Annotated in this window: 112 protein-coding genes, 2 pseudogenes and 1 riboswitch (2 of these 115 running past the window's edge); of the genes and pseudogenes, 76 read left to right on the plus strand and 38 right to left on the minus strand. The window is 43.8% G+C overall.

The features are described 5' to 3' along the window. The 9 genes from HHK01_RS04405 to HHK01_RS04445 all read left to right on the plus strand — a co-directional run. On the plus strand, positions 1-1,162 hold the 3' portion of the coding sequence (locus tag HHK01_RS04405) for a catalase (RefSeq protein WP_170006585.1). 308 nt of this gene lie to the left of the window's left edge; the window shows 1,162 of its 1,470 coding nt (coding positions 309-1,470); its start codon lies beyond the left edge, outside the window; the stop codon is at positions 1,160-1,162. A gap of 127 nt (positions 1,163-1,289) precedes the next feature. Further along, positions 1,290-2,582 (plus strand): S1 family peptidase, encoded by a 1,293-nt coding sequence (locus HHK01_RS04410; RefSeq protein WP_228027655.1) that lies wholly within the window; start codon positions 1,290-1,292, stop codon positions 2,580-2,582. 12 nt (positions 2,583-2,594) lie between these two features. Continuing rightward, positions 2,595-2,918, plus strand: coding sequence for a hypothetical protein (locus tag HHK01_RS04415; RefSeq protein ID WP_170006587.1), 324 nt, complete (start codon positions 2,595-2,597; stop codon positions 2,916-2,918). 403 nt (positions 2,919-3,321) lie between these two features. After that, positions 3,322-5,604 (plus strand): HelD family protein, encoded by a 2,283-nt coding sequence (locus HHK01_RS04420; protein WP_170006588.1) that lies wholly within the window; start codon positions 3,322-3,324, stop codon positions 5,602-5,604. 649 nt (positions 5,605-6,253) lie between these two features. Beyond that, positions 6,254-7,075: an aldo/keto reductase gene (locus HHK01_RS04425; protein ID WP_170006589.1), complete on the plus strand. Its 822-nt coding sequence runs from the start codon at positions 6,254-6,256 to the stop codon at positions 7,073-7,075. Positions 7,076-7,364: 289 nt separating this feature from the next. After that, positions 7,365-7,976 (plus strand): NAD(P)H:quinone oxidoreductase, encoded by a 612-nt coding sequence (gene wrbA / locus HHK01_RS04430; protein WP_170008654.1) that lies wholly within the window; start codon positions 7,365-7,367, stop codon positions 7,974-7,976. Between the two features lie 643 nt (positions 7,977-8,619). Beyond that, positions 8,620-9,027, plus strand: coding sequence for a DUF5365 family protein (locus HHK01_RS04435; protein WP_170006590.1), 408 nt, complete (start codon positions 8,620-8,622; stop codon positions 9,025-9,027). Between the two features lie 234 nt (positions 9,028-9,261). After that, positions 9,262-11,028 (plus strand): zinc ribbon domain-containing protein, encoded by a 1,767-nt coding sequence (locus HHK01_RS04440; protein WP_170006591.1) that lies wholly within the window; start codon positions 9,262-9,264, stop codon positions 11,026-11,028. A 176-nt stretch (positions 11,029-11,204) separates the two neighbouring features. Then, a complete protein-coding gene (locus HHK01_RS04445; RefSeq protein WP_170008655.1) occupies positions 11,205-12,758 on the plus strand; it encodes a carbon-nitrogen hydrolase family protein in 1,554 nt (517 codons plus the stop codon). Positions 12,759-12,950: 192 nt separating this feature from the next. On the opposite strand, the gene HHK01_RS04450 is transcribed toward HHK01_RS04445, so the two are convergent. Beyond that, positions 12,951-13,196, minus strand: coding sequence for a YhdB family protein (locus HHK01_RS04450; RefSeq protein ID WP_170006592.1), 246 nt, complete (start codon positions 13,194-13,196; stop codon positions 12,951-12,953). A gap of 311 nt (positions 13,197-13,507) precedes the next feature. Between HHK01_RS04450 and HHK01_RS04455 the strand changes: the two genes are divergently transcribed. After that, positions 13,508-14,923: a SpoVR family protein gene (locus HHK01_RS04455; protein WP_170006593.1), complete on the plus strand. Its 1,416-nt coding sequence runs from the start codon at positions 13,508-13,510 to the stop codon at positions 14,921-14,923. 97 nt (positions 14,924-15,020) lie between these two features. Here HHK01_RS04455 and HHK01_RS04460 read toward each other — a convergent pair whose 3' ends face one another. From HHK01_RS04460 to HHK01_RS04470, 3 genes are read right to left on the minus strand one after another with little or no spacing between them, the layout of a single operon-like run. Then, complete coding sequence (locus HHK01_RS04460) at positions 15,021-16,151, minus strand: Ger(x)C family spore germination protein (RefSeq protein WP_170006594.1); 1,131 nt, start codon at positions 16,149-16,151, stop codon at positions 15,021-15,023. Continuing rightward, the gene (locus HHK01_RS04465; protein ID WP_170006595.1) at positions 16,148-17,266 is read right to left on the minus strand and encodes a GerAB/ArcD/ProY family transporter; all 1,119 of its coding nucleotides are present in this window, start codon (positions 17,264-17,266) and stop codon (positions 16,148-16,150) included. Before HHK01_RS04465 ends, HHK01_RS04460 begins: the two co-directional genes overlap by 4 nt. Continuing rightward, a complete protein-coding gene (locus tag HHK01_RS04470; RefSeq protein WP_170006596.1) occupies positions 17,263-18,738 on the minus strand; it encodes a spore germination protein in 1,476 nt (491 codons plus the stop codon). The genes HHK01_RS04465 and HHK01_RS04470 overlap by 4 nt, the downstream gene beginning before the upstream one ends. A 72-nt stretch (positions 18,739-18,810) precedes the next feature. Here HHK01_RS04470 and HHK01_RS04475 point away from each other — a divergent pair, with 72 nt between their 5' ends. Then, positions 18,811-19,056 (plus strand): hypothetical protein, encoded by a 246-nt coding sequence (locus tag HHK01_RS04475; protein ID WP_170006597.1) that lies wholly within the window; start codon positions 18,811-18,813, stop codon positions 19,054-19,056. A gap of 100 nt (positions 19,057-19,156) precedes the next feature. Here HHK01_RS04475 and HHK01_RS04480 read toward each other — a convergent pair whose 3' ends face one another. Beyond that, complete coding sequence (locus HHK01_RS04480) at positions 19,157-20,080, minus strand: NADP-dependent oxidoreductase (RefSeq protein WP_170006598.1); 924 nt, start codon at positions 20,078-20,080, stop codon at positions 19,157-19,159. Positions 20,081-20,296: 216 nt separating this feature from the next. Between HHK01_RS04480 and HHK01_RS04485 the strand changes: the two genes are divergently transcribed. From HHK01_RS04485 to HHK01_RS04490, 3 genes and pseudogenes are all read left to right on the plus strand, one after another. Further along, entirely contained in the window at positions 20,297-20,629 is a 333-nt protein-coding gene (locus tag HHK01_RS04485) for a hypothetical protein (protein ID WP_170006599.1), read from the plus strand. A 186-nt stretch (positions 20,630-20,815) separates the two neighbouring features. Beyond that, a pseudogene (locus tag HHK01_RS15890) lies at positions 20,816-20,980 on the plus strand (hypothetical protein); the annotation flags it as partial. A 27-nt stretch (positions 20,981-21,007) separates the two neighbouring features. After that, positions 21,008-21,997 (plus strand): ComEC/Rec2 family competence protein, encoded by a 990-nt coding sequence (locus tag HHK01_RS04490; protein ID WP_170006600.1) that lies wholly within the window; start codon positions 21,008-21,010, stop codon positions 21,995-21,997. A gap of 74 nt (positions 21,998-22,071) precedes the next feature. Here the strand turns inward: HHK01_RS04490 and HHK01_RS04495 are convergent, their stop codons facing one another. Then, on the minus strand, positions 22,072-22,347 hold the full coding sequence (locus HHK01_RS04495; RefSeq protein WP_228027656.1) for a hypothetical protein: 276 nt from the start codon (positions 22,345-22,347) through the stop codon (positions 22,072-22,074). Positions 22,348-22,605: 258 nt separating this feature from the next. Here HHK01_RS04495 and HHK01_RS04500 point away from each other — a divergent pair, with 258 nt between their 5' ends. The 4 genes from HHK01_RS04500 (at position 22,606) to HHK01_RS04515 (ending at position 29,783) form a co-directional block, all read left to right on the plus strand. After that, positions 22,606-23,838 carry a dicarboxylate/amino acid:cation symporter gene (locus HHK01_RS04500; protein ID WP_170006601.1) on the plus strand — a complete coding sequence of 411 codons (1,233 nt, stop codon included), beginning with the start codon at positions 22,606-22,608 and terminating at the stop codon, positions 23,836-23,838. Positions 23,839-24,591: 753 nt separating this feature from the next. Continuing rightward, on the plus strand, positions 24,592-25,176 hold the full coding sequence (thiT, locus tag HHK01_RS04505; RefSeq protein WP_170006602.1) for an energy-coupled thiamine transporter ThiT: 585 nt from the start codon (positions 24,592-24,594) through the stop codon (positions 25,174-25,176). A gap of 793 nt (positions 25,177-25,969) precedes the next feature. Beyond that, positions 25,970-27,736: an ABC transporter ATP-binding protein gene (locus HHK01_RS04510; protein WP_170006603.1), complete on the plus strand. Its 1,767-nt coding sequence runs from the start codon at positions 25,970-25,972 to the stop codon at positions 27,734-27,736. After that, positions 27,726-29,783, plus strand: coding sequence for an ABC transporter ATP-binding protein (locus tag HHK01_RS04515; protein WP_170006604.1), 2,058 nt, complete (start codon positions 27,726-27,728; stop codon positions 29,781-29,783). The genes HHK01_RS04510 and HHK01_RS04515 overlap by 11 nt, the downstream gene beginning before the upstream one ends. Before the next feature lie 220 nt (positions 29,784-30,003). Here HHK01_RS04515 and HHK01_RS04520 read toward each other — a convergent pair whose 3' ends face one another. Next, positions 30,004-30,264 carry a hypothetical protein gene (locus HHK01_RS04520; protein ID WP_170006605.1) on the minus strand — a complete coding sequence of 87 codons (261 nt, stop codon included), beginning with the start codon at positions 30,262-30,264 and terminating at the stop codon, positions 30,004-30,006. Between the two features lie 34 nt (positions 30,265-30,298). Then, positions 30,299-30,895 (minus strand): Uma2 family endonuclease, encoded by a 597-nt coding sequence (locus tag HHK01_RS04525; RefSeq protein WP_170006606.1) that lies wholly within the window; start codon positions 30,893-30,895, stop codon positions 30,299-30,301. Positions 30,896-31,119: 224 nt separating this feature from the next. Between HHK01_RS04525 and fumC the strand changes: the two genes are divergently transcribed. Continuing rightward, the gene (gene fumC, locus HHK01_RS04530) at positions 31,120-32,529 is read left to right on the plus strand and encodes a class II fumarate hydratase (RefSeq protein ID WP_170006607.1); all 1,410 of its coding nucleotides are present in this window, start codon (positions 31,120-31,122) and stop codon (positions 32,527-32,529) included. A 60-nt stretch (positions 32,530-32,589) separates the two neighbouring features. On the opposite strand, the gene HHK01_RS04535 is transcribed toward fumC, so the two are convergent. After that, positions 32,590-32,808, minus strand: a complete 219-nt coding sequence (locus HHK01_RS04535) for an alpha/beta-type small acid-soluble spore protein (RefSeq protein WP_170006608.1) — start codon at positions 32,806-32,808, stop codon at positions 32,590-32,592. A 250-nt stretch (positions 32,809-33,058) separates the two neighbouring features. On the opposite strand from HHK01_RS04535, the gene HHK01_RS04540 reads away from it, so the two are divergent. After that, entirely contained in the window at positions 33,059-33,301 is a 243-nt protein-coding gene (locus tag HHK01_RS04540) for a hypothetical protein (protein WP_170006609.1), read from the plus strand. Next, the gene (locus HHK01_RS04545; RefSeq protein WP_228027657.1) at positions 33,298-33,954 is read left to right on the plus strand and encodes a hypothetical protein; all 657 of its coding nucleotides are present in this window, start codon (positions 33,298-33,300) and stop codon (positions 33,952-33,954) included. Before HHK01_RS04540 ends, HHK01_RS04545 begins: the two co-directional genes overlap by 4 nt. Positions 33,955-34,002: 48 nt before the next feature. Here the strand turns inward: HHK01_RS04545 and HHK01_RS04550 are convergent, their stop codons facing one another. From HHK01_RS04550 to HHK01_RS04565, 4 genes are all read right to left on the minus strand, one after another. Continuing rightward, positions 34,003-35,145 carry an ABC transporter ATP-binding protein gene (locus HHK01_RS04550; protein WP_170006611.1) on the minus strand — a complete coding sequence of 381 codons (1,143 nt, stop codon included), beginning with the start codon at positions 35,143-35,145 and terminating at the stop codon, positions 34,003-34,005. Between the two features lie 115 nt (positions 35,146-35,260). Then, the gene (locus HHK01_RS04555) at positions 35,261-36,151 is read right to left on the minus strand and encodes a PucR family transcriptional regulator (RefSeq protein ID WP_170006612.1); all 891 of its coding nucleotides are present in this window, start codon (positions 36,149-36,151) and stop codon (positions 35,261-35,263) included. A 63-nt stretch (positions 36,152-36,214) separates the two neighbouring features. After that, on the minus strand, positions 36,215-36,400 hold the full coding sequence (locus tag HHK01_RS04560) for a hypothetical protein (protein ID WP_170006613.1): 186 nt from the start codon (positions 36,398-36,400) through the stop codon (positions 36,215-36,217). A gap of 98 nt (positions 36,401-36,498) precedes the next feature. Continuing rightward, positions 36,499-36,717, minus strand: coding sequence for a YheE family protein (locus HHK01_RS04565; RefSeq protein WP_170006614.1), 219 nt, complete (start codon positions 36,715-36,717; stop codon positions 36,499-36,501). Between the two features lie 101 nt (positions 36,718-36,818). Between HHK01_RS04565 and HHK01_RS04570 the strand changes: the two genes are divergently transcribed. Continuing rightward, positions 36,819-37,214 (plus strand): ferritin-like domain-containing protein, encoded by a 396-nt coding sequence (locus tag HHK01_RS04570; RefSeq protein WP_170006615.1) that lies wholly within the window; start codon positions 36,819-36,821, stop codon positions 37,212-37,214. A gap of 218 nt (positions 37,215-37,432) precedes the next feature. Here HHK01_RS04570 and HHK01_RS04575 read toward each other — a convergent pair whose 3' ends face one another. Genes HHK01_RS04575 through HHK01_RS04590 form a run of 4 tightly spaced genes read right to left on the minus strand, consistent with a single transcriptional unit; the run spans position 37,433 to position 42,379 of the window. Then, the gene (locus tag HHK01_RS04575; protein ID WP_170006616.1) at positions 37,433-38,605 is read right to left on the minus strand and encodes a YheC/YheD family protein; all 1,173 of its coding nucleotides are present in this window, start codon (positions 38,603-38,605) and stop codon (positions 37,433-37,435) included. Next, positions 38,602-39,960 carry a YheC/YheD family endospore coat-associated protein gene (locus HHK01_RS04580; RefSeq protein ID WP_170006617.1) on the minus strand — a complete coding sequence of 453 codons (1,359 nt, stop codon included), beginning with the start codon at positions 39,958-39,960 and terminating at the stop codon, positions 38,602-38,604. The genes HHK01_RS04575 and HHK01_RS04580 overlap by 4 nt, the downstream gene beginning before the upstream one ends. Further along, on the minus strand, positions 39,957-41,039 hold the full coding sequence (locus tag HHK01_RS04585; protein WP_170006618.1) for a YheC/YheD family endospore coat-associated protein: 1,083 nt from the start codon (positions 41,037-41,039) through the stop codon (positions 39,957-39,959). The genes HHK01_RS04580 and HHK01_RS04585 overlap by 4 nt, the downstream gene beginning before the upstream one ends. Positions 41,040-41,059: 20 nt before the next feature. Further along, entirely contained in the window at positions 41,060-42,379 is a 1,320-nt protein-coding gene (locus HHK01_RS04590; RefSeq protein WP_170006619.1) for a YheC/YheD family endospore coat-associated protein, read from the minus strand. 104 nt (positions 42,380-42,483) lie between these two features. On the opposite strand from HHK01_RS04590, the gene HHK01_RS04595 reads away from it, so the two are divergent. The 11 genes and pseudogenes from HHK01_RS04595 to HHK01_RS04645 all read left to right on the plus strand — a co-directional run bounded on the left by HHK01_RS04595 (position 42,484) and on the right by HHK01_RS04645 (position 52,486). Continuing rightward, positions 42,484-43,614: a DUF445 domain-containing protein gene (locus HHK01_RS04595; protein ID WP_170006620.1), complete on the plus strand. Its 1,131-nt coding sequence runs from the start codon at positions 42,484-42,486 to the stop codon at positions 43,612-43,614. A 103-nt stretch (positions 43,615-43,717) separates the two neighbouring features. Further along, positions 43,718-44,074, plus strand: a complete 357-nt coding sequence (locus HHK01_RS04600; protein WP_170006621.1) for a YlbF/YmcA family competence regulator — start codon at positions 43,718-43,720, stop codon at positions 44,072-44,074. A 257-nt stretch (positions 44,075-44,331) separates the two neighbouring features. Continuing rightward, the gene (locus tag HHK01_RS04605; protein ID WP_170006622.1) at positions 44,332-45,351 is read left to right on the plus strand and encodes a potassium channel family protein; all 1,020 of its coding nucleotides are present in this window, start codon (positions 44,332-44,334) and stop codon (positions 45,349-45,351) included. A 361-nt stretch (positions 45,352-45,712) separates the two neighbouring features. After that, positions 45,713-46,582, plus strand: a complete 870-nt coding sequence (locus HHK01_RS04610) for an HAD-IIB family hydrolase (RefSeq protein WP_170006623.1) — start codon at positions 45,713-45,715, stop codon at positions 46,580-46,582. Between the two features lie 220 nt (positions 46,583-46,802). After that, positions 46,803-48,272, plus strand: coding sequence for a coproporphyrinogen III oxidase (locus tag HHK01_RS04615; protein WP_170006624.1), 1,470 nt, complete (start codon positions 46,803-46,805; stop codon positions 48,270-48,272). Between the two features lie 146 nt (positions 48,273-48,418). Further along, positions 48,419-48,856 (plus strand): hypothetical protein, encoded by a 438-nt coding sequence (locus HHK01_RS04620; protein ID WP_228027717.1) that lies wholly within the window; start codon positions 48,419-48,421, stop codon positions 48,854-48,856. Further along, a complete protein-coding gene (locus tag HHK01_RS04625; protein ID WP_228027658.1) occupies positions 48,777-49,061 on the plus strand; it encodes a type II toxin-antitoxin system HicA family toxin in 285 nt (94 codons plus the stop codon). The genes HHK01_RS04620 and HHK01_RS04625 overlap by 80 nt, the downstream gene beginning before the upstream one ends. 963 nt (positions 49,062-50,024) lie before the next feature. Further along, positions 50,025-50,388, plus strand: a pseudogene (locus HHK01_RS04630) (transposase); the annotation flags it as partial. Positions 50,389-50,616: 228 nt separating this feature from the next. Continuing rightward, the gene (locus tag HHK01_RS04635; protein WP_170006627.1) at positions 50,617-50,994 is read left to right on the plus strand and encodes a GntR family transcriptional regulator; all 378 of its coding nucleotides are present in this window, start codon (positions 50,617-50,619) and stop codon (positions 50,992-50,994) included. Then, a complete protein-coding gene (locus tag HHK01_RS04640; RefSeq protein WP_170006628.1) occupies positions 50,994-51,857 on the plus strand; it encodes an ABC transporter ATP-binding protein in 864 nt (287 codons plus the stop codon). The genes HHK01_RS04635 and HHK01_RS04640 overlap by 1 nt, the downstream gene beginning before the upstream one ends. Beyond that, entirely contained in the window at positions 51,854-52,486 is a 633-nt protein-coding gene (locus HHK01_RS04645) for an ABC-2 transporter permease (protein WP_170006629.1), read from the plus strand. Before HHK01_RS04640 ends, HHK01_RS04645 begins: the two co-directional genes overlap by 4 nt. A 34-nt stretch (positions 52,487-52,520) precedes the next feature. On the opposite strand, the gene HHK01_RS04650 is transcribed toward HHK01_RS04645, so the two are convergent. Next, positions 52,521-52,706, minus strand: coding sequence for a YhzD family protein (locus HHK01_RS04650; protein WP_170006630.1), 186 nt, complete (start codon positions 52,704-52,706; stop codon positions 52,521-52,523). A 133-nt stretch (positions 52,707-52,839) separates the two neighbouring features. On the opposite strand from HHK01_RS04650, the gene HHK01_RS04655 reads away from it, so the two are divergent. The 6 genes from HHK01_RS04655 (at position 52,840) to HHK01_RS04680 (ending at position 61,179) form a co-directional block, all read left to right on the plus strand. Beyond that, positions 52,840-53,742: an ABC transporter ATP-binding protein gene (locus HHK01_RS04655; RefSeq protein WP_170006631.1), complete on the plus strand. Its 903-nt coding sequence runs from the start codon at positions 52,840-52,842 to the stop codon at positions 53,740-53,742. Then, on the plus strand, positions 53,735-54,997 hold the full coding sequence (locus tag HHK01_RS04660; protein ID WP_170006632.1) for an ABC transporter permease: 1,263 nt from the start codon (positions 53,735-53,737) through the stop codon (positions 54,995-54,997). The genes HHK01_RS04655 and HHK01_RS04660 overlap by 8 nt, the downstream gene beginning before the upstream one ends. 787 nt (positions 54,998-55,784) lie before the next feature. After that, positions 55,785-56,984, plus strand: a complete 1,200-nt coding sequence (locus tag HHK01_RS04665) for a metallophosphoesterase family protein (protein WP_170006633.1) — start codon at positions 55,785-55,787, stop codon at positions 56,982-56,984. A gap of 4 nt (positions 56,985-56,988) precedes the next feature. Then, positions 56,989-59,922, plus strand: a complete 2,934-nt coding sequence (locus tag HHK01_RS04670) for an AAA family ATPase (protein WP_170006634.1) — start codon at positions 56,989-56,991, stop codon at positions 59,920-59,922. Between the two features lie 39 nt (positions 59,923-59,961). Beyond that, a complete protein-coding gene (gene yhaM, locus HHK01_RS04675; RefSeq protein WP_170006635.1) occupies positions 59,962-60,927 on the plus strand; it encodes a 3'-5' exoribonuclease YhaM in 966 nt (321 codons plus the stop codon). A gap of 63 nt (positions 60,928-60,990) precedes the next feature. Continuing rightward, on the plus strand, positions 60,991-61,179 hold the full coding sequence (locus HHK01_RS04680; RefSeq protein WP_170006636.1) for a sporulation YhaL family protein: 189 nt from the start codon (positions 60,991-60,993) through the stop codon (positions 61,177-61,179). 54 nt (positions 61,180-61,233) lie between these two features. Here HHK01_RS04680 and HHK01_RS04685 read toward each other — a convergent pair whose 3' ends face one another. After that, positions 61,234-62,214 (minus strand): peptidylprolyl isomerase, encoded by a 981-nt coding sequence (locus tag HHK01_RS04685; RefSeq protein ID WP_170006637.1) that lies wholly within the window; start codon positions 62,212-62,214, stop codon positions 61,234-61,236. 304 nt (positions 62,215-62,518) lie between these two features. Between HHK01_RS04685 and HHK01_RS04690 the strand changes: the two genes are divergently transcribed. The 3 genes from HHK01_RS04690 to HHK01_RS04700 all read left to right on the plus strand — a co-directional run bounded on the left by HHK01_RS04690 (position 62,519) and on the right by HHK01_RS04700 (position 62,954). Next, on the plus strand, positions 62,519-62,602 hold the full coding sequence (locus tag HHK01_RS04690) for a YjcZ family sporulation protein (protein ID WP_170008657.1): 84 nt from the start codon (positions 62,519-62,521) through the stop codon (positions 62,600-62,602). A 106-nt stretch (positions 62,603-62,708) separates the two neighbouring features. Beyond that, positions 62,709-62,792 carry a YjcZ family sporulation protein gene (locus tag HHK01_RS04695; protein ID WP_170008658.1) on the plus strand — a complete coding sequence of 28 codons (84 nt, stop codon included), beginning with the start codon at positions 62,709-62,711 and terminating at the stop codon, positions 62,790-62,792. Positions 62,793-62,864: 72 nt separating this feature from the next. Next, on the plus strand, positions 62,865-62,954 hold the full coding sequence (locus HHK01_RS04700) for a YjcZ family sporulation protein (protein WP_170006638.1): 90 nt from the start codon (positions 62,865-62,867) through the stop codon (positions 62,952-62,954). Positions 62,955-63,042: 88 nt separating this feature from the next. Here HHK01_RS04700 and HHK01_RS04705 read toward each other — a convergent pair whose 3' ends face one another. The 4 genes from HHK01_RS04705 to HHK01_RS04720 form a co-directional block, all read right to left on the minus strand. Continuing rightward, entirely contained in the window at positions 63,043-63,222 is a 180-nt protein-coding gene (locus HHK01_RS04705) for a hypothetical protein (RefSeq protein WP_170006639.1), read from the minus strand. A gap of 88 nt (positions 63,223-63,310) precedes the next feature. Beyond that, entirely contained in the window at positions 63,311-63,775 is a 465-nt protein-coding gene (locus HHK01_RS04710) for a DUF3267 domain-containing protein (protein ID WP_228027718.1), read from the minus strand. Positions 63,776-64,000: 225 nt separating this feature from the next. Then, positions 64,001-64,621, minus strand: a complete 621-nt coding sequence (locus HHK01_RS04715; protein ID WP_170006641.1) for an HTH-type transcriptional regulator Hpr — start codon at positions 64,619-64,621, stop codon at positions 64,001-64,003. A gap of 22 nt (positions 64,622-64,643) precedes the next feature. Further along, entirely contained in the window at positions 64,644-65,003 is a 360-nt protein-coding gene (locus HHK01_RS04720; RefSeq protein WP_170006642.1) for a YtxH domain-containing protein, read from the minus strand. A gap of 149 nt (positions 65,004-65,152) precedes the next feature. On the opposite strand from HHK01_RS04720, the gene HHK01_RS04725 reads away from it, so the two are divergent. Then, complete coding sequence (locus tag HHK01_RS04725; RefSeq protein ID WP_170006643.1) at positions 65,153-65,344, plus strand: membrane protein YhzF; 192 nt, start codon at positions 65,153-65,155, stop codon at positions 65,342-65,344. Between the two features lie 84 nt (positions 65,345-65,428). Here the strand turns inward: HHK01_RS04725 and HHK01_RS04730 are convergent, their stop codons facing one another. Continuing rightward, positions 65,429-65,962, minus strand: coding sequence for a tryptophan transporter (locus HHK01_RS04730; protein ID WP_170006644.1), 534 nt, complete (start codon positions 65,960-65,962; stop codon positions 65,429-65,431). A gap of 257 nt (positions 65,963-66,219) precedes the next feature. Continuing rightward, positions 66,220-66,648, minus strand: coding sequence for an HIT family protein (locus tag HHK01_RS04735; protein WP_170006645.1), 429 nt, complete (start codon positions 66,646-66,648; stop codon positions 66,220-66,222). A 162-nt stretch (positions 66,649-66,810) separates the two neighbouring features. Between HHK01_RS04735 and HHK01_RS04740 the strand changes: the two genes are divergently transcribed. Then, the gene (locus HHK01_RS04740) at positions 66,811-67,137 is read left to right on the plus strand and encodes a helix-turn-helix domain-containing protein (protein WP_170006646.1); all 327 of its coding nucleotides are present in this window, start codon (positions 66,811-66,813) and stop codon (positions 67,135-67,137) included. 70 nt (positions 67,138-67,207) lie between these two features. Here HHK01_RS04740 and HHK01_RS04745 read toward each other — a convergent pair whose 3' ends face one another. Then, positions 67,208-67,360: an anti-repressor SinI family protein gene (locus tag HHK01_RS04745; RefSeq protein WP_170006647.1), complete on the minus strand. Its 153-nt coding sequence runs from the start codon at positions 67,358-67,360 to the stop codon at positions 67,208-67,210. Positions 67,361-67,393: 33 nt separating this feature from the next. After that, a riboswitch (cyclic di-GMP riboswitch) is annotated at positions 67,394-67,479 on the minus strand. Between the two features lie 401 nt (positions 67,480-67,880). Here HHK01_RS04745 and HHK01_RS04750 point away from each other — a divergent pair. The 5 genes from HHK01_RS04750 to HHK01_RS04770 all read left to right on the plus strand — a co-directional run bounded on the left by HHK01_RS04750 (position 67,881) and on the right by HHK01_RS04770 (position 72,055). Next, entirely contained in the window at positions 67,881-68,216 is a 336-nt protein-coding gene (locus HHK01_RS04750; RefSeq protein WP_170006648.1) for a helix-turn-helix domain-containing protein, read from the plus strand. Next, a complete protein-coding gene (locus HHK01_RS04755) occupies positions 68,203-68,835 on the plus strand; it encodes a class D sortase (RefSeq protein ID WP_170006649.1) in 633 nt (210 codons plus the stop codon). Before HHK01_RS04750 ends, HHK01_RS04755 begins: the two co-directional genes overlap by 14 nt. Before the next feature lie 567 nt (positions 68,836-69,402). Next, the gene (locus HHK01_RS04760) at positions 69,403-70,140 is read left to right on the plus strand and encodes an ABC transporter ATP-binding protein (RefSeq protein ID WP_322619380.1); all 738 of its coding nucleotides are present in this window, start codon (positions 69,403-69,405) and stop codon (positions 70,138-70,140) included. Continuing rightward, positions 70,133-71,332 carry an ABC transporter permease gene (locus HHK01_RS04765; RefSeq protein WP_170006650.1) on the plus strand — a complete coding sequence of 400 codons (1,200 nt, stop codon included), beginning with the start codon at positions 70,133-70,135 and terminating at the stop codon, positions 71,330-71,332. Before HHK01_RS04760 ends, HHK01_RS04765 begins: the two co-directional genes overlap by 8 nt. Positions 71,333-71,344: 12 nt before the next feature. Then, entirely contained in the window at positions 71,345-72,055 is a 711-nt protein-coding gene (locus HHK01_RS04770) for an EcsC family protein (protein WP_170008660.1), read from the plus strand. Between the two features lie 230 nt (positions 72,056-72,285). Here HHK01_RS04770 and HHK01_RS04775 read toward each other — a convergent pair whose 3' ends face one another. Then, positions 72,286-73,500 (minus strand): M20 family metallopeptidase, encoded by a 1,215-nt coding sequence (locus HHK01_RS04775; protein WP_170006651.1) that lies wholly within the window; start codon positions 73,498-73,500, stop codon positions 72,286-72,288. Positions 73,501-73,659: 159 nt separating this feature from the next. Between HHK01_RS04775 and HHK01_RS04780 the strand changes: the two genes are divergently transcribed. The 7 genes from HHK01_RS04780 to HHK01_RS04810 all read left to right on the plus strand — a co-directional run bounded on the left by HHK01_RS04780 (position 73,660) and on the right by HHK01_RS04810 (position 81,204). After that, a complete protein-coding gene (locus HHK01_RS04780) occupies positions 73,660-74,307 on the plus strand; it encodes a phosphatase PAP2 family protein (RefSeq protein ID WP_228027659.1) in 648 nt (215 codons plus the stop codon). A gap of 340 nt (positions 74,308-74,647) precedes the next feature. Then, entirely contained in the window at positions 74,648-76,702 is a 2,055-nt protein-coding gene (locus tag HHK01_RS04785; RefSeq protein ID WP_170006653.1) for a BglG family transcription antiterminator, read from the plus strand. 35 nt (positions 76,703-76,737) lie between these two features. Continuing rightward, positions 76,738-77,211, plus strand: coding sequence for a PTS sugar transporter subunit IIA (locus HHK01_RS04790; RefSeq protein WP_170006654.1), 474 nt, complete (start codon positions 76,738-76,740; stop codon positions 77,209-77,211). 14 nt (positions 77,212-77,225) lie between these two features. Then, positions 77,226-77,510, plus strand: a complete 285-nt coding sequence (locus HHK01_RS04795) for a PTS sugar transporter subunit IIB (RefSeq protein ID WP_170006655.1) — start codon at positions 77,226-77,228, stop codon at positions 77,508-77,510. Positions 77,511-77,585: 75 nt separating this feature from the next. Beyond that, complete coding sequence (locus HHK01_RS04800; RefSeq protein WP_170006656.1) at positions 77,586-78,845, plus strand: galactitol-specific PTS transporter subunit IIC; 1,260 nt, start codon at positions 77,586-77,588, stop codon at positions 78,843-78,845. A 44-nt stretch (positions 78,846-78,889) separates the two neighbouring features. Further along, the gene (locus tag HHK01_RS04805) at positions 78,890-79,921 is read left to right on the plus strand and encodes a zinc-binding dehydrogenase (RefSeq protein ID WP_170006657.1); all 1,032 of its coding nucleotides are present in this window, start codon (positions 78,890-78,892) and stop codon (positions 79,919-79,921) included. A 230-nt stretch (positions 79,922-80,151) separates the two neighbouring features. Further along, positions 80,152-81,204 (plus strand): galactitol-1-phosphate 5-dehydrogenase, encoded by a 1,053-nt coding sequence (locus HHK01_RS04810; protein ID WP_170006658.1) that lies wholly within the window; start codon positions 80,152-80,154, stop codon positions 81,202-81,204. Positions 81,205-81,291: 87 nt separating this feature from the next. Here the strand turns inward: HHK01_RS04810 and HHK01_RS04815 are convergent, their stop codons facing one another. Next, positions 81,292-82,686, minus strand: a complete 1,395-nt coding sequence (locus HHK01_RS04815; RefSeq protein ID WP_170006659.1) for a hypothetical protein — start codon at positions 82,684-82,686, stop codon at positions 81,292-81,294. A gap of 388 nt (positions 82,687-83,074) precedes the next feature. On the opposite strand from HHK01_RS04815, the gene liaF reads away from it, so the two are divergent. The 6 genes from liaF (at position 83,075) to hemY (ending at position 89,297) form a co-directional block, all read left to right on the plus strand. Further along, positions 83,075-83,842, plus strand: coding sequence for a cell wall-active antibiotics response protein LiaF (gene liaF / locus HHK01_RS04820; protein ID WP_170006660.1), 768 nt, complete (start codon positions 83,075-83,077; stop codon positions 83,840-83,842). Continuing rightward, positions 83,829-84,869, plus strand: a complete 1,041-nt coding sequence (locus HHK01_RS04825) for a sensor histidine kinase (RefSeq protein ID WP_170006661.1) — start codon at positions 83,829-83,831, stop codon at positions 84,867-84,869. The genes liaF and HHK01_RS04825 overlap by 14 nt, the downstream gene beginning before the upstream one ends. Continuing rightward, on the plus strand, positions 84,866-85,504 hold the full coding sequence (locus HHK01_RS04830) for a response regulator (RefSeq protein WP_170006662.1): 639 nt from the start codon (positions 84,866-84,868) through the stop codon (positions 85,502-85,504). The genes HHK01_RS04825 and HHK01_RS04830 overlap by 4 nt, the downstream gene beginning before the upstream one ends. Positions 85,505-85,725: 221 nt before the next feature. Next, positions 85,726-86,748 carry a uroporphyrinogen decarboxylase gene (hemE, locus tag HHK01_RS04835; protein ID WP_170006663.1) on the plus strand — a complete coding sequence of 341 codons (1,023 nt, stop codon included), beginning with the start codon at positions 85,726-85,728 and terminating at the stop codon, positions 86,746-86,748. Positions 86,749-86,847: 99 nt separating this feature from the next. Then, complete coding sequence (hemH, locus tag HHK01_RS04840) at positions 86,848-87,783, plus strand: ferrochelatase (protein WP_170006664.1); 936 nt, start codon at positions 86,848-86,850, stop codon at positions 87,781-87,783. Positions 87,784-87,893: 110 nt separating this feature from the next. Continuing rightward, positions 87,894-89,297, plus strand: a complete 1,404-nt coding sequence (gene hemY, locus HHK01_RS04845) for a protoporphyrinogen oxidase (protein ID WP_407646934.1) — start codon at positions 87,894-87,896, stop codon at positions 89,295-89,297. 128 nt (positions 89,298-89,425) lie between these two features. On the opposite strand, the gene yhfH is transcribed toward hemY, so the two are convergent. After that, positions 89,426-89,563: a protein YhfH gene (gene yhfH / locus HHK01_RS04850; protein WP_170006666.1), complete on the minus strand. Its 138-nt coding sequence runs from the start codon at positions 89,561-89,563 to the stop codon at positions 89,426-89,428. A 314-nt stretch (positions 89,564-89,877) separates the two neighbouring features. Between yhfH and HHK01_RS04855 the strand changes: the two genes are divergently transcribed. Both HHK01_RS04855 and HHK01_RS04860 read left to right on the plus strand, forming a co-directional pair. Next, on the plus strand, positions 89,878-90,870 hold the full coding sequence (locus tag HHK01_RS04855) for a lipoate--protein ligase (protein ID WP_170006667.1): 993 nt from the start codon (positions 89,878-89,880) through the stop codon (positions 90,868-90,870). A gap of 175 nt (positions 90,871-91,045) precedes the next feature. Continuing rightward, positions 91,046-92,581, plus strand: coding sequence for a fatty acid--CoA ligase family protein (locus HHK01_RS04860; RefSeq protein WP_170006668.1), 1,536 nt, complete (start codon positions 91,046-91,048; stop codon positions 92,579-92,581). A gap of 153 nt (positions 92,582-92,734) precedes the next feature. Here HHK01_RS04860 and HHK01_RS04865 read toward each other — a convergent pair whose 3' ends face one another. After that, positions 92,735-93,292, minus strand: a complete 558-nt coding sequence (locus tag HHK01_RS04865; protein ID WP_170006669.1) for a helix-turn-helix domain-containing protein — start codon at positions 93,290-93,292, stop codon at positions 92,735-92,737. 504 nt (positions 93,293-93,796) lie between these two features. Between HHK01_RS04865 and HHK01_RS04870 the strand changes: the two genes are divergently transcribed. The 3 genes from HHK01_RS04870 to HHK01_RS04880 all read left to right on the plus strand — a co-directional run bounded on the left by HHK01_RS04870 (position 93,797) and on the right by HHK01_RS04880 (position 96,211). Beyond that, positions 93,797-94,528, plus strand: coding sequence for an AzlC family ABC transporter permease (locus tag HHK01_RS04870; RefSeq protein WP_170006670.1), 732 nt, complete (start codon positions 93,797-93,799; stop codon positions 94,526-94,528). Further along, positions 94,518-94,826 carry an AzlD domain-containing protein gene (locus HHK01_RS04875; protein ID WP_170006671.1) on the plus strand — a complete coding sequence of 103 codons (309 nt, stop codon included), beginning with the start codon at positions 94,518-94,520 and terminating at the stop codon, positions 94,824-94,826. Before HHK01_RS04870 ends, HHK01_RS04875 begins: the two co-directional genes overlap by 11 nt. Positions 94,827-94,951: 125 nt before the next feature. Next, a complete protein-coding gene (locus HHK01_RS04880; RefSeq protein ID WP_228027660.1) occupies positions 94,952-96,211 on the plus strand; it encodes a M48 family metallopeptidase in 1,260 nt (419 codons plus the stop codon). 52 nt (positions 96,212-96,263) lie between these two features. Here HHK01_RS04880 and HHK01_RS04885 read toward each other — a convergent pair whose 3' ends face one another. Then, on the minus strand, positions 96,264-96,602 hold the full coding sequence (locus tag HHK01_RS04885) for an IDEAL domain-containing protein (protein WP_170006672.1): 339 nt from the start codon (positions 96,600-96,602) through the stop codon (positions 96,264-96,266). Positions 96,603-96,685: 83 nt separating this feature from the next. Here HHK01_RS04885 and HHK01_RS04890 point away from each other — a divergent pair, with 83 nt between their 5' ends. The 4 genes from HHK01_RS04890 (at position 96,686) to lepB (ending at position 101,175) form a co-directional block, all read left to right on the plus strand. Continuing rightward, on the plus strand, positions 96,686-97,228 hold the full coding sequence (locus HHK01_RS04890; RefSeq protein WP_170006673.1) for a competence protein ComK: 543 nt from the start codon (positions 96,686-96,688) through the stop codon (positions 97,226-97,228). Between the two features lie 370 nt (positions 97,229-97,598). Next, a complete protein-coding gene (locus HHK01_RS04895) occupies positions 97,599-99,611 on the plus strand; it encodes a S9 family peptidase (protein WP_170006674.1) in 2,013 nt (670 codons plus the stop codon). Between the two features lie 342 nt (positions 99,612-99,953). Further along, positions 99,954-100,598 (plus strand): TVP38/TMEM64 family protein, encoded by a 645-nt coding sequence (locus HHK01_RS04900; RefSeq protein WP_170006675.1) that lies wholly within the window; start codon positions 99,954-99,956, stop codon positions 100,596-100,598. Positions 100,599-100,614: 16 nt separating this feature from the next. Continuing rightward, positions 100,615-101,175, plus strand: coding sequence for a signal peptidase I (gene lepB, locus HHK01_RS04905; protein WP_170006676.1), 561 nt, complete (start codon positions 100,615-100,617; stop codon positions 101,173-101,175). Positions 101,176-101,193: 18 nt separating this feature from the next. Here lepB and HHK01_RS04910 read toward each other — a convergent pair whose 3' ends face one another. Next, positions 101,194-102,393, minus strand: coding sequence for an MFS transporter (locus HHK01_RS04910; protein ID WP_170006677.1), 1,200 nt, complete (start codon positions 102,391-102,393; stop codon positions 101,194-101,196). 198 nt (positions 102,394-102,591) lie between these two features. On the opposite strand from HHK01_RS04910, the gene addB reads away from it, so the two are divergent. Together addB and addA are read left to right on the plus strand one after the other, a co-directional pair. After that, positions 102,592-106,077, plus strand: a complete 3,486-nt coding sequence (addB, locus tag HHK01_RS04915; RefSeq protein ID WP_170006678.1) for a helicase-exonuclease AddAB subunit AddB — start codon at positions 102,592-102,594, stop codon at positions 106,075-106,077. Then, positions 106,074-109,820 carry a helicase-exonuclease AddAB subunit AddA gene (addA, locus tag HHK01_RS04920; RefSeq protein WP_170006679.1) on the plus strand — a complete coding sequence of 1,249 codons (3,747 nt, stop codon included), beginning with the start codon at positions 106,074-106,076 and terminating at the stop codon, positions 109,818-109,820. The genes addB and addA overlap by 4 nt, the downstream gene beginning before the upstream one ends. A 305-nt stretch (positions 109,821-110,125) precedes the next feature. Here addA and HHK01_RS04925 read toward each other — a convergent pair whose 3' ends face one another. The 6 genes from HHK01_RS04925 to HHK01_RS04950 all read right to left on the minus strand — a co-directional run bounded on the left by HHK01_RS04925 (position 110,126) and on the right by HHK01_RS04950 (position 112,309). Further along, positions 110,126-110,344, minus strand: coding sequence for a spore germination protein (locus tag HHK01_RS04925; RefSeq protein WP_170006680.1), 219 nt, complete (start codon positions 110,342-110,344; stop codon positions 110,126-110,128). 76 nt (positions 110,345-110,420) lie between these two features. Continuing rightward, entirely contained in the window at positions 110,421-110,846 is a 426-nt protein-coding gene (locus tag HHK01_RS04930) for a spore germination protein GerPE (RefSeq protein ID WP_170006681.1), read from the minus strand. Between the two features lie 2 nt (positions 110,847-110,848). Continuing rightward, positions 110,849-111,031 (minus strand): spore gernimation protein GerPD, encoded by a 183-nt coding sequence (locus HHK01_RS04935; RefSeq protein WP_170006682.1) that lies wholly within the window; start codon positions 111,029-111,031, stop codon positions 110,849-110,851. Further along, complete coding sequence (gene gerPC, locus HHK01_RS04940) at positions 111,028-111,729, minus strand: spore germination protein GerPC (protein WP_170006683.1); 702 nt, start codon at positions 111,727-111,729, stop codon at positions 111,028-111,030. The genes HHK01_RS04935 and gerPC overlap by 4 nt, the downstream gene beginning before the upstream one ends. 28 nt (positions 111,730-111,757) lie before the next feature. Continuing rightward, positions 111,758-112,027 carry a spore germination protein GerPB gene (locus tag HHK01_RS04945; RefSeq protein ID WP_170006684.1) on the minus strand — a complete coding sequence of 90 codons (270 nt, stop codon included), beginning with the start codon at positions 112,025-112,027 and terminating at the stop codon, positions 111,758-111,760. Between the two features lie 60 nt (positions 112,028-112,087). Beyond that, the gene (locus HHK01_RS04950) at positions 112,088-112,309 is read right to left on the minus strand and encodes a spore germination protein (protein ID WP_170006685.1); all 222 of its coding nucleotides are present in this window, start codon (positions 112,307-112,309) and stop codon (positions 112,088-112,090) included. Between the two features lie 114 nt (positions 112,310-112,423). Here HHK01_RS04950 and HHK01_RS04955 point away from each other — a divergent pair, with 114 nt between their 5' ends. The 3 genes from HHK01_RS04955 to HHK01_RS04965 all read left to right on the plus strand — a co-directional run. Continuing rightward, complete coding sequence (locus tag HHK01_RS04955; RefSeq protein WP_170006686.1) at positions 112,424-113,569, plus strand: DUF418 domain-containing protein; 1,146 nt, start codon at positions 112,424-112,426, stop codon at positions 113,567-113,569. Positions 113,570-113,831: 262 nt separating this feature from the next. Next, positions 113,832-114,221: a YisL family protein gene (locus tag HHK01_RS04960; RefSeq protein WP_228027661.1), complete on the plus strand. Its 390-nt coding sequence runs from the start codon at positions 113,832-113,834 to the stop codon at positions 114,219-114,221. Between the two features lie 322 nt (positions 114,222-114,543). Beyond that, positions 114,544-115,343 carry the start of a bifunctional diguanylate cyclase/phosphodiesterase gene (locus HHK01_RS04965; RefSeq protein ID WP_170006687.1) on the plus strand. It continues 2,122 nt past the right edge of the window, so 800 of the gene's 2,922 nt are visible here — the first part of the coding sequence; the start codon lies at positions 114,544-114,546; the stop codon falls past the right edge of the window.

The following is a 115,343-nucleotide window of genomic DNA, read 5'->3' on the forward strand; positions in this document are numbered from 1 at the left end:
GTTACGCGATCCACGCGGATTTGCGATTAAGTTTTATACAGAGGAAGGGAACTGGGACTTTGTAGGGAACAACTTGCCGATCTTCTTCATTCGAGACGCGATGAAATTCCCAGACATGGTCCATTCCTTAAAGCCAGATCCTCGAACTAATATTCAAGATCCGACACGCTATTGGGATTTCATGAGCTTAACACCTGAATCTACTAACATGATGGTGCATTTGTTCACAGACGAAGGGATCCCTGCCACTTATCGTCATATGCGCGGTTCTAGTGTGCATGCATTCAAATTTGTAAACGAGTATGGAAATACTACTTACGTGAAATTCCGTTGGGTACCAAAAGAAGGCGTCAAAAATTTAAGCCTAGAGCGTGCTGCTGAAATTCAAGGGGAAGACTTTAACCATGCAAGTGCTGATTTATACAACGCAATTGAGCGCGGGGACTATCCGGAGTGGGATCTTTATGTGCAGCTATTGGATCCAGCAGACATGGATAACTATGACTTTCATCCGCTAGACACAACGAAGGATTGGTTAGAAGAAGACTTCCCATTCCATCATGTGGGAACCATGATTTTGAACCGTAACCCTGAAAACGTGTTTGCGGAAACAGAACAGGTTGGTTTCAATCCAGGTGTACTCGTACCAGGAATCCAAGCTTCTGAGGATAAAATGCTACAAGGGCGTTTGTTCTCCTATTCTGATACGCAACGGTACCGTGTTGGAGCCAACTACTTACAGCTTCCGATTAACTGCCCGTTTGCACAAGTGAACAGCTACCAACGCGATGGTGCAATGGCGTTCAAACAACCAGCCGATCATATTAATTATGAGCCAAACAGCTATGACGATCGTCCGAAAGAGGATTCTGCATACGTTGAAGATCCACAACCGATTCTTGGTGATCAAGCTGTGCGTGCGAAAATCGATAACCCGAACGATTTTGGCCAAGCGACGAAAGTGTACAACAGCTACACTGAGGAGCTAAAGCTACAGCTAGAGCGCAACTTAACGAACGACCTGAAACAAGTAAAAGAAGAGCGCATTCAATTGCGTGCGATTTGCAACTTCTACCGAGTGGATGAAGAGCTTGGGAAGAAGCTTGCAGCTAACTTGAACGTGGATTTAACTCCGTACTTGGAGCATTTGACTAAAGCGTAAAACACCCTACACAATGGATTCAGCCCTTGAACGGAGTCTTTCTCTGTTTAAGGGCTTTTTGTATTGAAGTAACGAAAAAGGAAAAATCCTTGAAGTGAATTATGAATAGTGTTTATAATTAGAGTATATGGAAAATTTAACTTTATTGGAGGTGTTTGTTTTGAAATTGACTTATGCTATTGCAATAGTAGGAATCGTAGTTTTGAGTTTTTTTGTTAGTACAGATTCTACTCTAGCAGGGGAGTCTGAAAATAGGTTTAAACAAGATGTAGAGTTTCGAGAAAAAATGGGATTAAATGCTGATTTAGAACATATTCAACAAGTTGTGACTGAGAAAAACAATAAGGCTTCTAAAAAACAGCACGGGGTGTATTTAACTGTCGAGGAAATGCAAGACCTTAATGAACGAATTGCTCATCAAAGTGAGTTCATGCCGATAATTCTAGAGTATGTTAACGAAAATATTACGGAAGAGGATTTCGGGGGGCTTTACATTGACCAAAGTGAGAAAGGAACGCTATATATTTCATTCACGAAAGATTTAAAACATTTCAAGAAAGAAATTAAAGATCTAGCAAAGTTGTATAAAAAGGAGCAAAAAGTAAAGTTTCGCTTCGTAGAAAGTAGCTATGAAGAATTGCAACAGCAAAATGATGCAGTGTGGAAACTTTATGATTTACTAAAAAAGCAGGGAGTAAATATAAAGGCAGTAAAAACTGACGTGAAAAGTAACGCTGTTGAGATTAGTGTGTATCCTTTAAACAGTGAAATTAAAGCAGTATTGAAACAAAATCTGAAATTCAAATATAAGGTCAAAGAAGAGAAAAGGAACGGTGCAGATGAGTCAAGGTATGACTACCAGCGACCTTTAGAGGGTGGGCTAGCTATTGAAAACCTTGATTATAATCAAGATGGAGTAGGTTACTGTACCAGTGGATTCTCGGCTGTGCACCAAGGTGATCTTTACTTAGTTACTGCTGGTCATTGTGGGGATAGTGGAGATCGTTATAACCAGGGAGGAACATATTTCGGCTACATGGAGAAAGTAGCTGACAATGCTAATACAGATATAGGACTTATCAAATTAAGTATTGATAGCCACGCAGGTATTGGGAATTACGAGAAAGATAATTTCACTGATTGGCAGAGGGAATATGAAAAATATGTCGGGCAATACGTCTGTAAAAATGGAATAACGACAGGAAATACATGCGGCACAGTTGAAGACATTGATTATTCTTGGTTTGGGCACTATGATTTTGTTGCTGCTGATTACGGTAGCGATAATGGAGATAGCGGTGCACCAGTTTATAAAGGTGGACTTATTGTAGGAATTCATAAAGGCACCTATTTTGGTTACAAAGTTTACACGCCGGTTGATCAAGCTGTTGACTATTATAATTTATCACCTTTATTTTAAGGGGATGATTCAGTGAAATTGATTAAACTTCTCGTTTTCCTGACTGCGTTTGTTCTTCTTAGCGGATGTAATCGTTACGAAGCGATAGAAGTTGAAGTTGTAAATGTCGGAGATGGATCTTATCTATTTAATATCTCGGATCTTGTGAAGAGTTCCGACATAAATGAAGTGGGGCACTTTTTAGAAATCAAGAAGGAAAACGTAGGCGAAATCGTTGGTAAGGAAGAGTTGGAAGAAGGCGATCTGGTAAGACTGGAGTTTGACGAAAAGTATACAATATCTAGTCAAAAAGTTTCTGATGATATAGTTGTAGATAAAATCGTTATAATAGATTAAAATAATGACGATAGATAGCTAGAGGTTAATTTATCTCCCCTAAAAGGAATGGTGTTACTAATTCTTTTAGGGGTTATTTTTACTGATAAGAGAATCAAGGTGTAGTACATTCACTTAATTTTTTTCAGACTAGTTGCTATCCTTGACGACAGCTGTGGAAAAAGTTAGAATACTTTGTATCCTGTTCGAAATATTTAGAAGATGAAAGGCTAAGATCGCGACGTCCTAGTAGGGAACCTCGGCTAATTTCGCTGCTTCCATGCCGCAACGCCGAGCCACTCGCGTCCTGCGAGCGAGCGCCTTTCTGACCCACATCGTGTGGGCCCTCGCGAAATGACTATCATGGTTTCCACCTAATATCCTGTGTGTCACCGCGCACAGACGAACGAAGGAGACCTGATTCATGTCTATTCAAGATCACCCAGATTACGAAGCCGAGTGTCAGCGGTTACAGTTTACCCGCCACTACATGGAAGCTGTCATTCAAACCGCCAAAACGAGTACCAGTCAGTTTCAAGAGAATATTCAAGCCGCTTTTGAAGATGTCGATTGGCTCGAGTCAAGCTTAGGTTATAACCAAATTTTGATGAACGCTCGCTTTTTCGAAGTATCAAAAAGTGATGTCGAAAAGTTGGAAGCGCTTCATCCAAAGCCTTATTTTGCCCGTATCGACTTTTTAAGAGACGGACAAGACAACACCGAAGTGTATTACATTGGCAAAACATCGCTTTACCAGCACGAGGATCAAGAGCCGATTATCGTTGATTGGCGCTCGCAAATTTCCAATTTGTATTATGAAGGTCGAATTGGAAGGGAGAGCTATAAGGCAGAAGGTGGCACCTATCACGGAGAGCTGTCCACAAAGCGTCAGTACACGATCGAAGAAGGTGCTTTGCAAGACATCCGGGACATCGATCTAACGACAACAGACGAACTTCTGCAGGACTCTCTTGCCAAATCAGCGAGCAATCGACTAAGTGACATCGTGTCGACGATCCAAGAGGAACAAAACGAGATCATTCGCGCCGACTTAAACAAGCCGATTATCGTGCAAGGGGCGGCTGGGTCTGGAAAAACGACGATTGCGCTACATAGAATCTCGTACTTCATTTATCAATATGCGGAACACTTCCGTCCTGAAGAACTGATGATTCTGGCTCCAAGTCGATTGTTTATCGATTACATTTCCGAGGTACTCCCAGAACTCGGTGTAGACCGGGTACGTCAAACCACCTTCGCAGATTTTGTGCAGAGTTGTCTGACACAAAAAATCAAGCTAGCTCCAGACAAAAAGCTAATCAACCTCGTAGAACAACCAACAGAAGAAGTGAAAGAAGCAGCCTTCGTTGCACACATAAAAGGCTCCCCGCAGTTTGAACAAGTACTTCGGGGTTATTTGCGATCTATCGAGAAGACGTTTTACCCACGGAAAGACTTTCAAGTAGACAAATATAAATTGTATGGAAAACAAAAGCTTGCGCGCCTCATGAAGGAGGATTTCGTATATCTTCCTTACCAGAAGCGAGTGATCAAGGTGAAGGGAATTTTGCAAGCCGACTTACGGAGAAAGCGTCCAGTCATGCGTAAGCAACTGAAGGATTTCTTTGAAAACAAAATTGAGCGCGGACTGTACGGAATCAAAAACGATGCGAAGCGAAAAGCCTACGTCTCTGAAGCGCTCGACCGTCAAGCGGAGCGAACAAAACAATTGGAAGCTGCTTTGCGAACGGGCGTGAGTTCATACATGCAGCAATTTCCGAAAAAGAAGCTACTCACCTACTACAAAGAATTGTTCCACGATCCAGATGCATGGCAACAGTATGCTCAAGGAGTGGTCGACGAACAGACCGCGCAGAGGGTGTGTACATATACCGAACGCATGCTAAAAAAAGGACTGTACGAACAAGAAGACTTAGCTGCCCTCCTTTGGCTACAAACGGATATTTTCGGTGTCGACCGCGAGCTAAAAAGTAGAAATGTCGTCATTGATGAAGCGCAGGACTACAGTTATTTGCAGTTTGCCTCATTAAAAAGAGCGCTAGAAACCGATATGTTCACGGTCGTTGGGGATTTAGCACAAGGAATTCATTCTTATCGGGGGTTGACCGATTGGCAGGTGCTCATCGAAAAATTATTTCCACGAGCGCAATATCGCGAATTACAAAAGAGCTACCGGACGACGATTGAAGTCATGAATGAAGCCAACCGACTTTTGCCTCTTATGGTGGAGGAAACGCCAGCAGTGGAACCTGTTGTACGGCATGGCGATGTTCCCATCGTGATAACAGGAATGGATGAGTACAGCTTTGTACGTGAATTCGAGCAACAATATGCGAAAGATAAAGGAGACGGATTACTTACTTCCGCCATTATTGTGAAGACGATGCGCGACGCGAACCGATTGCGAAAGGCTTTTGAGCAACAGGCTGTGGATATTCAATTACTCGAGGAACAAGCAGCCTACGATACGACAAAGCCTGTGATCGTGCCGTCGTACTTGTCAAAGGGACTTGAGTTTGATGTCGTGACGGTTGTTTCTTTAGATGAGGTTTACAAGAAAGAGCAGCCACTTGACGTGAAGCTTTTGTACGTAGCGATGACGCGTCCGCTTCATCGGTTACGGATGTATGCGAAAGCGGAAGGTGCGTTTGCGGGAGATTTGTTTCAACACCTAGACCCGTTATAAAAAGGCTGTTTTTTAAAAGGTTGTGGCTTTATTTGAGAAGTTGTATTGCACAATAGCTATATGATGCGACGTACTGCTATGTTGATTTCCGCTGCAGGCGGACGCTTTCCGCGGGGCGGGCGGTGAGCCTCCTCATCGCTGCGCTCTTGCGGGGTGAAATGCGGAGGCGGTCCGTTTTTCTCCCTCGGAAAAATGTTCTTTGGCTTTAGAGGCGCTTTTTGCCTCAAAAGACGAAGGTTATTTTCAGACGGGAGCAGACCGCTGCAGCTAGACACGTCTCACCTGTCCCGCTGATCCCGCAGGACAAGGAGGAAAGGCTAAGGGCGCCACGTCCTGTGGCAACGCCTTTCTGACCCACGTCCTGTGGGCCTCCGCAGTGAGCGTACTTTGCGAACGAGGAGGCTCAGCGCGGAGCCCGCGGAAAGCGAAGTGTATTTCCGGAGCGGTATTCAAGCGCTATGAATGTGCATTACGTCGCATCATGGGATAACTGTGTAGTAAAAACAACAAAGAATACGAAAATCCTGTGGAAATAATTGGTAGGAGTCACTTGGTGGCTGCTGCTTTACTTTTGGGAGAGCCTTTTATTAGTAGCAAACTTCTCAAAATGGTAAAATAAAACTGAAAACTAAAGTGAAGGAGTGAGACTGTGAGACCTTCGAATATTTCATTACATAACGGAGTGCAAATACCGGAATTCGGACTTGGCGTGTTTAAGGTTGAAGAGGGCACGCAAATTGAGAAAACGATCGGAACGGCAATTGACCTTGGCTATCGACTAATCGACACGGCAACGTTTTATGAAAACGAAGAAGGTGTGGGAAGAGCGGTTCGAGAAGCTAGTGTGCCACGTGAAGAGTTATTTGTCACAACGAAAGTGTGGAATTCCGATCAAGGATACGATGAGACGCTTCGGGCTTTTGAAACAAGTCAAAAGAAGCTCGGACTTGACGTTATTGACTTATATTTAATCCATTGGCCAGTCGTGGGAAAATACAAAGACACATGGAGAGCGTTGGAGCGCTTACATGACGAGGGTTCCGTTCGAGCAATTGGTGTGAGTAACTTCCAAACGCACCATCTAGAAGATTTAATGGCTCGTGCAAATGAAAAGCCGACGGTGAACCAAGTTGAGTTGCATCCTTTATTATCACAGGAGCCGCTTCGCGAATTTTGCGCAGCTCAAGATATTAAAGTGGAAGCATGGTCGCCGATTTCGAGAGGACGTTTTTTAGAAAATCCGACGCTCTTGCACCTGTCTGAAAAGTACGGGAAAACTCCTGCACAGCTTATTTTACGTTGGCACGTGCAACATGGAATTATTGCGATTCCAAAATCAGTAACGCCTGCGCGCTTGCAAGAAAACATCTCTATTTTTGATTTTGAACTTTCTGCGCAAGATGTAAAAACGATTGACCTTATGAATGAAAACCAACGATTTGGTGCGGACCCAGACAATTTTGATTTTTAAGTAGCTTCGGTAACCTTAATGCCTTTGAGGTTACTGAACGCTAATGTCTTGACTTCGAGATAAGCAAGGTGATACTATTGTCTCGAAGTTGAGATATTTGTCCGTGACGTAAAGGTTTGCCCTGAATGTGGGGGAACTCGCAACTATTTGTTCAACAACGAAGAATTTGCGTGTCTTTCGGTCATACTAGGACAGTCTTAGGAGGCGAACGCTTTTGTCTCTAGCTACTCGTATTAAGTCATGGTTTGCATCACAACAACCTGAACAACAGAAAGGTGAGGAAGAAAACATGTCAGTCAAATTAGCAATTGTGTATTACAGCCAAACAGGAACGAACTACCAAATGGCCAAGTGGGCAGAAGAAGCGGCAACAGAAGCAGGAGCGGAAGTGAAGTTACTTCGCGTAGAAGAACTTGCACCAGCAGCTGTTATTGAAGGACAACCAGCTTGGAAACAACACTTAGAAGATACGAAAGACGTTCCAGTAGCGAAACCAGAAGATCTTGAGTGGGCAGATGCCATCATTTTCAGCTCCCCAACACGGTTCGGAAACGTCGCATCACAAATCAAGCAATTCATGGACACAACTGGTGGTCTATGGGCACAAGGCAAGCTAGCAAACAAAGTCGTGAGTGCGATGTCATCTGCTGCGAACCCACACGGTGGCCAAGAACAAACGATTACAGCGATCTATACAACGATGATGCACTGGGGAGCGATCATTGCTGCACCAGGCTACACAGACGCATCCCTCTTCGCTGCCGGCGGTAACCCATACGGAACAAGCGTGACGATCGACCAAGAAGGAAAAATGGTTGAAGACGTTCAAGCAGCCGTTAAGCACCAAGCAAAACGTACAGTACAAGTTGGTGGCTTTGTTAAAACAGGTTTTGGTCAATAATCCAGTTTGTGACGCGTCCTCTTTTTAGTGAAGAGGGCGTTTTTTCTGCGTACGGGACATGCTAACCCAGGTTTAAGAGCGTTAATTCAGATTTAAGAGCGCTAGTCGCGGGATAAGAGCGCTAATCCAGGTTTAAGAGCGTTAGTCGCGGGATAAGAGCGCTAATCCAGATTTAAGAGCGTTAGTCGCGGGATAAGAGCGTTAATTCAGATTTAAGAGCGTTAATCCAGAATTAAGAGCGTTAATTCAGATTTAAGAGCGCTAATCCAGGTTTAAGAGCGCTAATCCAGGTTTAAGAGCGTTAATCCAGAATTAAGAGCGCTAATCCAGGTTTAAGAGCGATAACCCAGGTTTAAGAGCGTTAATTCAGATTTAAGAGCGATAATCCAGGTTTAAGAGCGTTAATCCAGAATTAAGAGCGTTAATCCACGTTTAAGAGCGATAATCCAGATTTAAGAGCGCTAATCCAGAATTAAGAGCGTTAAGTCCTAGTTAATCCCGTAGACACGCAACATTCTTAGACTGGTACGTTCTGCCCCCCATAATTGCAACAATTACCACCCTCAATTGAAGAAAATCTATGTTATTCTAGTGTCATGTTACGAGACCGTTACACATAAGTGACAAAAAGGGGTGATGAGACGTGAAAGTAGCCATTGCTTCTACTGACGAGCAAGATGAACACATACAAAAATTGGTGGACGCTTTTTACACCACCATTTTTCCTCGTTTCTTTTCAGATGAACAAATTCAAGATTTTGAGAAGTGGAATGTTCTACATATTGCTCCGACAGACAGAGGATACATCGGAACATTAAAGGAGGCTTTTCAAATTATATCCATTTTACAAACGATCATTTCTATCATTGAGATGAACGAACGTGGAGAGCTTGAGGCGAAATACGAGGACATGTTTGAGGAAAACGTAGAGAAGCTGCAACAGTTTGGAATTAGTTTTCCGTTTACGTTTGAGCAATTTCAAGAGCCAAGGTCCAATTATTATGACGAGATCAGCGTATACGGAAAAGCAGCGAATGAAGTACTTGCTTAGTGTGTGAGCCTCCTATTGGGGGCTTTTTTTTTGGTGGGAGTGTACTTTTTTAAAAACAGAACATCTCATCCCACGTCTTATAAATGCATGATTCTAGTGTTTATTTTATAGGCTATTTTATAGAGAAAGGCCATTTTATAAGACTCGTATGTTTTTGCAAATAGTGGAATTTCCTATGAACTTCCCCATCTTTTTGATAAAATATTAACAAAGTTTTGGATCAGGGGGAGTTTCATGAAGTGCTACGGTTGTGGGCGTCCTGTTCATAAGGACGATAAGTTTTGCGGAACGTGCGGTAGAGTACTACAATATGGGAACGAGATAAAGTCTTATCGGCTACCGTTTCAAAAAACGTGTCGCCAATGTGGGCATGCGTCTAGTTGGTCGGCGCTACATTGTGGGCAATGCGGCGAATTACTAGCGGGTGCAGGTGCAGGAGCGCAGCCGCTTCATAATCGATTCGATACAGAACCGTTCACACCGTTTGACAAAGGGGAGTATGTTGAAAAAGTCAATCGTCCAGAAGAATGGGACGAGACCGCCGCAACTAAAAAGCAGGAGCCAATACAGTCAAGCGGTACGATTTCTTCTGATTTGCTAGTAGATAAATTTGAAAACAAAGTAAATGCACTTGTGAAGGATACTGTCACGAAGATGAAAACAAAATCTTCACCTATTTCGTGGCTAGCATTGTTTTCAGGGTTAGCAGTTTCCGGATTGCTTTTATATGTCGTGGCGGTTTTTGTGTCAGCAGATGTGACAAATTATTTAGAAGTACTTTTTGTAAGCAATTATCAGTATTATTCATTTTCAAGTGATCAAGGTGCTATGACCGACATGCTCTCTTTTAGGGATATAGACGTTTTCCTTACCTTGAACCAGCTTTCATTTACATCCGAGCTTCTGTCAACCATTGGGACGGAGCGTATGGAGATGTTGGAGAGGACGATATCGACGAACTTAGTGTCCTATTTACCTGTAGTTTCCGCTGTGTTGTTCCTTGGGGGGATCATGATCGCGCTTGTTGCAAAACAAATGAACAAGCAGGTGAACCTGGGTGCCATTATCATGTATGGAGCGTTGTATGGCATTTTGTTAGCTATATTGAGTGTGCTTGGAAGTCAAAATGAAGTAGTGGAAGGATGGCGACGTGGTGCGGAAACAACAGTGTCGCTCTCTTACAATCCGTTTGAAGCGTTTGGAAATGGATTTTTGTTAGCGTTTTTATTTGGTTGGTTAGGAATAATGGTCGTGAAGAAGTGGGAATTTTTACGTGATCCTAAACGAATGTTCACCTCGCTCAGCCCGCTTCAGTCAAGTTTTCTGTTTGGCACGGGGGCTGCAGTTTTGTCCATTGTCCTCCTACTAGTCGTTTACTACAGTGTGGTCGACGTTCGTAACGAACAATTGCAAACATTTTTGGAAAGGTACTTAGGACAACAACAGTTCTCGTCAATATCCGAGGAGGAAGCGTCGACCTACGTAGGACGCTATGCATTGCTGTTCGTTGGGTTAGCACACTTTGCGATATTTTCGATGCAGTCTATTTTTGGTGGACCGACCTCCTACGCAAATTATTCACTATGGGGTATTGGGGAAAACACGAATCAGTCTGTAATGGATCAGACCGGTTTTCGCGAGTTGTTACTATTGGATTCAACGTGGGCACTTTTTATTCCGCTTGTCATGATCGTTACAATCGGGGCGCTTTGGTCAAAACGATTCGGCTTCCGGTGGATGTATTTGCTCGTGTTCTCTCTTGTATATTCGTTTGTCGTTACTTTCTTTGTGCAATTTGCTACGACGACTATGAACATAAGAAGTGAATATGAAAACAACTACTTTGATAATATTGAAGCGATGACTGGGTTCATGAGTGTCCAATTATTTTTCACTACATTTTTAGTGGTAGTTGTGGCTGTCATGAGTGGTGGCCTCGTCATGAGCCGACTAAATCGAAATCGTTTGATCGAGCATGAAGAACACGTGGAACAAGTATGATGAAACGAACGAGACTCTTTACTTTTCAAAGAGTCTCGTTTATTTTTGTGCGTTTTACAGAAGTGAGGTGAGCATACAAACGAGTGGTGTGGTGAACCTTGCGTTTTTGTGCAAAACACGCTACAACAAAGAGAGGCATTTTCGCTTTTTCGAGTGGTTGAGAGAAAGGAAGTGGCATCATGAATGAATTGGATTTAAGTCAATTTGAAATAAAAATGATCGTCCGTATGCTAAAGCGTGAAGACATTGATGAGTTACTAGCTCTACAAGAAAAGTGCTTTCCGGGAATGGATCCGTGGAAGCGTGAGCACCTAGAAAGTCATCTCCGGATCTTTCCTGAAGGGCAGTTTGTTGCAGAACTTGATGGTGACATTATCGGTTCTTGCTCGAGCTTGAGAATTAATTTTGACGAGTACGATGACCGTCATACGTGGGACGATATTACTGATCGTGGTTATATTACTAATCATGATCCAGACGGATATAACCTATACGGAATTGAAGTCATGGTCGACCCACAATACCGTCGCATGAAGGTGGGGCATCGACTATACGAAGCACGTAAAGACTTAGCGCGCCGCTTAAATGTGAAGAGCATCATTATTGGTGGGCGAATTCCGAATTATCATAAGCATGCAAACGAAATGTCTCCACGGGAATATGTGGAGGAAGTGCGCATGCATAAAATCTATGACCCAGTTCTTTCATTCCAATTGTTCAATGGATATTCGCTCATGAGAATTAACCCAAATTACTTGCCTGACGATGTAGCATCACGGAAATACGCTACGCTAATGGAATGGAATAACATCGATTACCGTTCTGTTTCAAAGCGTTACTACAAAACGAGCAACCCTGTCCGCATTTGTGCGGTGCAATATATGATGAGGCAAATCGACTCATTTGAGGAGTTTGCCAATCAAGTTGAGTACTTTGTTGATGTAGCATACGATGCAAATTCGGATTTTGTTGTGTTTCCAGAAATCTTTACAACGCAGCTCATGAGCTTTTTAAATGAAAAGGTTCCTTCTCAAGCGATTCGCCGTTTGACAGAGTATACAGAGCAGTATATTGAGCTGTTCACTAGTTTGGCCGTCCGTTACAATGTCAACATCGTAGGTGGATCTCATTTTGTGAAGGAAGACGACGAGGAGATTTACAACATTGCGTACTTATTCCGTCGCGATGGAACGATTGAAAAGCAATACAAACTGCACATCACACCTAATGAGCGGCGCTGGTGGGGCGTGAGTGAAGGCGATGGTATTCACGTTTTTGATACAGATTGCGGGAAAATCGCCATCAGCGTTTGCTATGATATTGAGTTTCCCGAAGTTGCCCGAATTGCAACCGATATGGGAGCCAAAATTCTATTCGTTCCGTTCTGTACGGAAGATCGTCAAGGTTACTTACGAGTTCGCTACTGTGCGCAAGCCCGGGCCGTCGAAAATCAAATTTATACGGTGATCTCAGGCACAGTAGGAAACTTACCACAAACCGAAAATATGGACATTCAATACGCACAGTCTGCTATTTTTGCTCCGTCCGATTTTGAATTTGCACGTGATGGGATTGTCGGCGAAACGAACGCGAATATTGAAATGGTACTGATCGGCGATGTGGATTTAGAAATCTTGCGAAGACAACGCCAAAATGGTACGGTACGACAGTTGAAAGATCGAAGACCAGACATATACAACGTAGACTATTTTCAGCAAGATGATGAATAACGGCGTATGTAGAAAGGTGACCTGCTCGTGAGGTGCACAACAGCAGGTGAAGAACGTGTACGATGAGCTCGTTCTGTATGTAAAGGCTTTTCAAAATGTACATCAAAATAGTTCAAATTAAAAGGGATGATCTTTTACAGATCATCCCTTTCCTCGTTCCAGCTCATCTTTACCCTTTTTGTATGCTTTGTTTCATTGATACAACGGCTCAAGTGTGGCTTGATCCGAAATGTCGTGTGCGTGGTCAACATAGGTGAGAAAATCATACAGTTCGTGTTCAACGGTTCCATAATCGTGTGAGAAATGGTATGCGTGCAAAAAATGCTCAATTTTTTTTGATAAAAAGTCATCTTTTGTGCGTACCATGAGAATAAGCAGGTTATCCCATTGAGAGCGATGCAAGTAGTATAAAGCACGATCGTAATCAATGGAATTCATTTTTTTACGCCCTCCTTTCAATTTCGAGGTGGGGCTATTTCTATCGTGTCTCTTTCGTCCAAAAACTTGATGCCTAAAAGTTGGTGATGCCTGTATGATGCGATCGTTAGAATTTGGAGGAATACCCAGTGGCTTTTTGCAATTCATGTTTTTTCAGCTGGATAATTGTGGTGAGGATGAAAAGACGCACTTAGCTCAAACTACAAGTAAAACTTTTTCATGATGAACTCTTTTCATTCTTCTTCAGATCTTCCGTCTAGTCGGCAAATTCCCTTCATACATTGTGATAAGGAAGAAAAGGGGGCCGTACGATGCGTGTTGAAGATGAAAAGCAACTGGAGAAGGCCATCGATGAGATTACTGAGATTGCGGAAGGTTTCGGTCTAGACTTTTATCCGATGCGCTACGAGATTTGTCCTGCGGATATTATTTATACGTTCGGGGCGTACGGAATGCCAACGCGATTTTCTCACTGGAGCTTTGGAAAACAGTTCCATAAAATGAAATTGCAATACGACCTTGGATTAAGCAAAATTTATGAGCTCGTCATTAATTCTAACCCATGTTATGCATTTCTACTCGATTCTAACTCCCTCATTCAGAACAAATTAATTGTGGCTCATGTGCTTGCACACTGCGATTTCTTTAAAAACAATTTACGCTTTCAAAATACGAAAAGAGATATGGTGGAGAGTATGGCTGCGACTGCGGAAAGAGTACGCCAGTATGAAATGCAATACGGTAAGGAAGCTGTGGAAGCGACTTTGGACGCGGTATTAGCCATTGAAGAACACATTGACCCGTCGATCATAAAGCCTCATTTATCAACACAAGATGAAGATGAGTGGGAAGAAAGTGGTGACAGAAAGTTGTCGCCATACGATGATCTTTGGTCATTAGACGAAGAGATACCAAAAAGAAAACGTACAGGAGCTAAACGGAGAAAACCTTTTCCACCAAAACCTGAAAAGGATCTTCTTTTGTTTATCGAAGCACACAGCCGCGAACTGGAAGATTGGCAACGAGATATCGTGACGATGATGCGAGAGGAAATGCTGTACTTTTGGCCACAACTTGAAACGAAAATTATGAATGAAGGATGGGCGTCTTATTGGCATCAACGTATTTTACGTGAAATGGATTTGACGAGTGGTGAATCCATAGAATTTGCAAAATTAAATGCTGGGGTTGTGCAACCTTCACGTACACAAATTAACCCTTACTACTTGGGTCTAAAGATATTTGAAGACATTGAAGAGCGATGGAACAACCCGACAGAGGAGATGATAGAACGTGGGGTTGAGCCGGGGAGTGGTCGTGCGAAATTATTTGAAGTTCGTGAATTAGAATCAGACATTTCTTTTTTAAGAAATTATGTAACGAAAGATTTAGTCATGCGAGAGGATATGTACCTGTTCCAAAAACAGGGAAGGGATTACAAAATTGTAGACAAAGACTGGACTGGGATACGCGACCAACTCGTGACGATGCGTGTCAATGGAGGCTTTCCATACATTACGGTGAACGACGGGGATTACTTACGTAACGGCGAGTTGTATTTGAAGCATTGGTACGAAGGGATTGAATTGGATCTCACCTATTTAGAAAAGGTCGTTCCGTACATTCATCGCTTGTGGGGCAGAACGGTACATATGGAAACGATCGTGGAGAACAAAGATGTGCTGTTTAGTTACGACGGCAAAGGACTACACAGAAAATATTTATAAAGTGCATATCTACTCAAATGCGGACGGAACCGGACGGCGCGAACTGAGCCCTTTTATACGGACTAACGGCGGAAGAGCTCAATTAGCTCTTCCGCTGTTAGTTAAGAACCCCCTTCTGGACAATATCGACATGGACATCTACGGAAAATGGCATCTTTGTATACGTATCCTTCCAATCTAAATCCTCCCATACGTCTTTGTTGAACGCCATCATACGTCTCCCAATCCCAAAACCATCACACCGTGCTCTCTGTAGTTTCCGTACGACACTTGTTGCTTCTTTAGTAAGGAGTTTTGCAAGCCACTGATTTAATTGGTCAATTTTTTCCTGAGAAGCTAATTCATTTGGTGGATATTCTATAATTTTGATCTCCAAGTTGACGTCCATGTTTACATACACCTCATCTGGTTCGTTAGCCGTTACGTGAATGGCTCTGTCGACTTCTTGCACCTCAAAAGTAATGTAGTCGGTCACTTCCTTCTCGGTACCGATGGGTTTTGTTAATCGAGCAGTTCTCTCAAGGCGATCATTGAGTAAAATGTACAGTGTGGCATCATCACCTAGTAGCTCCCCAGTTAAAGAGCGACCGTCAAATAGGCTCACTCCGATGACTTCGGCACTCACTTCTCCAGATGTTGTTTGCAGCAACGGTAGCGAAAAATCTTGTCCTGGATCTAGTAACTTTGAACTGAGTGTTTGAATATTTTCCCGAAACACGGTGGTCGATTGTTCCGCACTTTCAAGTAAGTCAGACACATATTCACTGACGGTTCCTTGTGTGTCAGCAACCGAACGCATCAAATCCTCACTTTTTCCTCTTACGACGGCAATACGGGCATTTAACGCACTCCTCGGGTCACGATAAAAGATATCGAGAAGTGGGAAAATATCTTGTTTCGCTAGTTCTTCTCCTAATAGGATGACGCGTAGTTTAGAGGAATCAAGTTTTTCCGAGACACGTCTATCTAGTAAAGAACGGCTTTCCCGCGGGGTATGTGATTCTATTTGGATGATCCTTACAGCGTTATCAGTACTCCCGGCAGCTATATTTCCTTCAAATTGCCTTGTTGAGATGGATGTGGACAGTTCTTTTTCCTCTCCTTTATCAAATCCGATACTCAAAACTAGACTCACATCTTTTAATAAGTTTTGATCCCAACAGGCAGTTAGACTCAGTAAGGTAGTGATGCAGAGTAATACGCGTAGAAGTTTTGACCAACTCCTCAATTACGTTCCTCCTTTTCAAGTGCAAATTTTTGTAATTTACTTGGAGATGTCATGACAAGTACAAAGAATAAAAGAGGAATCGCAAAAACAAATAAAAAGCTACTGTTTGTTACGTAGGAGGAAAACTGTATCACTCGTTCTTCAGAGTCGATTGGAAAGAGTGACCCTACATAAATGAGTCCTGCAATCCAGGTGACAACCGTTTTATGGTGCCTTTTGTTAAGTGTTTTAGCTAGACCCGCTGATGCGATATATAAATAGTTCACTAAAGAAGTAAAGGCACAGACGATCCAAATCGATAAAAACAGCAAGTCTGTTCTTTCAATAATTTGGAAAGAAAATGACTTCAATATATACAAAACAGGTTCGGGGATTAGCGTGAGTTCCACAGGGCTAAAAAACATGTAGCAGACGATAGTTACATAAACGTAAAAAAGGGTCAGTACGAAATTGGCAAGCGAAAATGCTGTGAGTTTTTTTCTGGCATCTCCAGAAATGAACGGATAGAGGACGAGGATGATCTCGAAGCCAAGCATGGCAGTCGTGGCATCCTTAGTCGTAGAAAATATGTCCGCCCAGCTTGCTTGAAATAAAGGCAAGACGTATAACGGGTTGACGTATTGGATGGTATACGTAATAAGAAAAAGTAAGACGAACAATAGCGGGGTAACAAACACATTAAAACGCGCAAGTATTCGAATTTGCTCTCTAGCTAGATAAAGAGCGGCGATAACGAGCATAAACCCGATGATCCAGGTTGGTGTCAACGGTAGTACCCAGCGGTTAATCATCCGCACGAAGAGGACCACGAGTAAAATACCAACCAATGAAAAATAAAGGATATAGACGAAAATAACCGCGCTACCAAAACGCTTCCCGCAGTAAGCAGTTAGCACGTCATAAAAATTCAGTTCAGGATGGGCACGAAGCATAAGAACGAAACAAAGAATAAATAATTGAATAGCGAAACCTGCTAAAAGAATGGAAAGCCAGCTATCCGTCCCTGCACCGACATAAACTACATAAGGCAACGACAAAACACTAACCCCAATTTGAGTTTGTAAAATAAAGAAAAAGGATTGAGCAGGTGTAATGGTTTTCTCTTGTGCCTTCACTCTTGTTTCCAGCCTCTCGTGTCACGAAGCCTAACAATAAGTTTAGGCTTTGCATCCGCAGGTCGTCTTGACATCGTCCATAATGGAAAACGGACAAACGTATCTTTCCAGTCAGTCAATCGTAACGGAGCGAACGGTGCAAAGTAGGGAACGCCTAGTGTTTCCAACTTGCACAAATTGATCAAAATAAAGATGAGTCCGAAAACAATCCCGACAAACCCGAACGTCGCCGCTAACACCATCAACGGAAAACGCAATAGACGGACAGTTGTACTCATTTCATTGGAAGGGACGATGAAAGAGGAAATAGCCGTAATGGCGACGACCACAATCATCAAATTGGAGATCAGCCCCGCTTGCACGACAGCATCGCCTATGACGAGACCACCAACAATCCCGATCGTTTGACTGATAGGGGAAGGCAACCTGATCCCAGCCTCCCGAATGAGTTCAATCGTTACTTCCATAATGAGCGCTTCGATTAGTGGGGGGTAAGGGATCCCCTCCACCGCATACTTCACTGGCCAAATTAGATCGTTCGGAATAACCTCCAAATGGAATCCGATGACAGAGATATAAAAGGCGGGAAGCGTGATCGCAATGAGAAAACTAAATAAACGCAACAACCTGATAAAAGTGGCAGGAATCCAGCGACTGTTGTAATCATCTGGCGACTGATAAAAGGAAAAAAAGGTGGCCGGTGCGATGAGAGCAGTAGGCGTTCCTTCACAAAGTAAAGCAATTCTTCCTTCCATAATATTTCCTTCTACACGATCTGGTCGCTCCGTGTTTAAAAGCTGTGGAAAAAAAGACATCGTATTATCTTCAATAAATTCCTCAATATAGCCTGGTGAAATGATCATATCTGTGTCAATGTATGCTAATCTCCGCTTTACTTCTGTGAGCAACGTGTCATTTACCAAATCCTGAATATAAACAATGGCAACACGAGTATTTGTGCGGCTGCCGAGTTCTATGAATTCCACAGTTAAGGAGGGATCTTTGAGGCGATACCGTAAAAGATGAATGTTCGTGTCTAGCTTCTCTATGAATCCATCGTGAGCTCCACGAATAATCCGCTCAGAATCCGGCTCGGAAATGGGACGAGCAATTGTATTTTCCAAAGAAAGTACGTACCAGTTTTCATCACCTGAAATCGTGGCGACAATATTTCCAGAGACTAGCATGGACTTGAGTTGTGCCTGATTTTGTGGCTGTCTTCTCGAGTAATCATGTAAAAGAGTCGAGGGGTGTACGCTTTCGTTCTCTTGAAACAAGCGAAAAATTTGTTCTTCAAGCTGTGTCTCTGCGGCAAGTGTGTTGAAAAAATAGAACGTGACAGGCAACCCATAAACAATTGTTTCACGCTGAACAAAATCAGCATTCCTATCGAAACAATCCCGCAAATAAGACTGGCGCTCCTCATACGAAACAGGCAAGTTGCCTCGACATTGAGCAAACAACACGATCACCTACCTTCATTCTCCAATTAGGTATTAGTGTGATGGATAGGAGAAAGTTTATACATATTTGCGAGGGATCAGATGAATTACCCGTCGATAAATGGCGGCACCTCCCTGTACATTGTGTCGCAACATGGCCAGCAATTATTTAGCCAAAGGGTAGAAGTGATCGGAGGGCTTCTTCTGGATGAAGTGGCAGAGGGAGCGTTCTTTGCGAGCGAGGAGGCTCAGCTCGAGCCCGCGGAAAGCGAAGTGTATTTCCGGAGCGGTTCGAAGCACTTTTATGAGGTTTTTGTTATGTCGTATCATGCAGCTAGTGTGCAATAAAACTTCTCAAATAAAGCCACAACCTTTTAGAAAACAGCCTACGAAATATGTAGAATAACAAAAAAACCCATTCGTCTGATGCGAATGGGTTTTGGTAAGTCTAGACGGTTATGACAATTTTACCTCTAGTACGTCCTGTCTCACTTTGCTCGTGAGCCTCTCTAATTTGGTCGAGCCCAAAAGTGTGGGCCACAATCGGTTTGATCGCCTCGTCCTCAAGCATTATGCCGATTTTGGCGAGTTTTTCACCGTCAGGATTTAAGAATACATAAGTAGCTTTGAATCCTTTTTGTTTCGCAACTTCCTGATCTGGCTGACCTGCAATGGAAACGAGAAATCCTCCTCTTTTTACGAGGTTGTGTGCTTGGGTAAGTGTCTCTCCACCAACCGTGTCGTACACAACGTCGACAGGTGCAATCGCTGTCATGTCATCTTTCGTATAGTCAATTACTTCATCTGCGCCGAGCTGTTGAACAAATTCTACGTTTTTTGAACTGCAAGTCGTAACTACTTCAAGTCCTTTTGCTTTTGCAAACTGGATGGCAAAAGTACCGACACCACCTGAACCACCTAAAATAAGAATTCGTTGCCCAGGCTTGATGTTTGCGTTATCCACGAGGCATTCCCATGTCGTTAATCCAACGAGTGGAATAGACGCGGCTTCTTCATAGGAAAGATTTTTCGGTTTCGGTGCTATGAGATGGGAAGGAACAGCCACGTATTCAGCATACGTTCCGTTGCGTGTGATCTCGGGACGAGTAAACACTTCATCCCCGACTTGCCATCCTTTCACCTGTTCACCAACTTCAGCGATGACACCCGCAGCATCCCAGCCAAGGATGAGTGGAAACTCGTATGGGATCATTTCACGTAAATAGCCTTCTCTAATTTTCCAATCAACAGGATTTATAGATGTTGCTTTCACCTTCACAAGTACATCGTTAGGGCCGATCTGTGGTTTTGGTACCTCTTTAACAGTGAGTGTTTCTGGTCCTCCGTATTCTTGGATTACCGCCGCTTTCATAATAAAACCCCTTTCAGTGTGTGTTAAACGAGGACCTACTAAGCCTGAACGGACTTTTTGAACATCCTCATTGAAATCAAAATTCTATATAACTTTCCCCTTAGTAAAAAAAGTATGACCAAGAGAGTGATGACTGTGTGGAAGAGTGTAGCATGCTTCCTCCTCATTGTCTTTTGTTCTGCTTGAAAGATTTCGTAGAAGAACCGCCTCGGAAAAATGCCTCAAGAAGTAGAAATGAATGCTAACGAAACGAAATGGACGTCCAACTTAACTTTTGAGTGGAATCGGACAACAATGGTCTATCATAAGGTGAAAAGGGAATGGGGTGGTCATTTGTTCTGGTCTGTTAAATTAGAGTGGAATCCTTCTTCAGTAATAGTGCACGAGCTTTTCATAGGAACGCCTATGTATGTAATCGCAAAGTTTTATGCCGGGGAACTAGCTGGTTTTATTGCGTATTTTTCGTCTACCTTTGCAAGTCGGCATATGGAACAAACGATTCGCAAGCATCGCTCCCAATTGATTCCACTATCTGAATTCTTTGCCTAGCACCCATTTTATTGAGACAAGCTATCTCACTGCATATCCATAAATTGGTAAATGTTATCTCCCGAAAATCCGAGTGTAAATATAAAAATTACATAATCTAACAGTATTCTTTTAAAAAGTTAGGTGACAGTTATCATGTACAAGCAGGTGACGAATGTGTATGTAAGTTAGTAAAATCCGCACACGCAAGATGTAGCGACCATTCAAGAGGATACGGTCGTCAATAACTCGTCAGCATCAGAGCAACTGGCGTTCTTTTTATCTCATTATCCGTCACGGCTGGGTATTGGATGTACAATTGAGGGAATATTTTGTCAAAATGAGTATTTAGACCATATACTATTCACATAGATGGCAATGCGATAAGAGGTGGATCTAATGAGCAAAAAACAATGGGTGTTTTGGAATGCTTTTCTCCTCTGTGTTGTGGTGTACGCAAGTAGCTGGATTCTCTATACGGAATGGTCGAAAGAACCCAAACCAGCCTTTGTAAACGCTGCAGGTTCTGTCGATCGGGATGTGATCTTTCCGGAGCTCTCACCTGATGGAACTCTTTCACTCCGTTCCTTTTATTTAGATGATGACGAAAAGTCTGGATCTGCTATGTTGTTGTACGGTCCTAACGGAGAAACAATTCTCGTTGATAGTGGAACAAAAAAGACTGTAGATCAGCTTCTTGACTACTTGGATTATTTAGGCATCGAAAAAATAGACTTGGCAATTGCTACCCATCCACACGTCGACCACATCGGCGGATTTCAAAAGCTTATAGAAGAAGGATTCATCGATGAGATGTGGATGCCAAATGTCAAACATAAAACCTTTACTTTCAAGCGGTTTGAACGCACTATAAAAAAACATCGTGTGTCTGTCACTTATATTGGAGATGGAGATGAACTCACCTTCGGGTCACTGAAGTTTGAAGTGTATAACCCACCTAAAGAGACGAAAGAAAAGGCGCCTAAAGTGAGAACGGTAAGGGACATGAACAATTCGTCCACTGTTATGAAAGTTCTTTACGGTAGGCAGTCCGTTTTATTAACAGGGGATTTGTATCGAGACGGCGAAGCGGATCTGCTAGTGAGGCATCCAGAAGATTTACGTGCAACTGTAATGGAAGCCCCGCACCATGGCGCCTTTACTTCCTCTAGTAAACAGTTCATTGAAGCGGTCTCACCGAAACTCGTTTTTATGAATGCGAACATCTTTCAAAGCAAAAGTGTGTACAATCGCTACGTCACGAGTGGTGCAAAGGTATTTGTCAACGCCTTTGATGGGACCGTTGTTATGAAAACGGACGGAGATGAATGGGAAGTATCCACAGAAAGATCACAGCTTGCCGAGGAAGAGGTTCTTGCAGTGCAATAGAGTGGTGGGGATGTATTTCTATAAAGTACACAGAAGAGTGCGCATTGTTGTCAGCGCACTCCTTTTTACGTATCCTATTTTTTCTTCTTCTGAAACGATTTCTTTGCATAGGAGGAGGCGCCTTTCACCCCATTACTTAACGCGTCGTACCCTTTTCCGATGGCCTTTTCACCTGTTGAAGAAACATTCTTTACAAGATCGGATGCGGTGTCGGTTGTTTTGCCGACAAATCCTCCTTCCCCTGAGATGGTCTTCACCACTTTATTCGCCGTATCTACAGTGTCATGTACAAATTTGTTAGCGTTTTTAGATGTATTTTTCAATAAATTTTGCTTTTCTTGTTCGCTCAAGATCGTGCCTCCTTTTCTTTTATAATGAACCTTATGTGTTGTTTTTTGTCCTTATGCGTCGAAATTTCAGGACATGCTATATTTCATCTTACATAGTTATTTCTATAACTTTGCGCCAAGCGGAGTAAATCAAGCGAGGAGAGGGGCGAATGAGATCGGAAAAAAGGTTTCACTTGTAGAAAATGGACGGTTCATTGTAAAATACGAAAGCGTCCATTTGAAGTCTTAAAAAATAGCGAAAGAAAGGGAGGAGAAGGCATGAATTTAGCTGTTAAAATTTTAATAGGTCTCGTCTTAGGTGCCATCGCAGGATTAGTCTTGAACCTTACCGCACTGGATTTTTTCACCGGTATAGCGGATCCGTACATCTTTGAACCACTCGGAACCATCTTCCTCAACCTGATTAACTTACTAGTGGTCCCGATCGTCCTGTTTTCCATTATTTTAGGCGTAGCCGGTCTTGGCGATACGAAAAAAATGGGACGTATTGCGACTAAAACCATCGTGTTCTTCTTATCAACAACGGCTATAGCGATTATTATCTCCATTATCCTTGCTGTTGTGATTCAACCTGGTTCTCTGACAGAGTATGACACAACTGGTGCGACCTTTGAGGCGAAGGAAGCCCCACCTGTTTGGGAAACGTTAATAAACATTATTCCAAAAAATCCCTTTGAAGCGATGGCGACAGGTAACATTCTTCAAATCATTGCATTTGCAATCTTAATTGGTTTTGGGCTTGTGAAACTAGGGGATAAAACGGCCGGACTTTTGAAATTGGTGGAACAAGGAAACGATCTCGTCATGTACCTTGTGATGCTCGTGATGAAATTTGCACCTTATGGGACGTTTGGATTGATTGCATCGGCAATTGGTTCCCAAGGGATGGATGCTATTAGAGCTATGGGCATGTATATGATCGTTGTTGTGGCTGCGTTAATACTTCAACTAGTCATCGTCTATTCTGGTGCTATTTATTTCCTAGCAAAACAAAATCCGTGGAAGTTCATTAAAGGATTTGCGCCAGCAATGGGTATCGCTTTCAGTACTTCAAGTAGTAATGCTACGCTGCCGGTAAGTATGGATGTGGCACAGAAGCGGTTAGGCGTATCAAAGTCTGTGTCTAGCTTCGTTCAGCCTCTCGGTGCGACGATTAACATGGACGGTACGGCGATTATGCAAGGGGTAGCAACTGTCTTCATCGCGCAGGCCTTCAATGTTGACTTGTCGTTTGGGGAGTATGCGATTGTTGTTTTGACAGCTGTCTTAGCCAGCATTGGAACAGCAGGAGTACCCGGGGTGGGGCTCATTCTGCTAGCTACTGTATTGCAAAGTGTCAATCTTCCTGTAGAAGGTATTGCGCTTATTCTCGGTGTAGACCGTTTGCTTGATATGTCACGTACCGCCTTAAATATTACTGGTGACGCTACATGTGCAGTGATTGTTCAGGAATCAGAAGATCGAAGAAAAGAAAAATTGAAAAACGCATGATTTTTTGAAAGAAGAGCTGCCCAAAGAGCGTTAATCCGGGGATAAGAGCGTTAATCCGGGGATAAGAGCGTTAATCCCGGGATAAGAGCGTTAATCCGGGGATAAGAGCGTTAATCCCGGGATAAGAGCGTTAATCCCCGGATAAGAGCGTTAATCCGGGAATAAGAGCGTTAATCCGGGGATAAGAGCGTTAATCCGGGGATAAGAGCGTTAATCCGGGGATAAGAGCGTTAATCCGGGGATAAGAGCGTTAATCCCGGGATAAGAGCGTTAATCCGGGGATAAGAGCGTTAATCCGGGGATAAGAGCGTTAATCCGGGGATAAGAGCGTTAATCCGGGGATAAGAGCGTTAATCCGGGGATAAGAGCGTTAATCCCGATATAAGAGCGTTAAGACCGTGCCCTGTGCCAAGAGGTTGTGTTGTGACAAATGGCTCGAAAATGGATTTTTGCATGGCGGTAAGGATTTGGATCATGCTATTTTCAAAGGTTTACAGACGGTTGATTATGTTGTAAGGTAATTTATAAATAAACAGTATCCACAAGGGGAGCCTTTTGGCTGAGAGTGAGCGAATACGTTCAGACCCTTTGAACCTGTTAGGTAACGCCTAGCGTAGGGATCGTGGTTGGGGAAAAGACAATGCGCCAACCAGCATTGTTTTTTGTATGTCCTCAAACATACGGAAATGCGGTGTTTTTCTGTATTTCTAAAACACTCCCTCCCAAGTGGATCACAAAAAGGGGAGTTTTTTTATGCAATCAAAAACTTTATTTCTCGTTGAGGTGGCGATTTTTGCTACCATTGCCTTTCTTCTCGACAAAGTCGCAAGTTTTTATAGCGTAGGGTGGGCGTATGGAGGTTCAATCTCGCTAAGCATGGTGCCAGTTGCATTGATTGGATTGCGCTGGGGATTAAAAGGGAGTTTTGCGGCTGGGATTTTACTCGGTCTTTTGCAAATGATAACAGGGGCTTCCTTTATTCACTATATTCAAATTGTTGTAGAGTATCCGGTGGCTTTTGGAGTACTAGGTTTATCCGCATTATTTGCACCTAAAGTCCGGAGATTGCTACAAGAGGGGAAAAACTCTTGGATAGGATATGTGATTTTGGCCGCATTTTTGGCAAACACAGCACGGTTTTTAATTCACTTTTATGCAGGGATTATTTACTGGGGAGAATACGCACCAGAAGGGACTCCGGTTGTAGAATATTCATTAATTTATAATTTAGGCTATATGGTACCGACTTTTATGATTAGCACGATTGCAGTCATTCTCATTGTTAAAGCGATGCCAAAATTTATCGTACCGATGGATCGAAAAACGAAAGTAGCCTAACGTTAAAGAAGCCAGTGCCGGGACAAATGTTAATCGGTTCTGGTTTTTTTATTCCTTTTTATCATCTTCTAAAAAATATCCGAAAGAAAAATTCCATACAGTCCTACCACTCCAACTCTAATCCATTTCTTTTATATTACAACTCCTCCCACAAAGAAAATCACAGTGTTTCGACGGCAAGATCATTCCCTAATAAAGTCAATTACAAAAATTTCATAAAATGTTCAAAAAATTATTGACCCTGTTAGTGGTTGGTGGTAATGTTATTTACGAATTGCAATACACAAAACTTGGAAAGGAGGGTGTGACATGCTAAAAATGACAGGAATTGAGTATGTAGGTGTAGGTAGCTTAGGTTCTTTGACAATTTTACTATGCGCAACTCTCCGGACCGTTCCGAGTAAGGTTCGTTGCTAGACGACTAGTCTACAACAATCTTCTTAGAGGCAATGGGCTGCGCGTACGTCCGCGTTGTCGATTGCTTTTTTATATGGTGCCTGTATGGGACGTTTTTGATAAGGGTCGTTTTTCCTTTAAGCGGTCCCTCGTCTACAAATGTCTGTACAGTGCTCGTATGAGAGACATATCGCCTCTAGCGGCTATATGTCTTTTTGTGTTTGCAAAACTTATTCAAAAGGGGAGAAACCAAAATGAGAATTGTCATGAAAAATCAACTCACACTACAAAAGGAGACAGAAGGCGGTTAGTTATTTTGCATCTAGGAATTTGAACAGAGAAAAGTTTCAGGTGTGGTAAATACGCCTGATGCTATGGAAAGAGAGAGGATCAGCTCATGTTTCGCGTATTTTCACAACTAGGTTGGTTTTTTAAAGAAGAAAGAAAGCGCTATACGATTGCGATTTCCTTGCTCATTTTGGTCGGGATCTTCGATATTGTACCCCCACGACTCGTCGGGTTGGCGATTGATGATATGTATTTAGGTACGATGACAAGTGATCGACTTGTGATGTACATCGCTATCTTGATGGGTGTCACCGTCACATCTTATACCTTAACTTATCACTGGATGTATAAGTTGTTCGGTGGAGGATATCTTGTAGAGCGTAAATTGCGTTCGCGTTTAATGGCTCACCTTTTACGCATGTCACCTCCGTTTTATGAAAAAAATCGAACGGGGGACTTAATGGCTCGTGCGACAAATGATGTAAAAGCTGTTTCGATAACAGCAGGTTTTGGTGTATTAACCTTGATTGACGCGAGTGCGTTTATGTTAACGGTCGTTGTGACGATGGTCATTTTGATTGATTGGAAATTAACACTGGCTGCTATGCTACCACTTCCGATTATGGCGTATATTATCAAACTACTAGGTTCTAAAATTCATACACGTTTTATGGAAGCGCAAAGCTCGTTTGGACAATTGAATGACCGTGTGCTGGAATCAGTAGCAGGTGTGCGTGTCTTGCGAGCGTACGTACAAGAGCGTGCTGATGAAACGAGATTTCAAGAAATGACAGAAGATGTGTACGGAAAGAACATGAACGTGGCGCGTATCGACGCTTTGTTTGATCCAGTCATTAAAATCCTTGTGGGCATGAGCTATTTAATTGGTCTTGGCTACGGGTCTTATCTCGTCTTTCAACAAGACATCACACTAGGCGATTTAGTTACCTTTAACGTCTATCTTGGGATGATGATCTGGCCGATGTTCGCGATCGGGGAACTGATTAACATTATGCAACGGGGGAACGCGTCTTTAGATCGTCTAAATGAGACGTTCAACTATAACCCGGATGTTGTGGACAAAAAGGATGCAGAGTCTGCAAAAAAACCGGATCCTAATGAATTCAAGGCGTATTCATTTACCTATCCATCAAACGATCAACCAGGCCTTCATAACCTTGACTTTTCACTCCAAAAAGGGCAAACGTTAGGGGTCGTAGGGAAAACGGGAAGTGGAAAAACGACCCTCGTGAAACAGTGGTTGCGATACTATCCAGTCGGAGGGGGATCGTGGACCATTGGGGGGAAAGATGTAGCGGATCAACCTGTCGACACTGTTCGTGCGTGGACGGGGTACGTACCGCAAGATCATATTCTGTTCTCGAAATCGGTTCGGGAAAACATCGCATACGGAAAAGACGAAGTAAGTGATGAGGAGCTCGATAAAGCGATTCAGTTAGCCGCCTTGGACCAAGACTTACCATTTTTACAAGACGGATTAGAGACGCTTGTCGGTGAAAAGGGTGTTGCTTTATCCGGCGGTCAAAAGCAGCGAATCTCGATTGCAAGGGCTTTCGTTTTAGATCCTGACATGCTGATTTTAGATGATTCACTGTCAGCAGTTGATGCAAAAACAGAAGCGCGCATCATTGAAAACATTCGTTCTGAACGTAAAGGAAAAACAACCATTATTACAGCGCATCGTCTCAGTGCTGTACAACATGCAGATGTCATTCTCGTGTTAGACGACGGACATATTGTGGAGAAAGGAACGCACGATGAATTGATGGCACGAGGTGGTTGGTACGCAACGCAGTACGTTCATCAACAAGCGACATCTAGCTATTTACAGGAGGTGGAAAAGGATGAAGAATAAATCCACCGGTACAACAGGAAAAAGATTCGTTCAATACGCGCTTTACTATAAAAAGATGATTATCCTCGCCCTCTTCATGCTGGCGATTTCTGTAGCGGCTGAGCTAGCGGGGCCGTTTATCGCCAAGACAATTATTGATGATCACATCGTCGGTATTGAGACGCCTTGGGTCGAGGTAGCTGAGGAAGATGACGACACAGTCCCATACAATGGCGAGCTATACAAACGAGAAGAATATGTAGGTGAGGGAGACTCGTTGACTGGTGATACAGTCCGCGTTTTGCAAGTCGGAATGGGTTTTTACTTTTTAAATGAAAATCCACCGTTTATTGACGGAACGCGTGAAGTAAACGGAAATATGATGACCATTACTCAAGGTGAGGACACGTACACGACGAACGTGACGCAACTTTCCACTCAAGAAGTGGTGGCCTTTTTCGCACCAGAAATGAAGAGAATTGTTGGCTGGATGGTTATCTACTTTGGTTTACTCATATTTGCGTCCTTCTTCCAATATGGACAGCGTTTTTATTTGCAAAAGGCAGCCAATCGTATTATTTACAAAATGCGCAACGATGTGTTCCAACACTTGTCACGTTTGCCAGTTCGTTACTTTGATAACTTGCCTGCAGGGAAAGTGGTTTCACGGGTCACGAATGATACGGAAGCCATTCGTGAGTTATATGTGCAAGTGTTAGCGAATTTCTTTTCGAGTATCGTCACGATGATCGGGATTTTTATCGCTTTGTTCTTATTAGAGCCAACTCTAGCCGCAATGTGTCTCGTGTTGATTCCGATTTTATTGATTTGGATCAAAGTGTATCGGTCTTTTGCGTCAAAATACAACCATGTCATTCGCTCCAAAGTGAGTGAAATTAATGCGATGGTAAACGAATCCATTCAAGGCATGCCGATCATTCAAGCGTTCCGACGTGAAAATTCGACGAAAGTAGAGTTTGAGGAAATGAATGAGGAGCACTTCAAGTTTCAAAACAAAATGTTAAGCTTGAACGCACTCACATCACATAACTTAACCTGGGTGCTACGCAATCTCGTTTTTGTTGGACTGATTTGGTACTTCGGTGGTGCCACGCTTGGTGTCGGTACGGTTGTAACAGTAGGTGTACTATACGCCTTCGTTGACTATATTAACCGATTATTTGAACCGATTAACGGGATCGTCAACCAACTCGCAAATTTAGAGCTTGCCCTCGTCGCAGGAGAGCGGGTATTCGAACTGATGGAAGTGGACGGAACGGAAGTACACGATGAAAAGACGAAGCGGATTGAAGGAAACGTGGCGTTTGAAAACGTGACGTTCGGTTACAAGGCAGAAGAACCCGTGCTTCATAACATCTCGTTTGCGGCGAACAAAGGAGAAACGGTCGCTTTGATCGGTCATACAGGGTCTGGAAAAAGCTCGATTCTAAATTTGCTGTTCCGCTTTTACGATCCGCAGGTTGGATGTATTACGATTGACGGCGAGAACTTAGCAAATATTCCGCGTCAGACTGCACGAGAGCATATGGGGATCGTCTTACAAGATCCGTATTTGTTTACCGGAACAATTCTTTCTAACATTACGCTGAATGACCCACGTATTTCCCGGGAACGGGCTGAAGAGGCGCTTAGAGCTGTAGGTGGGGATCAAGTGTTACAGCACGCTGAGAAGGGATTAGATGAACCTGTTGTGGAGAAGGGAAGTACCTTATCTGCTGGACAGCGCCAGCTCATCAGCTTTGCGCGTGCACTTGCTTTTGATCCAGCGATTCTGATCTTGGATGAAGCAACATCGAACATCGATACAGAAACAGAAAGCATTATTCAACACGCCATGGACGTGTTAAAAGAGGGGCGAACGACATTTGTCATTGCCCATAGACTTTCAACAATTCGTGAAGCTGACCAAATTCTTGTACTCGATCGTGGTCAAATTGTAGAACGAGGCTCACATGAAAACCTAATGCAAGCGAAAGGGAAGTATTTTGCGATGTATCAATTGCAAAAGGGCGAAGCAACGAAACGGGTGGAAGCAAAAACGTCGTAAAGAATACAATAAAAGCCGAGTGTGAAAGCGAATAAATTTCTACACTCGGTTTTTTATTTTACTAAGAGAGTAGTTAAAAAGCGGGACTTGATGGAAAAAGGTTTGTGTTTGATGGACAAAACTGTCACCCTTCTTTGAAACGGCTTGATCCGTTTGAACTGCGGAGTAGCGTTGATTAAACTTGATCAATGCTACTCGAGTTTCATGGTGTTAATCCATTCTAGTCTTCATCAAAGAAGACATCCATCGGTGCGACGACAATCTCACCGTGAGCATAACAAGTTTTGTGAATTGAGTGCATGAGTTGGGTAACTAATTTCTGGTGATTAAACGTTGGTGAGGGTTTTAGATCGTATCGGCTACCATTGATGATTTCGTATCGATCCACTACAAACGGATTCTGTTCTGTGTGGTCACTTTCATTGTAAGTTTGTCCTTGTTCTTTTACTGTTAGTTTGCGGGCATTTTTCGGGGGTTTCATATAAGTAAAACCTCCATTCATTTACTAGTGGGAGCTACTCATCATCCTCAAATTTAATTAGCGCCCCAAACAACTTTTCAAAATCAACGGATATGCACGGGAATTGTTCAGCTGTCAGAGTATCAAGATGACCGTACGTTTGGTTAAGTTGAAGTTCGCCATCTATCAAAACCAACTGGTCAACTGTCTGCAAATGGGGGTCCACGAGCCAATATTCTTTCACGCCAAACAGCCCATACGCCTCTTTTTTCTTCTGCTTGTCTTTCCATCCAGTACTAGGTGATAGGATTTCCACAATCAAATCAGGTGCGCCTTCAATGCGTTTTTTCTTAATGATCGAACGATTTTCATTTGTAATAAAAATAACGTCTGGTTGGAACTGATAATCCTCATTCAGATAGACGTCGATTGGGGATACAAAAATTTCACCGTTCATCGCACAAGTGTCACTTAAAGAGCCCCAAATCGACGTAACGAGTTGTTGGTGATGAACAGTTGGGGCTGGTTTTAAATCGTATCGGACGCCTTCAATGACTTCGTAACGTTCTTCGATAAGTGGATAGGCCGCGTAAGGATCAGTATATGATTCCTGTTGTTCACGTACACGAGTCTGCCTTTTATTAGTCGTCAATGACAATGCTCCTTCCAGATGACTATTTGAAAATTATTATAACATTTATCTAGGCGAGAGCATCTGCTAGAAGACATTTTGCTGTTCGATTAAGTGTGGGTACTTCAGATGACCATCATATATTCTATCTTACTTAATTTTATACGGAAATCCCCTCCTTGGATACATATCCCTGCACAAAGTGGGGTATATAATCGAGAGAAGGTTTGAAAGGGGTTGTTCAGGTGTCAACACGAACAGAACGTGACACGCTAGGCGAAATCGAGGTGCCGGGTGACAAGGCGTGGGGAGCGCAAACCGAAAGGAGCCTTCGTAACTTTCCGATTGGCTCAGAGAAAATGCCTCCCGAGGTCGTGTATGCGCTCGTGTCTTTAAAAAAGGCAGCATCCGTCGTAAACGCACGAACAAATGGATTAGCAAGTGAAAAGGCGGAAGTACTCTCTATCGTTTGTGACGATGTGTTGGATGGTAAATACGATGACCACTTTCCGCTTGTTGTGTGGCAAACTGGTAGCGGAACACAGTCTAATATGAATGTGAACGAAGTGTTAGCGTATTTGGCCAATGAAAGACTTGAAAAGCAGGAGTCTTTCGAACGTGTTCACCCGAATGATGATGTGAACCGTGCTCAAAGTTCTAATGATACGTTTCCGACGGCAATGCATATTGCGGTCTACGATAAGGTACAGTCGACGCTTCTCCCAAGAATTCGAGCGCTAAAATCTACCATTAGGAAGAAGGCACAAACGTACGAAAGGACTTACAAAATTGGTCGAACCCACCTACAAGACGCTACACCACTTACTCTCGGGCAGGAAATGAGTGGGTGGTGGGCGATGCTCGAGAAGTCTGGTCGAATGATTGAACAGAGTGTTGAATATTGTTTAGAGCTTGCGATTGGTGGTACGGCTGTAGGAACGGGGATTAACGCGCCACCTACATTTGGCCAGGATGTTGCTGAAGTACTTAAGCAAGAGTTCGGATATGAATTCCGTGCTGCGTCCAACACGTTTCACGCTTTAACGAGTCATGACGAACTCGTTCACGTGCACGGTGCGCTGAAAGCTTTGGCAGCTGACTTGCACAAAGTGGCCAACGATGTGAGGTATTTAGCGAGTGGACCACGTTGCGGATACGGTGAGCTTACGATCCCGGCAAATGAGCCTGGTAGCTCGATTATGCCTGGGAAAGTGAATCCAACGCAGGCGGAAGCATTGACGATGGTGTGTGCTCAAGTGTTTGGAAATGACGTGACTATCGGCTTTGCTGCTAGTCAAGGGCAATTTGAGCTGAACGTGTATAAGCCGGTTATTGTATATAATGTGCTACAGTCCATCCAGCTTTTAGCGGACGCCATGGAGTCATTCCGTGTTCGTTGTGTTGAGGGATTAGAGGCAAATGAAGAAACGATCGCTAAAACACTTAATGAGTCGCTCATGCTCGTCACGGCACTGAACCCACATATTGGCTATGAGAAAGCAGCTAAAATTGCGAAGAAGGCGTTTGCGGATGAGACGTCACTAAAGGCTGCAGCGGTAGCACTTGAATTTGTTACAGAAGAGCAGTTTAATGAATGGGTCGATCCGAAAAAAATGGTAAGGCTAAATCCGTTATTTCCCACTGAAACAAAATAAAAAAATAAAAATATCCCCCGTCTCCGAGTGGAGCGGGGGATTTGCCATATTATTTAGTTGTTATTGTTGGTATCCACCAAATTGTTGTTCAGCAGTTTGAACTAAACGTTTTGTGATTTCTCCACCAACAGATCCGTTCGCACGAGATGTTGCGTCAGGCCCGAGTTGTACACCAAATTCCGATGCAATTTCATATTTCATTTGGTCAAGTGCTTGTTGTACACCAGGTACAAGTAGTTGGTTTGAGCTGTTGCTACGGTTAGATTGTTGTTGTTGCATGTTGTGACATCTCCTCGTCGTAGTTTTTTGGTGGGCGGGTATGGAGTGACACCATGTCCGCCCTCGTCTGAAAGAAGATTTTTTGTTGCGTTGTACACTAACTATTGTGGTGTTTTTGCATCGAAATATGCGAGAAATGCTTTTGTAATGATTTCCTGCCTGACCGGAATTCTCCTTTTATTTCACGAGTAGGCATAGGTAGGAGGTCGGATACTAAGAAAAATGCTTTTGGAAAAAGGGGAAAGATGCGATGGAGGAGTGTCCAGTATGTAACGGATGGTGGCAGTTAGCGATTCCATGTCCCAACTGCACAGCACCACTTCAAGAAGGTGGGCGAGTAGCCGACTATTTCGATGACTACAGTCCGTACTTAAGTATTGAAATGACGGATGGAGCGGAAACAGGAAAAGGAAGGCTATCCTGTAAACATTATGTGTATTGTCAGCAGTGTCCATACGAGGAAACGGTTGTTTTTCCTTATACAGTTGTATGATTACAGGAGCCGATATCCGCGAACAGGAGCCGATATCCGCGGTCAGGGGAATATATCCGCGATCAGGGGAATATATCCGCGATCAGGGGAATATATCCGCGAACAGGAGGATATATCCGCGGTCAGGAGCCGATATCCGCGATCAGGAGCCGATATCCGCGGTCAGGAGCCGATATCCGCGGTCAGGGGAATATATCCGCGAACAGGGGAATATATCCGCGGTCAGGGGAATATATCCGCGGTCAGGAGCCGATATCCGCGAACAGGGGAATATATCCGCGGTCAGGGGAATATATCCGCGGTCAGGGGAATATATCCGCGATCAGGAGAATATATCCGCGAACAGGAGCCGATATCCGCGGTCAGGAGAATATATCCGCGGTCAGGAGCCGATATCCGCGATCAGGAGAATATATCCGCGAACAGGAGGATATATCCGCGGTCAGGAGGATATATCCGCGGTCAGGGGAATATATCCGCGATCAGGGGAATATATCCGCGATCAGGAGGATATATCCGCGAACAGGAGCCGATATCCGCGGTCAGGAGAATATATCCGCGGTCAGGAGCCGATATCCGCGATCAGGAGAATATATCCGCGGTCAGGAGCCGATATCCGCGGTCGAGGACTGAACCCAAATTTTATAAAATAGAAAAACGCACGAATTCATCTGAAACCCGTGCGCATTTTCCTATATAAGTTACGATTGGATCGCTTCCGCCTCTTCTTGCTGTGAAGTCACTTTTGCACGAATGCGAAGTTCTGTTTCCGTGTCAAAGAAGTGTGCTTTGTTCATATCAAATGCGAGGTCGAGTTGTTGGCCAGGTTTGACATCAGAGCGGGAGTCAACACGAGCGACAAAGTCTTGACCACTAACTTGAGAATACAACATTAATTCTGCACCAGTCAGCTCAGATACTTCGATTGTCGTATTAATTTTAGTATTTGGAGTAGATTCTACAAATACTGGCTCATCATGGATGTCTTCAGGACGGATACCAAGGACGAGCTCTTTTCCTTCGAATTTTTGTTCGCGTAAAGTTTTTAGTTTGCCTTCAGGGACAGCGACTTTCGCATCACCAATGACAAATTGCCCTCCTTCAAGCTTCCCAGCAAAGAAGTTCATGGCTGGCGAGCCGATAAATCCACCAACAAAGATATTTTCAGGTTTTTCATACACTTCTTTCGGTGTGCCTACTTGTTGGATGATCCCATCTTTCATGACAACGAGTCGTGTTGCCATCGTCATGGCCTCTGTTTGGTCATGGGTTACATAAATCGTTGTCGTTTGTAAACGTTGGTGAAGCTTGGCGATCTCGGCACGCATCTGAACGCGCAGCTTGGCGTCTAAATTAGAGAGCGGTTCATCCATTAAGAAGACTTTTGCATCACGAACGATGGCACGACCAAGAGCTACACGCTGACGTTGACCACCAGAAAGTGCTTTTGGTTTACGATCTAGATAGTCTTCCAAACCAAGAATTTTGGCAGCATTTTGTACGCGTGCATCAATATCTTGCTTGCTAAACTTACGTAATTTCAAGCCAAATGCCATATTATCGTAAACAGACATGTGCGGGTAAAGGGCGTAGTTTTGGAATACCATGGCAATGTCACGATCTTTCGGTGCTTTTTCATTTACGCGCTCATCGTCAATATAAAAATCACCTTTTGTAATTTCTTCAAGGCCAGCGACCATACGTAAAGTTGTCGATTTTCCGCAACCAGATGGACCGACGAAAACGATAAACTCTTTATCTTGAATATGCAGGTTAAAGTCTTTCACAGCGGTGACATTTTTATCGTACACTTTGTAAATGTGCTCTAAGCGAAGTTCTGCCATAGGGTTTCCTCTCCTTTGTAAAGCGTTTTCATGTTAGCTTTAGTGTATCGTTTGAGGAGCGTTTTCCCAATAGACAACTTGCCCAAAAAAAGACCGCTCTCTTTTGGTAATGTGCCTAAAGAGAGTGGTCTTCTTCGTGCAAAATATACATGTAGGCAAAATAAATAAGCATACTTGACTCAATACTTTGTAAACCTAATCCAGTTATCTCCTGGAACTTTTCTATCCGGTACAGGAGGCTGTTCCGGTGCATGTACAACTCTTTGGCGGTAGCCGAGGCGTTCGCGTTATGCTTTACGTACACAAACATCGTATGTAATAACGTCGGATCCTCTAGAAGAGGTGCGAGCTGCAGTTTCCACTCTTGACGTTGTTCATCGTGAAGCTCTTTCCACAAAAAAAGAGGGAACAGTTCTGGAATAGACTGCGGGGCAGAGCGAGACGGGAAAAAAGTCGACGCCCACTTAAATTCCCGTTGAAAATGGTGACGTAGCTTGTTATTTACAGACCACCATAATCCATGGAACGAGCGGACTTTGATGTAAAAATCAGACTCAATCGCCTCTTGCAACGAAAGAATGTCTTCAGGAAGCCACATGCCCTCGCGCTCTATAACCACGAGTAGGGAAGGGGATCCGGACCATCCAATGACGCTATCTGACAAGCTAGAAAGCCCTTCCTGTAATGGAACGAGCGCCTCCTGATCTTCACAATAAAAAAAGTGAAAGCGTACTTTTTGTTCTTCTAATGGGACCGCCCCATTTTCTAGCAAAGCTTGTCTCCACTCTTCACTGCGTGCATTCCAAGCTGTACTCGTGAAGGTTGGTTCTTGGTTTGGAAAAAGGGTCTCTAAAAGATCGAACACCTCACTTGATAAATCCTTCTTCGGAATCCATAAGGTTTCTTTTGTGACTTCATCAAAAAAGGCGGTCATATGCTCTGGAGTTGGGGTCTGGGGTGTGACAAGGCGTGCATTTGGAAAGCGTGCGAGTAAACGGTTGAACATGGCAAACTCCTTAAAATGAGGGCACTCCTTCAAAACGGAGTGCCCTGGATTTATAAATAGTAGTTACGAGTGGTTAGGCGGTTCTTCAGGAGGCAGGTCAAAATGTTCTTCTCCTCTGTTGTCTTCGCGAAGAAGATGGATTTTACCGATTGCAAATCCTTCATTAAAAAATCGGTCTACATCGACGTAATGATCTTCGCGCCCATTGTTAGGTGTGTCTGGTAAGAAGCTCGCCTTTTTTTTCTCCACGAGTAAACCCTCCTTTTGCCCAAAATACAGGGGGCTTTTGTTAGTATGCCAGCCTTACCGCATACTCTTGCTGGCAGTTTGTGAGAACTGACTTGGGATTAGGAGCGTTTATCGTATTCATGATAGGTCATCAATTCATGTATAGCCGAAAACAGTTTTGACTCATCTATTGTTGAAGGAAGCGAAGAGCTCCATTCAATTTTTCCGTTCTTGTGGTAAGTGCCTTCGATTTTTTGTCCAGCTGTGAAAAAGGAAAAGGTCCAACCCGGCAAGGCTTTATTACTATATAAGGGTTTGTATTGAAAATGAGTAATCATCTGGAGCACTCCTTTTTTGCCAGTATAGCAAATTTTTCTACATATTTCGACTCGCCCGGACATAGGTTGTATCGGAAACCGGAAATAGAGGAGGAGCCGAGATGGTTTTTTTAGAAAAACTGCAGCATGCCATTGAAAAAGAATGGGCTTTTTACAGTTTATATAAAGAACTTGAATTTCAAACAGAGGAACCATTATTTAAAGAGGTTATTCACCATGCAATGGAAGAGGAGAAGGAGCATTACGAACTGTTTCAGTATGTACACCATCTCATCACAGGTCGCTATTACCAGTTGAAGAAGGAACCGATTATGTACAGTTCATTCGAAGAGGGGATAGAACTCGCATTAAAAGGGGAACTGGAAGCTGTAGAAATGTATAAAGAAATGCTGTTTGAAATCCCGAATGATCAAGCCCATTATCCTCTGTTTCGGGCGATGATCGATGAATTAGAACATTCAACACGTATTTTGACGATGTATAGTTCGTTCGTATAAGTCGGAGCCACAAAGAGACAGATCAGGAATAAGGTGCGTGACACAAAAGTTACGGCAAGAAGTACCATAAAAACCAAGATACACAAGCTAACCTTCAGAGCCGCAATACTAGATGCAGCTCGTTAGGTTCACACGTTTTTCGTGCACGCGATGTTGCTTGATTGATCCCGCAATACTAAATGAGGTTCGTTACGTTCACACGACGTAGGCCATCCGATTCATGTGGGTTTTGTTTCCACCGCCTGCTGACAAAGCCAAGTAGCCAATGCTTGACGTCGCTTCTCTTCAATCTTTTTTTCGTTAAAAAGCATTGGCTTCGCGTTTACTTCAAACCAATACAGTTTACCGCGATCATCAAGCCCAGCATCCACGGTATATTCGATTAATTTGCCGTATTTTTCCTTCAAAGCCGGGGTCATTGCTTTCACCATGTTTTGAAGTCGTTGGAACGGAATCCAGCGCGAAAAGGTAGTCTCGGTTCGAACGTATCCGCCTCTTGGCACATGTGTAGTAATGTCTTGGCTGCCTGATTGCCGAATGCCAACCCCGAGTAATGTAGAGGAATCATCGAGAGGACAATGGACAAGGCAGCGAAAATCGAATCGCTTTTGTTTTTGTTTGAACGGATCGATTCCTTGTTGGAGTAAATATTCTTCTTTAAGGGGGGCAATTGATTCCCACCATGCCAAAAAGTCGCTGAATTTCCGCGTCGTGTTCGGTGTATCCTCTTGAAGGGTTTCGTCTGTTAGTAAGTGAACGCGTCTTATGCCGATTCCTTTTCCGTTGTTGCGTGGTTTCACATAGATGGTGCCATATTTTTGCAGGAAATTTCTTGTCGCTTCCGCACCTTCCACGCGGCTAGTTTCCAAAGTATACGGCTGCAAAGCTTTTATGTCGGAGAGCGCTTCGTACGTTTCCCACTTATCAAAAAAACGACTGTTTACAAGTTGAAGGTGATTTTTTTTACACCATGCTTGTAACCGATAAAATTGCGCTGTTTTCTCCTCACCGCGCGACGCCATCCGATTGTAAAGCACATTTGGAACCGGGCATGAAAGGGAGAGCCAGCGGTTAGACTCTGGATGATATATCCATCCTGTTAGTCCATCCTCCCGAAATTCCTCCATGGAAAAGAGCACGGTCATGGCACCATTTTGAAAAAGTGTGCGGGCGATACCGGTGTAAAAAGAGCGTTGACCGATGGGTGTAGAATCGGCACGATCGGATACGACAATACCCACGAGCGGAGTCCATTGTTGATCCCGTATCTCCCATTGTAATTCAGGTGGGGAAGCGGCATAAGTAGTATGTGAAGTAAGCGTGGTTTGACCAAAATAGTGCGACGTAGACGACGACCATTCGTTAGCTATGGGATGGTAAGCTAGAATCACTGCGAACTTCCTATGCTGGTGGCGATCCACTGTTGTTCGCTCACATAGCATGCATATAAAAAGGGTAGCTCACGTGTACGGATTTCATCTTCTGCTAGGGCAGGGTGTTTGAATATGGAACGACCCGGTCTAGAATTCGCCTCAAAAATCCATACTCTACCATTTGTGTCCATCCCAATGTCTAGCCCAACTTCACCAATCAGGCCTTCCCAATGATGGTCGAGTACACTACCGATCGTCAGACTTGCCTCTTGAATGGTGTGCAGTAAACCATCCTGTTCGTCACGGGGGACACACTCACGAATCGTCTTTACTTCACCACCACTTTTGACGTGAGTGGTCGCACTTCCCTTACCCGCTACTTTAATGGCCACACACGAAATCACCCATTCCCCGAACTGATCTTTATTGACGTGCACTCTAAAATCAAGTGGCCGATCTTCGTATTGAATGAGGGAAATGCCTTGTTGCACTAGCATAGCAACGGATTTGCGCTCCTCTTTAATCAAATCATACACTCCTTGAACCGAGGAGAAACGCCGTAACCGTTTTTCCCCACCATCTTCTTGATAGCGGACATCATAGTGACCCGATTTGGCTCGATAAAAGCATTGAAAAATCCCTTTGCCCAGACTCCCGTGTATAGGTTTTACGTAGACCGTTTTGTGTTTTTTTAACATGGTTTCCAGAGTAGTTGCATCTCGAAGTCTTACTGTATCTGGTACGAATCGTTGTGTGGCGGCATCTTTAGCGAGTAATTCTGTCACGTGCCATTTATTAAAAAAGTTATGATTGTACCAAGCGACGCCATAATCTGTTTGAAGTCGATCTTTTGTTATGCGATTTTTACGTCTACGTTCACTCCGTCTGTTAGGAAGACGATCGTACACGACGGTTGGGAAGGGGAAGATGCGTTGTCGCCATTCTCCCTCTTCCCACACCCACCCATTGATCGTTTGATCGGTCCACTGGATGTGCTCACTTCCAAATACGAAAGGGATCATGCCCACTGTTTTCTTCGTTTGGAGGAGGCGAGCAAAAAAAGGTGTCCGTTCCCCAATCGGACGAATGCGCACTGGCGAAAATCCAGCTGTGTAAATACCGACAAGCGGACCTATATATAAGCATCCTCGTGAAGCATAGACATGAATGGTGATGTCTTCCTGGGGCAAGTGTAACGTTTCCGCAATTTCCTTAGGGATGACCACGTGCTTGGCATGATGTTCTTTGACAAAAGAAGAAACTTTATGATGACCAAACACAAGCTCCACGTTGTTCTGCCGAAAGAGATCATGTGGAACCATCGTGACCGCCGTAGCATCGCTAATGAGTACTCGGTATCTTTGCATCGTCATGGTGTGATCGTCCCACCTTGACTCGCTTGGAGAAGATAGGCAGTGTACGCGAGTGGAGCTTTCGCTAACGTATCTGCTAATTGGGCGTTTGTTTCAAGTAACACTTTTCGTCCTGGCTTTGAATTTACATCTAATACCCACACTGCGCCCTTAGCGCTTACGGCGATGTCGATTCCAAGTTCAAATAAAGGATGAAACGTCTCCTCTAAATAAGTGGGTAATGTGTATAAAATACTGTCAATTTCAGATAGTAAATAGGATCGCTTAGCAGTAGGAACCGTTTTAAGGAATTGGTCAAAAGGGATCGTTTTGGCGCCAGCAGCAAGATTGCTTAACAAATGGTTTGCTTTTCCTACACGAACGCCACGGCCACGTTCAATCCACTTGCCTTCTTCGTTTTTTTGAAGAAATACACGAATGTCAAACGGTTGCTTTTTATCGTCTTGTAAGGATAAAAAAGGCTGGACCATATAATCAAATTTTGTTACTAACTTATTTAACCAAAGAATTCCTTCTTTTAAAGACGGAAAAGTGTGCTCTACAAGCTTTGCTTTCTTTTGGGTGGCAACGTATAATGACTCGTTACGTTGCTCTATTTTGTAAATGCCGAATCCATGTGCACCGTGAATGGGCTTTAGACAAAGAGTCCCGTGCTGTTGCAATAAAGGAATGAGCTCTCCGGCCTCTTCAACACGGGTCGTTTTCGGTAAATACGGCGAAAGGTTGGAATGTCGCTTTAATGCCTCGTATTGCTTCCACTTATCAGGGAGACCGTATCCGAGAAATGTCACATCCTTACGAGATTTTAGCCATTGAACGATTGGCTTTGCGCGGCGGGAGAGGGCGTCATCTCCGTAAGTACATCGGTCGTACAAGTAAGTGGGAACTCCACACTCCACATCTTCAAAAAAATCCTGATCCCGATTGTACCGCTTGGCAGAAAACGTACCAGATTTAGGATCAAACTTGGTCGGGACAATGTGCAAAATATCAAGTTCATACGCGCTCGCCTCTTGTGCACAGCGCCATACAAAAGGGTGGATCTCTTCTGAAAGGGTTAAAAAGCCTAACGTGTTCATCGTAACGATCTCCTTTCGTTTCACTCCAAAAACGCATCGAGCGTTTGGAAAATCAATTGTTTTGTTGATGGGCGGATAGCCTTTTCTGCGTGAGTCCATTTTTTAGAAGGCTTACTGTTCACCTCTATAAGCCAAATTCGATTGTCTTCATCAATACCGACGTCAAGACCAAGCTCGTAACATTCCCATTCCGAAAACGGAGCTGCGAGCTTGCGAACGGTCTTCGCGAGTTGCTTCTCCATATCTTTCGCCGTGCGGGGGTCATACCATAGATCAAGAACGGATTTTGTGCGCGCCATCGTCCCTCCACGTGCAACATTAGACACGGTTCCGCCTGGCTGACCGATTCTAGCCACTGAGGAAGTCATCCGCCACTCGTTGTTTCGCCTGTGTAATATGTAGCGGAAATCAACGGGTGATGCTTGCACCGTTCGAAAAGAAATCGTTTCTTGGACGAGCGCATTTCCCTTTATATAAGAGGAAAGTTCGGTCCAAATCTCCTCATTGGTGTTTTCAAGTGAGAGGATTTTTACCTTTGCAGGGTGTGTTCGTTCTATGCGTAGCCCCTCCGTTGTGCTACTACAGACGACAATTCCTTTGCCCTGACTTCCGTTTTCCGGCTTCAAAAAAAACGATTTATGACTTCGCACCCAGTTTAGGACAGCTTTTTTGTCCCACGCTACAGTCGCCGGTAACAAGTACCTCGTGTCACTTTGTGTCTCTAAATGGCTTTGCACCTCTGTCTTTGAAAAAAAGGAAGGGTTAAACGACAGTATCCCCTCCTCAGTAAACCGTTCTGTCCAAAGGGCGAACTGTGGAGAAGCTTCGTAACTTCGTCTGTGAATTCGATTATAGACAACGTGTGGTGATGGGAATTTTGCCGTTTGAATTCCTGTTTCTGTCCAATAAAATCCTTGCCATTCAGAGGAAGGAGGAAGACTTGTAGGCAAAACGAAGACGCCTACCCCGTGATCGGCTCCAAATGAAGTACACTCCTCCAAAAACGGCTCCATTCCCGCAAACGACGGAGAGTCGACATTTCCAACACATTCTGTCCAAATAGCTAGAAAAGGTCCGAAGATTACCGTATGATTGTCTTTGTCGTAATGCCATTGCAATGTGAGTGGGCAAGGAAGACAAAAGGTATGAACAAACGCTTCATTCACTTCCACCGTGAGGCTATCACCTTCCATGAGGTGCACTCGTTCTGTTTTTTTGCCAATTGTTACAAACACCCCCTCCTCTTGTTCAGACAAGGTTTGACGGATAGATGGAGGAAGCTTCATGGCGAGTCGATGCGTTTCGTTAGTAGAATTTAGTGTAAAATTAACCGTGTTCATTGTAGACACCCCATAATGGGAGAATTGGGCGAAAGCGGATAATGTATCGTATGATAGATGTAGAAAATCGTGCAACAAGGTAAGAAATAGAAAGGATGAATCGTATGGGAGCACTCAGTGTCCTCATTTTAGTAGTTGTCGGGGCTTTTATAGGGGGTATGACCAATTTTATCGCGATTAAAATGCTTTTTAGACCGTATACAGAGTGGCGCATCGGATCTTGGCGTGTTCCGTTTACACCTGGTCTTATTCCGAAGCGACACGGAGAACTCGCGGTACAACTTGGGAAAACGGTGGTAGAGCACCTTGTCACAAAGGACCAAATTGAACAAAAAATAAAGTCGGAAGAATTCCAAACAGGGATCAAGGAATGGGCACAATCCGAAGCGACCGACTTTTTCACACAGCAAAGCACGTGGAAAGAGTGGGTTGATGAACATCTTGGCGATGGCTCGGTCGCTCGATGGGAACAAACCGTTCACAAAGAAGCAGAATCGATCGTTTTTACTTGGGTAGATAATCATAAGGAAAGTACGGTCGGTGAACTATTACCAGAATCAATCGTTGAGTATCTTAATGCGGTACCCGGGCAATTGGCTACAGAAATATTAAGTCGAACGGAAGATTATTTTCAATCAGAAGAAGGCAAGTGGCGATTACAAAAAATGCTGGACAACTTTCTTGAAGAGCGCGGTATGCTAGGTGGCATGCTTCAAATGGTGCTCGGTAACGTCAACTTGATCGATCGCATACAGCCTGAGCTAATCAGATTTTTACAACATGACGGAACAAAGACGTTAACGGTTCGCTTGCTCACGAAGGAATGGGACAAGTGGAAGGGAAGTAGCTTAGAGGAGATGCAACAAAAGATCTCATTCGACCAAGAACAGGTGCAAAAGCTACTGCAAACCTTTTTACCCATTCAGAAAGCACTTGATACTCCAATCGAAAAGATTCCCGAAGAGTGGCGACACTCATTTTTACATAGGACGATTCCTACGTTAGTGACCCAGTTTACAACCGCGCTCGTACGGAATCTGGACGGTATTTTACAACGATTGCAGATCGAGCAGCTCGTCACAGATCAAGTGGCGTCGTTTTCTTTGCCTAGATTGGAAGAATTAATTGTGAGTATTGCGAAAAAGGAGTTGAAGATGATTACCTACCTGGGTGCGCTGTTAGGTGGCATCATAGCTCTCGTTCAAGCTGGGATCCTGACGATTCTCCCTTTGTGATCAAGGAATTGTTTTGTCATGTGTCCTTTTCGAGCACAATGCCTTTCGTCACTAAGAAGAGTCTGGTATAGTGGTGGGGAACCTACCTTGAGGAGGATCTCTAATGGCTACAAATGTTTATGACGTTGCCTACGAGCTAGAGACAGCTGTACGGCAAAGCGAAGAATACACAAAACTACAAGCTGCCTACCAAGTAGTGCAAGAAGACGAAGCAGCAAACCGTATGTTCCAGAATTTCCGCGACATTCAAATGAAGCTCCAGCAAAAGCAAATGGCTGGACAAGAAATTCAGCAAGAAGAAGTTGAACAAGCGCAAAAAGTAGCTCAACTCGTACAACAAAATGCTGAAATCTCTAAATTGATGGAAGCAGAACAACGAATGAGTCAACTCATTACAGAAATTAACAAAATTTCAATGAAACCGCTGGAAGATCTGTATCAAAACATGAATCTTGGTTAAATGTTAAAGCAGTTGCGAGCGCATGGATTTTCTTCAATGAAAATCCATGCGTTTTTGGTGTGGGCATAGCTAGGCGAGCCAGGCACTTAATAAACCATGCAGGCACGCGTGCCACGAATCAAGTTGCGCATAGTAGGGTAAGTGCTGAACAGTTTTACTTAGCTTAATTTGAAGGATGATCGGACGTTCGAATTGAATTAGAAGTGAGGAAATGTTATGAAACAGGGAGGATACTCTCTTCAGATGGGGGCAAGCGAATGCATCTATTTCTAAAGCTTGGATTAAATCTAATTAAGATGAGAAACCTTGCATTATTTCTCTCTACCGTTATTTTTATTGTTTTATGTACCGTTATTATGTATTACCTCGAACCTGATAACTTTGGAAGTCTGTTGAATTCTTTTTATTATGTGATGACAACCTTTTCCACTGTAGGTTACGGCGATTACTCTCCCGTGACAGTAGCCGGAAAGCTGTTCGCGGTACTTATGTATTTAATAGGGATTGGCTTACTAGGAGTCGTGATCGGAAAAATCGTGGATGCATTTACAATCTTCAGACGGAATAGGGAGGAAGGAAAAGTGGCCTACACTAAAGAAAACCACATCATTATTATTGGATGGGGAAAGAAAACAGAAACTGCAGTAAAAGAGATAATGGAATCAGATAAGGCTATTGACATTGTGGTCATTGATACTTTGCTAAAGGCACCCTTTGATGTCACACTCGACAGAGTTCACTATATCCAAGGAAACCCAACTGAGGAAGAGCCCTTTGAGAAGGCGAATATTTCAAAGGCGCGGGCAGCCATTATCTTTTCAGATGACAATATTCAAGAGCCTTCCTTACGAGATGCAAAGACCTTATCCGTATCGATTACTGTAGAGCGATTAGCACCCACTGTACATACTACTGTAGAGGTTATGGCAGAAAAAAACATCTCCAATTTTTCGCACGTGAAAGTAGACGAATTTATTTTATCCCAAGAAACTATCTCACGATTAGCGGTTCGTTCGGCGATGGATAAAGGTGTTAGCAGTGTGTACACCCAACTAATTAGTAGACAACAAGGGGAAGACCTTTATAAGATAGCCAAAAAGGAAAAGTGGATCACGTACCATGACGCTTTTCTAGATTTGCTCCAACAGGGTGCCACACTAATAGCTGACCGTGACGCGTTAAACATTAACAGACGACTTGACCAGCCAATACCGGATAATGCCGTACTATATGTGATTTGCAATAAAGAAACTTACCAACATTTGAGTAAAGAATAGTCACTTTTAGACTGAGCCAACATACCCGGTTGGCTTTTTTTATTGAAACGTGATACGGAATGCTGCGTAAGAGTAAAAGTACAGGATAGGAGGAGTACGAAACGTCGGAGGAGCGTCCGAACGTGGGATAGGAGCGTCCGAACGTGGGATAGGAGCGTCCGAACGTCGGATAGGAGCGTCCGAACATCGGATAGGAGCGTCCGAACATCGGATAGGAGCTTGGAAGGGATAGTGATGTAATAAATACACAAAAACCTATTTTATAGATAATTAGTCAGTATCCACGCACTGTCTTGTTCTAAACCACCCTATCCTCCCATAAGTGTATTAATAGACGTGCAGCGAAGAAGGAGGGATTTCGGTGGTCGATCGATTGTTCGCAGTATCAATTGAGGGCACCATTGTCAGTCCACAAGGAAAACTACTGAAATCGGCAAAAGAGGCGTTTGAATTTGTGCAACAAAAGGGAATTCAAGTAACGCTCATTACCTCGAGACATCATGCGTTTGCCAGACGAATTGCGAAGCAGTGTAAAATACCGACTGTGTCTATTAGTCATCACGGAGCGTTCATTTCTTCCGCTTCAAATAAAACCATTTTTGCAAAACGGGTGCCAGAGGATGTCACCTACGACGTCGTTACGTTTTTAGACTCATTTCCATGTTCGGTACGTTGTAACCAAGAGCGCTTTTCTGTGAGTAACGAGTTACCTGAGCAAAAGCAGTTAATGGCACGCGCTATTTTCTCCCCAGGTGACCGCTTTCCGTACCAACATCGATTTGTGAACGATCTGCGTGCAGCCATTGAAGACGAACAATTAGAGCCACTGCACATAGATGTCGTGTTTGAGCACCCAGAAGACGCACGAGATGCTGAAGATGCTTTGCGCTCAATGTTCGCAGATGAGATTGAGTTGACACGATCTGGAGATGACTGTTTGTATATCGTAGCAGCAGGTGTTTCGAAGTTTGCAAGTTTGCATTATGTAATGGAACACAATCGATTTTCACGCGATGAGGTTGTGGCAATGGGGACGAATAGGGAGGACCTGGATTGGATGTCCTTAGCTCATATGCGCGTGGCCATGGGGAACTCAGACGTAGAAGTGAAGCAGAATGCCGGGTGGATTACACGTTCCGTTGAAGAAGACGGGGCGGCCTATATGATGCAGGAACATTTTCGAAAGCAACAGCCGATTGAGTTTTTGAAGAAAATGAATTTTATTGAGTGATTTATATAGAGATAGAGCGTTGTAACAAGAGACGCTCTTTTTTTATTGAAATTTGATCCTGAACGCGGATATTTGCCCCCGGCCGCGGATATCGTGCCCCGAATACATGACACAGTAATGATGCAAAGCTTGACAAACGTCCCCCACTCTTCTATTTTGGACACACTGACAAGCTTCAGAGCGATATTAACCGAAACATCATAAAAAAGGATGGAAAGTAATGAATATAACCATTTGTGGTTTACCGAACCCGAAATATGAACGAGCGGTCCAACGTGTGGTGGACTTATTTTATGAAGATACAAAAGTTGTGGAGCAACAGGCCGATTTGACGATTACATTCGAAGTGAAACTGTCAAGTGTTCGCGTTACGTTAGACGACGAGCACTCGATCGTAGGAAAAGAAGCTTTCCCACTAAAAGCCGAGGAGGATCAAGTCAAAAAAGCGTGTTTGCGCGCTCTTCTAGTGGCACTCGAGCAAAAAACAGGTATGAAACAAAAATGGGGGATTCTCACTGGCGTTCGCCCGACAAAACTCGTGCATAAGGCGTCGGAGGCTGGAGAGGACAAAGAGATTATTTCCGATCGCCTTCAAGAGGAGCAGAAACTTCATCCCGAAAAAATTGATTTACTTCACCGAATTGTTAGCACTCAGCAAAAAGCGATTCCCGATTTGTACAAGTTAAAAAAAGAGGTAAGCATTTATATCGGAATCCCTTTTTGTCCAACAAAATGTGCGTACTGTACGTTCCCTGCATATGCAATTCAAGGCAAACAAGGCAACGTCAATGCCTTTTTGCATGGGCTTCACGTCGAGATGGAACGCACGGGTGAATGGCTACGCGAACACGGAATCGGAATTACTACGATCTATTTTGGTGGAGGAACGCCAACTAGTATTACAGCAGAAGAAATGGACGCGTTGTACGAGCATATGTACAAAGTGTTTCCAAACATGGACAAGGTTCGTGAAGTCACAGTAGAAGCCGGTAGACCCGATACCATTACTGTAGAAAAGCTACGCGTGTTGAAGAAGTGGGGAATTGATCGCATTAGTGTCAACCCACAGTCTTATACGCAAGCCACTTTAAAAGCAATTGGCCGCCATCATACAGTGGAAGAGACGATCGAGAAGTATCATTTAGCTCGCGAGATGGGTATGACAAATATCAATATGGATCTCATTATCGGATTGCCGAATGAAACGGTGGAGACGTTTGAGCATTCTCTTGCAAAAACAGCTGAGTTGATGCCAGAGTCGCTAACTGTTCACACGCTCAGCTTTAAACGTGCCTCCCATATGTCTCAAAACCGTGATCGTTATAAAGTAGCGAGCCGAGATGAAGTGATGCGTATGATGAAAACGGCAGAAGCGTGGGCAGAGCCTCATGGATACAAACCGTATTACTTGTACCGGCAAAAAAACATCCTTGGTAATTTGGAAAATGTAGGGTACGCTCAGCCTGGACAAGAGAGTCTCTACAATATTTTGATCATGGAAGAATTGCAAACGATTATCGGGCTCGGATGTGGCGCTTCAAGCAAATGGGTACATCCTGTGACTGGCGCTATTTCTCGCTTTGCTAATCCAAAGGAACCACGGGCTTATGCGTTAGGATTTGAGGCGTATACGGAGAAAAAATTGCAGCAGATGCAGCAATTGTTCTTTGGACAAAATACGACAACTTAATAGTACCCCGAACCAGCCAGCACAGTAATTGCAGGCTGGTTTTGTTTGTCCCTCCATTCAAATTTCTAAAGTGTGAATACAGTTTGCACAATTTGTACAAATTGTGCATATAAATGTTATCATAGGAGGTGAAGGGAGAGGTGAGTATGTTAAAAGAGTACGGTTTCTCTACAGCTCGTAAGAACTTTACGACTGTTTTTGATGATGTTCAGAATTACATCCCATCTCTAATTAGAGCGCGTAAGCAAACTGAAACGGATGGCATTATGATAAGCCGTTTAGTGCTTGCTGAGATATTAGAACGGTATCCATTTGAAATTGACATAAGATTAGAGGAAGACGGTTCTTATTGGGTGTGGATTCAGCCAATTAACGAATATGCAACAGGAAATACAGAAGCGGAATGCCGTCAAGCTGCAGTGGAAGTAGCACGAGAATTCGCCGAGGATTTAATCAACGAACCTTTTATGTTCCAAGCAAAGAATACGCGACCCCTTATCCCATATGCCATGCGTATTTTGTTATGTGATAACTCGCAAGAAGTGGAACAATTACTATTTGGAGCGGAACTTGCCGAGGTTTAGGGACTTAAAGCGATATTGTGAGTGGAATGGGTGGGAAGAATACAAAAAGGGGTCAGACCATTATCACTATCGTAAGTTGATCAACGGACAATGGAAAAAAACACGGGTATCTCATTCATTAGGAAAAGAGATACCTCCACGAATTTGGAAAGAGATTTTGAAACAATTGGATACGAACCAAGAGGAATTTAACCGGAATAGTTAATTTACGTCGTATCTTGGTCTTAAAGAAAGGCTGTTTTTCTAAAAGATTGTTGCTCTTTTAATGAAATCCTCATTACACAGTAGCTGTATGATACAAATTCATGTTGCTAAATATCGCTCCGGAAATACACATCGCTTTCCGCGGGCTCGAGCTGAGCCTCCTCGCTCGCAAAGAACGCTCCCTGTGGAGGCCCACAGGACGTGGGTCAGAAAGGCGTTGCCACAGGACGGGGTGCTCTCAGCCTTTCCTCCTTTTTAGCGTCTTCGCTTTCCCGCAGGAGTCTACGTGTATTTCCTTCGCTAGTTTTGATTCGTCATCTGATCAGGCACCGCCGAAAGAAGAAAAGCCCAAAACTGAACCTAAAAAACGCGGTCGAAAACCGAAGGCAGAGCGTGAGCAGTGGCTCGGAGCATTCCTCCCTGAGTCTGAGCATTCCTTCCTGAGTCTGAGCATCCCTCCCTAAGTCTGAGCATCACTCCCTGAGTCTGAGCATTCCTCTCTGAGTCTGAGCATTCCTCCCTGAGTCTGAGCATTCCTCTCTGAGTCTGAGCATCCCTCCCTGAGTCTGAGCATCCCACTCTAAGTCTGAGCATTCCTCCCTGAGTCTGAGCATTCCTCTCTGAGTCTGAGCATTCCTCCCTGAGTCTGAGCATTCCTCTCTGAGTCTGAGCATCCCTCCCTGAGTCTGAGCATCCCACTCTAAGTCTGAGCATTCCTCCCTGAGTCTGAGCATTCCTCCCTAAGTCTGAGCATTCCTCTCTAAGTCTGAGCATCCCTCTCTGAGTCTGAGCATCCCTCCCTGAGTCTGAGCATTCCTCCCTGAGTCTGAGCATCCCTCTCTGAGTCTGAGCATCCCTCCCTGAGTCTGAGCATCCCACTCTAAGTCTGAGCATTCCTCCCTGAGTCTGAGCATTCCTCTCTGAGTCTGAGCATCCCTCCCTAAGTCTGAGCATTCCTCCCTGAGTCTCCGAACAAGCTGAAAAAGAAGCGGATTTTCCACTTTTTGAGAGAAAACCGAAGCTCAATTAGATGCATCTGTAGCGGAATTACGTGCTGAAGTCCCTCAAAACCCTACTTGGGGCGTCAAAAAGAACAGTGAAGGGAAGAACGTCTTTTGGTATGGCTACAAGGGGCATCTGACTGTCGGCACATCGAGTCAATACATACTACAGACCCTTTTCTCATCGGGTAGTCTGAACGATGGAAAGGCAGCGATCCCACTATTAAAGGGAATTCATGAACGTCTTGCTCTTCCCGACATACGCTATCAGACCATGGACGCCGGCTATGATTATGACCCTATTTATAACAAGTACATCGAATGGGGCATCTTTTTAAGTAACTACTATTCTGCTGGTCTGTGTATTTTTAAAAAGAGCAATTATGAAATTGATTCACTTAATAAGCTATAGTAAAAAAAACAAAGGTTACCTTCTCACAGAATGAGAGGGTTTTTATTTTTGCAAAAAACGGAAAGTGTGTTGACAAAGGGCAGCACCGCGTATATATTGTGTATGTATGATATATACAGTATGAACAGAAATGAAGGGATCTCATGAGAATCATCATTTCCAATCAAGCGAAAGAACCGATTTACGAACAGATCGTCACGCAAATTCGGCAGCACATTTTAAACGGTGAGCTTGCAGAAGGTGAGGCGCTGCCGTCGATTCGGTTATTGGCTAAAGAATTACAAGTCAGCGTAATTACGACAAAAAGAGCGTATGAGGAGCTCGAAAAAGAAGGATATACCGATTCGGTCGTTGGGAAAGGCTCGTTCGTTTCTTCGCAAAATAAGGATTTGCTAAAAGAGAAGCAACGAAAAATCATCGAGGTGAAGCTGACAGAGGCGATCGAAATTGGAAAAACAACAGGTATCCCTCTGGATGAGTTAGTGGAGATGCTACAACTTCTTTACGAGGAGGATGAGTGATGGAGGCCGCAGTAACGTTTCAAGGCGTGTCGAAAAAATTCAAAGACTTTGCTGTTGAAGATTTGACCTTCACCATTCCAAAAGGGTATGTCACAGGCTTCATTGGGGCAAATGGAGCGGGAAAATCAACGACAATTAAACTACTCTTACAGCTTATTGATCAAGATCAAGGTACCATTCAAGTTTTAGACATGGACTATTCAAAACACGAACTCGACATTAAAGAGCGCATAGGCTTCGTATTTGACGAAAACGTGTTTTACGAAGATTTGACCGTCCAACAAATGAAAAGATTCATTGCCAAGTCTTATAAACAATGGGACGAAGCTTTGTTTCAAGAATATGTTATCAAGTTTAATTTGCCGTTGAAAAGAAAGATCAAGAAGCTTTCTAAAGGGATGAAAATGAAAACAGCACTAGCATTTGCTTTGTCTCATCACGCAGATTTACTTATTATGGATGAGCCGACTTCGGGACTAGATCCAGTTATGCGCCGCGACCTGCTAGATATGTTTCAAGAGATTATGCAAGATGAGGAAAAAACCATTTTCTTCTCCACACACATCACAACAGATTTAGAGCGAATCGCGGACTTTATTTTGTTTATGGATGAAGGGAAGCTCTTACTAGACTGCCCACTTCATGAAATTAATGAACAGTACGGGTTGGTCAAGGGAGCCAATGAGTTATTAGACAACGATACGAAAAAAGAATTTGTCTCTATTCGCCAATCAAAGCTAGGATTTGAAGCTTTAACGAAAGATGTAGAGCGAGCAAAGGAATTGTTTGGGGATGAAGTCATCATTGAGAATGTGGGCTTAGAAGAAATGATGTACTTCTTCAAAAAAGGAGTATCAGCATGAGTCAGTTAGTTCTAAAAGATATTCTCATTCAGAATAGATTGATGCTCATGTATGTAGGGTTAGTTGTACTCTATTTGTTCTTGCAAATTCCGTTCATGTACTCTATTTCTATTATCGCGGTCATGTACATTATCAACACGCATTATTACGAGCGGCGAGGGAATACAAGTTTGCTAATGAACAGTTTGCCATACACACGTAAGCAGATTGTGACTTCAAAATATATAGGAGCAGCGATCGCTACTTTCGGTTTTACGATCATGACCTTACTTCTTCAATCTCTGTTTACTTTATTACTTCCAAACCCCATTGAACACTTGCCGTTTACGGGTCGAGAGATTGGAACGAGTCTTCTAGTCGTTATGGTCACGACTGCTGTTTATCTACCAATCTATTACAGATTCTCAAATAATTATTTACTAATTGGGATGTCTTTTGTCATTGTTTTAAGTCTTGTACTCGCAGGGAATCTTGTCGAAAATATTAGCATGCTTTCAAGCTGGATGGAATGGTGGAACACGTTACCTATAGTACCTACAATCGGTGTTGGTTTGTTTGTGTTCATTGTGATATATGGTGGATCTTGGTGGCTCTGCCTAAGAATTTATGAGAGGAAAGACTTGGTGTAGCGTGGAGGCAGAGTCATGTGCCTCCACAACAATCTTACGGACGAAAGAGAAGCAGCTTCCCAACGGAATTGACGAGCCGATGTGTTGTGTGCAGAGCATCCTTCTCCGTTAATTTGTCCGTCCCGATTTGTTTTGCCTCATCATCAGACGCAGCTTCAAACTTTTCATCAAGTAGCTTTGTGCCTTTGGCGTCAAAGGCTGTTAACGTATATTGTTTCATTGTAATTCACTCCCTTGTATAAACCTGTTCGTAGATATGTAAGCATCATAAAATGTAATTCGACAAAAAGTTTGTGAATCCTTTTCCAAAATTATTCGTAAAGGATATAGGCAAAGTAAAGGAGGCCGCTTAGATGGCATTAGCGTTGGAAGGCGTTACAAAACAATTTAGTAAACAAACGATAGCTGTTAGAGACTTACATCTTGAAGTACCTGAAGGAGAAATGTTCGGGTTTCTTGGAGCGAACGGAGCGGGAAAAACGACGACATTTCGAATGATTTTAGGACTTCTTTCTCCAACAAATGGCTCCATTCGCTGGAACGGGCAAAAAATCTCGTATAAAACGACAAATAATATCGGGTATTTACCAGAGGAACGTGGTCTATATCCGAAACTTACAGTGAAGCAACAACTTACGTATTTAGCCAAATTAAAAGGGGTTAAACCAGCTGACTCGAATCGTGAGCTTGATCGTTGGTTAGAACGCTTTGAAGTACCAGAGTACAAAAAAAAGAAAGTGGAAGAACTCTCTAAAGGAAACCAACAAAAGATCCAGTTTATCGCGTCTGTGTTGCACAAGCCGCAACTACTCATTTTGGACGAACCGTTTAGTGGGCTTGATCCAGTGAATGTAGAAATGTTGAAGGCAGCGGTGTTAGATTTAAAGCGCGAGGGAACGTCGATCGTATTTTCCAGCCACCGCATGGAGCATGTCGAGGAGCTTTGCCAAAATTTATGCATTATGCACCACGGTTCTCCAGTTGTACAAGGCGATTTAAGAGAAGTAAAGCGTTCTTTCGGTAAGAAAAATGTGACGGTGCATGCGGATTTTGATTTATCCTTCTTAAAGGAAATAACTGGAGTCGTTAGTGCAAAGGAAAAGACAGAAGGATATCAGTTTCAAGTAACAGGAGAAGACGTTGCCGAGCGGATGCAAGAAGCGCTGCAAGGCAAAGGATTTGTACGTAAGTTTGAATTAGAAGAGCCGTCTCTTCATGATATTTTTATAGAAAAGGTGGGTAAAAAATATGAATAAATTTTTTACAGTGATTGGACACACCTACCTAAGTAAATTGAAAAACAAGTCGTTTATTATCTCTACAGTCATCATGATGGGGCTCGTTGTGGTGGTTGCGAATTTATCAAATATCATGGACGCTTTCAACGGCTCCGAAGACGGGGAACGAGAGCAAGTCGTTGTCGTTGACGAGGCGAACGGGTTATTTCCAGTATTAATGGATCAAGTATCTGTGATGGATCCTGAGTTAGAGCTTGTGGAAGGAACTGAGGATTTAGCCGCGTTGCAAGCTCGAGTTTCAGAAGGAGAGTATGAGGCCTTAGTCGTTTTGAGAGCCGATGAAAATAACCTTCCGGAAGCGACTTGGTATGCGAACGACTTAATGACAACGAGCACGTTAACCACTGTAGAAACGAGTTTACAAGAAATAAAGCGTGTATTTACCGCACAACAGCTTGACTTGACCGCTGAAGAAGTAGCCAGCTTGAATGAGCCTGTTTCTGTAGAACGGGTGGCACTCGAAGAAGGCGCGAAGTCAGAAGAAGAGTTAAATGAAACAGAAGGAATCGTGTATGTCATACTATTTGTCATGTATATGGTGGTTATTATTTACGGAAGCATGATTGCGACAGAAGTAGCCACAGAAAAGTCATCTCGGGTTATGGAGATACTTGTTTCCAGCGTTCCACCGGTCCAACAAATGTTTGGGAAAATTATCGGCATTGTACTCGTCATGATCACACAGCTAGGTTCTGTTTTACTCGTCGGGTATTTGACGATGACACAAGCTTTAGCTGCCTCACAACGAGAGATGATTTTCGATATGATCGGTCTCTCCGGGGCTAACGCAGTCACACTCACTTACGGAATTGTATTTTTAGTTCTTGGCGTTTTATTATATGCGACACTCGCAGCATTCCTAGGTTCCATCGTAAGTCGATCTGAGGACGTCCAACAAGCGATTGCTCCTATGATCTACATCATCATGATCGGATTTTTCTTAGCGATATTTGGCTTAAATGATCCGAGCATGCCTGTGATTACAGTGGCATCCTATATTCCCTTTTTCACTCCACTTCTCATGTTCTTACGGGTAGGTATGTTGTCAATTCCTGCTTGGGAAGTGGCATTAGGAATCAGCGTGCTCGTAGCGTCAATTGGTTTGTTAGCTTATTTCGGAGGTCGTGTCTACAAGGGTGGCGTGTTCATGTACGGCAAAACGAATTCTTGGAAAGACATTTTCCGTGCGTTTAAGATGGGGAAAGAGTCTTAATAAAGTAAAAGAGATGGCCTGATGGTCATCTCTTTTTACTTGGCCCTTTTCGAATCTTTTGTTGATTTTTCTATACAGTAATCCCATGATGCGACGTACCGCACATTCATAGTGCCTGAATACCGCTCCGGAAATACACTTCGCTTTCCGCGGGCTCCGCGCTGAGCCTCCTCGTTCGCAAAGTACGCTCTCTGCGGAGGCCCACAGGACGTGGGTCAGAAAGGCGTTGCCACAGGACGTGGCGCTCTTAGCCTTTCCTCCTCTTCATCGTCTCCGCTATTCCGCAGGAGTCTACGTGTATTTCCTCCGCTGGTTTTGAACTTATATCGCACGAAGAAAATGGTGAGTGCATTTTAAGACTCACCAGTATTGAACTTACAACTTAATAAGTGAAGTTTTGACTCGCTATCTGTTCGTTGATTGGAGCGGAGGGCGGCGACTCCTGCGGGATCAGCGGGACAGGTGAGACCCCGCAAGAGCAAAGCGACGAGGAGGCTCACCGCCCGCCCCGCGGAAAGCGTCCGCCTGCAGCGGAAATCAACATAGCAGTATGTCGCATCATACAGCTACTGTGTAACGAGATTTCATTAATAAAGCAACAACCTTTTAGAAAACAGTCTTTTACTTAGATGTCTTCAAGTGCCTCTTCATCAAATAGGTACTCTAAACAGACAAAACCAGATTTGCGAACAGCAATGTATATACATGAGAAAGTGCTCATCGCTGTTTAAGACCCGAACATTTGTGCTATAATGGTAACAATTAGCTAGTAAAGGACGTGTGTGACATGAAGCTACTCCACACCGCTGATTTGCATTTAGATAGTCCGTATCGAGGCGTAGGGACATTGCCAAATCACATTGCAGAGCGACTGAAGGGAAGCGGATTTCGGGTACTAGACCAACTAGTGGACATCGCCATGTCAGAGAGGGTCGATGCTGTCGTCGTGGCGGGAGATGTGTACGACCGTGATACGCGGACGCTTCGAGCAGAGTTACAGTTTCGTAGAATGTGTTCGCGATTGAACGCAGAGGGCATTCCAGTTTTTGTCGCTCACGGAAATCATGACTTTTTACAAGGGATTACGCACGGATTAGAGTTTCCTGAACAAACCTATTTATTTTCAGGGGAGGTAACCGAGTTTGTGGTAACAACAAAGTCTGGAGAGAAGTTATCTGTTCAAGGATTTAGCTATGAAGAGCGTCATCGAAAGGTCGCACCTGTACAAAGCTTTCTGAGAACGGGACATGCTGACGTATACGTTGGGGTACTACACGGAAGCGCAACTGGTCCGTCAGATCACGAGCGATATGCTTCCTTTTCAGTAGAAGACCTCGTAGCCTGTCAGCTTGATTATTGGGCACTAGGCCACATACATAAAGCCGCTACACTATGGGAACAACCACCGATAATTTATCCTGGAATTCCTCAAGGGAGACACAAACAAGAAGCTGGTGAAAAAGGGATAATCATTGCTGAGTGGACCGCTACTGGTGTAACGGTTCGTGCTGTCCGAACGGATGATATTACTTGGACCACAAAACAGTGGAGAGTGAACGAGACGGATCGGTTTGAGTATGTCATTGATGATTTGCTTAGTTGGAAGCAAGAAATACGCCAAAAAGAACGTGGACAGCTTGTTTCGCTAAGGCTCGTATTGCCAGAGAACTTTGTTTTTACCGAAGAGGAACGGTATGTCGTGCTCGAACATCTCCAGAGTGAGGAACACGAGCGGGACGATTTTGTATGGGTATATGAGGTGATGTATGAGGCAGATGGGGCAAACAACTCGCCACTTACCGATGGAGATCCGTTATCAAATTTGCTCATTGATGCAATGAATTCGTCGGTTCCTGATGCTCTGTTTCGCCCGTTATTTACAGTCCGTGGACAGGCTTCTTTAAGCTCTTTCTCACGAGAAGAGTTAGAAGAGATCACATCACATGCGAAGCAGCTCCTTACGTCTTATCAAATGAAGAGAGGGTGACGCGATGAAATGGTTAGAGGCACGCGTGTATGGGTTTGGAACACTTACTCCGGGTATATATTCCTTTCATCACGAAGCTCAATGTATTTACGGACCGAATGAAACGGGTAAAACGACGTTTGCTCACTTTTTGTCATCGATGCTTTGGGGGATGCCGAAGCGAAAAGATGGTGAACAACCGTATGCACCTAGGGACGGTAGAAGGTTTGGAGGACAACTAACGGTTGATAGTGACGATACGGGAATGTTTACGATTGAACGGATAAAAGATGACAGAGAAACGGTTACAGTAACCTTTGTAGATGGCACCATTCAAGATGGTTCTTGGCTAGAAGAGTGGCTGTCTCTTTCCTTTAAAGAGTTTGAATCTCTTTTTTGGTTACACCCACGAAACCAGGCTGATCTCGAGGGATTAACAGAAAAGGAATTTGGGAGATTGTTGCTCTCCACGGGCTTATCAGGTTCAGCACAATGGCTACATTTACAAAAGGAATTACAAACGAAAAAAGAAGAGCTCTTTTTGCCAAGAGGAAGAAAGCCAGTCGTCAATCAATATTTGAAACGACGTACAGAGGCTAAACGGCAATGGCAACAAAAGCGAAAAGAAGGCGATCTGTATCTTGAAGTGGAGAAAAGAGAGCAACAGCTATTCGAGGAATTGCAGGAAAAAAGAGCTGCTCTCGAGCGCACACACAACAGATTAAATCGTGAAATAGAATGGGCTTCCTACTGGCCAACGATCAAAGAGGAGCGTGCCTTGAGACCCCATTTGCCGAAAACACCTGTCAATTTCCCGTCTGAGGGAGACAGGCGTTATAAGGAAAAACAAGATCTTTTACGCTCAAATGAATCCGAACTAGAGACATTACGTGAACAACAAAAGTCGCTTGAGAGTCACATAGAATCACTGCAATTACCAAGTCGTGAATGGTACGAAGAAACGAAAGCCTTACTTCAAAAAAAAGAACGTACTGATATGCTGATAGATCAAATTGATGAATTGGGGAATAAGGAAAGCAGGTGGAGATCAGAATGGCAACCTGTAGAAGAGGCGTTGTTTACTCATTCACCTAACTCATCACCGCCGTCGTTAGAACCGCTTTGGCACGGTATCGAAGCTTGGCAAAAATTTGTCTACACGTTGGAGGAAAAAAGGGAAAAGCGGCAATCCATCGAACAGGATATCGTTTCTTTCCAGCGCCAACAACAAAATCTACGAGAAGAACAACCTTCCTCTGAAGACATAGAGGTAGCGGAAAAGATTGTCACAGAGTACGAACAACAGCTAGAAAATGAAAAGCGTTCCCAAGATGAAAGATCTACATTCGAGCGCTTGCAAGCACAACAACGTTACATGCACAAAATATGGTCGGGACTTCAAATCGGTTTTGCTGTGCTGCTTTGCTTTAGTGTAGCTCTATACGTTTGGTTTGAGGAGACGGCACCTGTTGCTGGCATCTTGGCAATCGTATCGATTGTACTATTTGGGCTGGTGACGTTTTTTCGTAAAAAGACTGCACATCTATGGCAGAACCCCTCTTTTAAAGAGGTACCACAGAGCAATCACACAAAAGATGAGTTCATCAAAGCGTGCTTACTTTTAGACCGGCACAGCGAGAGTGAACAACGGCAAGATGCGATACATGATCGCCTAACTGAGAGAAAGTTAGAGCAAGAACGCCTTGTACAAGAAGTTGAGAAACAAACGGAAGAGCAGGAAAATTTAACGAACTTAAGTTTGCAATTAGGAAGAGAGCTGGGCTTACCTTTTCGCGAGGAGCTTCTTCGCGCCCACCCAAAATCATATATGGAACGGGTGCGGGAGTGGCACGTAGCCAAAAAAGATAGTTTGAACGATATACGGCGCAAGGAAGCATTACAGCAACAATATGATGGAGTTTTGGAGCGATTGACGGCATGGGAGGCTGAGCACGCCACGGCAATTGCTTTGAACTCAATAGAAAGTCGATGGAGAAACATTGAACACACTTATCAGCAGTGGAACGAGTGGTCCCAGCAACGCAAAGAACAGGAGCGGGACCTCATACAGATAAAGCAGCGAATACACTTGTTACAAACAGAGAAATCACGACTCCATGAAGAGATATACGAATTATTCAAAGAGGCTGGTGTAGAAGATGAGGCAAACTTCTACAGGCGTTTTCAAGAGTGGAAGGCGCAGGAAGCTTATGCGCGCATAGTCCCAACGTTAGCAGCGTCGTCGTTTTCACAGGAAGAACGATTAGAAAAGGAACCACCCACAGAGCATAAGCAACAAACGCTGAGGGGCGCTTTGCAGCGGCTTCAACAAGAAGTGGACGGATTAACAGAAGCCTACACAGCGCAGCGTCATGTTCGAGAAGAAGTGGAGAGAAGCGGAATAGAGAGGGATGCCCTCCAAAATTTCATTGATGTCGATGAGAAGACACGAACCGCAGCAAAAGAATGGGCAGCGTATGAGTTGGCTACTCACTGGATGCAGCAAGTCACTAACCACTTTCAACAACATACGTTACCTGTGCTTCTTAAAACAACGTCAGAGTGGTTTTCAATCGTGACGGATGGAGCGTACACCAGTATTCAATACAGACCAGAAACAGGTTTATTGGGGGCAACTCATCGGAGTGGCATCACATATCCAGTTGAACAACTAAGTCAAGGTACAAAAGAACTCCTCCATGTCCTCATGCGAATGGCATTTGCCGTTCACCAGCCAATGAAGCGAACCGTCCCGTTTTTATTAGATGAATTATTTGCCCACATTGACGAAGAACGGGCGCGGCGATTGCTACCGTTTTTAAAGAACATTGCAAAAGACAGGCAAGTGTTTGTATTTACTTGTCACAGCTGGGTTACGGAATTATGGGCAGAAGTGGAAGTACCTGTCGTGTCGTTGCTTCCACAGGTGGAGAAAAAGAAATTTATGCAAACTCCGTAAGCTTGTTTTACAATGGAAGTAAGAAGGGAGAGAATGCGCATGGCCAAAGGGTTAACCATCTATGAATCAGGAGAATCTTTAGATCAATTTGCACTGATCAAATCGATGCAAAAAGGGACAGCCAGCAATGGTAAACCTTTTTTGACGTTACTATTTCAAGATAAAACAGGGGAACTGGAAGCTAAGCTGTGGGATGCGTCTTTAGAAGATGAAAAAACGTATGCACCGCAGACGATTGTGAAGATTCAAGGTGACGTCCAAACGTACCGTGGTCGGATGCAATTACGTTTACGCAGTATTCGTCCCGTTGCGGAAGGTGATGGCGTGACTGTTAGGGACTTTTTAGAAACAGCGCCGTTGTCTGAAGAAGAGATGGCATCGGAAATGACGCAATTTATTTTTGAAATGCGCAATCCAGCCATTCAACGCATTACCCGCCATTTAATGAAAAAGCATAACAAAGCTTTTTTGACGTATCCAGCCGCTACTCGTAACCACCACGAATTTGTGTCTGGGTTGGCTTACCATGTCGTGAGCATGTTGCGAATAGCTAAATCACTGGCTGATTTGTATCCATCATTAGATAGAGATTTGCTGTATGCAGGAATTTTATTACACGACCTCGGGAAAGTGACAGAACTCAGTGGACCTGTCGCAACAGAATATACAACGACGGGTCAACTGATCGGTCATATTAATCTTATGGTCACTGAAATTGCCGAAGCGGCTAAAGAGTTAGAGATTGAGGGAGAAGAAGTTGTCGTGTTGCAGCATCTTGTTTTAAGTCACCACGGCAAAGGAGAGTGGGGAAGTCCAAAGCCGCCACTCGTGAAAGAAGCAGAAATTCTTCATTATATTGATAACCTTGATGCGAAGATGAATATGATGGATCGTGCTCTAGATCGAGCGAAGCCAGGTGAGTTCACGGAGCGAGTCTTTGCATTAGAAAACCGTGCTTTCTATAAGCCTACTTTTTCCCGATCTTTGGAAAAGACGACAACATAAGCATAAACTGGACAACCCCCTCATACATTAGGAGTAAAGGATACTTGTGAAGGAGGGTACGACATGGATCTTCCGCTTTGGGTGATTGCCGTCGTCATCGGAGTTGTCTTCAGTGCGTTTATGACTGTCAAAACGACACGTGATGAACAGAAACAAGAGCAAGAATGGATTGAGCAAGAAGGTGAAGTGTTCGTTAAACGGATGGAAGAGGAGCGCGACGAACGTAGAGACCGACAAGTTTCACAAGGATAAAAATGTAAAAACGGTTGCCCTTTTTTGGGACAACCGTTTTTTAAAAGAAGAGGATTACTCATCTTCAGTATTTTCTTCTGTTTCAGTACCAGCGTCTTCTCCAGTCGCTGGATCCTCCTCTGAGGTTGTATCTTCCTCAGCTGTGCCACCCTCGGTATCTTCTTCTACCGCAGGTGCTGGTGGTGCTTCAGGCGCCTGGAAAGAATCCATCACTACTTGTAGATCTTCATCTGAAATGGATACGTTCGCCGCTTCAATCTCACGTGCCATTGCGGCTTGTACAGTTTGTTGGTCAAGCATACCGGAAAGAATTTCTTCTTCAATGTCGTCCCTCATATCTTCCAACGCAGGTTTTTCAAGTCGTTGGATAACATGCCAGCCGTTCTCTGTTTGTACAGGTTCGCTAATTTCATCAATTTCAAGGGCAGCGACAGCCTCTTCAAATTCAGGCACCATAACGCCTTTTTCGAACGCCCCTAAGTCCCCACCTTTTGATGCAGAACCAGGATCTGTAGAGTTTTCTTCAGCAAGTGTGGCAAAGTCTGCACCATCGTCTAGTTGCTGCTTAATATCGTTAGCTGCTTCCTCATCAGCCACTAAAATATGGCGTGCAGCGTATTCTTTTGCGTCGTAAGCCTCTTGAATTTGTTCATCCGTGACCTCAACTCCGTCCAAAGCGGCTTTTTCTTGAAGCATGCTCATTTTCAGCATCACACGAAGAGCATCCTCGTCTTGGAACCCGCTCTGTGCTAAAGCCATCTGGAACGAGTCACCAAGCTGTTCTTTCATGCCCGCTATTTCAGTATCAATTTCTTCTTCAGTTACTTCATATTTCTCGCTAAGAACTTTTTCAAGCAATAGTGTTTGCAAAGCTTGAGGACCTACTTGTGCCTTCATTTCTTCATATAACTCATTTTGTGTAATATTCCCTGCATCAGTTTCTGCGATCGTTGCAGAATCATCATTTTCGTTACTACAAGCGCCTAGAATGAGCACACCCGCAGTTAACGTTATTCCTAAAACCCATTTTCTCATAGAATTGTACACTCCTCTGTTGATGTGGCTATAGCCAGTCTCTCGGTGCAGTTGTGGGCTGACCGAGGAGGGACTGTTGAACTTGAATCACTTGACAAGGACAAGCCCAACGTATATTGAATACTATACCACAGGTGCCAATTCCGTCAAAAAGGAATGAGGAACATTCTATTACAATTTATTGACGAACAGTCGATGTTATAGAGATCGTCAAATTTCTTTCGAGCAAACTGGGCATCCGCCATGCCACTTTTATAGTTTCCACATATAGTGTTATCGAATAGCAAAAAAGGAGGTCAAAACAATGAGCTACGGTTATAGTTCTGGATTTGCGCTACTCGTCGTATTGTTCATTCTCTTGATCGTCGTCGGGGCAGCATACCTTTAAAAGGGACGTTCCGTAAAGAAAAAAATAAAAACGAAGACAGTCGCCTAGTCGCAAAGCTAGGTGGTTGAATAGAATACGGTAGATACCTTATAAAGGAGGTGTCACGATGGGTAACGCATACGGCGCGGGATTCGCATTGATTGTCGTGTTGTTCATCTTGTTGATTATCGTTGGAGCTGCTTGGCTATAAGCAGAAAAGGCGAAAGTACTCCTGAAAAAGGATGCTTTTACCGTATACCTTAAATAAGGAGGTGCCGCCACTATGGGTGGAGCTGGAGCTTACGGCGGAGGATTTGCACTTGTTGTTGTGCTTTTCATCCTTTTAATCATCATTGGGGCTTCTTGGTTATAAAAAAGATTCGCCACTCTCATTTGAGGGTGGCTTTTTCATGTCTGAACAAGTATCAAAAAGAAGCCCGATCAAATGAACGGGCTTCTTTTTAAGTGAAAAGAATTTCAATATAAGAACTCACAAGCAGTATGGTGACGAGAACATTAATTGTCCGAAATACTTTTCCGTGCCGGTCCTCAGGGATCTCTCGCTGTGCAATGAGAGAAGCCGTCATGTTGTTAATGGAATACAAGAAGAAAACGGCAAAAACAAAGAAAATAGAGACCATCCTGAAACCTCCTTTTCACTCTCCTATAAGAATACCAAAAATGATTAAAGAAAGATAGGGAGATCCCCTACCTTTCTTTAAAACTGGCTTACTCTGCAACTAATACTTCGCAACGATCACCATTCTCTTCAACAAAAGAACGGCGTGGACAAAGTAATAAAGATCGAACGAATGCAAAGTCAATGACACAAATCCCTGTATGGAAGGCAAACAGCAATGTGGTGTAATGAGCATACGCTGGGAAAGCAAAGAGTGCCACGAACATCAAGGATGTCATAACGAAAAATGGAAAAAGAAGACTACTTACGTATAGCGTCTTGGGTACAGGCTGAAGTAAGTTTATTTGAACGTAGGGTATAACGAAACATTTTCGCTTCCAATTATATTGACAATGTACTCTACACAGTGCTAATGGAACGGTGTGAAGCCACTTATGGAGCGGAAACATAAGATATACAGAAATGAAAAGGACAAGTGTGTTTGTATCTTTTAGCACAGGTGCAGCTATAAAAGCAGAAACAGGTATATAAAAAATTAAAAAGGATAAGAGCATAGTAATTACAGATAAAAGCGATATACGGTGAATGTCATCACGTCTTGTAAATGTAATTGTTTTCCAACAGTGCACTGTTAATCATCCTTCGTCATTCCGTCTATTTCAAAATCCTTTTCATACTTTACGACGGAGTGAAGGGAAAATCAATAGTTCTTTTGTAAATCTTTTCATTGACATTCAATTGAATAGTGTAAATCTCCGAACTCAAAAGAACGAAACCCCTTAAGAGCTGATTTGTTCCCATTTTGGAATGGAAGACGGCTCATTGCTTTTTTTTTGTAACGTTCCATTTCGATCTTCAAAGTCATACGTTACGTTATGAGTGCACTTCTCGAAAATTTCCATAAAATCATCACCGTAAACGTTACGGAGGATAGCCATAATATCGTGGAATTCTGGAAACTTTCCATATAAATGGCGAAGAGGAAGAGCCCCACTAAAAGCTGCGTTAGTTTCAGGTTCATAACTTTCCAGCGATTTCAGTAACAATTCTTCACCTTCTTCAGTTAATTGTACATACGTGTTCCGTTTGTCATCTTGTCGTTTTAATAAACATAACAATCCACGATCTTCTAACTTTTTAGAAAAATTAAAGGCTGTAGAGACATGCATAACCCCAAATTTTGCGACGTCCGATATCGAAGCACCGCCTAAATGATACGCAATCCACAAAATATGATGTTCATTTAAATTTAAGTCGAATGGCTTAATCCAACACTGCCAGTCCTTTTCGACTGCTTTCCATAGTGCCTTTGATAGTTGTGCCATTCGCTGGCTAAAAAGAAGGGCGTCACGTCTATCGTATGGTGGTTGTGTCAGTCTATTGACCCCAGTTTCCTTCATGGATCCTGCTCCCTCTTTTCTGTTATGTTTTTTTTGAAACGGATGCCTCTAATTGTGCTAACGTTCGTTGAATCTGTTCCACTTCTTCTTCAATATTGGTCATGTGTGGGTTTGTATGTTCATGCCAGTCCTCTACACTTGTCCTCACTTCTCCGACAAATTGAGATAAGGCTTGTTTGCTCTCTGTCGTAAGAGTTTTTACACCTCGTGTCACTTCTTGAAAACTTGTTTTGGAATCAGACAACAACGCTTTCCATTCAAAAGCTTGTTGGCGAATTTGTTGGATGAGGACTTTACCAGAATTGGGAGTTGTTAATAAAGTAGCAATACTTCCAATGGCACCACCAGCTAGTAACCCTACCCATAATGATTTTTTTCCCACGTTGATCACCTCAAGAATTCGTCTTGTTTATACAAAGTTCTACAAATTTCACAAAACTCCTCTTTTTCAGAAACTCTTTTTTACACGGACATACAGAGCTTGACCGCTTCATATAGTAGCGTAGAGCGGTTTCGAGGGAGGAGATAAGAATGACGATATTTGTCACAGTCCTATTTATCACAAGTGTACTCCTGTTTTTGGGAATGCTGAAGATGGTATTGACATGGAATCGTTCCCGTATGTATCCTCCAAAACCTGTTCTCCAAAAAAGGATACGTACATATGCAGCTGGGTCAGCGATCACATTCTTTTTTGCCCTATTGTTGTTTTATATGAACTAATGAAAAAGGAGAATCTCCCAAGCTGGGAATGGATTCTCCTTTTATTGTTTACATCGGCGCTAAAAACATTCTCTGTCGTTGGTGTTAGACAGTAGGTGTGTTATTCACTTCGTTTACAGAGCCAGTTCGTTGATGGAGTGATTTTGCAATTGGATAGATAACTGCCATGAAGATGGCACTTAATGCTGCTGTTGGCAACACGATTGAATAGAACATGATTCCGACTGCACCTGGCAATTCGATTAGGAAACTAGCAAATGTTAAAAAGAACAAGCCGGAAATCGTTGTACCTACGAAAGCAAAAATCGCAGCAACAGCCGTTTTTTGAAGTAGTTTTGCAAATAATGTATAAAGGCCAAGTAAAATGAGTGCGGTCAACACCTTGTCAATTAGGTTTGGAATAAAGGCACCAGCCATCCCGGTTAAGCCAGCAAGTACACCAGCAACAAACCCGACGATCAGCGTGTTTTGCAACTTTGGAAACAGCAAAATACTTAAAATCATCATGACCGGAATAAAGTCTGGTTTCATTCCACCAACGAGACCTGGTACGACTGCTTGTAAGACAGCCCCCATTCCAAGAAGTAAGGCCGACAGTACAAGTTCTTTTGTTTTCATTCTATTCTCTCCTCATCTCAACTTACTAATCTAAAAACCTCATCTCAACTGCTCACAGTATAACACAATTTGTTCAATTTGGGAATACGAAGTGTCACACAATTCTGGTAATAGATGGAGACCCATACGACGAGACGGGTTTCGCTTACATGGATGCAAGTGTGTTCGCTAACGGACAGAAAAGTGACCTCGATAACGAACTAGTCTGATGCAGCAAAAAATAAAAACGCCAAACAACAAAGTTTGGCGTTAGGAGATTAAGTTGTAGGGATTCGATTTGCAATGTCTCCAGCAATTTGTTTCAAATCATCTGGAGTGTATTGAGTATCGTGGGTTTTCCACACAGCCCCAAATCCGTCTCCCTTGCCATAACGAGGGATAAGATGAAGGTGGAAATGGTATACCGATTGACCAGCGTCTGCCCCGTTGTTGTTTAGCGTGTTAAGTCCTATCGGTGAATACGTATCTTTGATGGCGTTGGAAATCATTGGAACAACTGAAAACAGTTGACCAGCGACTTCAGGTGGCAAAGCATACACGTCTTGGTGATGCTGTTTTGGAATAACGAGTGTATGTCCTTTCGTCACTTGACTAATGTCCAAGAATGCATACACATGATCGTCTTCGTACACTTTCGCACTTGGGATATCGCCGCTTATTATTTTACAAAAGATACAATCGTTCATCGTAAAAAGTCCTCCCGTAACCACTTGTCTTTAGTAAGGAAGATTGTACCATAGTAGAAGGAAGGAACCAAGTCATGAGCGAAGGGAAGTCATAAAAATATGGAACTATTCTAACTATAAAATACATGCTACAATTATGCCGTATGTAAGGAGGGGGATTGTATGATTGGAGATCGAGTGAAAACCTTTCGTAAAGTAAAAAAGCTATCTATAACAGAATTGGCATACCGAGCGGGAGTCGCTAAAAGTTATATTAGTGACCTGGAGCGGGACGCTAAATCCAATCCCTCTATACACTTCATTGAGAAAATTGCTAAAGTGCTAGACGTACCTGTTGACGAGTTGATTGGTAGAGACTCCCCCGCGTTGGATGGCGAATGGCGGCAAGTCTTAAATGAAGTCATGGAATCGGGTATCTCGAAAGAACAGTTTCGCGAGTTTATAGAATTCCACAAATGGAAAGTTAATGGAGGTAGTAACGAGCGATGACCTGTCAAAGGCTATCGCTCGTTTTCTTTATAAATAACCCTTATTGATGAGTCAGTATGTATCATTCCGATCACTGGGCGATTATTTTTGAAATTGTTGGCAGATGCTGTTCGGGATTGTTTAAATACGCTCGAACTTCTTCAGGAGACAAACCAATTTGCTTAGCGGTGTAGAGTAAATATACCCATTCTTTGTCGATTTCATTTTTTTGTATCGTTTCCATGTTTTGAACTCCTCCTGGATACATTTTTCGTATGCAGGCAACCCAGCCATCCTAGAGGAGTTCTCCGTAGATCTGTGGTTTTGCGTCCCTATTTTTCAATAGGTTTGCCGCTTGCAGCATGCACGTTCTACTACTCAGTCAATGATCAAAGTATATCTCCATATATCTGAAAATTCTGTAGGTACATGTTGGTAGTCATAGGTATATGTACCTATTATTTCGACAAAATCCCAAATATAAACAACTTGGATGAGCATAAAGTTCTGATTATCCCACATTGTCGGATGAGTCATCGCGCCGTTGTTCAATCTTTGTTCTCCATGAAGAACACTAAAATTAAGTATACGCTAGATTCCTTGCAATTTAAAAACATTGAAATCATCCAAAAAACCTATATAAAGAACGAATTTCTTTGATTATCGCTATTTAACTCCATATATCTCCTTATTTCTATTTTCCCAAAAATTCTTTTGTTCTTTATAATGAACAAAAGAATTGTTCTCTATAGGAGGTAATTAGAGTGGTGGGTATTTCAATTCGAGAACTGCGGTTGCGGCGCGGGATGACATTAGGAGAACTGTCAGAGAAGTCTGGTGTGTCAAAGTCTTATTTAAGTTATATAGAAAGAGGTGTACACCAAAACCCGTCGTATAGTATTTTAACACGCATCGCAGATACACTGAACACACCGTTAGAAGAACTAATGAAACAGTCGTCGAGATTAAAACCTGTATCTATCGACGAAGATTGGTTGCACTTATTAAGAGAAGCGATTGCAAAAGGAATGCGCAAGGACGACTTGCTCCAGTTCATTGATTCGATGGAACAAAAGGAGAAGGCGCATGAATCTTCTTAATGTTGTTCGATGGCTATCGATCGCGCTCATCATCGCAGGTCTCACATTTACTCTTTATGCGGTTAATCAAATTTTTGAGTCGAAAAATGCTGAACAACGTGCATTAAATGTAGCGAAACAAATCGTGGAGGGGAAAAGTGTGCCAGACAGGAGAACATTGGAGCCAACAAAAAAAGCTTTTGCAGCTGATATAACGGAAGAATCCTCAGCTAAGCCTATTGAAGGAGATGTAATTGGTATACTTGAAATCCCTGCTATAAAAGCGGAACTCCCTGTTGTAGAAGGAACAGATGAGGATGAATTAGCAAAAGGTGTGGGTCATTACAGTACGACAGCTCTTCCAGGAGAAGGAGACCAAATTTTGCTAAGTGGGCATCGTGACTCTGTGTTCCGGAAACTCGGTGACGTCAAAATAGGTGATGAGTTGACTGTCAGAATGCCGGGTGGGACGTATACGTATATCATGACTTCGAGTAAGATAGTGGACGCCAATGATACAACGGTGATTCGGTCTACTGCTCCAAACGAAATTTTGACACTGTCCACGTGTTATCCATTTGGCTTTCTCGGTGATGCGCCGGATAGATATATTATTGAGGCGGTTTTAAAAGAGGAATGAGTTCTAAATACCAGGAAATGTGGTTTGCTCTACCCAAAGTGGTATATGCAGGAATCCACGATCAGTTATCGGGCGAAGTGAAACAGCATAAATTAAAAAGGGCAGGCTACGTATGTGCCTGCCCAATGAAGGGGTTTTCATCTATTGGTAGACTACACAAACTTCTCTGCCGTCAACACCTCATTTGTCTAGGTTCAGAATCAGTTACTTTACAGTACGTGGTCGTTACTCTTACCCTACATTAGGTTTTCGAGTTTGCAGTAAACTTCTCTTTAACAAACACCCCATTTTCATGGAAATCGTTAAAGGTTCAGAGTTCTGTTTGTACTTCCACTACACTTATCCATAACAACCATCCCCATTTCAAACGTTGCTTTTTTCAGCAATGTTATATGTCAAATGCAGTTGCGTGAGTTGCTGTGTGCCCCTTCGATAATTAGAATGTGCAGCATCACCTTCTTATAAACATGTAATTTTTTCCATCGAGCAGGAGTTTCATTGGTGTTCGTCGAAAGCCTTTGCTAAACTGAACTGAAGGCAGTTGGGTTAAAGAGGAGTGAACAGACATTGTTACAAGTTGAACAGCTAACGGGTGGATACACGAGAACACCGGTGATAAGAGACGTATCATTCCAAGTGAAAAAAGGCGAACTTATGGCGCTGATTGGATTGAACGGAGCTGGGAAAAGCACAACCATTAAACACATTATTGGCTTGATGGAACCACAAAAAGGGAAGATTCTCTTGAATGGAAAACAGCTACAGGATGGACCTGATGAGTTTCGTAAACAATTTACATACATACCGGAGACGCCAATTTTGTATGAGGAACTAACATTAGAGGAGCATTTAGAACTAACAGCGATGGCATATGGTTTGGATCGATCGACTTTTCAAGAGCGAATGCCTATACTGTTGGAGCTTTTTCGCATGGAAAAGCGATTGAAATGGTTCCCTGCGCATTTTTCTAAGGGGATGAAACAAAAGGTAATGATTCTATGCGCATTTTTGGTGCGACCTGATTTGTATGTCATTGATGAACCTTTTGTCGGCCTGGACCCGATCGCTATTCGTGCGCTACTAGATCAGTTAAATGAGGCAAAGTCTGACGGAGCAAGTATTTTAATGTCGACACACATATTGGCTACCGCAGAAAGATATTGTGATCGATTTATCATTCTGCATGAGGGCACATTGCGTGCACAAGGGACATTGGATGAACTAAGAGAACAAGCAGGCAACCGTAATGCGACACTTGATGATTTGTATGTAGAATTTACAAAGGACGGACCTTCCAATGGATAAACTGTTTCGGAATCGATTTCGTGATGCTTTTCAAGAGGTGAAACGTTATCTTCGCTACATGTTTAATGATCATTTATTGTTTGTACTCATCATTTTAATTGGTGGATTCGCGTATACGTATCAAGATTGGGTCAACACGCTTCCAGAGACGTTTCCTGGTGCTTTCCTCACAGCGTTTATACTGGGAATGGCATTAACATTGAGTCGAGCTGTAACGTTGTTAAAGGAACCTGACGTTGTTTTCTGGTTACCAATGGAAAAGCAATTGACGCCATACTTTCAAAAGGCGTTTTTCCTTACGTGGATGTTGCATACTTACGGTTTATTACTACTAGTTGCCGTACTTTTTCCTCTATATATCGCAACGACTGGACAATTACTATTCCTGCCGTTATTGTTGATCGTTATCGTCCTAAAAGGGATTAATTTGTGGATTCGTTGGCATGAAGTGAAGGATCAACAATATTCTGTGTTGCGTCGTGACGCGATAGTACGTTTCGTAATCAATACGGCAATTTTGTATTGGGCGAGCGTTGAAGCTTGGGGGTATAGTGCAGTTGCTTTTGGATTACTTCTCCTTCTTACGTTTTTATCACGGTTTCTCGTGCGCACAAGACCCTTTCCATGGGAGTGGTTGTTAAAGGAGGAAGAAGCGCGCTGGTCGACCTTTTATAGCATCGCCAACTTATTTGCGGACGTACCAAAATTACGGGCAAAGGTAAAGCGACGTCGCGCACTTGACATACTTCTTCAACGTCAAGCGTTTCAAAAGGAATCATCGTACTTCTTTTTATTCTTACGTACTTTTGTGCGCAAAGGGGATTATTTTCCGCTCGTCGTGAGGTTGACAGTCATTGGAGTTGTCGTCATCTGGGTATTCCAATTACAGTGGTCTTCATTGCTCGCTGTGTGGGGAGCGATGTATTTGACGGCTATTCAACTTGTTCCACTATATAAACAGCATGTATCCACTTTATGGTTGAGGCTATACCCGTTGCAACCCCAATGGAAAGAACAGGCCTTTTATAAATTACTTCGGGGCGTATTAATGGTCCAGCTGGTCGTATTATCTGCAGGTGTGGCAATGTTTGTCTCACCTTTTCATAGCCTCATTGCACTTGTAGGTGGATTGCTTCTCGTTTTCGGTGTCACACAAGCCCTTTATAAGCGGCTACAAACCAGTAGGGAGTAGTAGGTGAATGAGATGAATGAGATGGACCAAAGGGCGTACGACGAACTGCAAATATGGGAACGAAAACTTATGAAAAGGCCAGGAATGATGAAGCGTTGGGCAAAAGACACCCAAACCAAAATGAACAGTTACGTTCCACAAAAAGTACATGATGCGATTACAAAGGCGATGAAAGGGATGTTTGAAGGAACGATGGCGGGGTCTTATCGAACGACACGTAAGTTTCCTGAAGCTACGTTGCTTTCTCAAGCAGAGCAGTTGGCAAAGGAACGACTTGCTGTATATCGGAAGACAGCTTCAATAGAAGGAGCTGGAACGGGTGCAGGGGGGATTTTATTAGGACTAGCCGATTTTCCGCTGTTATTAGGGATTAAGATGAAGTGGTTGCATGAATGTGCAGCCATTTACGGTTACGACACGAAGCGAGCCGAAGAAAAACAGTTTTTGTTACTCGTCTTTCAACTGGCTTTTTCTTCTGAAGAGCACCGGGAGAAGACGTGGCAGCGGATCAGAGCGTTTACGAAAGGACGTGAACCACTTGATTGGCATACATTACAACAAGAGTATCGTGACACGATTGATCTAGCAAAGATGGGACAAATGCTTCCAGTCGTTGGAGCGGCAGTGGGAGCTGTTGTCAATTACCAATTACTAGACCGGCTTGGCGAGTATGCACAGTATGCTTTTCGAGCTAGGTGGTTCGCCGAAAATAATGGAAAGTAAAAAAGATGGCGTTTCTACTCGAAAGTAGACGCCATCTTTTTCTGTGGAAAAGGGGTGGAGTTACGCAGAATCCTAAAAATCATATGATTTATCCTATTAGAAAAACCACTTCGGATGTTGATTGAGAAACTACAGGGGGCTCCACTCGCACCGCCTTGATCACAACTAGACTGCTTGTGACCAGTTTCCATGCATGGTTGAGTGCCCAGCTCCATGAATGGCTTATGTCTTTACCGTGCAGATTGGGCCGCAGCTTCCGATGTTTTAGCGTATGTTTGGTATTGGACGGCTGCTGTTGCAAGTGCTTTTGCGGCAACAAGCAATGCATCTTCGTCAATATCAAACTTCGGATGGTGGTGTGGAATCACGTCATCTCTATAGGTTGGCTTTGCACCTGTGAAGAAAAACGTCCCTTTGACATGCTGTAGATAGTACGAAAAGTCTTCGCCACCCATTTGTGGTGGTGTCTCTTCCACTTGTAATACATCTGGTAACGTTTTTGCTTGTTCAACGAAGAACTCCGTCATCTCTTCGTCATTGACAGTTGCAGGATATCCTCGGTGATAGAGAAATTTGTACGTGCTACCATTTGTTAGGCAAACCCCCTTGACGACTTGCTCTAACTCGTTCTCTAACAAGTTACGTACTTCTTCTCGGAATGTTCGAACGGTTCCTTCAAGACGTGCTTTGTCAGCGATAACGTTAAAGGCATTATCAGCCACAAAAGATCCGACACTCACAACAGCAGAATCAATAGGGTCTACACGACGAGATACGAGCTGTTGCAGCTGCACGACAATGCTAGAGGCAGTCGCTACAGCGTCCTTTGTTGTATGAGGCTGTGCTCCGTGACCACCGGCTCCTTGAACGTATACTTCAAAGCGATCGGCTGCAGCCATAATAGGTCCAGTACGATATTGAATTTTTCCAGTCGGCTCCGTTGCCCACAGATGTGTACCAAAAATGACATCGACACCTTCCAGGCAACCGTCCTCGATCATTGCAATTGCGCCGCCTGGAGCGTATTCCTCTGCGTGTTGGTGAATCATGACATACGTGCCTTCTAGTTGTTCACGTTGTTCGTGTAGAACCTTTGCCAGTGTTAAAAGAGTGGCAGTGTGCCCATCGTGACCACAGGCGTGCATCACTCCAGACACTTTGCTTGCATAAGGAACCTCTTTTTCATCTTGGATAGGTAGTGCGTCGAAGTCTGCGCGTAACGCAACCGTCACTCCCGGTTTTGCGCCGTGAATTTTAGCCACTACACCGTTGCCACCTACATTTGTACGAACATCCGTTACACCAATATTTTCATAAAACGAGGCTATGTACTTCGCTGTCTCGTATTCTTGAAAAGAGAGTTCTGGATGTTGATGTAAATAGCGGCGGATCTCCACCGTATCTTGTTGGTACGATTCTAGTTTTGAGAGAATTTGTGAGAGCATGTAAGCATCCTCCTTATCGAAATTATGTGAATGTTTCTGATTAGTATACCACATGCTTCGGTATAGTGAGCGAATCTTTTTCCTGCAAATGAAATGTGATACTTTATAAAGGGTTTAATCAAAACGATAGGGATGTGTAAAAAATTGAATAATGTAGGGATGGAACGCACCAAAATAGACCCTTTGTGGATCGTGCTTGTCATAGGGATCGTTGTTTTTGCGGGGATTGCATTGCTCGTTAAACAAGAGAGGATTACGTGGCTAGATACAAGCTTTTTTCAACTATTCTCATGGGTAGATGACAGACATATCCCCCTATTTGAAGGGTTTTCAGTCCTAGGCTCCCTGCCGGTCATCGTTACACTTACACTGCTATTAATAGGCTATCTCGTCATTGTCCGTAAAGATACGCTTGGAGGTCTCCTTGTCTTTGCCGTCGTAGGTGGAGGAAATCTTTTGCTAGACTTTATAAAAGAGCAAATGGGAAGAGAGCGGCCGGACATCTCTTTAATAGCTGAAGATGGACTAGCATTTCCGAGTGGACACGCGATGATTGGGATCATCATCTACGGTTTTTTAGCGTACTTTGTTGGCCGTAGCATTCAATCACAAAAGATCCGAATAAGTATTGTTCTGTTGTGTAGCGTATTGGCATTGCTCGCAGGGATCAGTCGCTTCGCCCTCGCCGTACACTTTCCTTCTGATGTAATAGCAGGGTATGCACTCGGATTGGCACTATTTGCTTGGAGCGTCCGCATACATAAAAGAGCCCACGGGAAATTTCAGCGAGCAGTCCAAGAAAAATAGAGATGTGGTAACGATAGGTCCACATAGAAAAAGCAATCGGAATTGCTCCGATTGCTTTTTTAGATAGGCTCTTTTCGTATCCTTTGTTGTTTTTACTATACAGTAATCTCATGATGCGACTTACAGCTGTGTTGATTTCCGCTCCAGGCGGACGCTTTCCGCGGGCGGTCAGGGAGCCTCCTCGTCGCTCCGCTCCTGACTCGTATACTCAGTTCGAGTAAATAGTGTTTTTTAATGTAAATCACGATGTTGTACATTAAATGTCCGCTAATTTGGGATGAAAGCGCATTCATTACGAAGGTGATTGGTGTTACCATAAATAGTGCAGGGGGTGTTGTCGTTGGCGCTTAGTGATAGAGGTAAGCGAATATTGGATGAGTTAGTTAGTAATCCAAGTGTCACTAGTATGACCTTGGAAAAAAAATACAGCCTAACCCGTAGACAGTTTGGTTACAGTTTCAACAAAATCAACGAGTGGTTGATGACTAATAATCTCCCAGTAATTGAAAGAACAAGACAAGGTCATTTTATTATTGATCAATCTGTTTTTACAAAACTAAGTGTGGAAGAGGAAGGTGCACCGGTTGACACAACAGTTCTCTCAGAGAGTCAACGTGTCCATTTCATTATAATGATGCTTTTAAGTAGTAACGAAGAGCTTTCACTCAATCACTTCAGCATTGAATTGGATATTAGTAAAAACACCATTCTCAGTGACTTGAAGAGGGTGCAGATGTATTTAAATCAGTATGACTTAAACATCCGATATTCAAGAAAGTCTGGTTATCTACTAGAAGGTAAAGAGTTTCAAATTCGAAAATTACTGATCACATTAACCTACCAATTGCTGAAAGTACCAAATGGAAAAATCAGAATAAAAGCATTAGCTAATATCCATACAGAAGAGATAAATGAATTCAATAATCGAATTGAAAGTGTGGAGAATAATCTGAATTTGAAGTTCACTGATGAGAAAATGGCTACAATGCCTTTCATTCTAATATTAATTCTAAGGAGAATAGAAAAGGGAAATGAAATAAATTCCTTTTCTATTCAGTACAACGAATTATCCACTACGAAGGAATATCAAGCAACTGAGGAGATTTTTCGTGATGTAAAGCAGATTCCAGTCGAAGAACGTTTGTTCATTACATTACATCTTTTGACTACAAATGTATATTGGTCGGAATATTTAACAGATGATGATACTGTTACGAAATTAGTCCCGGCAATTGATACTATGCTTCGTCTGTTTGAAAAGAGTGCATGTATTTATTTGCAGGATCGGGAGCAATTGTTGAACAAACTTTTGCAACATTTAAAACCTGCTTATTACCGAATTAAATATCAGCTTACAGAGATGATTGATATTCAAGAGTCTTTGAGAGGGAAATTTAAAGAGTTGCACCATCTTGTTAAACGTTCTACAGGACCTCTGGAAGATTTAATAGGCTTTGAAATTCCTGCTAGTGAAACCACCTATATCACAATGCTAATAGGTGGGTGGATAACAAGACAGGGTGACAGCATCGAGAAGAAGGTAAAGGCGATTGTTGTATGTCCTCAAGGTGTATCGGTTTCAAAGTTAATGTTTAACGAGTTAAGGGAGTTATTTCCTGGATTTGTGTTTTTAGACTCCTTATCCGTACGTGAATTTCTGGATTATGATTTGGATCATGATATTGTGTTCTCGCCGACTTCTCTAGAAACGGACAAAAAATTGTTTATTTCCAAACCGTTCCTTGGACGCGAGGAGAAATATCGTCTACGAAAACAAGTGATGCTGGCGTTGCACGGATATATCCCTAATGACATTAATGTTCATAGTTTAATAGATATTATAAAAAATCATGGCGTTATCAATAATGAGAAAAGACTAATAGAGGATATACAAAAGTATATTCATCGAGATGAAGAATCATCCATTATACAAGATATGGAAGGTAAAGATATTAGTCTACATGAATTACTGACCCCGCAGTTCATAAGCGTAAGAAAATCAGTAAGAACCTGGGAAGAAGCAGTACAGGTGAGTGCAAAGCCGTTAATTGAGAGCGGTAAAATTGATCCGCGCTATGTTGAGGCGATGATTCTTCACTCGAAAGAGGACCCATACATCGTAATTGGGCCTGATATCGCCATCCCACATGCCACTCCTGAAGAAGGAGTTAATGAAATTGGAATGAGCCTGCTAAGGTTAGAAGAGAGTGTGAAATTCACAGAAAATTACAGCATTAACCTAGTGATTGTAATTGCTGCAGTAGATAAACAGCAGCATATTCATGCATTAACGCAGCTAATGAAACTTGCAGGTTCGGAGAGAGATCGAACTCGTGTCATAAATGCGGCTTCAGTTGAAGAAATTTATGAATTTATAAAATTATATTTTGATTAAGGAAGTAATAACACATAAATAATGAGGTGCGGAAGATGAGTGGGTTATATTTTAACGAATCTGTCATTCTACTAGATATAGAGTGCACTGCGAAAGAAGAAGTTTTAACGGAAATGAGTCGTAATCTAGTAGACAAAGACCTTGTGAAAGAAAGCTTTATCAATGCAATTATTAAAAGAGAAGGTGAATTTCCTACAGGTCTACCAACAGCAGGGGTCTCTGTAGCAATTCCACACACTGATAGTGAACATGTAAATAAAAAAACAATCAGTATAGGTGTTCTAAAAGAGGCTGTTGATTTTGGGGTGATGGGTGATGATAGTGAAACTACACCTGTAAAAATAGTGTTCATGCTTGCAATGGATGAAACACATTCACAGCTTACTTTACTACAAAGGTTAATGGGTGTTTTCCAGAATGAGAATATATTGAATTACTTAGTAAGTGAAAATGATAAAACTACCATTAAACAATTACTAGAACAAAAATTAGATCTAGTAGCACTTTAAGGAGGTGAGTACAAATGAAAAAGAAACAAGTATTGGTAGCATGTGGAGCAGGAATTGCAACATCAACCGTTGTGAATAGTGCAATTGAAGAAATGGCAAAGGAACATAACCTTAAATTGGATCTAGTACAGATCAAGATTACTGAAGTTGGTGGCTATGTAGACACAGCTGATCTACTAGTAACGACAGCAATGACGAAAAAGGAATATCCATTCCCAGTTATAAATGCCCGTTCATTTCTAACTGGTATTGGGACTGAAGACACGAAAAAACAAATTCTTGAAGAACTAATGAAGTAGGTTGTAAGAATCTTGATTTCCCTTAATTAAGGGAAATCGGGATCCACTTATAGAATGTGGGGGAGGAAAGATAAAATGCAAGGTTTTGTGGATTTTATACAAGGGTTTTTAGACTTAGGAGCCACAGTCATTCTACCGGTTGCAATCTTTTTATTAGGTTTATTGTTTGGTCAGAAGCCAGGGAAAGCGTTTCGTTCTGGTTTAACCATCGGGGTGGCTTTTGTTGGTATTTTCTTAGTAGTAGATTTACTCGTTAATAATCTGGGACCAGCAGCACAAGGAATGGTTGATAGATTAGGAGTTGAATTAAATGTTATTGACGTGGGGTGGCCAGCTACATCATCAATCGCCTGGGCATCCGTAGTAGCAGCATTTATCATTCCTCTTGGTCTAATTGTAAACGTCATCATGCTTGTTACGAAAACGACGAAAACAATGAATGTAGATATTTGGAATTTCTGGCATTATACATTCATGGCTGCGATGGTATATGCGATTTCAGACAGCATCGTCCAAGGTCTAATCGCAGCAGTAATATTTCAGGTAGTCACACTAAAAATCGCTGACTGGACAGCTCCAATGGTTAGTGAATTTTACGAATTACCAGGTGTCTCCATTGCAACTGGTAGTACTATTTCTTATGCACCAGGTATTTTCTTGGTGAAATTACTTCAAAAAGTTCCTATTGTGAAAAACTTGAATGCAGATCCAGATTCTATTCAAAAACGATTTGGTATTTTTGGAGAATCTATTTTTATCGGACTATTTTTAGGTGTAGCAATTGGTTTTTTAGCAGGATACGGTGCAGGTGAAGTCATTGAAATTGGTATGGCAATGGCTGCCGTTATGGTATTGATGCCACGTATGGTTAAGATTCTGATGGAAGGTTTAATGCCAGTATCCGAATCTGCTCGTGAATGGTTGTCTAAACGTTTTGGTAACAGAGAAATTTATATCGGACTTGATGCAGCAGTAGCACTTGGACATCCGGCTGTCATTTCGACAGCACTCATCCTAGTTCCAATTACAGTTGTATTGGCAGTCATTTTGCCAGGAAACGCTTTATTGCCGTTTGGTGATTTGGCTACGATTCCCTTTATAGTAGCATTTATCGTTGGTGCTGCGAGAGGTAATATTGTTCATTCCGTCATTGTAGGTACTGTCATGATTGGTTTATCATTGTACCTCGCTACAGATGTTGCACCAGTCTTTACACAAATGGCAATCGATGCTGACTTTAACATGCCAGAAGGTTCAGCTCAAATTTCAAGTATTGACCAAGGTGGTAACTTAGTTAACTGGTTAATTTATAAATTGTTTAACTTGTTTAATTAATCTAGCTCATAAAAACAAACATGGGTTGGGCAGGAGGAGTTCAGATGAAAGCACTTGTAAAAACAGAGCTCGGATTTGGCCATCTAGAAATTCGTGATAAAGATGAGCCGAAACCTGGAAAAGATCAAGTAAAAATTGAAGTAAAATATACGGGTATTTGCGGTTCAGATATTCATACCTACGAGGGTCATTATACAGTTAGGGTTCCTGTTACTTTAGGACATGAATTTTCTGGTGAAGTAGTTGAAATTGGTGATGGTGTTACTGAATTTAGGGTTGGAGATCGTGTGACGTCAGAAACTACCTTTTATATTTGTGGAGAGTGTGAGTATTGTAAGTCCGGTGATTATAACTTGTGCAATCATCGTAAAGGATTGGGTACTCAACAGGATGGTGGTTTTGCAAAATATTTAGTTGCACGTAAAGACAGCGTCCATCGTCTTCCTGAAAATGTAGATTATCAATCTGCAGCAATGACAGAACCACTAGCATGTACGTACCATGCGGTGAATAAAACAGGTATAAACGAAGGTGACATTGTTGTTGTAATTGGACCGGGTCCGATCGGATTATTTACTGCTCAGGTCGCTAAAAGTCGAGGGGCTAAAGTTATTATCACTGGTTTAACAAACGATAAAGTTCGTTTGAATAAAGCAGAAGAATTAGGCGTCAATTATGCGGTGAATACACAGGAGCAGGATATTAAAGAGCTTGTCAATAGTCTGACGGATGGTTACGGTGCGGATGTTGTATTTGAATGCTCCGGTGCGGTACTAGCTGCGAAGCAAGGACTTGACTTGTTACGTAAAAAGGGACAGTTTGCTCAAGTCGGTCTTTTTGCCCAACCGGACGTCCAGTTCGACCTTGAAAAAATCATTCAAAAAGAAATCCGTGTAGTCGGCAGTAGAAGTCAAAAGCCTGCAGATTGGGAACCATCACTTGAATTAATGAATAATGGAAGTGTGAATGCGAAAGCGATGGTAACGCATCAATTTACTATTTCACAATGGGACGAAGCTTACAAGGTAATTAAAAGCGGCGAGGCGATTAAAGTGCTTCTATCTCCAGTTGAGTAAATTATGATCAATTTGTAGTAGAAATGAGGGTACTAAAATGGTTGATATGCTTTTAGATTTTATGTTGGGGCCTTTCAGAGCAATAGGTGATTTTTACTTTGAATATCAAGTTACTTTTAACACACTGATAGTAGGTTTTGCATTATATAAAATCATTTCAAACAAAAAAAGACACAAAATGAATCAATAAATTAGAAACAACAACTAGAACATAGACAGGGTGAATAGAGATGAAATCCCTTAATCTTTATGGAAAACAAGATATACGTTTTGAAGAATCACCTGAACCGGTAATTGAAAGAGCAGATGATATCATAATCAAAGTGAAGGCAGTTGGTATTTGCGGTTCGGATATTTCTAGATATAGGAAATTAGGACCTTATGTGAAAGGTATGACGTTTGGTCACGAATTTTCCGGGGAAGTAACAGAGGTTGGACCAGGTGTTGTAAATATTAAAGTGGGCGATCGCGTTGCAGGGTGTCCAACTTTCTATTGTGGGAAATGCGAGAACTGTCAAAAAGGTAATTTATCACATTGTGAAAAACTAACCGTTATCGGCGCGCGTCACCCTGGTGCATATGCAGAGTATGTAAAACTACCTGCAGAAAATATCGTTCCCCTTCCAGACAATGTGGATTACGATACAGCTGCACTCGTAGAGCCGTCATCCGTTGTTGCTCACGGTTTTTATCGCACCAATATCGAGCCTGGCGCTGAAGTAGCTATCATGGGATGCGGAAGTATCGGATTACTTGCTGTTCAATGGGCAAAAATTTTCGGTGCAAAAAAGGTTTATGCTATTGATATTGATGATTCCAAGCTTAAAGTTGCGAAAGAAGTTGGGGCAGACATAGTAATAAATTCGTTAGAAAAACTTGCTCATGAGCAAATCCTGGACCACACAAATGGCTGCGGTGTTGATTTGGCAGTAGAATCAGCAGGATCTCCAGTCACATCCGCACAAGTATTTGCATTGCCAAAAAAAGGCGGAGAAATCGTGTTCATGGGTATACCTTATGCAGATATCAACATCGACCGTTTCTATTTTGAGAAAATTGTGCGAAATGAATTAAGAGTATTAGGGTCATGGAACGCAATCTCTTCTCCGTTTCCAGGTAAAGAATGGAGCTCATCCATTTACTATATGAGCACAGGACAAATTAATGTAAAGCCCGTTATTTCAAATCGCTTGTATCTAGAAGAGGGCCCTGAAACATTTGATAATTTAATAAATGGAAAAGGTTCCTATGTGAAGGTTCTCTTTTATCCTGAGAAAGGATAAGGGTGGAAAAGATGGAGTCGAAAAATATAAAGAGGCTGACCAAAGACATCTGTAAAAGGAAGATGTGGGGTCAGGCCTCTTTACTTTTTAGATAAGAAACATCGCCAGAATAGTCGTGGCGGCTAAACCTATACAGACCGGAATGATATTTCTTCTGGCGAGCTCGAATGGATCAACGTTACAGATTGCAGCAGCAGGAATGAGCGCCCATGGGACGAGGGTTCCTCCACCGACCCAGATGGCAGACACTTGCCCGAGAGCAGTTAAAGTCGCTTCGCCAGTTCCGATTGATGTACCGAATAGGCTGGCAATCGATCCTGCTAGGGAGATGCCTGAAAATCCGGATCCGTCTAGACCTGTAATGGCACCAACAACAACTAGAGTGAGTGCCCCCACCTCTTTTGTGAGTGGAACAATTGCAGCTAAACCAGCTCCGAGGTCGTTGACAATTCCTTGTGAGGTCGCTGGAAGCACTTCCCCGATGATACTGTAAATACCTGCATCCCCCAAGTAGAAAAAGGCTGCGATCGGGATAACGGGACCAAATACTTTGAAGCCGAATTGAAATCCGTGAATTAAGTAACTCGTTGTCTTCTCTAAGCTTTTCTTTTTATAAGTGACGGAAGCGACGGCCATCAAAATGAGGATTGATGTTCCACCAATTAGTGCGGTGGCATCACCACCTGACAAGTCAAAGGAGAACATGGCGACTACGTTAAGGGCGAACAACACTGGGATTAAGACGGCGAAGAAGCGTTTTTGCCCTGTTGTAATTGGATGCTCTTTATCTAATTCTTCTCCAACTGCCTCTAAGTTCCCTGTGTTTGCTAGTAGTTTTCCAGCCTTCATATCCCTTCGTAAAAAGAAATAAGCGACCACTGTCGTTACAACCCCCATAGTAATCACTAGAGGAATACTAGCTAGCATGACTTCTTCTACAGGAAGCCCGGCGGCATCTGCCGTAAGCTTTGGTGCCGCTTGGATGATGTAATCTCCTGACAAGGCAATTCCGTGTCCGAATAAGTTCATAGAAACAGCTACACCAAGCGCGGGGAGTCCTACCCGAATGGCAACAGGCAAGAGTACTGCTCCGAGTAACGCGACGGCGGGCGACGGCCAGAAAAACCATGAAATGACCATCATAAGAATCCCGATGGTCCAATAGGCAAGTGCGGGTGTCCGGATGAGCTTTACGAAAGGTGCAATCATGACGTTATTGATTCCTGTTGCGGTCATACTTCGACTCATAGCGACGATAATCGAAATGACGAGAATGGTTGAGAGTAGTTGTGTAATGGCATAAATAAAGCTTCCAAATATGCTACCTATTGACTGTGCGAGGTCTCCTGTAGCAACAAGCGCAATCAAAAATATGCCGATGATACATACCATCGTTGTATCTCTTCTTTTCACCATAAATCCGATGATAAGCACGATAAACACAACGTAAATCCAGTGGAGCGCAGTGAATTCAACTCCCATGAAGGGTTCCTCCTTCTAAAATATAAGTCTACTTTCTATTTGGATAACGGTCGTTAAGAATTCAGTTGAAACGGTATAACAAGAAGCATCAGTAAGTCCCGTTAGTCCAAATGTCTATCCTTCTTTATTGGGCTACTGCATCATGTACTTCACAATATGTTGACAGAGAGGAGGTGTGATTCTTTTTTGAAGGGAAGGAATAAGTGAGTGGAAGTGGCTGAAAAACATATGGATGTCGCCCGCGTTGTGTAAAATCAGTCTCTAGACGGAGGGTTGTGCTCTCCTTGCGTATGTGGTTGGAGGTAGGGGAGTGTGATATAAAGAATATACATTGGTAAAAGTGATTGGAGAATGTCTTTCTAGATTGTGAGAGAAAGTGGTGAGACTTATGGGGCGCTGGATAGTAGGAATTTTGTTGTTCATAGTAGGTGGGTATTTTCTCCTGTCGAATTTAGGGATCATTTCCTCGGAAATGAAGTCGAAATTTGGCTTGTTACTCAGTGTTGGGCTGGCGGCAGTGGGCCTTTACTGGACTGGAAAAGGTTTGAAGGAAGGGAGGTTTTATTTACTAACAGTAGGTAGTTGGATTGCGCTCGTAGGTGGATTGCAAACCGGCAGTTATTTTGGAGTAGTTGAATTTCAGTACAGCGATTGGTTCGACTTATGGCCTATAGTTTTGGTTGCATTTGCTGTGTGGTTGTTGCTCCCAAAAAGAATGCGCGTTTCCAAGTGGTCAAAGAGTACCGAGTGGAAGAGATATTCTTCAAAAAGGAATCCTCCGAAACAGGGGAATATGATGATAGGTAGCCTTTCTTTTAATCATCCAGATTGGCAAGCGAAATCATCCACCTTATCAAGTGCTATCGTCGATTATTACATGGATTTTTCGAAAGCGTATATCTCTGAAGAAGAAATTCACGTTGTGCTAAAAGGGTGGGTGGGGGATGTTCATGTCCTTATACCTGAAGATCTTCCAGTAGCGATCTCAGCCAAAGTCGGAACAGGAGACTTAGATGCATTTTTTTTAGGAAACAGCGTAAGTGGAGTTGGCGGATCTGTACACGAGTTCGTCTCGCCGGGATATGATATTGCGAAAAAACGTCTTCGCCTAGAAGTCTATTTGTCGATAGGGAGTGTGGAAATTGAAAAAGTCTAAACTACCATTTTCACAGAAGTCTCCTTTAGGTAATGGAATGCTTTCGACTGTCGCTCTTTACTTAGGAGGATGGGCTTTTCTTTACCCATTCTTAATAGGTACAGAAGTAACCTGGTCATTACTATTTCTCTTTTTGGGTAGCTCAATCGTTACTTTCGGTGGAGGAATGGTGTATCTCCACTGGTGGCATAGGATGGAAACGAAACGGCAAATGCGAAGATTGACGACTTACTTCACAATATTAAGACGTGGAAAGTGGCAGGAGAGACTAGCGGTAGAGGTCGATACATACTGGGGAGAAATTCACAATGTGAGTAATGAATTCGCCTCGTATGTAGAAAGTCAGTTAGAAACGTTAAAGCGTGTAGCCACGGAAAAGGAACAGTTTGCTAAAGAGGCAGAAAGTGCGGCGGTTTTAAAGGAACGACAAAGAATTGCCCGTGAGTTACATGATTCGATCAGTCAGAAATTGTTCGCCATTATGATGCTTTCAACAGGTGCCAACAAAGCGAATAAAGATCTACAATTACAATCTCACTTACTGGATATCGAAACAGGAGCACGTTCAGCCCAGCAAGATATGCGCGCACTCCTTTTACATTTGCGCCCGATTGAATTGGAAAATGAATCTTTGTCTGAAGGTCTACTTCAAATTGCCAGAGAATTTCAACAAAAGTATAGGTACAAGGTGCGTGGTGAGATTGATGAACTAACAAACGTTTCATCAACAGTAGAGAGTCATTTATTCCGCATTGCTCAAGAGAGTTTAGCCAATATTTTGCGCCACGCCGATGCGGAAACGATCACGATTCGTTTGCAGGACGATGAAAAGGAAATTACGCTCTATATAGCTGATGATGGGCAAGGATTTGAGAGAGAACGTGTCAAAAAAACTTCTTACGGATTAGAGACGATGAAGGAACGTGCCAACGAAATGGGCGCGCTATTATCTATCCATTCTAGTATTGGAAAGGGAACATACATACAAGTGCGCATTCGAAAGAAACAGGAGGCGGTGGTGTCATGAAAATTGTCATAGTTGATGACCACGACATGGTGCGAAGAGGTTTAATATCTTGTTTAATACAAGAAGAGGATATGGATATTGTCGGAGAAGCATCGAGCGGGGAAGACGCAGTAAAGTTAGTGGAAGCGGTTCATCCAGATGTTGTGCTCATGGATTTGATTATGGAAGGGATGAACGGAATTCAAGCTACAGAGGAAATATTGAATCTTCTACCTGCTGTCAAAGTGATTATTTTAACGAGTTTTTATGACGATAACAACGTGTTCCCTGCATTAGAAGCAGGCGCCTTTAGTTATTTATTGAAAACGGCAAAGGCAGAGGAGGTAATAGATGCGATAAGGAAAGCTTCGAAAAACGAGTCAATCGTTGAGCCGAAAGTGGCGGCGAAGCTATTGAGTAGAGTGCGAAAACAGCAGCCACAGTTACACGACGACTTAACCGAGCGCGAATTGGAAGTCTTACTTTGCCTTGCAAAAGGAATGACGAATCAAGCGATTAGTGAAACGCTTTTCATCGGTATTAAAACAGTGAAGACACATGTGAGTCATATTTTGAGTAAATTGCACGTTGAAGATCGTACACAAGCGGCCGTGTACGCGCACGAGAATAGGCTTGTGTCTAGGGGAAGTAGTTGACTACAGTATGGGGACGTATATTGGTCTACGCCCTCTAGTCTAAACTTTCGTGCGGATTTTTTCATCGAGGAAAGTCAGCGGAACCTATAGGTAAAAAGAAATAGGGCAAAATCATGAACCTTTCCTCCATCTACTACACATTTTCAACAAAAATTAGTATAGTGGGTAACGATGCTATAGAACAGAATGAGTGTATTTAGAATAAGAAAGGTAGTTGCCCAGTGAACGACACATTTTTACGAGCGGCCCGTGGCGAAAAAACAACACATACACCTGTTTGGTACATGCGGCAAGCGGGTCGTTCTCAACCAGAATACCGTGCCATTAAAGAAAGATACTCTCTATTTGAAATTACCCACAACCCCGAGTTGTGCGCTTATGTGACGAGGCTACCTGTTGAGCAGTATAACGTAGATGCCGCCATTTTGTATAAAGATATTATGACTCCGCTTCCGGCCATGGGTGTCCATGTGGAGATTAAACCCGGCGTAGGTCCTATTATCGATAATCCAATTCGTGAACAAGCGGATATTGACCGTTTGCGTCCGATTTACCCAGAAGACGACGTGCCGTACGTTTTAGACACGATTCGCTTGCTAACGAAAGAACAGCTTGACGTTCCGCTCATCAGTTTTGCTGGAGCCCCGTTTACATTGGCAAGTTACATGATCGAAGGGGGTCCATCGAAGCAATACAATAAGACAAAAGCCCTCATGCATAGTGACGCAAATGCTTGGTTTACGCTTATGGACAAACTTGGCGACATGACGATTGCGTACGCAAAAGCACAAATCAAAGCTGGAGCATCGGCGTTTCAAATTTTTGATTCGTGGGTAGGCACAGTGAACACGAGTGATTATCGGACGTTTATCCAACCAGTCATGCACCGTATTTTCTCGGAATTACGGGAGGAAGGTGTTCCGCTTATTTTATTCGGGATTGGGGCGAGCCATCTTATCCACGAGTGGGATGACCTTCCGATTGATGTACTTGGACTGGATTGGCGTACTTCAATTCAGGAAGCACGTGAACTAGGCGTGAAGAAAACTCTCCAAGGAAATCTAGATCCAGCTATTTTACTAGCTCCGTGGGAAGTCATCGAAGCGCGAGTGAAACCGATTCTAGATGCAGGAATTCACCAACCAGGCCACATTTTTAACCTTGGTCACGGCGTTTTCCCAGAAGTACAGCCTGATGTGCTCAGACGTTTAACAGCTTTTGTCCATGAATATACGAGTAAATAATTCCTGGTCCGGTGTGCTACCTAAAGAGCAGTTTGTTCGTAAGTGTTCACTGCCTGTGCCACAATAGAAAGAATGAGATGAAGAAGAGGTGAAAGTCACGTGCCAAAAAAGAAAGTCGGTTTGTTAGTCATGGCATATGGAACTCCATATAAAGAAGAAGATCTAGAGCGTTACTACACACACATTCGACATGGTAGAAAACCAACGCCTGAAATGCTAGAAGATTTGCGTGGTCGGTATGAGGCAATTGGGGGCATTTCTCCATTGGCAAGAATTACACAAGAACAAGCAGAAAAGCTACAAGAACACCTAAATGACGTACAAGACCAAGTAGAATTTAAAGCATATCTTGGATTGAAGCATATCGAACCGTTTGTCGAAGATGCTGTAGAAGCGATGCACAAGGACGGCATTGAAGAAGCCGTTAGCATCGTATTGGCTCCTCACTTTTCTACGTTCAGCGTTCAATCGTATAATGGCCGTGCAAAGGAAGCCGCAGCACAACTAGGTGGACCACGCATTACATCCGTTGAGAGCTGGTATGAAGAGCCGAAGTTTATTGATTACTGGGTAAAGCGGGTTCGAGATACGTTTGCGAGTATGGCTGAGGAAGAACGGAAAAACGCATGTCTGATCGTATCAGCTCATAGCCTTCCAGAGAAAATTTTGCAAAACGGCGACCCGTATCCAAAACAATTAGAAGAAACTGCTGACCTTATCGCAAAAGGTGCAGGGATAGAGAAGTATGCGATCGGCTGGCAAAGCGAAGGCAATACGCCAGACCCTTGGCTCGGACCGGACGTCCAAGATTTGACACGACAACTACACGGAGAGCATGGATACACTTCATTTGTGTACACACCAGTTGGTTTTGTAGCAGATCATCTTGAGGTATTATACGACAATGACTATGAATGTAAAGTGATAACAGATGATATTGGAGCGAAATATTATCGTCCAGAAATGCCTAATGCACAAGCAGAATTCATTGACTGCCTAGCCACTGTCGTATTAAAACAGCTCAGACGGGCTTAACCAAAAGCACCTAGCATGATAAAGAGGGGGGTGGTTGTGGCTGCCTTCCTTTTCCGTATATAAGGAACTAGAGTTGTGGAACGAAATGAATGAGTAAAGAGGCGATGGAAGTGGGACATAAACAAACCATCACGATTCTTGGGGGAGGTATTACAGGTTTAGCTGCAGCCTTTGCCCTGCAAGAACGGAAACGAGAAACGGGAGCGGACATTCGTATTCGGCTCATAGAAGGAAGCCACCGACTTGGCGGAAAAGTCCAGACTGTAACAAAGGATGGTTTTGTCATTGAGCGGGGTCCTGATTCTTTCTTAGCGCGGAAAACGAGTGCTGTTGAATTAGCAAAAAAAGTGGGCCTGGAAGGGGAACTGGTGAGGAATTCTACGGGAACGAGTTATATTGCTTTCAGAGAAAAGCTTCATCCAATGCCAGGTGGCTCTGTCATGGGAGTGCCGACAGAGTTGTCACCATTTTTGAAAACGAAGTTATTTTCGACTGGAGGAAAGGCGCGCGCCGCTTTAGACCTTGTGCTACCAAGGACAAGTGAGGACGTTGACCAATCGCTCGGTCATTTCTTCCGCAAAAGATTAGGAAACGAAGTAGTTGAACGCCTTGTTGAGCCCTTGCTTTCTGGAATTTATGCTGGCGATATCGACCAGCTTAGTCTTCATAGCACGTATCCACAGTTTTATCATGCAGAACAAGAGCATGGGAGCCTTATTCGGGGAATGCGCAACAGTCGCACGAAGCAAAAAGGCCAGGAAGCAGGAACGAAAAAAGGTATGTTTTACACGTTTCGTTCCGGTTTAGAGACTTTTGTTAGAAAACTAGAAGAAGCACTAACGGACATTGAGATCGTAAAGGGAACGAGAATTCAACTTGTGGAAAAGGAAGCAGATGGGTACGCACTCCATTGTTTTGACGGATCTGTAAGTAAAACAAACGCATTGATCGTGACTTTACCGCATGAACATATTCCGTCGCTGTTTCCAACTGTGCCGACTTTGCAATCATTTGCCACCACTCCGTCCACATCAGTGGCAACCGTTGCGATGGCGTTTCCGAAAGAGGCAATCGAGATTCCGTATGATGGAACTGGTTTTGTCGTGGCTAGAGGAAGCCACTATACAATTACTGCCTGTACGTGGACACACAAAAAATGGCCTCATTCTACTCCTGAAGGGCACATTCTTCTTCGCTGCTATGTTGGAAGAGCGGGTGATGAGGCTGTTGTAGATTTAGACGATGAGTCGATCGTAAAAATAGCTCTGGATGATCTGTCCTCTTTTTTTTACATGAAAGGGGATCCTAGCTTTTCAGTAGTCACTCGGTGGAAAGAAGGTATGCCACAGTACACCGTAGGCCATCGCGAGCGCATTCAGGAAGTTAGAAATGAATTGGAAACCGCGTATCCAGCCGTATTTTTAGCAGGTAGTTCTTTTGAAGGTGTTGGTTTACCAGACTGCATTACGCAAGGTCAAAAAGTCGCAAATCAAGCGTGGGAAGCCATTCTTTAATACTGGCAAAAACGCCTATCATTAGGACAGGCGCTGTAATGGTCGCGAGTTAAAGGTTTAATAAATGCAGATCAACATGTTGAATGGGATGAGTCCGGGTAGCCAATTGCTCGGGCTCTTTTTCATGATTACATAACGGGTGGCTGTTCATCGACACAACGGTGACAGGTGTTTTGATAGCAATCCGCTTGTTCGTCAATTTTTTCTCCACATTGGTGACAAACCTTTGGCGGTAACTGACGGAAAAATTCAAGAACTGGCTTCATGAGTTGTTCCTCCCCATTTTTGTTATTGCTTATATTGTATTATAACAGATGGTATGTGTGAATATATGTAATATAACAATATGTCTGTCTGATTACTTTTCCTATGTTCTGTCGACGATGGTAAGAATGACAAAGCTACATGTAGTTCTCCGGGGAATGAATAAAAACATAGGCTACGTCCAGACGCAAACATACTGAATCTAGACTAAAACCCAGTAAATCGAAAATCAGAAGTAGCCAACCCAGACATAGCAACGGTAGTGCGGTACACTAGGATTGTTGAATCATGCAGAATTATAAAGGAGTTGGTACACGTGCTCTTTATTGATAATAAAGGAATCACAGACCCAAGAATCAACTTAGCGATTGAAGAATATGCCTTGAAAACTTTACCGGTAGAAGACGAATCTTATTTGCTCTTCTATATAAACGCCCCGTCGATTATCATCGGGAGAAACCAAAATACGATTGAAGAAATTAATACAGAATATGTGGATAAGGAAGGTCTCCACGTAGTACGGCGCTTATCAGGTGGAGGTGCTGTCTACCATGACTTAGGTAACTTAAACTTTAGCTTCTTAACAAAGGACGATGGCGAGAGTTTTCACAATTTCCGAAAGTTTACAGAGCCTGTCGTCACAGCGCTTCAAGATCTTGGGGTGGCAGCTGAGCTAAGTGGGCGGAATGACTTAGTAGTAGGCGAACGTAAGATATCTGGAAATGCACAGTTTTCGACAAGAGGAAGAATGTTTAGTCATGGTACGCTAATGTTTGACTCGGAAATTGATCATGTGGTTTCCGCACTGCGTGTAAGCAAAGATAAAATACAATCGAAAGGGATCAAATCCATTCGCTCTCGGGTAGCGAACATCTCTGAGTTCCTTGACGAACCGATGACCATCATCGAGTTCAGACGAGCCATCCTACAATCTGTATTTGGTGGGGAGGAACATATTCGTTATTACGAGTTGACTGAAGAAGATTGGCAAGCCATTCATAAGCTGTCTCAGGAACGGTACCAGCAATGGGAATGGAACTACGGTCAATCGCCGAAATTTAACATTCAGCATGCGCACCGATTTCCAGTAGGACGTATTGACGTACGTTTGCAAGTAGAAAAAGGGATGATTGAAGACTGTCACATTTTTGGTGACTTTTTCGGTGTCGGAGACGTAGAAGATATTCAAGAGCAGTTGATTGGATGCAAATATGAGCGAGAAAGCATGGAAGTAGCATTAGCAGATGTAGACATCAAAACCTATTTTGGTAACATATCCAAAAAGGAATTTGTGACGTTACTTTATTAGACTGATAGCTTGGAGGACCTTAATATAAGGATTCTCTAGGCTTTTTTCATGTGCGCTAACAGGGACGAGCTTGCTGATTTGTATTGCCCCTATAGAACATTTTCTCTATAATGAATAGTGAGATAATAATGAATGGCTATTCATTCATTAAACAGGAGCAGAGGGGGAGATAACAATGACGATTGTGTCAAGGTTAGAGGAGATTGCGAGTGCGAATCCAACGAAACCTGCAATGAAGTTTCTAGATCGAACATTTACGTATGCGCAAACCAATGGGGCTAGTTCATTAGTTGGTGAAGCGTTGAAGAAGCGTGGTCATGAAAAAGGGGATCATATTGCGTTTCTTCTCGGTAATACGCCGCATTTTGTCATTGGATTGTACGGTGTTTTGCGGATGGGTGGCGTCACCATTCCTGTAAATCCGACGTATACACCAAGTGAGTGTGCGTACATTTTGCAAGATGCAGACGTATCTGGGATCGTCTGTTTGGATGTGTTGCTTCCGCTCGTTGAGAAGGTAGCGCCAAGCTTACCCCACTTAAAAACGATAGTGGTTTGTCCTACGTCAGATGAAGAGATAGAGATTCCAGACACGCTCAAGGAGAAAGCGCTTTCTGTAAATGCGTTGCTTGCTGAAGGTGGGACAGGCTGTGCGATTGAGCCTGTGGAAGAGGACGATGTGGCGATCATTCTCTATACATCTGGTACAACGGGACGACCAAAAGGAGCGATGTTGACGCATCGGAATGTGTATAGCAATGCTAGAGATGTAAGCGATTACTTGAAGATGGATGAAAATGACCGTGTGATTGCAACTTTACCGATGTTTCACGTGTTCTGCTTAACAGTTGCTTTGAACGCGCCATTAATGAATGGGGCAATGCTACTCATTGTGCCGAAGTTCAGTCCGAAAGCAGTATTTGAGGTTGCCCGAGAGGAAAAGGCAACGATATTCGCAGGCGTACCGACCATGTACAATTTCTTGTATCAGCATGACGATCACACAGAGGATTTTGAATCGTTGCGCCTTTGTGTGTCTGGTGGAGCCAGTATGCCAGTTGCCTTGCTGAAAAACTTTGAAAAGAAATTCAATGTTGCCATTTCAGAAGGGTACGGCTTGAGCGAAGCGTCTCCTGTTACGTGCTTTAATCCGCTAGATCGTCCGAGAAAGCCAGGCTCTATCGGAACTTCCATTATGAATGTCGAGAACAAAGTAGTGAACGAGCTAGGTGAAGAAGTACCCCGTGGAGAAGTAGGCGAACTGATTGTACGCGGTCCGAACGTGATGAAGGGCTACTACAAACAACCAGAAGAAACAGCCGCAACACTAAAAGGGGGCTGGCTGTATACGGGTGATTTAGCAACACAAGATGAGGACGGCTACTTTACGATTGTAGATCGGAAAAAGGACCTTGTCATTGTAGGCGGTTACAACGTATATCCGCGTGAGGTGGAGGAAGTGCTGTATGACCACCCGCACATTGTAGAGGTGGCGGTAATTGGCGTGCCGCACCCTGAGCAAGGGGAGCTGGTTAGAGCATACATCGTTAAAAAGGATCCGGAACTTACGGAAGCAGAAATCATTGCCTATTGCCAAGAATCACTGGCCAAGTACAAAGTCCCTACCGAAATTGAATTTTTAGAAGAGCTCCCGAAAAATACGACAGGGAAAATACTACGTCGTTCATTGAAGGAGCAAGTACAAATCTAGGATAAAAGCCAGAAGTTATCTACTCGAATAGAATGTTACCCACCAAAAGTACTTGCTTGTCCATCAAACACGCTGGTTTGTACATCAAATGTGGTTATGTATCCATCAACCAGAAGGAAGTGAACGCTTACTTCCTTCTTTTGTTATGAAAATTCATGTTTTCTCCCTGTAATAAATAGTGAGATGAGCATGTGTTACGGAATCCCCCTCGTTCACGTATGCATGCGTGACATTGGCTTGAAACCGCACACTATCCCCTTCTCCAAGAACAATCGATTCTTCACCAATCTCAATAGACAACGTTCCTTTGGTTACCGTAATATACTCTTCTACATACGTATCGTGTGGTTGCGCGGTATGTCGTGCCCTGGCGTCAATTTCCAACAAGAAACTTTCAAATGGTTTGGTTGGTTCAAATTTTATAATGGGAAGTACCCGGTATCCTTCTTCGTCATGTAACGAGGAAAGTTCATTTCTGCGCAGAACAGAAGGACTTTGTCGATCGTCACTAAATAAGGAAGTAAATGAAACATGGAGTCCTGAGGCGATTTTCCAAAGAGTGGTGACAGTAGGAATGGATGTCCCTCGTTCAATTTGACCGAGCATGGCCTTCGACACACCCGTTCTTTTCGATAATTCCTCTAAGCTATAGCCTTTTGCATGGCGCAATGTTTTCATTTTACTACCAAGTTGCTCTGGTATGTGGTCCATCTAATCCCCTTCTTACGAAAAAAGTTGTTGTTTGTTATAACATCCGTATGTATACTATATAGAACTAAAATTATTTTACACTATGAATCTTGACTAGTCACTTTGTTTTTGATTTTGGCTGTTTTCTGAAAGATTGTTGCTTTATTAATGAAATCTCATTACACAGTAGCTATATGATGCGACATACTGCTATGTTGATTTCCGCTACAGGCGGACGCTTTCCGCGGGGCGGGCGGTGAGCCTCCTCGGCGCAAGCGCCTGTGGGGTCTCACCTGTCCCGCTGATCCCGCAGGAGTCGCCGCCTTCTGCTCCAATCAACGAACAGATGGCGAGTCAAACCTAGCGAAGTGTATTTCCGCAGCGTATTCTAGCAGTTTCTTCATTACGTCGCATCATGAGATTACTGTATAGTAAAAACAACAAAGGATACGAAAAGAGCCTTGATTTTAAAAGAAAGTGAGCAAACGTACATAATGATCAACGAGTTTGAGAGGAGTATATCGCATGGAATTGTCTGTAGAACGACAACAGCCCCACTCGACCCCTTTTATTAGCGGAGTGCGCGATGGTGTGAGCATCGCAATTGGTTATATGCCGATTGCACTTGCTTTTGGGCTACTCGCCAAGTCAACAGGGCTGACTCTTTGGGAAGCTATTGCTATGAGTGTATGGGTGTTTGCAGGAGCAAGTCAATATATGGCGCTCAATTTAATCGCAATGGGAACAAGTGCAGTTGAGATTGTCATGACGACGTTTGTTGTCAACATCCGCCACTTCCTCATGTCCGCATCTCTCCAAGAAAAAGCGGAAAATGAGTCAAAGGGTAAGCAGGCTTTGTACGCATTTGGAATAACGGACGAAACGTTTAGTGTCGCGGCGATGAAAAAAGGAACGCTGACAAGTGGCTATTTATTCGGTTTGATCGTGATGGCGTACGGGAGCTGGGTGATGAATAGCGGTATTGGGTACGTAGGTGGTGAATTGTTACCTGCAATCGTTCAGGAGGGGATGGGCATCGCTTTGTATGCGATGTTTGTCGGTTTGCTCGTGCCTTCCATGAAAGGGAGCGGAAAAATTGTCTCCCTAGGTCTTTTCGCAGCTGCCATTAATAGTGGTTTAGTCGCGTTCGGATTAAGTGCAGGATGGGCAATTTTGTTAGCCACGTTAGTCTCCGCTGTCCTAGTAGAATGGGTCGTGGTATTACGTGAAAAGGGAGGATATGAGCATGGCGCCTGAGATGATGCTGTTAATTGTGGCGATGGGACTAGTGACATACATCCCTCGTGCAGTTCCCTTTTTAGTATTTCGTGGCGATAACCTACCGATATTTTGGCAAAATGTTTTACGAAATGTACCGTATGCAGCATTAGGGGCGCTCATTTTTCCTGGAGTGATGACCGTAACAGGAGACCCGTTATTCGGTCTCATTGGCGCGGGCATCGCCATCGCACTTGCGTGGTTCGGTGTACATGTGATTGGTGTAGTCCTCGGTACAGTGTTACTTCTCTCTGCGTATGCTTGGGTCTTCGTTTGATGGAACGAAGACTGGTGCCAAAGGATAGAATCTGTTAAATGTGAAAAACACCCCCTGTTCTTATCTGACAAGCTTTGTCGTACACTAAGGGTGGAAGTGATTTTGGACGGAAGGGGAGTTCTATCGTGGCACGAAAATGGGCTAATCGGGCAATTATCGCATATGTTGTGTTTGGATTTGCCATGTACGCGTACTTATTTTTGTTTGCGGGTGGGACAGTTCCGCAAGAGTATATGGGCACCGCCAGTGATCCTAAGATGTTTTTAACCGAAAGAGAGCAACTGGTGGCAGAAGAATACTCATCCATTCGCAATTTATTATTCTTTTTATCAACGCCATACGAGTGGCTGATGTACTTGCTTATTTTATTGAGTGGGGCTTCGCGTGCTTTTGAGCGGTGGGCAAAGTCGGTAACGAGATTCCGATTTCTACAAACCGTCACGTATGTATTTATTTTAAATGTCGCGACGTTTCTCATTGTGTTTCCACTCGCATACATCAGTCATTTGCTGTCAAAGTCATACGGCATTTCAATCGAGACATTTTCGCAGTGGATGCGAGATGAAGTGGTCGATTTCTGGGTGAACTTTGCGGTGATGGCTGTGGTCATTCACTTTTTATTTCTTCTCATTCAAAAGGCTAGGCAAAGGTGGTGGCTGTATGCATCGCTGAGTCTTATCCCACTCGTCCTTTTTCTCATGTTTTTGCAACCAGTAGTCATCGATCCGTTGTACAATGATTTCACCGAGATTCAGGATGAAGACCTGGAAGAGCAAATTTTGCAGTTAGCTAAAGAGGCTGATATTCCGACAGACCAAGTATTTGAAGTCAATATGTCTGAAGAGACGAACGCGTTAAATGCTTACGTAACAGGCATTGGTTCAAATGCGCGGATTGTCTTATGGGATACGACACTAAAGCAGTTATCTGACCGGGCGATACTGTTCATTATGGCTCACGAAATGGGGCACTACGTGGAGAAGCATTTGTATATAGGAATGGCAAGTTATATGGTGGCGGCGTTCGCAATATTCTTCGTACTAGCTAAATGGATGCAACGAATTGTTTCACGTCACGGGAAAGTATTAAAAGTGGATTCTGTCACGCAGTTGCGAGTCCTGCCACTTTTTTATCTCCTGTTATCACTGCTCTTATTTATTATGAGTCCGTTTGCGAATGCGGTTTCCCGCTATCAGGAAGCGCGAGCAGACGATTATGCGCTAGAGATGACGCAAGATCCTGATGCGGCTATTGAAGCATTCCAAGAACTAACACGTGCTGGTAGAAGCGAAGTGAACCCACCACTCCTTGTGAAATGGTTCCGTTATGGACACCCGACGATGTTTGAGCGATTGAATGCGATTGAGAAGTTTCGAGGTCAGTAGCACTTTTAAGGTAACTTGTAAAGGCTGTCTCACGAAAGAGACAGCCTTTACGTTATCCGAATTCTATAACCAACTGTTGAAATTGTTTTGACAAACGAGCGAACTTCTTTCGATCACCATAGACAAGAGCATCATCAATTTGTTCCATTAAAGTTTCCTTCCGCCACATCAACCAAGCTTCCCGCCACATCATCTCCATATAGACATCTGCAACGGACAACATTTCCTTCTTTTGATTTCTCATGGCATAGGACTTAGCTAACTCTTGATAAGATCGCTCTTGGGGCATTTTCCTCACTCCAAACGCCTTTTTCTTATTATATGGCGTAATGTGCAAATATTCAACCGATTTGGCTGATGATTCAATGAATGCGAAAAATTTAAAATGCATCGACAATATTCTGTTAGATTTTAACACATTATGGTAAGGTGAAGAGGACAACCTTAATATTCTTGGTGAGGAGGATGTATTGTATGAACACGAAAGAAGTTTTTGAGTTAAGTCCCCAAACGCTCGCACTGCTTCCATATCAATATGGCAGTAAATCATTTACAAGAGCGCTCGTTGTGGGGGACGAATTACAGGTGGCATGTCGTCCCATTGAAGTCGTCAAGCGGGGGTGTGCTTATTTTGGCTCTAGCTACGAGGGCAGAAAAGCTGGGACGCGTCAGCTAACAGGGATTACACATAAAGCGCCCATTGCCGTAGACCCAACAAACGAGATATTTCTCTTTCCGACACTTTCGCCGACAAGAGAAGAATGTGCGTGGATCGCGCATGATCATGTGGCGCATTTTTCAAGTCCAATTGCTGGGGAGACAGAGATTCTATTCCGGGATGGTCAGTCGGTTATACTACCTATCTCAGATGCAGTGATCGAAAACCAAATGTTACGCACATCATTTTTACGAACCAAACTGGCCCAAAGAATTAGCGAGCCATCTCGTGGGTACTATATGATGATCGATCCGAAACAGAGAAAAATGAATGAACATTCGGGTAGACAGTTTCGTTAACGAACCTGAAGTTTTTCTATACCGGTAATGTATTCACAATCACCTAATCAGAGCTCCACATCACGCGCATCCATCTCCATGTTCTTCGTGACTTCTTCTAGATAAAAAACTTCGTTGAGATTTTTCAACTTGAGAGCTCGATTGAATAGTAAACACATAGCTTAACGTACATTTGAAAGGCATGATAACAGCAGTTTCCTTTGGGACTGTAAGTAATCATGCTTTTTTGGGGGAGGAAGTAACATTTCCTATTTTTCTTAATCATGAGCAGGAAAGGAAAGTTCGACTGTCGAAATATAGGCATAAGGAAGTCTTTCCGACCCCACATTGTATGGGCCTGGGGTACCTTATTGAAAAAGGAGCAATGACAATGACAGAAAAGAAGCGTTTAACTCGTGAAGATCTTTACGAGCTGAAAAGTGTAGCTAATCCGCAACTTTCGCCAGATGGAAACAAAATTTCTTTTGTTCAAACGACGATGAATGAAAAAACGAATGGATACGATGCGCACCTATTTGTTGTAGACCGTACTGGAGCAACCGAGGCGAAGCAGTGGACATTCGGGAACCAGAAAGACACGAATCCACAGTGGTCACCAGATGGTAGCCAGCTTGCCTTCGTTTCAACACGTGAGAAAAAACCACAAATTTACGTACTTTCGTTAGATGGTGGGGAAGCGCGTCCGCTGACAGAGATCCCGAATGGAGCGACGAACCCGCACTGGTCACCTGATGGGAAGACGATCGCTTTTCAAGTGAGCCTTTTGCCAGGATCATCTATTGATCAAGAGGAAGAAAAGGATGACAAGCCAGCACCACTAAAAGTCGTGGAAATGAAATACAAATCAGATGCACGTGGTTTTCACGATGAGAAAAAGCCACAGGTCGCTACCGTTGATGTTTCAACAGGAGAAGTGACTTTGCTTACAGAAGGAGAGCAAGCATACAACCTCGCCGGATGGACTGTAGATGGAGAGAGTTTACTAGTTTGGCAGGATGAAGCAGAAAACCGTGATGAATCTTTTGAACACGCTTTGTTTACATACGAAGTGGCACAGGGAACGTGGACACAAGTAAGCGACCGAGGCTCTTATCATTCTGCGTCTCCTTCACCGAACGGAGCCTATATCGCCTGGTTGGGGCACCATGGTGAATATAAAAACGCAACGCATGCTGATGTTTGGTTGCATGATGTAGCGACAGGCGTCACATCAAATCTTACACAATCACTTGATTTAGCAATTGGTGATTTTAATATCGGTGACTTTCAGCAAAACGGGACGCCTGTCGGACTTCAATGGAATGCAGCGAGCGATACGCTAACCTTTACTGCCTCTAAAGAAGGAAATACGAATATGTACCAAGTTACGGTAGGTGGAGAAGTAAGTGAATGGCTTACTGGTGAGCAGCACGTAACAGGAGCAAGCGTAGCAAAAGACGGCTCCGGTGCTGCGGTTACCATCAGTACGCCCACACAACCAGGTGATGTGTACTGGGTCGATGGGGCATCTAAACAAGTGCCCCCCCTTACTGCAGTAAATGCCGATGTACTTGCGGAGCGCGAAGTACCAGCTCCAGTTTCATTTACATTTACACGGGATGGCTACACCCTACAAGGCTGGTACATTCAACCTGTTGGGCTTGAAGCAGGCGAAAAGGCTCCAGTTGTTGTCGAAGTGCACGGTGGACCACACGCGATGTATGGACATTCTTACATGCATGAATTCCAAGTACTGGCTGCTGCAGGGTTTGGTGTTCTCTATACAAATCCACGTGGTTCATTAGGATACGGGCAAGACTTTGTAGATGCGGTACGAGGTGACTACGGTGGAGGCGACTATGAAGATGTCATGGCGCTCGTTGATCACGCAGTAGCAAACTTTGACTGGGTAGATGAGGATCGACTTGGTATCACAGGCGGTAGCTACGGTGGCTTCATGACCAACTGGGTTGTCGGACACACGAACCGCTTTAAAGGAGCGGTTACGCAACGGTCCATCTCGAACTGGACGAGCTTCTATGGAGTCAGCGACATCGGCTACTACTTTACAGAATGGCAAATCGGCGGAGACTTCGCGGATCTAGATACGCTGTGGAAGCACTCACCGCTTGCGCATGCAGATAATATAGAAACACCGCTACTGATCTTGCACGGTGAGAAAGACTACCGCTGCCCAATTGAGCAAGCAGAGCAACTGTTTATCGCATTGAAACGCCGTGGGAAAACGACTGAATTCTATCGCTTTCCAGACTCAAACCACGAACTCTCACGCTCAGGGACTCCATCACTACGAATGGACCGCTACGGCGCAATCGTCGACTGGATGACGAAGTACGTGAAAGAAACAAGTGCTAGTGAGAAAGAAGCGACACCAGCGAACTAATAGAACAAAAAGAAACCGTCCTTCATTGAGGCGGTTTCTCTTTGTTCAAATGCATAGTACTCAATAATTAGGATCCTCTGGCCAATCATAAATATCTTCCTGAATGTGAAGGGTCTCGCCATTGATATTATTCAGGGTATCACTTTCCCAATCTTTGTCTGTGAACATCTTGTGAAACTTGCCTTTTTTTGAGGTATACAAGTTGTGCTATACTGAAAATACTGCTAAAAATAGGCTAACAAGATGTTCTCGTTCTTACTGTTACGAGTTAGCCGAATGTTAGGTTTGTCCAGTCTGTACATATGTTTTAGGGAAGTTGACTTTATCGAGAAGGGGCTAACGATGGATTTCTCTTCATTTTTTCAATGGATTTCTTCGGAGGAGAACTTGAATGAGTGGTTCGGACAGTTTCGTGCACTTGGACCGTTTATGGGACTTCTCCTTCCGTTTATAGAGGCGTTTCTTCCGTTTTTGCCACTCGTCGTGTTTGTCGTGGTGAACGTGAATGCCTTTGGGCCGATATTCGGGTTTTTGTATTCTTGGATTGGAGCGAGTGTCGGGTCGATTGCTGTGTTTCTTGTCATTCGCAAGTGGGGAAATACGCGTTTCCTTCAGTTTATTCGACGGCAAAAACAAGTAAATAAGCTCGTAAAATGGGTGGAGCGTCACGGATTCGGACCGCTTTTTTTGTTTCTTTGCTTTCCGTTCACACCGTCCGCGCTTGTGAATATAGTGGCGGGTCTGTCGAAAATTAGCTTTATTCAATATTCGCTAGCCGTTTCCGCGGGAAAATTTGTTATGATTTTAATGGTGAGTTATATTGGTTCAGACATTCCCTCCCTCTTTCAACAACCCATTCGTTCGGCACTTATGGGTGGGGCGATTATTTTGTTATGGTTTATTGGAAAGCGTGTAGAGAAATGGCTTCAAAATAAGGTGGAGCGAGAGGAACAGAAGAAAGTATTAGTACAGCAGGATGAGTTGTAGGAAGGGGACAGGTGGCGTGAGTCCAGGATTGAAAAAGGAAGGTTTAGAATGGATTAAGGCGTTCGCGATCGGCATTTTATTGTTTTTGTTAATTCGTACATTTCTTTTTTCGAGTTACGAAGTGGAAGGCAAGTCTATGGTGCCTACCTTGCAGGATGGGGATAAACTGATCGTGAGCAAAATTGGGTATACTATTGGCGAGATTGACCGCCTTGATGTGATTGTGTTTCATGCAACGGAAACGGAAGACTACGTGAAGCGGGTGATCGGTCTTCCTGGAGACTCCATACGTTATGAAAATGACCAATTATTTGTCAATGACCAACCTATTCCAGAGCCGTTTTTAGATGAGTCGAAAGGGCAATGGGATGTTGGCACGTTTACGGGAGACTTCACTTTAGAGGGATTGGAGTCGACAAACGCACAGACTGTTCCTGAAGGGAAAATTTTTGTGTTAGGAGACAACCGGTTGGGGAGTCGCGATAGTCGTCATTTCGGATTTGTGGACATAGATGAGGTCGTCGGACAAGTCAGTTTACGGTTTTGGCCGTTTAAGGAAATAACCGTTTCGTTTTAACAAAAGGGGTGCCTACAGCTAGGAAAGCTGTGGAGGCACCCCTTTTTTTGGGTGAGTAGGTAAGGGCTTTTTGATGGTGCTCTCCCATTTTTGTAATAGGTGTACGTGCCATAGATTGAGCACATAGAGGAGAAAAGTGACGACCAGAAAACCCTTCCATCCAGTAAGACTAGAAACGAGGGGAGCGATTGACGCCCCGATCAGCAACAGAAAGGAGTACAAGGACAACGCTTTCGCACGGTTGTCTTTCGCCATATCTCCTATGATCAGAATGACAGTCGGTATCAAGATAGACACTGCCGCGATGAGCAAAATCGACCAAGTCCCAGAGAGCCAAAGTGAAGAGGAGTAGGTCAGCATGCCGAGTGTACTGAGAGCACCGAGTACGAAGCCAAGCTGTAATGTACGATAACTACCAAAACGTCGAATCAGTGTCCCAGTAAAAAAGGACAGTATTGCCCCTAATAAACCGATGCCCCGAATGGAATACATCGCCTCACCTGCATCTGGGAATCCGCGAGTGATAGCATCGTAAAATCCCACGGAAGTAAATAGTAGTGTGACGACGATGAAGTAGCAACGACGAAGGTCGCGGTCTTGCAAAAACGTTCCATACAGCTTCAAAACCCCAGCGCTCTTCTGACTTGTAGGAGATGTATGTGGATACAAAAAGGCCGAGACAACGAATAGGAGACCGTAACAAACAGCAAACACCCAAAACACAGCCTGCCATCCAAACCAACTAGTTAGCGCTTGGCTCACAATTTGACCGAAGATCCCCGCCACTAAAAATCCTGTATTAATAAGGGCTAATACAAACGTTCGAAACTTCCCATCAAACAATTCATACGCGTAGGCGAACGAAACAGGCGCAAACGAAGCGAGAGTAAAGCCTTGAACACTCCGGGCAAATAAAAGCCACTCGACAGATGGACTCCAGGCAACAAGCCACGTCGTGAACATGGAAGCGAGCAGCCCTACAACGATTACTTGCTTCCGCCCGAAACGATCTGATAGCGGTCCAAACGTTAAGAGCCCGCATGCATACCAAAACGTAAACAAAGTGCTTCCCCACACGAACTGTTCCGCATTTGTTGAGAAGCTCGTACTTAATGCAGTTGAAATAGGGATGAGTGTATAAATGTTACTAGCGACAAAAAAACCTGTGAGGATGAGTAAACTTGCCGATCCGCGTAGTTGTTTTGGTGTCAAAGGCATAGTAGTTAGTTCCTCCCCGTTCTATAGGGCATTTGCTCCCCTTTATGACATCCTATTCACGTTTGTGCACCGGGTAATATTGTCCTAATAGGAAACGATCGCCAGATGTAAAAACGTGTAGATAACTAGGCATGTCTCTCGCAACCTAGTACAATAGAAAGCACTAGAGATGGACAGGAATAGAGGAGGCACAGTCGCATGAGTTTGCAATTTTTCATAGGTCGATCTGGTACAGGCAAGACGAGTGCTATCCATCAAGAAATTGCCAAGAAGATTACTGCGAAAAGTGATGGTCCCCCGATTATCGTCATCGTACCTGAGCAAATGTCTTATCAAACGGAGCGCCGGCTTTGTGAGTTGACGGAGCAAGGTGGAACGATGCGCGCGCAAGTATATAGTTTGACGCGGCTTGCTTGGCGCGTCATGCAAGAGGTGGGGGGGATTGCTGGGACCCCGCTTGGTACGACCGGACTGCACATGCTCATTCGTAGTATTTTAGAAGAAAAGAAGGATGAATTAAGAGAGTACAGTGGAAATCGCGAGCAAGCCGGCTTCATTGATGAGATGCGTTCGTTACTTACGGAGATGAAACGGTATATTGTCGCGCCTGAGCAGCTACGTGAAGTTCTGCAAACCGAGCAGGATGAGTCGACAGACGGGGAGTTTCGCACGCGCAAGCTTCAAGATATTAGCAAGGTGTTTGAAGCGTTTGAAGCGAGTATGGATCAACATTTCATCGATCAGGAAGACACATACACGCACCTTGCTTCCCAAATTTCACGCTCCCGTTTCCTGCAAACAGCGGATGTGTATGTAGACGGGTTTCATGATTTCACCCCGATGGAATACAGCGTGTTAAAAGAGTTGATACAAACAGCGCGGAATATGACGATCGCTTTGACTGTGGATCGTCCGTTTCGACATAGTCTCCCAGAGGAAACCCATCTTTTCAGGGCAACGGGTGAGACGTACGCTACTTTATATGAAATGGCCCGTTCAAGTGGTGTTGGTGTGGAGAAGGATGTCGTGTTCACAGCGCCACCTGCAGGGAAATCGCCAGCACTCACACAGTTTGAACACACGTTTGAAATGCGCCCGATCGAGCCGTATGAGGGGCCAAACGCAGTCGTGTTGGCAGAAGCGCAAAATCGTCGCGCGGAAATCGAGGGGATTGCGCGTAATATACGCCGGCTCGTGCAGCACAACTGCTACCGCTACCGTGATATCGCGTTACTGCTTCGCAATGCAAACGCGTACGATGCGGTCATTGAATCTGTATTTGCAGATTATGAGATTCCGTATTTTTGTGATGAGAAAAAATCGATGCTCCACCATCCGCTCGTGGAGTTACTTCGTTCAGCCTTCGATTGTTTTGAGCAGGATTGGCGGTATGAAGCAGTGTTTCGTGCTGCTAAAACTGAGTTGTTATATCCGAATGGTGAGAGCGAGAAGAAAATTCGTGGGCAAATGGATCGTCTCGAAAACTATTGCCTCGCTTACGGTATTAAAGGAAGAGACTGGCGTACAGAATCACGGTGGGGCTATCGAAAATATCGGGGGTTAGCGCATAACGCCGCTGTCACCACAGAGGAAAAGGCGATTGAGCAAGAGGTGAACGAAAGTAGATTGCTTCTTAGTGCTCCTTTACTTCGGCTTGAAAGGCGGTTGGCGCAGCGGAAATCAGCTGCTGAAAAAGCGGAGGCACTTTATTTGTTTTGTGAGGAAATAGAGGTCCCAGCAAAGCTTGATCGCTGGCGTTTGCAAGCCGAAGAAAGTGGTAACTTATTGCAGGCGAAGGAGCACGAACAGGCGTGGGACATGCTCGTGCAGTTACTGGACGAATTTGTAGAAATCTTCGGCGATCAAACAGTGTCGACATCCTTGTTCATTCAGTGTCTTACAACAGGGTTAGAGGCAGCGGAATTTTCAAACGTGCCGCCGTCGGTCGATCAAATAGTGGTGGCTCATATGGATCGCTCGCGTTTGACGAATTTGCGCTGTGCGTTTGTGGTTGGTCTTCAGGACGGGGTATTGCCGCAAAAGCCAAGAGAGAACGGTCTTTTAGACGATGAGGAGCGGGAATGGTTAGCGAGACAAGGGATCGAGCTGGCACCTTCCAGCCATAAACAATTGTTAGACGAAGAGTTCGCTGCCTATCGTGTGTTCTCACTGCCGACAGATGCGTTATATGTTTCGTATCCGGTTGCAGACGAGGAAGGCAAAGGGGTGCTTCCATCGCCGTGGTGGTCACGGTTGCAAGAGCGATTTCCAACAGCGCGTAAGGAGAAATACGTGTTAGACCCCTCTGACCTTTCAGACGATGAGCAGCTGGCGTTTATAGCCAATCCTCACACTGCCATTACGCACGTCACGCATCAATTCCAACGTGCAAAACGGGGTGAAGCAGTGAGCGCCCTGTGGTGGGATACGTACAATGCACTTGTCGGACAATCACAATGGAAGGAATCGCTCCAACGTGCATTGCGTAGTTTAACGTACAAAAACGATACGACAACGCTTACTGAAGAAACGAGCCGGGCTTTATACGGGGAAGAACTATCAGCCAGTGTATCGCGTATGGAAAGCTTTTTCTCATGTCCATTCTCTCATTACTCTTCACACGGGTTGCGACTGCGAGAGCGTGAAGTCTATCAGCTCCACGCCCCACATATGGGAGAGCTGTTCCACGAAGCGTTGAAGCACATTCATAAACAGGTTGTCGCAGAAGGAGATTGGCGTGCTGTTACGGTTGAGGGCAGTCGTGACGTCGCGAAAAAGGTGATGGGCACATATGCACCGGCTTTGTTTCGCAACATTTTAGGTAGCTCCAAAAGGTATCAATATATTGCTAGAAAGCTAGAGCAAGTGCTAGCGCAAACGACATTTGCCTTAAGTGAACAAGCACGTCGAAGCGGTTTTTCGCCTGTAGGACTAGAGGTTGACTTTGGTCAGAAGGGTGAGTTGCCGCCGTTTACTTATACACTTTCAAACGGAACAAAGGTGGAGCTAAGAGGCCGAATCGACCGTATTGATCGCGGTGAAGTGAATGGGAACACGTACATTCGTATCATTGACTATAAATCAAGCAGTCGTGGACTCGATCTCGGTGAAGTGTATCACGGCCTAAGCTTGCAAATGTTGACGTATTTAGATCTTGTTTTAACAAACGGAAAACAGTGGATCGGGACGGACGTGTCGCCTGCTGGAGTATTTTATTTTCACATTCACAACCCACAACTCGACGGCAAAAAAGCGGGTAATGAGGAAGCGATGCGGGAGGATTGGCTGAAGTCGTATAAAATGAATGGCTATGTGCTCGGTGACACAGGCGTCGTTCAGGAAATGGATCAACAGCTTTCTGGTGGTTCGTCTCCAGTGATTTCAGCGGGCTTGAACAAGGACGGCTCATTACGAAAATCTTCCAAGGCCGCATCTATTGAGCATTTTTCTTCGCTTACTTCTCACGTGCGCACGCTGTTTCGCGAAGGAAGCGAACGGATGATGCAAGGGGACGTAGACATTTCCCCTTATCAATACCGAGACCGAACACCGTGTACGTTTTGTTCGTTCCGTTCCGTTTGCCAGTTAGATCATGATGTGATGGACAAGCCAGTACGTCATTTACCAAAGCAATCCGATGACGCGTGGCTGGCGCACATCATCGCGAAAGGAGATATGACATGAAGTGGACAAAGGCGCAACAACTCGCAATCGACGTAGCTGGAAGCGATACGCTCGTAGCAGCGGCGGCAGGATCAGGAAAAACAGCCGTACTTGTTGAGCGACTGATCAAAAAGATGATCGCTCCCGAACATCCGTTGTCTGTCGATGAGCTCCTGATCGTGACGTTTACGAACAAATCAGCGGCGGAAATGCGCGGTCGGATCGGCGAAGCGTTGGAAAAAGCGTGTGCCCTCGACCCAACGAATACTCATTTGCAAAAGCAAATTGCCCTTCTTTCCAGCGCCAGCATCTCGACGTTGCATTCATTTTGCTTAGAGGTTGTACGAAAGTATGCGACTACTGTCGAGCTGGACCCTTCGTTTCGGTTAGGTGACGTAACGGAGTTGTCCTTTTTGCGCGAGGAAGTGTTAGAAGACGTACTGGAAGCAGCCTACGGAGAAGAAGACGAGGAAAAACGCGAAGCCTTTTACAAATTCGTTGATGCGTTTACATCGGATCGAGGCGATGAAGAAATTCGCGAGCTTGTGCAAAAGCTCTACGAATTTTCGCGTGCCCATCCAGAGCCGGCGCGCTTTTTGCAACAGGTAGTAGCTGTGTATGACAGAGAGGAAGATACATCGTTTGATGAGCTGCCATACGCTGGGTTAGTGAGAAACCTTGTTGAGCGGAACATGCAAGCGACGTACGATTTGCTGCAAAAGGGGCTGAAAGAAAGTGAGCAGTGGGGTGTGTCGCCCCTAGCAGAAACGTTTGCGACGGATGTAGCGGCTCTAGACACCTTAATTGAGAGAATGCATGGCGATTGGGCTTTGTTTGAAGAAGGCATGCGAGGCTTCAAGTTTCCGAAAGCGAAGCCGGTTAAAAAGGGTGTTTATGATGATGAGGCTGCAGAGAAGTTGAAAGCAGTCCGCCAGCAGGCAAAGAAATTGTTAGAAGGTATCCAAGAGTCCGTGTTTCAACGCTCATTAACAGCTTATTTACGCGACGGAAAAGCGATGGTAGGCATCATTCAGGAACTCAATAAACTGGTGGAATCTTTCGGTGTAGCCTACTGGGAGGCAAAGAAGGAACGAGGCGTACTCGATTTTAGCGACTTGGAGCACCTCACGATCCAGTTGTTCCAGACAACAGACGAAAACGGTCAAAAGGTACCGTCTCCAATCGCAGTAAATTACCGGAACCGCTTTGCCGAAATACTTGTTGATGAGTATCAAGATACAAATCTTGTGCAAGAAACGATTTTGCGATGTATCAAACAGGGTGATGAAGCGAGCGGGAACTTGTTTATGGTAGGGGACGTGAAACAATCTATTTACCGTTTCCGCTTGGCAGAACCGACGCTTTTTTTGGACAAGTATCGTCGGTTTACAGCGGCAGACGACCCGACAGCTGGCACCCGGATTGATCTTTCGCAAAACTTCCGAAGCCGCAAAGACGTGTTGGAAGCAACGAACTTTGTATTCTCACAAATTATGGGAGAACGCGTCGGAGAAATCGTATACGACGAGGCCGCTAGTCTTCAGCAAAACACGCTCTATCCAGAGGAAGAAATGCCTGTAGACGTGGTCATTCTTGAAGAGGGTGGCGAAGCGGAAGTGTCGTTTGAAAGGGAAGAGACAAAAAACGATGAAGACCCGTCGGAATGGGAACGCGCCCGGTTAGAGTCTGAATGGATTGCGGAGAAAATTGCATCAAACGTTGCAAATCGTGTGCACACTTTTGATGCAAAGCGTGGTGCGGATCGCCCTGTTCAGTTCCGTGACCATGTCGTTCTGCTTCGCTCGATGACGTGGGCTGAAGAAGTTTCAGCTGCTTGTAAGCGTCGCGGCATTCCTGTGTACGCAAACAGCCGCTCAGGTTACTTTGAGGCAACCGAAGTACAAACGATGCTGTCACTGCTTCACATCATCGACAATCCATACCAAGACATACCGTTTGCCAGTGTATTGCGCTCGCCTATTGTAGAATTCACCGAAGAGGAGCTCGCGCAAATTCGCGTGTTGTCACGTAAATCCTCCTTTTATGATGCATTTTGTGAAGCGATTGCCCATCCAAAAGCGGATGGAACTGCGTGGCAAGAGAAGGGACGTTGGCTCCTACAACACCTGAACGAATGGCGTGCGTTTGCTCGTAAAGCGTCGTTGAGTGATCTCATCTGGCGTCTCTATCGGGATACCCGCTACGTAGACTTTGTCGGTGGATTAGTCGGTGGCAAGCAACGGCAAGCCAATTTACGTGCGTTGTATGACCGGGCCCGTTCGTATGAGAAAACAGCCTTCCGCGGGTTGTTTCGATTTTTGCGCTTTATTGGTCGTTTGCAAGAGCGAAACGAGGATCTCGGAACGGCACGAGCAGTCGGTGAAGAAGAAAATGTTGTTCGGATTATGACGATTCACTCTAGTAAAGGACTTGAATTCCCGCACGTGTTCGTGGCAGGTCTCGGGAAGCAATTCAACCGTCGCGATATGCAAGGAACATACCTATTTGATGCCCAGTTCGGATTTGCAACAAAGTATATTGACGTGGAGAAGCGCTTTACACGACCTTCTCTTTTTCAGCAAGCCATTCGTGAGAAAAAGCAAGGTGAAATGCTCGCTGAAGAAATGCGCGTGCTCTACGTTGCGATGACACGGGCAAAGGAGAAACTATATCTTCTAGGTTCAGTAAAAAGTGTGGAATCGTCGGCAAAAAAATGGACGGAAGGGTTAGAGGGAGAAGCTCTTTTGCTGCCAGAGTATAAACGGGCACAGGCGGTTTCTTACTTAGATTGGATCGTCCCAGCCTTCCTGCGTCATCCACTCGGAAAAAAGGTGTGGGCAGAGTCAACGTGGTGTCAAACGACTCCGATGTGGGAAACGTTTGCCGACGCTAAAGTTGATATCACTTTTTCATGGCTGACCCCGGAAAACTTTGCAAGTGAAGGGGAGGCGGTGGACGGGGAATCATTTGAACTTCCTAACGACGGAGAACGAGTGGAAAAAGAATCTCCTTTTACTCAAGAAGTGTTTGCTCAATTGGAATGGACGTACGAACACGAATGGGCGACACGTTTGAAGAGTAAGCAGTCTGTATCTGAGCTGAAGCGTTGGAAGGAATGGTTAGAGGCTGGAGATGTGCTCGACGGACCCCTTGTGTCTAAGCCGCGTTTCGATCGACCGAAGTTTTTGCAAGAGAATAAGGTATCCCCGACTGAACGCGGAACGTTGATGCACTTAGTCATGCAGCACGTACCAATTCATTCAAACTTACACCGTGCCGAGATTGAAACGGTGTTGGAAAATATGGTAAGAAAACATTGGCTGACTGACGATCAAAAAGAAGTAATTGAGATCGACTGGGTGCTCCAGTTTTTTTCCTCTTCAATTGGGAAGCGCGTGGTAGATAGCGATAATGTGAAGAGAGAAATCCCGTTCAGCTATACAGTGCCAGCCAGAGAACTGCATCCTGACGTCGACGGTGAGGGTGAATCCGTCTTGATTCAAGGCATCGTCGACTGTTTGATCGAAGAAGAAGACGGATTTGTACTGGTGGATTACAAAACAGACACCATTACAGGGCGCTATCCAGGGGGCTTTGAAGAAGCGAAGCCACATCTGCTGGAGCGGTACAGAGAGCAAGTCTACTGGTATGCACGCGCGATTGGCGTCATGCTCGATAAACCGGTGAAGGAAAGCGTGCTGTACTTTTTTGATGGAGGCCATGTGGTGGAGGTTGCGGAGATAGTGGAGACTGGGAGTAAGTAGCGTGCATGATACGAGAGGAAGAGAAGAAAGAGGATCTACTAGCGCGCAACTGATCCATCCCGGGATAAGAGCGTTAACCCCGAGATAAGAGCGTTACACCCAGGATAAGAGCGTTAATTCCGGGATAAGAGCGTTAATCCCGGGATAAGAGCGTTAAACCCAGGATAAGAGCGTTAATCCCGAGATAAGAGCGTTACACCCAGGATAAGAGCGTTACACCCGCTCCAGGGGGTTCAATAGCACACCAAACCCGCCGCCGCACGCACGAAACGCGACAGGCACCAACACCTGTCGCGTTTTCTCGTTCACGCATTCCCTGTAATCGGCTGATCTACCCCGTTGACGTCAAATGTGTTATTTACAGAGATGCCGTTGTTAGTAATAACAATTCCGCCTGTATTGCCACCACCAGATCCGTTTAGAAGTTTTGTTGCTGATTTGGGTGATACGTAAAAAGTATCACCGAATTGTATTTCACCGCCGACCTGATTATTAATAACGACTGGTCCTACGATGGCAGGCATAGTATCCACCACCTCTTTTGTCATGAACTATTGTGTCTGTTTACGTGTATGCAGGCAGTGGCATAGGTGTGCATTTTTACGGTCTTTGAAATACTTTGGAAATCCCGGTTTCGATGCCGCCAACCGATTGTTCTTGTGTTAGCAGCTGCCTTATATGCTTGACGCGACTTTCTAAGTAGACGGCTTCTACATTGCCGATATGAACGACGGCTGCCGACGAAATCGCTGTGAAGTCCATCTTACCGACACGGAGTTGCCGAGTGGGATTGTGGGTTTGGATTTCAACCTGTTCAAAGAATACAGGTGGAAGTGGGATGTGTTCACGAAAAATAGGGAACTGTTTTAAATCGCCTTCCTTCCCGTTGAAAAATTGCGCCTCTCTTTGGTAGGCAAGTGCGTAACTGTGCGCCTCGATTGTCCGTGTATCGCCCACTTGGACCACAGAAGCAGATACCAGCGTATTAGAATGTACATAGTCTACTTTACTCGTACGTTCAAACATCGCTAACCTCTCGGGGCAAATGGGACGAACGGGCCAATAATCAGAGATTCTGCCGGTGTGTCGAACGTTGAGGCTGCTTGAATCGTATGGCAATCTCCCAGAATAACAATCGCGGAGGAAGCAACACCGCCGAAGTCGATAGACTCTATATCAAATTCTCCGTTTGTCACGTTCCATTCTATCATTTGTCCTCTTCCTCCTCTCCATTTGCCTTCTCTTCAGTAGTTTGATTAGGTTGCGGCGTTTCAGACTGTGTAGCGTTCGCTTGCGTTAAAAACGTCATAATTCCTTGGTAAATGTCTTGTTTCATTAATAGACTCACTTCTTTTTTTAAATTCGTCGTGTTCGGATCCGTTCTAAGCGCTTGGGGCATTCGTTGCAAATGGTACTGTAAACGGGTAGGTAACTGTTTCCGAATGTCGTCTTTCATAAAGTCTGCGTACATTGGATTTACTGGGATGCCGAGTTGTTCACAGGCTCTCTCTACTGCTTTATGATAATCGTTTTCCAAGTAGTGTAGCATTTCATTTTCTAATTCTTTCGTGACTCCCCAACCTTTTGGATCAGTGTATGGGGTGGCTTGTGGAGCGTTTCCTGGTACTAAATCTTCCATGTTTTCAAGATCTGTTGGGGATAATCCGATGTGCAAAGTGCCGTCTAAATTTTCCACCTTTAGTTGATCAAATTTATATTCGATTCGATCAACGCGTATCGCTGGTTGATCTTGAAGTTTTTGCACGAGCTGGCGTAGTTCCCTTACTTCTTTTTCTAACAAATCTAATCTAGATGACTGAGGAGTTGCCGTTTTACTTGGTTGCACGGGGGAGCCACTTTGCCCGGGAACTTGCACTTTCCACGTATAGGGAGGTTGATGGGGGTTCATCACGCGTCACACCTTTCTTCTGAAGTCGTCACAATGTATAAGGGACAACATTGCTCGGTTGTACCTCACTCGGGTCATCTTCTGTCACTTTGTCTGTCATTTCATCTGTCACATGATCCATCACCAGGTCGCCAACTTCACCTGGTAGTGGGGCGGGCTCAATAAATGCACCTGTGTTGTACAAATAAGCGTTGGAACGAATGATGCCACTAGAGCCGATTTGAAAGACCCCGGAGTTCGCTACACTGCCGATTTTAATCATACGGATGTGAAAGTTTTGATGAATATGAATCGCCACGGTTATCCTCCTTAGATTCGGGGCGTACCAGTTCCCGCCCGAAGTTTGTCGAAAAGTTTTTTATAGGGTTAGTGCAATAGGTAGGTCTACGACATCTTGGTCTTGTGTGTTTGTCGTGCTGTATTCGTTTACAACGTACATGCCGTCACCTGTGTTGAAGGAGCCGGCCCCCGCAAATGTTTTGTTCGTGGCGGTGGGCGTAATTTGAAACGCGTCGCCTATGTGGACGACAGCGCTACTGCTGATGCTAATGACCTGCACGACACCGACTATTGCTGGCAAAGGTTGCTCCCTCCTTTCCTGATGAGAGCTTCAAAAACGATGGGCATTTGCCACGGTCTTTGATATCGTATGTATGGAAAGCGTAACTGGTGAGTGATGAAAGGTGGGGGTTCTTTGCGTGTTCATTCCATTGATGTAACGAGAGGAATTGCTTTATTAGGAATTTTACTCATTAATGTGATGTCGTTTCACGCTCCTTTTTTGTACGTCGATCCTTACACGTACTGGGAAGAAGAGTTTTGGTTGTATAGCCTTATTGATCTGTTTGTGCAAGGTAGTTTTTATCCGTTGTTTTCTTTGTTATTTGGGTTCGGGACCGTGTTTTTGTTTGAAAAGTGTGTTCGAGAAGGACGTCGTTTTCTCTCGGTCTACATACGTCGTTTGCTGTTTCTGGCGATAGTCGGGTTATTACACGGTTTGTTTATTTGGAGCGGTGACATTTTGTTTGCCTATGCGCTTACAGGTGTTGTGAGTGGATTGTTTATAAAGTTGCCAGCGAAACCACTCTTGATCATTGGGGGACTGTGGTTTCTCGTACCCCAATTGTTGATGGGTGGCTTGATGTTCCTTGCTTCCCTTTCTTCAGGGGGAGATATGGGGATGCCGGTAGACGTAGTAGGCATCCAGCAGTCCATTGAGGCGTATCGATACGGAAGCTGGGCAGAGATTCAACAAATGCGCTTTACGGATTGGCAGAAGTCAAATGGGTCTGCCATCATTGTGTTTCAGATCGGCATGCTTGTTCCGTTTTTTCTCATTGGAATGGGGTTGGCGAAAACGAATTTGTTTCGTGGGCACCAGACAACAGGAGCGCTTACATGGTTCTGGATCCTCTTTACTGTTGGAATCGCGATTAAGCTTATTCCTTATGTTACGTCCTTTTCATTAGGACCCTTTACTGTACACGAATATATCGGTGGACCACTTGTCGCGTTTAGCATCCCGTTTCTCGTGCATTCTCTCGTGCAAAACGGTCGGGTGACAAGAGTTGCCAACGCCCTGGCCAACATGGGGAAACTTTCCTTTACGATGTATTTGTTGCAGTCGCTGATCGGGACATTTGTCTTTTATAACATCGGTTTTGGTTTGTACAGTCAAGTTACGTTACTTCAGGGGACATTGTTCGCCATTGCTTTATACACCGTGCAAGTCGTAGCTGCCAACCTGTGGATGCGTAATTTTCAGATCGGTCCGTTTGAATTCGTATGGAGAGCTGTCACGTACGGTAAACGTCCAGAGATGAAAAGGGACGAATCCTGAGTTCAAAGGGGCAGATTCCTGATTCAAAGGGGCAGATCCCTGATTCAAAGGAGCAGATCCCTGATTCAAAGGGGCAGATACCTGATTCAATGGGACGGATCCCGTACTCAAAGGGACGAATCCCGTACTCAAAGGGTCAATCACGACTCAAGCGAAAAAGTCTGTTGTAACGGAATAATAATAAGTCTTACCACACGGCTGTTCACGAATTGGACAAGGCTAGATGGCACACGCTACTTCTATCTACTAGGCAGGAAGTGGTATGCTTGTATTATATGGACAAGGAAAGGATGAACAACTTATGGTAACAGATTTGCACATTACAACATGGGTCGTTGGCATTGTTTTGTTTTTGGTAGCGTATAACATGTACAAAAAAGGCAACGCCAAAGCGGCAAAAATTAACCACATGATTACGCGTGTTCTATACATTTTGATTATCTGGACAGGGATCAATCTTTTTATTCCAACAGACCCACTTTATAATGTGAAGGCATTGGCAGGAATATTGGTAATTGTAGGTATGGAGTTGACGCTTGTTCGGACGAAAAAAGGCAAATCAGCATCGATTGGTTGGGGATTGTTTATCGTTGGATTAGCAGGTGCACTAGTGCTAGGGATGATGCTGCCACAAGGAATTTACTTAGGATAAAAGAGATGGGGATGTCCGATAAGTGACAGCTCACCACGGTTTTACGTCAGCTATAGTGTTTGTGGATTTTGACAAACACTATGATCTGACGGTTGTGGTGACTGTTACTTTGCTTTTAGGACAGCCCCATTTTTTTGAAAGGGCTCTCGTTTTCTGTCGATTTATGCTATCTTTATAGGGGAAAGGCTAAGAGCACGACGTCAAGTTAGGCAGGCATGCTAACTACGCCGTATCGCATGCATAATCGCATCCCTAGCAAGCACATCGCCTTTCGACCACATCGTGTGGGCCAAAGGAAGAAACGTTCGTGTGGTGAAAAAACATGAGAACAATACAACATGTATACCAAGACAAACTTACATTAGAACGCTTTACCCGGAAGAACCATCTGGCTAGAGAACAGACCATTTTGGTGCAAGTGTTTTCCGGTGTCCCAAACCGGGCATTTTTACGTATGCTCCAAAAAGATATACAGGAAACGATCCCCCACGCCATTGTAATGGGTGTAACGACTGACGGTGAAATTTATCAAGGGACGAATCGTGAACGCCAAGTAGTGCTAGCTTTTACGGTATTTACCCAAACGGAAGTACAACTGTTTTCCATTGAGACGAAAGGTGAAGACCTTATTAAAGTGGGACAAGCCTTTACAAAGCTCATCAAGACACCTCATACAAAGGGAGTGCTTCTGTTCTCGGGGCTATCCGCATATGATTCGCAACTCTTTTTAGATGGACTATATGATTCCACTAATGAATTCCCACCGATCGTAGGAGGGTTGGCCGCGGATAATGGGCAGTTTCAAGAGGCGTTCGTATTTACAGAAGACTGGATTTCGTCAACAGGCATCCTCCTCGTTACATTACGAAGCGAGCAGCTCACTGTATCCACACACGGTCAGTACCATTGGCGTGAGGTCGGGACACGCTTTACTGCTACAGGAGTAAACGGAAAAGAAGTATTTTCATTAGATGGTGAGCTTCCGAGTGATCTCTTAAAGAAACACATCGGAGAACGGTTTATACAAGGGTTACCAGAGACAGGAATTGAATTTCCGCTCGTCATTATGAGAGGGGAGGAACAGACGCAAGCCTTTATTGAGTCTATCCAAAAGGACGGAAC

The sequence above is a fragment of the Bacillus fonticola genome (assembly GCF_012955605.1).
Taxonomy (GTDB): Bacteria; Bacillota; Bacilli; order Bacillales; family JC228; genus Bacillus_CG; species Bacillus_CG fonticola.

Coding starts and splice junctions, on each gene's coding strand:
- HHK01_RS04780 (WP_228027659.1), top strand. CDS start 73,660: ATGGAACGCACCAAAATAGACCCTTTGTGGATCGTGCTTGTCATAGGG.
- HHK01_RS04480 (WP_170006598.1), bottom strand. CDS start 20,080: ATGAAAGCGGCGGTAATCCAAGAATACGGAGGACCAGAAACACTCACT.
- wrbA (WP_170008654.1), top strand. CDS start 7,365: ATGTCAGTCAAATTAGCAATTGTGTATTACAGCCAAACAGGAACGAAC.
- HHK01_RS04710 (WP_228027718.1), bottom strand. CDS start 63,775: ATGCTCTTATCCTTTTTAATTTTTTATATACCTGTTTCTGCTTTTATA.
- HHK01_RS04695 (WP_170008658.1), top strand. CDS start 62,709: ATGGGTAACGCATACGGCGCGGGATTCGCATTGATTGTCGTGTTGTTC.
- HHK01_RS04640 (WP_170006628.1), top strand. CDS start 50,994: ATGGAGGCCGCAGTAACGTTTCAAGGCGTGTCGAAAAAATTCAAAGAC.
- HHK01_RS04795 (WP_170006655.1), top strand. CDS start 77,226: ATGAAAAAGAAACAAGTATTGGTAGCATGTGGAGCAGGAATTGCAACA.
- HHK01_RS04450 (WP_170006592.1), bottom strand. CDS start 13,196: ATGAATTCCATTGATTACGATCGTGCTTTATACTACTTGCATCGCTCT.
- HHK01_RS04770 (WP_170008660.1), top strand. CDS start 71,345: ATGAATGAGATGGACCAAAGGGCGTACGACGAACTGCAAATATGGGAA.
- HHK01_RS04930 (WP_170006681.1), bottom strand. CDS start 110,846: ATGTTTGAACGTACGAGTAAAGTAGACTATGTACATTCTAATACGCTG.
- HHK01_RS04555 (WP_170006612.1), bottom strand. CDS start 36,151: ATGTTCAACCGTTTACTCGCACGCTTTCCAAATGCACGCCTTGTCACA.
- HHK01_RS04605 (WP_170006622.1), top strand. CDS start 44,332: ATGCATCTATTTCTAAAGCTTGGATTAAATCTAATTAAGATGAGAAAC.
- HHK01_RS04765 (WP_170006650.1), top strand. CDS start 70,133: ATGGATAAACTGTTTCGGAATCGATTTCGTGATGCTTTTCAAGAGGTG.
- HHK01_RS04715 (WP_170006641.1), bottom strand. CDS start 64,621: ATGAAGGAAACTGGGGTCAATAGACTGACACAACCACCATACGATAGA.
- HHK01_RS04585 (WP_170006618.1), bottom strand. CDS start 41,039: ATGAACACGTTAGGCTTTTTAACCCTTTCAGAAGAGATCCACCCTTTT.
- HHK01_RS04910 (WP_170006677.1), bottom strand. CDS start 102,393: ATGCCTTTGACACCAAAACAACTACGCGGATCGGCAAGTTTACTCATC.
- HHK01_RS04660 (WP_170006632.1), top strand. CDS start 53,735: ATGAATAAATTTTTTACAGTGATTGGACACACCTACCTAAGTAAATTG.
- HHK01_RS04455 (WP_170006593.1), top strand. CDS start 13,508: ATGCGTGTTGAAGATGAAAAGCAACTGGAGAAGGCCATCGATGAGATT.
- HHK01_RS04890 (WP_170006673.1), top strand. CDS start 96,686: ATGAACACGAAAGAAGTTTTTGAGTTAAGTCCCCAAACGCTCGCACTG.
- HHK01_RS04595 (WP_170006620.1), top strand. CDS start 42,484: ATGGGAGCACTCAGTGTCCTCATTTTAGTAGTTGTCGGGGCTTTTATA.
- gerPC (WP_170006683.1), bottom strand. CDS start 111,729: ATGAACCCCCATCAACCTCCCTATACGTGGAAAGTGCAAGTTCCCGGG.
- HHK01_RS04885 (WP_170006672.1), bottom strand. CDS start 96,602: ATGCATTTTAAATTTTTCGCATTCATTGAATCATCAGCCAAATCGGTT.
- HHK01_RS04500 (WP_170006601.1), top strand. CDS start 22,606: ATGAATTTAGCTGTTAAAATTTTAATAGGTCTCGTCTTAGGTGCCATC.
- HHK01_RS04735 (WP_170006645.1), bottom strand. CDS start 66,648: ATGAACGATTGTATCTTTTGTAAAATAATAAGCGGCGATATCCCAAGT.
- HHK01_RS04420 (WP_170006588.1), top strand. CDS start 3,322: ATGTCTATTCAAGATCACCCAGATTACGAAGCCGAGTGTCAGCGGTTA.
- HHK01_RS04615 (WP_170006624.1), top strand. CDS start 46,803: ATGAATATAACCATTTGTGGTTTACCGAACCCGAAATATGAACGAGCG.
- HHK01_RS04725 (WP_170006643.1), top strand. CDS start 65,153: ATGACGATATTTGTCACAGTCCTATTTATCACAAGTGTACTCCTGTTT.
- HHK01_RS04520 (WP_170006605.1), bottom strand. CDS start 30,264: ATGAAACCCCCGAAAAATGCCCGCAAACTAACAGTAAAAGAACAAGGA.
- HHK01_RS04755 (WP_170006649.1), top strand. CDS start 68,203: ATGAATCTTCTTAATGTTGTTCGATGGCTATCGATCGCGCTCATCATC.
- HHK01_RS04810 (WP_170006658.1), top strand. CDS start 80,152: ATGAAATCCCTTAATCTTTATGGAAAACAAGATATACGTTTTGAAGAA.
- yhfH (WP_170006666.1), bottom strand. CDS start 89,563: ATGAAGCCAGTTCTTGAATTTTTCCGTCAGTTACCGCCAAAGGTTTGT.
- HHK01_RS04895 (WP_170006674.1), top strand. CDS start 97,599: ATGACAGAAAAGAAGCGTTTAACTCGTGAAGATCTTTACGAGCTGAAA.
- HHK01_RS04485 (WP_170006599.1), top strand. CDS start 20,297: ATGCCTCAAGAAGTAGAAATGAATGCTAACGAAACGAAATGGACGTCC.
- HHK01_RS04565 (WP_170006614.1), bottom strand. CDS start 36,717: ATGATTACTCATTTTCAATACAAACCCTTATATAGTAATAAAGCCTTG.
- HHK01_RS04745 (WP_170006647.1), bottom strand. CDS start 67,360: ATGGAAACGATACAAAAAAATGAAATCGACAAAGAATGGGTATATTTA.
- HHK01_RS04925 (WP_170006680.1), bottom strand. CDS start 110,344: ATGCCTGCCATCGTAGGACCAGTCGTTATTAATAATCAGGTCGGCGGT.
- HHK01_RS04900 (WP_170006675.1), top strand. CDS start 99,954: ATGGATTTCTCTTCATTTTTTCAATGGATTTCTTCGGAGGAGAACTTG.
- HHK01_RS04865 (WP_170006669.1), bottom strand. CDS start 93,292: ATGGACCACATACCAGAGCAACTTGGTAGTAAAATGAAAACATTGCGC.
- HHK01_RS04690 (WP_170008657.1), top strand. CDS start 62,519: ATGAGCTACGGTTATAGTTCTGGATTTGCGCTACTCGTCGTATTGTTC.
- HHK01_RS04670 (WP_170006634.1), top strand. CDS start 56,989: ATGAAATGGTTAGAGGCACGCGTGTATGGGTTTGGAACACTTACTCCG.
- HHK01_RS04645 (WP_170006629.1), top strand. CDS start 51,854: ATGAGTCAGTTAGTTCTAAAAGATATTCTCATTCAGAATAGATTGATG.
- HHK01_RS04875 (WP_170006671.1), top strand. CDS start 94,518: ATGGCGCCTGAGATGATGCTGTTAATTGTGGCGATGGGACTAGTGACA.
- HHK01_RS04790 (WP_170006654.1), top strand. CDS start 76,738: ATGAGTGGGTTATATTTTAACGAATCTGTCATTCTACTAGATATAGAG.
- HHK01_RS04665 (WP_170006633.1), top strand. CDS start 55,785: ATGAAGCTACTCCACACCGCTGATTTGCATTTAGATAGTCCGTATCGA.
- HHK01_RS04730 (WP_170006644.1), bottom strand. CDS start 65,962: ATGAAAACAAAAGAACTTGTACTGTCGGCCTTACTTCTTGGAATGGGG.
- HHK01_RS04705 (WP_170006639.1), bottom strand. CDS start 63,222: ATGGTCTCTATTTTCTTTGTTTTTGCCGTTTTCTTCTTGTATTCCATT.
- HHK01_RS04570 (WP_170006615.1), top strand. CDS start 36,819: ATGGTTTTTTTAGAAAAACTGCAGCATGCCATTGAAAAAGAATGGGCT.
- HHK01_RS04815 (WP_170006659.1), bottom strand. CDS start 82,686: ATGGGAGTTGAATTCACTGCGCTCCACTGGATTTACGTTGTGTTTATC.
- HHK01_RS04775 (WP_170006651.1), bottom strand. CDS start 73,500: ATGCTCTCACAAATTCTCTCAAAACTAGAATCGTACCAACAAGATACG.
- HHK01_RS04740 (WP_170006646.1), top strand. CDS start 66,811: ATGATTGGAGATCGAGTGAAAACCTTTCGTAAAGTAAAAAAGCTATCT.
- yhaM (WP_170006635.1), top strand. CDS start 59,962: ATGGCCAAAGGGTTAACCATCTATGAATCAGGAGAATCTTTAGATCAA.
- HHK01_RS04655 (WP_170006631.1), top strand. CDS start 52,840: ATGGCATTAGCGTTGGAAGGCGTTACAAAACAATTTAGTAAACAAACG.
- HHK01_RS04580 (WP_170006617.1), bottom strand. CDS start 39,960: ATGACGATGCAAAGATACCGAGTACTCATTAGCGATGCTACGGCGGTC.
- HHK01_RS04650 (WP_170006630.1), bottom strand. CDS start 52,706: ATGAAACAATATACGTTAACAGCCTTTGACGCCAAAGGCACAAAGCTA.
- HHK01_RS04680 (WP_170006636.1), top strand. CDS start 60,991: ATGGATCTTCCGCTTTGGGTGATTGCCGTCGTCATCGGAGTTGTCTTC.
- addB (WP_170006678.1), top strand. CDS start 102,592: ATGAGTTTGCAATTTTTCATAGGTCGATCTGGTACAGGCAAGACGAGT.
- HHK01_RS04935 (WP_170006682.1), bottom strand. CDS start 111,031: ATGATAGAATGGAACGTGACAAACGGAGAATTTGATATAGAGTCTATC.
- HHK01_RS04600 (WP_170006621.1), top strand. CDS start 43,718: ATGGCTACAAATGTTTATGACGTTGCCTACGAGCTAGAGACAGCTGTA.
- HHK01_RS04475 (WP_170006597.1), top strand. CDS start 18,811: ATGAATTACCCGTCGATAAATGGCGGCACCTCCCTGTACATTGTGTCG.
- HHK01_RS04510 (WP_170006603.1), top strand. CDS start 25,970: ATGTTTCGCGTATTTTCACAACTAGGTTGGTTTTTTAAAGAAGAAAGA.
- thiT (WP_170006602.1), top strand. CDS start 24,592: ATGCAATCAAAAACTTTATTTCTCGTTGAGGTGGCGATTTTTGCTACC.
- HHK01_RS04635 (WP_170006627.1), top strand. CDS start 50,617: ATGAGAATCATCATTTCCAATCAAGCGAAAGAACCGATTTACGAACAG.
- HHK01_RS04700 (WP_170006638.1), top strand. CDS start 62,865: ATGGGTGGAGCTGGAGCTTACGGCGGAGGATTTGCACTTGTTGTTGTG.
- HHK01_RS04860 (WP_170006668.1), top strand. CDS start 91,046: ATGACGATTGTGTCAAGGTTAGAGGAGATTGCGAGTGCGAATCCAACG.
- HHK01_RS04540 (WP_170006609.1), top strand. CDS start 33,059: ATGGAGGAGTGTCCAGTATGTAACGGATGGTGGCAGTTAGCGATTCCA.
- HHK01_RS04545 (WP_228027657.1), top strand. CDS start 33,298: ATGATTACAGGAGCCGATATCCGCGAACAGGAGCCGATATCCGCGGTC.
- HHK01_RS04620 (WP_228027717.1), top strand. CDS start 48,419: ATGTTAAAAGAGTACGGTTTCTCTACAGCTCGTAAGAACTTTACGACT.
- liaF (WP_170006660.1), top strand. CDS start 83,075: ATGGGGCGCTGGATAGTAGGAATTTTGTTGTTCATAGTAGGTGGGTAT.
- HHK01_RS04805 (WP_170006657.1), top strand. CDS start 78,890: ATGAAAGCACTTGTAAAAACAGAGCTCGGATTTGGCCATCTAGAAATT.
- HHK01_RS04440 (WP_170006591.1), top strand. CDS start 9,262: ATGAAGTGCTACGGTTGTGGGCGTCCTGTTCATAAGGACGATAAGTTT.
- HHK01_RS04550 (WP_170006611.1), bottom strand. CDS start 35,145: ATGGCAGAACTTCGCTTAGAGCACATTTACAAAGTGTACGATAAAAAT.
- HHK01_RS04960 (WP_228027661.1), top strand. CDS start 113,832: ATGCTTGTATTATATGGACAAGGAAAGGATGAACAACTTATGGTAACA.
- HHK01_RS04590 (WP_170006619.1), bottom strand. CDS start 42,379: ATGAACACGGTTAATTTTACACTAAATTCTACTAACGAAACGCATCGA.
- HHK01_RS04800 (WP_170006656.1), top strand. CDS start 77,586: ATGCAAGGTTTTGTGGATTTTATACAAGGGTTTTTAGACTTAGGAGCC.
- HHK01_RS04410 (WP_228027655.1), top strand. CDS start 1,290: ATGGAAAATTTAACTTTATTGGAGGTGTTTGTTTTGAAATTGACTTAT.
- HHK01_RS04490 (WP_170006600.1), top strand. CDS start 21,008: ATGAGCAAAAAACAATGGGTGTTTTGGAATGCTTTTCTCCTCTGTGTT.
- HHK01_RS04515 (WP_170006604.1), top strand. CDS start 27,726: ATGAAGAATAAATCCACCGGTACAACAGGAAAAAGATTCGTTCAATAC.
- HHK01_RS04685 (WP_170006637.1), bottom strand. CDS start 62,214: ATGAGAAAATGGGTTTTAGGAATAACGTTAACTGCGGGTGTGCTCATT.
- HHK01_RS04535 (WP_170006608.1), bottom strand. CDS start 32,808: ATGCAACAACAACAATCTAACCGTAGCAACAGCTCAAACCAACTACTT.
- HHK01_RS04830 (WP_170006662.1), top strand. CDS start 84,866: ATGAAAATTGTCATAGTTGATGACCACGACATGGTGCGAAGAGGTTTA.
- HHK01_RS04625 (WP_228027658.1), top strand. CDS start 48,777: ATGCCATGCGTATTTTGTTATGTGATAACTCGCAAGAAGTGGAACAAT.
- HHK01_RS04870 (WP_170006670.1), top strand. CDS start 93,797: ATGGAATTGTCTGTAGAACGACAACAGCCCCACTCGACCCCTTTTATT.
- addA (WP_170006679.1), top strand. CDS start 106,074: ATGAAGTGGACAAAGGCGCAACAACTCGCAATCGACGTAGCTGGAAGC.